Consider the following 84693-nt stretch of genomic DNA (forward strand, 5'->3'; position numbering starts at 1 on the left):
CGACATAACCGGGAGGCGCACCGATCAGGCGCGAAACGGTATGCCGCTCCATGTACTCGGACATGTCGAAGCGCACCAGCTCGATCCCCATGGCCTTGGCCAGTTGCCGCGCCGCTTCGGTCTTGCCGACACCGGTAGGGCCGGCGAACAGAAAGGAACCGACCGGCTTGTCCGGCGACTTCAGGCCCGCACGGGACAGCTTGATGGCGGTAGCCAACGAGTCGATCGCCGCATCCTGGCCGAACACCGTCAGCTTGAGGTCACGCTCGAGGTTGCGCAGCAGTTCCTTGTCGGAACTGGTGACATGCTTCGGCGGAATACGGGCAATCTTCGCCACGATATCTTCGACCTGCGCCACTTCGATGCGCTTGACGCGTTTCTCGGCCGGCTGCAGGCGCTGGAAGGCGCCCGCTTCGTCGATGACGTCGATGGCCTTGTCAGGCATATGCCGGTCATTGATATAGCGCGAGGCCAATTCCGCCGCGGCACGCAAGGCTTCGTCGCTGTATTCGATGCCGTGGTGCTGCTCGAAGCGCGCCTTGAGCCCGCGCAGGATACCGATGGTGTCCTCGACCGAAGGCTCGGTGACGTCGACCTTCTGGAAGCGCCGGGCCAGGGCCCGATCTTTCTCGAAAATCCCACGGAATTCCTGGAAAGTGGTCGAGCCGATGCAACGGATGTCACCGGAAGAAAGCAGCGGCTTGAGCAGGTTGGAGGCGTCCATCACCCCACCGGACGCCGCACCGGCACCGATGATGGTATGGATCTCGTCGATGAACAGGATCGCCTGCGGACGCTTCTTCAGCTCGCCCAGAAGCGCCTTGAAGCGCTTCTCGAAGTCGCCACGGTACTTGGTACCCGCTAGCAGGGCGCCCAGATCCAGGGAATACACCACGCTGTTGATCAGCAGGTCTGGCACCTGATTGTCGACGATACGCTTGGCCAGGCCTTCGGCAATCGCGGTCTTGCCCACCCCTGCCTCGCCCACCAGCAGCGGGTTGTTCTTGCGCCGGCGAGCCAGGATCTGCGCCACGCGCTCGACCTCATGCTCACGCCCAACCAACGGGTCGATGCGCCCCTGACGGGCCAGTTCATTGAGATTGCTGGCATAGGCATCCAGAGGATTGCCCGAAGAAGACGGCTCCCCACCCTCCTCGTCCTGCATTTCCTGCTCACCCTCGGAATGGTCGCCATGCCCGGGCACCTTGGAGATGCCATGGGCGATATAGTTGACCACGTCGATGCGGGCAACGCTCTGCTGCTTGAGCAGGAACACTGCCTGGCTCTCCTGCTCGCTGAAGATCGCTACCAGTACGTTGGCACCGGTAACTTCACGCTTGCCCGAACTCTGCACATGAAATACCGCGCGCTGCAGCACCCGCTGGAAACCCAGGGTTGGCTGAGTCTCGCGATCTTCATCGTGTACAGGAATCAATGGCGTAGTGGAGTCGATGAACTCCTGCAGGTCATGCTTGAGCTTGTCGAGGTTCGCTCCGCAGGCACGGAGAACAGTGGCAGCGGCCTCATTATCCAATAGAGCCAACAGGAGGTGCTCGACGGTCATGAACTCATGACGCTTCGAACGGGCCTCCTTGAAGGCGAGATTGAGGGTGACTTCGAGCTCGCGGTTTAACATAGCTTCACCTCATACCCAAGTGGTCGGCGTTAACCGTCCTTCTCGATTTCACAGAGTAGCGGATGCTGGCTTTCCCTGGCGTACTGGTTGACCTGCATGGCCTTGGTCTCGGCGATGTCGCGGGTAAACAATCCACACACTGCCCGTCCTTCGGTATGGACGGCCAGCATGACCTTGGTCGCCAGCTCGCGATTCAGGTTAAAAAACATCTCGAGCACTTCGACGACGAAATCCATCGGGGTGTAGTCATCGTTGAACAAAACCACCTTGTACATCGGCGGCGCCTGAAGCGCAGGCTTGGCCTCCTGTACCGCCAAGCCAGCGGAATCGTCGTCGTGCAAGTCCGGGCGATCCTGATTGAATGTTAGTCGAATCTGGCTGATTGCATGCATGGAAAGAAGGTTCGTCAGTTGTGCAAATACAGTGGTGGGGGCGCCCTGGGGGGAATTCAACTCCGACCGCCGGGTCACCTTGACTATCGGCAAAACGGTGTTACAACCAATAGGGCCCACATTGGGTAATAAACGTCCACGGCGTCAACCTTTTTACCAAGTTTGACGGTGGATGAACTGGATGATACTCCAGTGATGGAGTCTGTTGCAGAGGGATATGAGTATGGCTAGCGGTAAGGTCAAGTGGTTCAACAATGCCAAGGGTTACGGCTTTATTAATGAGGAGGGCAAGAGCGACGATCTCTTCGCCCACTACTCGGCCATCGAAATGGATGGCTACAAGACCTTGAAAGCCGGGCAGGCCGTGAGCTTCGAGATCATCCAAGGACCCAAGGGGCTGCATGCGGTCAAGATAAGCTCCTTGAAGGCGCCCGGAGAAATCCTTGCCGCCGAGGCCCAGCACGAAAGCGCCTTGAGCTGATTTACCCAACATCCAGTCATAAAAAAACCGGCCGATTCAAGGGATTGAATCGGCCGGTTCGTTTTGCTCGCAGCGTGGCTTACATGTGCGAGATCAGCGCATCACCGAAGGCCGAGGAAGACAGCAGGGTCGCACCGTCCATCAGGCGCTCGAAGTCATAGGTCACGGTCTTGGCCGAGATCGCGCCGTTGGTGCCCTTGATGATCAGGTCCGCCGCTTCGGTCCAGCCCATGTGGCGCAGCATCATCTCGGCCGAGAGGATCAGCGAGCCCGGGTTGACCTGGTCCTTGCCGGCATATTTGGGCGCAGTACCGTGGGTGGCTTCGAACATGGCCACGGTGTCCGACAGGTTGGCGCCTGGAGCGATACCGATGCCACCGACTTCCGCCGCCAGGGCGTCGGACAGGTAGTCACCGTTGAGGTTGAGGGTGGCGATCACATCGTATTCGGCCGGGCGCAGCAGGATCTGCTGGAGCATGGCGTCGGCGATGGCATCCTTGACGATGACGTTCTTGCCGGTTTTCGGGTTCTTGAACTGCATCCACGGGCCACCGTCCAGCAGGGTCGCGCCGAACTCCTCGGCCGCCACTTCATAGGCCCACTCCTTGAAGGCACCTTCGGTGAACTTCATGATGTTGCCCTTGTGCACGATGGTCAGCGAGTCACGATCGTTATCCACCACGTATTGCAGCGCCTTGCGCGCCAGTCGCTTGGTGCCCTGCAGGGAGACCGGCTTGACGCCGATGCCGCAGTTTTCATCGAAACGGATCTTGGTGACGCCCATTTCCTCTTTGAGGAACTTGATCACCTTGGTGGCTTCTGCCGAACCGGCTTTCCACTCGATACCGGCGTAGATGTCCTCGGAGTTCTCGCGGAAGATGGTCATGTCCACATCGCCAGGCTTCTTCACCGGGCTGGGCACGCCTTCGAACCAGCGCACCGGACGCAGGCACACATACAGGTCCAGTTGCTGGCGCAGCGCCACGTTCAGGGAGCGGATGCCGCCACCGACCGGAGTGGTCAGCGGACCCTTGATGGAAACCACGTAATCCTTCACCGCGTCCAGGGTTTCCTGGGGAAGCCAGGTGTCCTGGTCGTACACTTGAGTCGCTTTTTCCCCGGCATACACTTCCATCCAGGAAATCTTGCGTTCGCCGCCGTAGGCTTTTTTCACTGCAGCATCGACAACCTTGATCATGACCGGGCTGATATCAACACCAATACCGTCGCCTTCGATGAAAGGGATAATCGGGTTGTTAGGAACATTGAGAGAATGGTCTGCATTGACGGTGATTTTGTCGCCGACTGCTGGAACCTGAATCTTCTTGTATCCCATGCTGAACTCCGTTGTGTGGATTGAACATCTGGCTGCATTCGAGCGTAACCCAGTTGTATCTGGACGGGAACCTCATGTTCCACCCGGATGCCGTGAAAGCGTTGCAATTCGCGGCCTACAAGCCTGAAAGCAAAGGGAAAAGTGCCAAATTCGAGCACTGGCGACGACTCTACGCCGCCACCTTGCCTGCGACCTTTAGACCAATGGACGAGCGCCCATGCATATGAAGCACCGGCGTTTTGCTAGCCACCTATGTATAATGCCGCCGCTGACCACAGAGTCACGACGGCCGAACGCTCTGCAACCGGAAAAAGACTAGCCGAGACTGGCCGCACGAAGCCGGGTTGTTACCGCAACCCACCCGCTTGACGCTCGACTGATGCACCCAACATCACCGCGAAGAAACCTCGACATTCGGCTCATGGATGACCTTTGAACGAAAGCGCTTTACCCGGCGCACCTCGAGTTTCTGCGCACGCTTTAGCAAAGAAGAGAGTTAATCCGAATATGCCCACCCGCTCGAAGATCATCTACACCTTCACCGACGAAGCACCCGCCCTCGCCACCTATTCCCTGCTGCCTATCGTAGAAGCCTTCACCGCTTCGGCTGATATCGCCGTGGAAACCCGCGACATCTCCCTGGCCGGGCGCATCCTCGCCAGCTTCCCCGAGCAGTTGGGCAGCAAAGCCGTGCCGGACCACCTCGCCGAACTGGGCGAGCTGGCGGTCACCCCGCAAGCCAACATCATCAAGCTGCCGAACATCAGCGCCTCGGTACCGCAGCTGCAGGCCGCGATCAAGGAGCTGCAAGCCCAGGGCTACGCCCTGCCGGACTACCCGGAAAACGCCACCACCGACGCCGAGAAAGACGCCAAGGCCCGTTACGACAAGGTCAAGGGCAGCGCCGTGAACCCGGTCCTGCGTGAAGGCAACTCCGACCGCCGCGCTCCGCTGTCGGTCAAGAACTACGCACGCAAGCACCCGCACAAGATGGGCAGCTGGGCCCAGGACTCCAAGTCCCACGTGGCCCACATGAGCAGCGGCGACTTCTACGGCAGCGAGAAGGCCGCACTGATCGAAGCCGCAGATAGCGTCAAGATCGAGTTGATCACCCAGGACGGCACCGCCACCGTCCTGAAGGAAAAGACCAGCGTACAAGCCGGTGAGATCCTCGACTGCGCCGTAATGAGCAAGAAGGCCCTGCGCGCCTTCATCGCCGCCGAAATCGAAGACGCCAAGGCACAGGGCGTACTGCTGTCGGTCCACCTGAAAGCCACCATGATGAAGGTCTCCGACCCGATCATGTTCGGCCAGATCGTTGCCGAGTTCTACCAGGACGCCCTGGCCAAGCATGCCCAGGTGCTGCAGGAAATCGGCTTCAACCTGAACAACGGCATCGGCGACCTGTACGCCCGCATCAAGGCCCTGCCAGCCGAGCAGCAAGCTGCGATCGAGGCTGACATCCAGGCCGTCTACGCCGCTCGCCCTGCCCTGGCCATGGTCAACTCCGACAAGGGCATCACCAACCTGCACGTGCCGAGCGACGTGATCGTCGACGCCTCGATGCCGGCCATGATCCGTGACTCCGGCAAGATGTGGGGCACCGACGGCCAGCTGCACGACACCAAGGCGGTGATTCCGGATCGTTGCTACGCCACCATCTACCAGGCCGTGATTGAAGACTGCAAGGCCAATGGCGCCTTCGATCCGACCACCATGGGCAGCGTGCCGAACGTTGGCCTGATGGCGAAAAAAGCCGAAGAGTACGGCTCCCACGACAAGACCTTCCAGATCAAGGCCGACGGCGTGGTACGCGTTACCGACAGCAAGGGCAACCTGCTGCTGGAACAGAAAGTCGAGGCCGGCGATATCTTCCGCATGTGCCAGACCAAGGACGCGCCGATCCAGGACTGGGTCAAGCTGGCCGTCAACCGCGCCCGTGCCAGCAGCACCCCGGCGATCTTCTGGCTCGACCCGATGCGCGCCCACGACGGCGTGATGATCGAGAAGGTCCAGACCTACCTGAAGGACCACGACACTAGCGACCTGGACATCCGCATCATGTCGCCGGTCGAAGCCATGAAATTCACCCTGGCCCGCACCCGCGACGGCAAGGACACCATCTCGGTGACCGGTAACGTACTGCGTGACTACCTGACCGACCTGTTCCCGATCATGGAACTGGGCACCAGCGCCAAGATGCTGTCGATCGTGCCGCTGATGAACGGTGGCGGCCTGTTCGAGACCGGTGCCGGCGGTTCCGCTCCGAAGCACGTGCAACAGCTGCTGGAAGAGAACTTCCTGCGCTGGGACTCCCTGGGTGAGTTCCTGGCCCTGGCCGCCTCCCTGGAACACCTGGGCAACACCTACGACAACGCCAAGGCCCTGGTCCTGGCCAAGACCCTGGACCAGGCCACCGGCCAGTTCCTGGACAACAACAAGTCGCCATCGCGCAAAGTCGGCAACATCGACAACCGCGGCAGCCACTTCTACCTGGCGCTGTACTGGGCCCAGGCCCTGGCAGCCCAGACCGAGGACGCAGCACTGCAAGCGCAGTTCGCTCCCCTGGCCAAGGCCCTGACCGAGAACGAAGCGACCATCGTCGCCGAGCTCAACGGCGTACAAGGCAAGCCAGTGGACATCGGCGGCTACTACGCAGCCAACCCTGAGCTGGTGAGCAAGGCCATGCGCCCGAGCGCTACCCTCAACGCGGCTATCGCTGCGCTGGCTTAAGCCATACCGCTGTAACGCAAACCCCGGCCCCGTGCCGGGGTTTGTGCTTTCTGTACAACACCATTCTTCCAGGAGCGAAACTTGCTCGCGACAAGGGGCCGCGATGGGCCAGGCGCAACGCGCGACCTTCATCGCGAGCAAGCTTCGCTCCTACAGGCACGGGTGTTCGTTTTATGATGATCACCCCACTCAAGACAGAGCCCTACCCATGGAATGGCAACCCCATATCACCGTCGCCACTATCGTCGAGGACCAGGGACGCTTCCTGTTCGTCGAGGAGTTCCAGGGCGAACAGGCGGTCCTCAACCAGCCCGCCGGGCACCTGGACGCGAATGAAAGCCTGCTGCAGGCAGCCGTGCGCGAAACCCTTGAAGAAACCGGCTGGGACGTGGAATTGACCGGCGTAGTGGGCATCTACCTCTACACCGCCCCCAGCAACGGCGTGACCTACCAGCGCGTGTGCTTCGCCGCCAGGCCGCTGCGCCACCATCCCGACTACCCACTGGACCACGGCATCATCGGCCCACGCTGGCTGACCCGCGAGCAATTGCTGGAGCAGCGCCCTCAGTGGCGCAGCGAGCTGGTCCTGCAGTGCCTGGACGATTACCTGGCTGGCCAACCCCACAGCCTGGCACTGATCCGTCCGTCGCTTTGATCGCAGTTTCCCCCTTGCAGGCGTCAGCCTGTTAGAATCCCGTCCTTTTTCCAGACACCCGTTGAATTCCTATGCGTGATCCAGCCCCTTCTGACACCCAAAAGAAGCGCGTCATTGTCGGCATGTCCGGCGGCGTGGATTCTTCCGTTTCCGCCCTCCTGCTGATGGAGCAGGGTTACCAGGTGGAAGGCCTGTTCATGAAGAACTGGGAGGAAGACGACGGAACCGAATACTGCACCGCCATGGACGACCTGGCCGACGCCCAGGCCGTCTGCGACAAGCTGGGCATCAAGCTGCACACCGCCAACTTCGCCGCCGAGTACTGGGACAACGTGTTCGAGCACTTCCTGGAGGAGTACAAGGCTGGCCGCACGCCGAACCCGGACATCCTGTGCAACCGGGAAATCAAGTTCAAGGCGTTCCTGGACTACGCCATGATGCTCGGCGCCGACCTGATCGCCACCGGCCACTATGTGCGTCGCCGTGATATCGACGGCCGCACCGAATTGCTCAAGGGCCTGGACCCGAACAAGGACCAGAGCTACTTCCTGCATGCAGTGGGCGGCGAGCAGATCGCCAAGACCCTGTTCCCGGTGGGCGAACTGGAAAAACCCGAAGTACGCGCCATTGCCGAGAAACATGACCTGGCCACCGCCAAGAAAAAGGACTCCACCGGCATCTGCTTCATCGGTGAACGACGCTTCAGCGACTTCCTCAAGCAGTACCTGCCGGCCCAGCCCGGCGAGATCAGGACCACCGAGGGCGAAGTCATCGGCCGCCATCACGGCCTGATGTACCACACCATCGGCCAGCGCCAGGGCCTGGGCATCGGCGGCCTGAAGGATGCTGGCGACGAGCCGTGGTACGTGCTGGCCAAGGACCTGAAGCACAACGAGCTGATCGTCGGCCAGGGCAATGACCACCCCTGGCTGTTCTCTCGTGCCCTGCTGGCCTCGGAGATCTATTGGGTCAACCCCGTCGATCTCAGCCAGCCTCGGCGCCTGACCGCCAAGGTACGCTACCGCCAGGGCGACCAGCCCTGCACCCTGGAAAAGACCGCCAACGGCTACCGCGCGACCTTCGACGACCCGCAACGCGCCGTGACCCCCGGCCAGTCCGTGGTGTTCTATGACGGTGAAATCTGCCTCGGCGGCGGCGTCATCGAAGTCGCCGAGCCCTGGACCAGCAAGGACCAGCGCCCATGAGCCCGATCCAGGAGCAATTGACGGCACTGGGCGGGGTGTTCCTGGCCGCGGTACTGGTGGACCGGATCGCCAAGACCGGCCAAGTCAGCGAAGCCCCCCTGAGCTGCATGCTCGGCAGCCTGCTGATCCGCGACCCCAAGGACACCCTGGAAGTCTATGGCGGCGACGATCTGAACCTGCGTGAAGGCTACCGAGCCCTGATCGGTGCCCTGGAGCGCGACCCCAGCTCGCTGCAACGCGAGCCGTTGCGCTACGCCCTGTCGATGCTCGGCCTGGAACGCCAGTTGGCCAAGCGTGGCGACATGCTCGATACCATCGGCAAGCGCCTGCCGCAGATCCAGTCCCAGGTGGAGCACTTCGGCCCAGCCCATGAAAACGTGATCGCCGCTTGCGGCGGGCTGTACCAGGACACCCTGAGCACCCTGCGCCAGCGCATCCAGGTCCATGGCGACATGCGCAACCTGCAGCAGCCGAGCAACGCCTCGAAGATCCGCGCCCTGCTCCTGGCCGGTATCCGCTCGGCACGCCTGTGGCGGCAGTTGGGCGGCCATCGCTGGCAGCTGGTACTGAGCCGGCGCAAACTGCTCAAAGAACTCTACCCCCTGATGCGCAGCCACTGAGCTGCGCTCGCCCAAGCGTTTTTTTCAAGAGCTGCGCGTAAGACGCTGGTCAGTTGGCAACGGACCGGCGGATATTTTCATGTATGATACGCGCCCCATTTCGTTGCCCGACTGTCCGAGAACACCCCATGCAGCTCTCTTCGCTCACTGCGGTTTCCCCTGTTGACGGCCGCTACGCCGGCAAAACCCAGGCCCTGCGGCCCATTTTCAGCGAATACGGCCTGATCCGTTTCCGCGCCCTGGTCGAGGTGCGCTGGCTCCAGCGCCTGGCCGCCCACCCGCAAATCGCTGAAGTGCCGGCCTTCTCCGCCGACGCCAACGCCCTGCTCAACAGCCTGGCCGACGACTTCGCCCTCGAGCACGCCGAGCGAGTCAAGGAAATCGAGCGCACCACCAACCACGACGTCAAGGCCATCGAATACCTGCTCAAGGAGCAAGCCGCCAAGCTCCCTGAGCTGGCCAAGGTCAGCGAATTCATCCACTTCGCCTGCACCAGCGAGGACATCAACAACCTGTCCCACGCCCTGATGCTGCGCGAAGGCCGCGACAGCGTGCTGCTGCCACTGATGCGCCAGATCGCCGAGTCGATCCGCGAACTGGCCCACCGCTTCGCCGACGTGCCGATGCTCTCGCGCACCCACGGCCAGCCAGCCTCCCCGACCACCCTGGGCAAGGAGCTGGCCAACGTGGTGTACCGCCTGGAGCGCCAGGTCGTCCAGGTTGCCGCCGTACCGCTGCTGGGCAAGATCAACGGCGCCGTGGGCAACTACAACGCCCACCTGTCGGCCTACTCGGACATCGACTGGGAAGCCAACGCCCGCGCCTTCATCGAAGATGAGCTGGGCCTGGCCTTCAACCCCTACACCACGCAGATCGAGCCGCATGACTACATCGCCGAGCTGTTCGACGCCATCGCCCGCTTCAACACCATCCTGATCGACTTCGACCGGGATATCTGGGGCTACATTTCCCTGGGCTACTTCAAGCAGAAGACCATTGCCGGCGAAATCGGCTCCTCGACCATGCCGCACAAGGTCAACCCGATCGACTTCGAGAACTCCGAAGGCAATCTGGGCATCGCCAACGCACTGTTCCAGCACCTGGCCAGCAAACTGCCGATTTCCCGCTGGCAGCGCGACCTGACCGACTCCACCGTGCTGCGCAATCTGGGCGTCGGCTTCGCCCACAGCGTGATCGCCTACGAAGCCAGCCTCAAGGGCATCGGCAAGCTGGAGCTCAACGCCCAGAAGATCGCCGACGACCTGGACGCCTGCTGGGAAGTACTGGCCGAGCCGATCCAGACCGTGATGCGTCGCTACAACATCGAAAACCCGTACGAAAAACTCAAGGAACTGACACGCGGCAAGGGCATCAGCCCAGAAGCGCTGCAGACTTTCATCGACGGGCTGGACATGCCAGCGGCCGCCAAGGCCGAGCTGAAGCAGCTCACCCCGGCCGGCTACATCGGCAACGCCGCGGCCCAGGCAAAACGCATCTGACGCCCGGCCTGACCTTCTGACGCCCGGCCGCGCCGGGCGTTTTTATTCCTGCTAGAAAAATACATTTTTTCAATAGGTTACACATGAATCCTGATACTCCTCTGCAACTTCTGGGCGGCCTCACCGCGCGGGAATTCCTGCGTGACTACTGGCAGAAGAAACCGCTGCTGGTGCGCCAGGCCATGCCTGACTTCCAAAGCCCGATCGATGCCGACGAACTGGCCGGCCTGGCCCTGGAAGAAGAAGTCGAGTCGCGCCTGGTAATCGAAAACGGCGAGCGCCCCTGGGAGCTGCGTCGCGGCCCCTTCGCCGAGGACGAGTTCAGCAAGCTGCCCGAGCGCGACTGGACCCTGCTGGTGCAGGCGGTGGATCAGTTCGTGCCGGAAGTCGCCGAGCTGCTGGAACATTTCCGCTTCCTGCCCAGCTGGCGTATCGACGACGTGATGATCAGCTTCGCCGCCCCTGGCGGTAACGTCGGCCCGCACTTCGACAACTACGACGTGTTCCTGCTGCAGGGCCACGGCAAGCGCAACTGGAAGATCGGCCAGATGTGCGACGCCCAAAGCCCGCTGCTGCAGCACGCGGACCTGCGCATCCTCGCCGAATTCGAAGAAACCGAAAGCTGGGTCCTGGAACCCGGAGACATGCTGTACCTGCCGCCACGCCTGGCCCACTACGGCATCGCGGTCAACGACTGCATGACCTACTCGGTAGGCTTCCGCGCACCGAGCGCCGCCGAAGTGCTGACCCACTTCACCGACTTCCTCAGCCAGTTCCTGCCAGACGAAGAGCGCTATACCGACGCTGACGCACAACCGGTCGCCGATCCGCACCAGATCCAGCACGATGCCCTCGACCGCCTCAAGGGCCTGCTGGCCGAACACATGGGCGATGAGCGCCTGCTGCTGACCTGGTTCGGCCAATTCATGACCGAGCCGCGCTATCCGGAGCTGGTGACAGGCCCGGAAGCGATGGAAGAAGACGAACTGCTGGACAGCCTGGAACAGGGCGCGGTGTTGATTCGCAACCCGAGCGCACGCCTGGCCTGGTCCGAGGTGGATGAAGACTTGTTACTGTTTGCCAGCGGCCAAAGCCGGCTGCTTCCCGGTAAACTGCGCGAACTGTTGAAAATGATTTGCGCCGCCGATGCGCTGCACATCGACAACCTCGGCCCCTGGCTGGCGGATGACGACGGGTGCGGCCTGCTGTGCGAACTGGTCAAGCAAGGGAGCCTGGGATTTGCCGATGAATAAGATTCACGTACGTGTCGCAGACTGGCAAAAGGATAACGCCGAGATCCGGCGCATTCGTGAAGCGGTATTCATTGCCGAACAATCGGTCCCACCCGAGCTGGAGTGGGATTCCGACGATAACGGCGCCGTGCACTTCCTGGCTTTCGAGGGCGACTTCGCCATCGGCACCGCGCGCCTGCTGCCCGACGGCCACGTCGGCCGGGTCTCGGTACTCAAGGACTGGCGCGGCCTGAAAGTCGGCGACGCGCTGATGCGCGCCGTCATCGATGAAGCCGAGAAACGCGGCCTCAAGCAGCAGATGCTCAGCGCCCAGGTCCAGGCCACGCCATTCTACGAGCGCCTGGGCTTCTCCATCGTCAGCGAGGAATTCCTCGAAGCGGGCATCCCCCACGTCGACATGGTGCGTGGCGCCTGACAGCCCACTCACCCCAGCGTGCAACAGACGCCCCGCCACCCCCTGCGCCTCGAGGCCAGGACCAGGATGGCGGGGCGTTTTGCCGTCCAGGATTCAACTTGCCCCACCCCGGGCCGACAAAGTGTCAAACTCAAGGCCTTACGCCAGCTATTCGCGGAGATAACGGATATGTCCCTACGCACCCTGCTCACGACACTGCTGCTGACCTTCAGCTGTTCGGTCTTCGCCGCCAGCGAAATCGTGCCCCTGAACAACCGCACCAGCGCCGACCTGCTGCCGGTGGCACAGAACTTCCTCGGCAAGGACGGCAAGGTCAGCGCCTACGGCAACCAGTTGATCGTCAACGCCGAGCCGGGCCGCATCGCCGAGCTGCGCGCCTTCATCGCCCAGCTCGACACCCCGGCCAGGCGCCTGCTGATCACCGTCGACACCAACGAGAACAACTTCCAGGGCAACCAGGGCTACGCGGTCAACGGTGCGCCGCAGGCTCGCATCATCAACCGCAGTACCGAAAGCCGTGACGGCGGCATCCAGCAGGTCCAGGCCAGCGAAGGCGTGCCGGCACTGATCCAGGTCGGCCAGAGCATACCCCTGACCACCACCCAGACGGACTCCTACGGCCGCCTGCAGAACCAGACCCAGTATCGCAACGTCACCCAAGGCTTCTACGTGACAGCAAGCGTCACCGGCGAGACCGTGCACCTGAGCATCAGCACCAACCGTGACCGCATGAGCCAGGAACGTCCCGATGTAGTGAACGTGCAAAGTACCGACACAACGGTCAGCGGACGGCTGGGCGAGTGGATCACCCTGGCTGGCGTCAATCGCCAGACCCAGGCCGACAAACAGGGCCTGGGCCGCAGCTACTCGACCCAGGACCGGGATGACATGACCTTGCGGGTCAAGGTCGACACCCTGGACCAAGGCACCGAAAACTGACTGATTAGTCGTATTAGACCAAAGATGTAGTGCCTCAAAAAAAGCACTACAAAACATTTGACGAGCCAAAAAACCGCGGGCATGATGGCCTCGCTCCCGCTAATCAGGGGCCCTGGCAAGGGCCTTCGGATCGTTGCTCTAACCCACCCACCTGAGCCGATTCGTGTCTGTACCGCCCACAAGGCGCGTTTGACGAGGTTGCGACTGGAACGAAGTTGTCCCGAGGGACGGAAGCGTAATTAGGTAGATCGGCAACACACTGAAGGATCGCATAAAGGCCCACGACGCCCGGACGCACCCTGCAGCTGGCCTCCACCTGCTCACTTCCCCTCGAGCCCATCGTTCACCCGTCGCCATCGCGCCAGACCGACTTGAGCATCCAGCTCCTGGTCAGCGAACAGCCTTCTACGCACTTTTTCAGGACCTGCGTAATCGGCGGAGCAGGAATTTTCCACCAAGACCTATGCGACGAGGTTTATCTCCATGGCACTGACACGCGAACAGCAAATTGCAGCCCTCGAAAAAGACTGGGCCGAAAACCCGCGCTGGAAAGGCGTGACCCGTACCTACACCGCCGCCGATGTCGTTCGCCTGCGTGGTTCCGTCCAGCCAGAGCACACCCTGGCCCGCATGGGCGCGGAAAAACTGTGGAACCTGGTGACCAAGGGCGCCCACCCATCCTTCCGCCCTGAAAAAGATTTCGTCAACTGCATGGGCGCCCTGACCGGCGGCCAGGCCGTGCAACAGGTCAAGGCTGGCATCCAGGCCATCTACCTGTCCGGCTGGCAAGTGGCTGCCGACAACAACTCGGCCGAGTCCATGTACCCAGACCAGTCGCTGTACCCGGTGGATTCGGTTCCAACCGTGGTCAAGCGCATCAACAACTCGTTCCGTCGTGCCGACCAGATCCAGTGGAAAGCCGGCAAGAACCCAGGCGACGAAGGCTACGTCGACTACTTCGCACCGATCGTGGCTGACGCCGAAGCCGGTTTCGGCGGCGTACTGAACGCCTACGAGCTGATGAAGAACATGATCGAGGCAGGCGCTGCCGGCGTTCACTTCGAAGACCAGCTCGCTTCCGTGAAGAAGTGCGGCCACATGGGCGGCAAGGTACTGGTTCCAACCCAGGAAGCCGTGCAGAAGCTGACCGCTGCCCGCCTGGCAGCCGACGTTGCCGGCGTACCGACCATCATCCTGGCCCGTACCGACGCCAACGCCGCTGACCTGCTGACCAGCGACTGCGACCCATACGACCAGCCATTCGTGGTCGGCGAGCGCACCCAGGAAGGTTTCTACAAAGTACGCGCCGGCCTCGACCAGGCGATCGCCCGCGGCCTGGCCTACGCGCCATACGCCGACCTGATCTGGTGCGAAACCGCCAAGCCGGACCTGGACGAAGCCCGTCGTTTCGCTGAAGCGATCAAGAAGGAATACCCGGACCAGATCCTGTCGTACAACTGCTCGCCTTCCTTCAACTGGAAGAAGAACCTGGACGACGCCACCATCGCCAAGTTCCAGCGCGAGCTGTCGGCAATGGGCTACAAGCACCAGTTCATCACCCTGGCCGGCATCCACAACATGTGGCACGGCATGTTCAACCTGGCGCATGACTACGCCCGCAACGACATGACCGCCTACGTGAAGCTGCAGGAGCAGGAATTCGCCGACGCCTCCAAAGGCTACACCTTCGTGGCGCACCAGCAGGAAGTGGGCACTGGCTACTTCGACGACATGACCACCGTGATCCAGGGCGGCAAGTCCTCGGTAACCGCCCTGACCGGCTCCACCGAAGAAGAGCAGTTCCACTGATCCGGCATCACGCCCCGATCGAGCGGCCAATGCAGACCCGGTAAGAACAACTGCATTGCTGTAAATCTGACGCCCCGACTGGTTCGGGGCGTTTTTTTTACCATCCTGAAGCGGCCGGGGCGATACGGCCGGTATCACCCCCCCTGCCTCACCTCCCGAATCACAACGCAGCCAACGTACAAAAACTGGCAAAACATTGACCCAGGACGGTATCCACTGCAGCGAAACAGGCTAAAAGGTGCGGCCCTGCTACTTGCAGTAACAGGGATATAACAAACAACTTTCCTACCCCCTCGAGGAAAGCAGTTTAAATCAGCACCCAAACAATATTGATTATCATTTAGATATTGCGACTTTCGTTACAGCCACAACAAAAGATAATTAACGAAACTCCCGCTAATGCCCGCAGGCCGCGGCTTGCGGGGCTACGAAGGCGAGCTATGTCCTTATTACGATAAACAATTTCGCTTCAGAAATTTTACTTGCCCGGTGTTTAGCCATAAAATCAGCGCGATTGATTGCACTGCGACATATCGTCACTGCTTTGTTTCTTTATCAAGCTCAGAGACTCTTGCTCTCTGTTAAGGATTACCAGCATGCCCGAAGCGACAGGACTCATGGCCCACAACTGGGGCTTTGCCATTTTCCTTCTGGGTGTTGTCGGCCTATGCGCCTTCATGCTCGGCCTCTCCAGCCTCCTCGGGTCAAAAGCCTGGGGCCGCAGTAAAAACGAACCGTTCGAGTCCGGCATGCTACCTACAGGTGGCGCCCGCTTGCGGCTCTCAGCCAAATTCTATCTGGTCGCGATGCTCTTCGTGATCTTCGATATCGAAGCCCTATTTCTCTTTGCCTGGTCTGTGTCCGTCCGCGAAAGCGGCTGGACCGGATTCGTCGAAGCTCTCGTTTTCATAGCAATTCTGTTGGCAGGTCTTGTCTACCTTTGGCGGGTGGGGGCTCTTGATTGGGCTCCGGAAGGTCGTCGTAAGCGGCAGGCGAAGCTAAAACAATGAGGCTTTGGCAATGCAGTACAATCTCACCAGGATCGACCCCGATGCTCCTAACGACCAGTATCCAATCGGCCAGCGGGAAACCGTCGCCGATCCGTTAGAGGATCAGGTCCACAAAAACATCTTCATGGGCAAGCTGGAAGACGTGCTGAGTGGCGCGGTCAACTGGGGTCGCAAGAACTCCCTGTGGCCGTACAACTTCGGTCTCTCCTGCTGCTACGTGGAAATGACCACCGCCTTCACGGCGCCCCATGACATCGCGCGCTTCGGCGCCGAGGTTATCCGGGCATCGCCACGCCAGGCGGACTTCATGGTCATTGCCGGTACCTGCTTCATCAAGATGGCACCGATCATCCAGCGTCTCTACGAGCAAATGCTCGAGCCCAAGTGGGTCATCTCCATGGGTTCGTGCGCCAACTCCGGTGGCATGTACGACATCTACTCTGTAGTTCAGGGGGTGGACAAGTTCCTGCCCGTGGACGTCTACGTACCTGGCTGCCCGCCCCGTCCCGAGGCATTCCTGCAGGGCTTGATGCTCTTGCAAGAATCCATTGGCCAGGAGCGTCGCCCACTTTCCTGGGTCGTCGGCGACCAAGGCGTGTATCGCGCTGAAATGCCGTCGCAGAAGGAACAGCGCCGCGAACAGCGTATTCAGGTCACCAACCTGCGCAGCCCTGACGAAGTCTGATCCAGATCTGTTCTTAACCAAGAAACGAAACTGGCTTCACTCTTTACGTTGACCGAAAGCGATAAAAAACCATGACTACAGGCAGTGCTCTGTACATCCCGCCTTATAAGGCTGACGACCAGGATGTGGTCGTCGAACTCAATAACCGTTTTGGCCCCGAGGCGTTCACCGCCCAGGCCACCCGCACCGGCATGCCGGTGCTGTGGGTCGAGCGCTCCAAGCTCGTCGAAGTCCTGACCTTCCTGCGCAACCTGCCCAAGCCGTACGTCATGCTCTATGACCTGCACGGTGTGGACGAGCGCCTGCGCACCAAGCGCCAGGGCCTGCCAAGTGCCGACTTCAGCGTGTTCTACCACCTGCTGTCGATCGAGCGAAACAGCGACGTGATGATCAAGGTAGCCCTGTCCGAGGGCGACCTGAACCTGCCATCCGTGACCAGTATCTGGCCCAACGCCAACTGGTACGAGCGCGAAGTCTGGGACATGTTCGGCATCGATTTCGCCGGCCACCCTCACCTCTCGCGGATCATGATGCCGCCGACCTGGGAAGGTCACCCGCTGCGCAAGGACTTCCCGGCCCGTGCCACCGAATTCGATCCGTTCAGCCTGAACCTGGCCAAACAGCAGCTGGAAGAAGAAGCAGCCCGCTTCCGCCCTGAAGACTGGGGCATGAAGCGCTCCGGGGCCAACGAGGACTACATGTTCCTCAACCTGGGCCCGAACCACCCTTCGGCCCACGGTGCCTTCCGCATCATCCTGCAGCTGGACGGCGAAGAGATCGTCGACTGCGTACCGGACATCGGCTACCACCACCGTGGCGCCGAGAAAATGGCCGAGCGCCAGTCCTGGCACAGCTTCATCCCCTACACCGACCGCATCGACTACCTCGGCGGGGTGATGAACAACCTGCCGTACGTGCTCTCGGTCGAGAAGCTGGCTGGCATCAAGGTGCCGGAGAAGGTCGACACCATCCGCATCATGCTGGCCGAGTTCTTCCGGATCACCAGCCACCTGCTGTTCCTGGGTACCTACATCCAGGACGTGGGCGCCATGACCCCGGTGTTCTTCACCTTCACCGACCGCCAGCGCGCCTACAAGGTCATCGAGGCCATCACCGGCTTCCGCCTGCACCCGGCCTGGTATCGCATCGGCGGCGTGGCCCACGACCTGCCGCGCGGCTGGGACAAGCTGGTCAAGGAGTTCGTCGACTGGTTGCCCAAGCGCCTCGACGAATACACCAAGGCCGCCCTGCAGAACAGCATCCTCAAGGGTCGGACCATCGGTGTCGCCGCCTATAACACCAAGGAAGCCCTGGAGTGGGGTACCACCGGTGCCGGCCTGCGTTCCACCGGTTGCGACTTCGACCTGCGCAAGGCCCGTCCGTACTCGGGTTACGAGAACTTCGAGTTCGAAGTCCCGCTGGCCCACAACGGCGATGCCTACGATCGCTGCATGGTCCGTGTCGAAGAGATGCGCCAGAGTATCCGCATCATCGACCAGTGCATGCGCAACATGCCGGAAGGCCCGTACAAGGCGGACCACCCGCTGACTACGCCGCCACCCAAAGAGCGCACCCTGCAGCACATCGAGACCTTGATCACGCACTTCCTGCAAGTTTCGTGGGGCCCGGTGATGCCGGCCAACGAATCCTTCCAGATGATCGAAGCGACCAAGGGCATCAACAGTTATTACCTGACGAGCGATGGCGGCACCATGAGCTACCGCACCCGGATCCGTACTCCGAGCTACGCGCACCTGCAGCAGATCCCTTCGGTGATCCGCGGCAGCATGGTCGCGGACTTGATCGCGTACCTGGGTAGTATCGACTTCGTTATGGCCGACGTGGACCGCTAAGCATGAACAGCACGCTTATCCAGACAGACCGTTTCGCCCTGAGCGAAACCGAGCGCTCGGCCATCGAGCACGAGATGCATCACTACGAGGACCCGCGCGCGGCGTCCATCGAAGCCCTGAAGATCGTCCAGAAGGAACGTGGCTGGGTGCCGGACGGCGCCATCTACGCCATCGGCGAAGTGCTGGGCATCCCCGCCAGCGACGTCGAGGGTGTGGCCACCTTCTACAGCCAGATCTTCCGCCAGCCAGTGGGCCGCCACATCATTCGCGTGTGCGACAGCATGGTCTGCTACATCGGCGGCCATGAGTCGGTGGTCAGCCAGATCCAGAGCGAGCTGGGCATCGGCCTTGGCCAGACCACCGCCGACGGTCGCTTCACCCTGCTGCCAGTGTGCTGCCTGGGCAACTGCGACAAGGCCCCGGCACTGATGATCGACGACGATACCTTTGGCGACGTGCAACCTGCCGGCGTCTCCAAGCTGCTGGAGGGTTACGTATGACCATTACTTCCTTCGGCCCGGCCAACCGCATCGCGCGCACGGCCGAAACCCACCCGCTGACCTGGCGCCTGCGTGACGATGGCGAGCCGGTCTGGCTGGCCGAGTACGAGTCCAAGAACGGCTATGCCGCAGCCCGCAAGGCGCTGGCGCAGATGTCCCAGGACGATATCGTCCAGGCCGTCAAGGACTCCGGCCTCAAGGGCCGTGGTGGCGCGGGCTTCCCCACCGGCGTGAAGTGGGGCCTGATGCCCAAAGACGAATCCATGAACATCCGCTACCTGCTGTGCAACGCGGACGAAATGGAACCCAACACCTGGAAGGACCGCATGCTGATGGAGCAACAGCCCCATCTGCTGGTCGAAGGCATGCTGATCAGCGCCCGTGCGCTGAAGGCCTACCGCGGCTACATCTTCCTGCGTGGCGAGTACACCACCGCGGCCAAGCACCTGAACCGTGCCATCGAGGAAGCCAAGGCCGCAGGCCTTCTGGGCAAGAACATCCTCGGCTCGGGTTTTGACTTCGAGCTGTTCGTGCACACCGGTGCCGGTCGCTACATCTGCGGTGAAGAAACCGCACTGATCAACTCCCTGGAAGGCCGTCGCGCCAACCCACGCTCCAAGCCGCCCTTCCCTGCCGCCGTCGGCGTGTGGGGCAAGCCGACGTGCGTGAACAACGTCGAGACCCTGTGCAACGTGCCGGCCATCGTCGCCAACGGCAACGACTGGTACAAGTCGCTGGCACGCGAAGGCAGCGAAGACCACGGCACCAAGCTGATGGGCTTCTCCGGCAAGGTGAAGAACCCGGGCCTGTGGGAACTGCCGTTCGGCGTCACCGCCCGCGAGCTGTTCGAAGACTACGCCGGCGGCATGCGCGATGGCTTCAAGCTCAAGTGCTGGCAGCCAGGCGGCGCCGGTACCGGCTTCCTGCTGCCCGAGCACCTCGACGCGCAGATGTACGCCGGCGGCATTGCCAAGGTCGGCACCCGTATGGGTACCGGCCTGGCCATGGCGGTGGACGACAGCGTCAACATGGTGTCCCTGCTGCGCAACATGGAAGAGTTCTTCGCCCGTGAGTCGTGCGGCTGGTGCACCCCATGCCGCGACGGCCTGCCATGGAGCGTGAAGATGCTGCGCGCCCTGGAAAAAGGCCAGGGCCGCGCCGAAGACATCGAGACCCTGCTGGGTCTGGTCAACTTCCTCGGCCCAGGCCGTACCTTCTGTGCTCACGCACCGGGTGCCGTCGAGCCATTGGGCAGTGCCATCAAGTATTTCCGGTCCGAGTTCGAGGCCGGTGTCGCTCCAGCAAGTGCTGGCGACGCCCTGCGCCCGAACCTGGCCAAGCCAATCCAGGCCGGGCCGATCGTGGTCGGCGCATAACAAGATGAATCGCGGATGGTCCGTGCCATCCGCCGGCCTCGCGGCCCGCCCGACTCGTTCGGTGCGGGCCGCAGGCCCACCGATTTCCATTAGCCACGCCCGCTCACGCGGGCCAACGAAGAACTTTGAACCATGGCCACTATCCACGTAGACGGCAAAGCGCTCGAAGTCAACGGTGCGGACAACCTGCTACAGGCTTGTCTGTCACTCGGCCTCGACATCCCCTATTTCTGCTGGCACCCGGCGCTCGGTAGCGTCGGCGCCTGCCGGCAGTGTGCGGTCAAGCAGTACACCGACGAGAACGACACCCGCGGTCGTATCGTCATGTCCTGCATGACCCCTGCCTCCGACGGCACCTGGATCTCCATCGAAGACGAGGAATCCAAGGCGTTTCGCGCCAGCGTCGTCGAATGGCTGATGACCAACCACCCGCACGACTGCCCGGTGTGCGAGGAAGGCGGTCACTGCCACCTGCAGGACATGACGGTAATGACCGGCCACAACGAGCGCCGCTACCGTTTCACCAAGCGTACCCACCAGAACCAGGAGCTCGGCCCGTTCATCGCCCACGAGATGAACCGCTGCATCGCCTGCTATCGCTGCGTGCGCTACTACAAGGACTACGCTGGCGGCACCGACCTGGGTGTCTACGGCGCCCACGACAACGTGTACTTCGGTCGCGTCGAAGATGGCGTGCTGGAAAGCGAATTCTCCGGCAACCTCACCGAGGTCTGCCCGACCGGTGTGTTCACCGACAAGACCCACTCCGAGCGCTACAACCGCAAGTGGGACATGCAGTTCTCGCCGAGCATCTGCCATGGCTGCTCCAGCGGCTGCAACATCAGCCCCGGCGAGCGCTACGGTGAACTGCGACGCATCGAGAACCGCTTCAACGGTTCGGTCAACCAGTACTTCCTCTGCGACCGTGGCCGCTTCGGTTATGGCTATGTCAATCGCAAGGACCGTCCTCGCCAGCCACGCCTGGCCGACGGCACCCAGCTGAACCTGGACCAGGCCCTGGACCAGGCTGCCGACCTGCTGCGCGGACGCAACATCGTTGGCATCGGCTCGCCACGCGCCAGCCTGGAAAGCAACTATGCGTTGCTGGAACTGGTCGGCGCCGAGCACTTCTATTCCGGTATCGAAGCCAGCGAACTGGAGCGCATCCGCCTGGCGATGCAAGTGCTCAAGGACAGCCCGCTGCCAATTCCCAACCTGCGTGAAGTGGAAGACCACGACGCGGTGTTCGTCCTCGGCGAGGACCTGACCCAGACCGCCGCCCGCATGGCCCTGGCCCTGCGCCAGTCGGTCAAGGGCAAGGCCGAGGAAATGGCCGACGCCATGCGCGTCCAGCCATGGCTCGACGCTGCGGTGAAGAACATCGGCCAGCACGCGCTGAACCCGCTGTTCATCGCCAGCCTGGCTGCAACCCGCCTCGACGACGTCGCCGAAGAGTGTGTACACGCCGCTCCCGACGACCTGGCCCGCATCGGTTTCGCCGTGGCCCACGCCATCGACGCCAGCGCGCCGGCGGTGGAAGGCCTGGACCGCGAAGCCCAGGAACTGGCCCAGCGCATCGCCGATGCCCTGTTGGCAGCCAAGCGCCCGCTGATCGTGTCCGGCACTTCCCTGGGTTCCAAGGCACTGATCGAGGCCGCGGCCAACATCGCCAAGGCCCTGAAGCTGCGCGACAAGGCCGGCTCCATCAGCCTGGTGGTGCCAGAGGCCAACAGCCTCGGCCTGGCCATGCTCGGTGGCGAATCGGTGGACGCGGCCCTGCAAGCGGTGATCGACGGCCGTGCCGACGCCATCGTGGTCCTGGAAAACGACCTGTACACCCGCACCGACGCAGCCAAGGTGGATGCCGCGCTGAGCGCCGCCAAGGTGGTGATCGTGGCCGACCACCAGCAGACCGCTACCGTGGAGCGCGCGCACCTGGTGCTGTCCGCGGCGAGCTTCGCCGAAGGCGATGGCACCCTGGTCAGCCAGGAAGGTCGCGCCCAGCGCTTCTTCCAGGTCTTCGACCCGACCTACCTGGACGCCAGCATCATGGTCCACGAAGGCTGGCGCTGGCTGCACGCCCTGCGCAGCACCCTGCTGAACAAGCCGGTGGACTGGACCCAGCTGGACCAGGTGACCGCTGCCTGCGCCGCGAGCAACACGCAACTGGCCAGCATCGTCGATGCCGCGCCGTCCGCTGCGTTCCGCATCAAGGGCCTGAAGCTGGCGCGCGAACCCCTGCGCTACAGCGGCCGGACCGCCATGCGCGCCAACCAGAGCGTGCACGAACCGCGTACTCCGCAAGACCCGGATACCGCCTTCGCCTACTCCATGGAAGGTTACTCGGGCTCCGCCGAGCCTCGCTCGCAAGTGCCATTCGCCTGGTCGCCGGGCTGGAACTCGCCGCAAGCCTGGAACAAGTTCCAGGACGAAGTCGGCGGCCACCTGCGCGCCGGTGACCCGGGTACCCGCCTGATCGAAAGCCAGGGCGATCGCCTGAGCTGGTTCGCCAGCGCACCGAAGGCCTTCTCCCCGGCCCAGGGCACCTGGCAGGCCGTGCCGTTCTACCACCTGTTCGGCAGCGAGGAGAACTCCTCGAAGGCCGCTCCGGTGCAAGAGCGCATTCCAGCCGCCTACGTGGCCCTGGCCAAGTCCGAGGCCGACCGCCTGGGCGTCAACGATGGCGCCATGCTCGCGGTGAGCCTGGCCGGCCAGACCCTGCGCCTGCCGCTGCGGATCAACGAAGAGCTGGGTGCCGGCCTGGTAGCCCTGCCAGTCGGCCTGGCCGGGATTCCTCCGGCGTTCGCTGGCTTTTCCGTTGACGGTCTGCAGGAGGCGGCGCAATGAGTTGGTTTACCCCTGAAGTGATCGACGTGATCCTCACGGTCGTCAAGGCGATCGTCATCCTGCTGGCGGTGGTGATCGCCGGTGCGCTGCTGAGCTTCATCGAACGTCGCCTGCTGGGCTGGTGGCAGGACCGCTACGGTCCGAACCGCGTTGGCCCGTTCGGCATGTTCCAGATCGCCGCCGACATGCTGAAGATGTTCTTCAAGGAAGACTGGACCCCGCCGTTCGCCGACAAGGTGATCTTCACCCTGGCACCGGTGGTGGCCATGAGCGCCCTGTTGATCGCCTTCGCGATCATCCCGATCACCCCGACCTGGGGTGTCGCGGACCTGAACATCGGCCTGCTGTTCTTCTTCGCCATGGCCGGCCTTTCGGTCTACGCGGTGCTGTTCGCCGGCTGGTCGAGCAACAACAAGTTCGCCCTGCTGGGCAGCTTGCGTGCCTCGGCCCAGACCGTGTCCTACGAAGTGTTCATGGGCCTGGCGCTGATGGGCATCGTGGCCCAGGTCGGTTCGTTCAACATGCGCGACATCGTCGAGTACCAGGCGCAGAACCTGTGGTTCATCATTCCGCAGTTCTTCGGCTTCTGTACCTTCTTCATCGCAGGCGTGGCCGTGACTCACCGTCACCCCTTCGACCAGCCCGAAGCGGAACAGGAACTGGCCGACGGTTACCACATTGAATATGCCGGCATGAAGTGGGGCATGTTCTTCGTTGGCGAATACATCGGCATCATCTTGATCTCGGCACTGCTGGTCACCCTGTTCTTCGGTGGCTGGCACGGTCCGTTCGGCATCCTGCCGCAACTGTCCTTCGTCTGGTTCGCTTTGAAAACCGCGTTCTTCATCATGCTGTTCATCCTGCTGCGCGCCTCGATCCCGCGCCCACGCTATGACCAGGTGATGGACTTCAGCTGGAAGTTCTGCCTGCCGCTGACCCTGATCAATTTGCTGGTGACCGCTGCGCTCGTGCTCTACAACGCGCCAGCCGTTGCGGCCCAGTGAGGATTTGACCCATGTTCAAATATATTGGCGACATCGTGAAGGGTACTGGTACCCAGTTGCGCAGCCTGGTCATGGTCTTCGGCCATGGCTTTCGCAAGCGCGACACCCTGCAATACCCGGAAGAGCCGGTGTACCTGCCACCCCGCTACCGTGGTCGCATCGTACTGACCCGCGATCCCGACGGCGAAGAGCGCTGCGTAGCCTGCAACTTGTGCGCGGTGGCCTGCCCGGTGGGCTGCATCTCGCTGCAAAAAGCTGAAACCGAAGACGGTCGCTGGTACCCGGACTTCTTCCGCATCAACTTCTCGCGCTGCATTTTCTGTGGTCTCTGCGAGGAAGCCTGTCCGACCACCGCGATCCAGCTGACACCGGATTTCGAGATGGCCGAGTTCAAACGTCAGGACCTGGTTTACGAGAAGGAAGATCTGCTGATCTCCGGTCCCGGAAAGAACCCTGATTACAACTTCTATCGTGTTGCAGGTATGGCCATTGCCGGTAAGCCCAAAGGCACCGCGCAGAACGAAGCCGAGCCGATCAACGTGAAGAGCTTGCTGCCTTAAGGAAGAACGATGGAATTCGCTTTCTATTTCGCGTCAGGTGTTGCGGTGGTCTCCACGCTTCGTGTGGTGACCAATACCAACCCTGTGCACGCCCTGCTCTACCTGATCATTTCGCTGATCGCCGTGGCGATGACCTTCTTCAGCCTCGGCGCGCCGTTCGCCGGAGCCCTGGAAGTGATCGCCTACGCCGGCGCCATCATGGTGCTGTTCGTATTCGTGGTGATGATGCTCAACCTCGGCCCGGCTGCCGTCCAGCAAGAGCGTATCTGGCTCAAGCCGGGCATCTGGATCGGGCCGGTGATCCTCGCTGCCCTGCTGCTGGTCGAACTGCTGTACGTACTATTCAGCCACCAGAGCGGTGCCGGCATCGGTCAAACCACCGTAGACGCCAAGGCCGTGGGCATCAGCCTGTTCGGTCCTTACCTGCTGGTGGTCGAACTCGCCTCGATGCTGCTGCTCGCCGCAGCCGTCACGGCGTTCCACTTGGGCCGCAACGAGGCGAAGGAGTAATACAATGCCTACTATCCCTCTCGAGCATGGGCTGGCGGTTGCCGGCATCCTGTTCTGCCTCGGTCTGGTCGGCCTGATGGTCCGCCGTAACATCCTCTTCGTGTTGATGAGCCTGGAAGTGATGATGAACGCCTCGGCACTGGCCTTCATCGTCGCTGGCGCCCGCTGGGCGCAGCCGGATGGACAAGTGATGTTCATCCTGGTGATCAGCCTGGCAGCCGCCGAGGCCAGTATTGGCCTGGCGATCCTGCTGCAGCTGTATCGCCGCTTCCACACTCTCGACATCGATGCTGCCAGTGAGATGCGCGGATGAACCTTCTCTTCCTGACTTTCGTCTTCCCCCTGATCGGCTTCCTGCTGCTGTCGTTCTCCCGCGGGCGGTTCTCGGAGAACCTGTCCGCGCTGATCGGCGTAGGCTCGGTAGGCCTCTCGGCCGCCACCGCCGCCTACGTGATCTGGCAGTTCAATGTCGCCCCGCCAGCAGGCGGCGCGTACAGCCAGCTGCTGTGGCAGTGGATGTCGGTGGACGGCTTCGCGCCGAACTTCACCCTGTACCTGGACGGCCTGTCGGTGACCATGCTCGGCGTGGTCACCGGCGTCGGCTTCCTGATCCACCTGTTCGCGTCCTGGTATATGCGTGGCGAAGCCGGCTACTCGCGGTTCTTCTCCTACACCAACCTGTTCATCGCCAGCATGCTGTTCCTGATCCTCGGCGATAACCTGCTGTTCATCTACTTCGGTTGGGAAGGCGTGGGCCTGTGCTCGTACCTGTTGATCGGTTTCTACTACAGCAACCGCAACAACGGTAACGCCGCACTCAAGGCCTTCATCGTTACCCGTATCGGCGACGTGTTCATGGCCATCGGCCTGTTCATCCTGTTCCAGCAACTGGGCACCCTGAACGTCCAGGAGCTGCTGGTAGCCGCGCCGCAAAAGTTCCAGGCCGGTGACTTCTGGATCACCCTGGCCACCCTGATGCTGCTCGGCGGCGCCGTCGGTAAATCGGCCCAGCTGCCGCTGCAGACCTGGTTGGCGGACGCGATGGCGGGTCCGACCCCGGTTTCGGCACTGATCCACGCCGCGACCATGGTGACCGCGGGTGTCTACCTGATCGCCCGTACCCACGGCCTGTTCACCCTGGCGCCGGAAATCCTGCACCTGGTGGGCCTGGTCGGCGGCGTGACCCTGGTACTGGCCGGCTTCGCCGCGCTGGTGCAGACCGACATCAAGCGCATCCTCGCCTACTCGACCATGAGCCAGATCGGCTACATGTTCCTGGCCCTGGGCGTGGGTGCCTGGGATGGCGCGATCTTCCACCTGATGACCCACGCCTTCTTCAAGGCCCTGCTGTTCCTGGCCTCCGGTGCGGTGATCGTGGCCTGCCACCACGAGCAGAACATCTTCAAGATGGGCGGCCTGTGGAAGAAACTGCCCCTGGCCTACGCCAGCTTCATCGTCGGTGGCGCGGCCCTGGCGGCCCTGCCCCTGGTTACCGCCGGTTTCTACTCCAAGGACGAGATCCTCTGGGAAGCCTTCGCCAGCGGCAACCAGGGCCTGCTGTATGCCGGCCTGGTGGGTGCGTTCATGACCTCGCTGTACACCTTCCGCCTGATCTTCATCGCCTTCCACGGTGAAGCCAAGACCGAAGCCCACGCCGGCCACGGCATTTCCCACTGGCTGCCGCTGGTGGTGCTGATCGTGCTGTCCACCGGTATCGGCGCGATGATCACTCCGCCCCTGCACGGCGTGCTGCCCCTGAGCGCCGGCCATGCTGGCGGCGAAGCCAAGCACAGCCTGGAAATCGCCTCGGGCGCCATCGCCCTGGCCGGTATCCTGCTGGCTGCCCTGTTGTTCCTTGGCAAGCGTCGCGTGGTAACTGCCATCGCCAACAGCGGCATCGGGCGTCTGCTCTCGGCCTGGTGGTTCGCCGCCTGGGGCTTCGACTGGATCTACGACAAACTGTTCGTCAAGCCATACCTGGCGATCAGCCATGTACTGCGCAAGGACCCGCTCGATCAGACCATCGGTTTGATCCCGCGTATGGCCAAGGGGGGCCACAACTCCCTGAGCCGTACCGAAACCGGTCAACTGCGTTGGTACGCCGCCTCGATGGCTGCCGGTGCCGTGCTGGTCATCGGCGCCGTCGTGCTGGTAGCGGTCTGATATGAACCTTGCGAACTTGCGAAAGGAATTGAGCCCGTCATGATTCTGCCTTGGCTAATCCTGATCCCCTTCATCGGCGGCCTGCTGTGCTGGCTGGGTGAGCGCTTCGGCGCCACCCTCCCCCGCTGGATTGCGCTGTTGACCATGACCCTGGAACTCGCCCTCGGCCTCTGGCTGTGGGCCCACGGTAACTATTCATTTGCTCCGGCGCCTGGCGTCGATCCGACTTGGGCCATCGAGTTCAAGCACCAGTGGATCCAGCGCTTCGGCATCAACGTGCACCTGGCCCTGGACGGCCTGTCGCTGTTGATGATCCTGCTGACCGGCCTGCTGGGTATCCTCTCGGTACTCTGCTCCTGGAAAGAGATCGAGCGCCACGTGGGCTTCTTCCACCTGAACCTGATGTGGATCCTGGGCGGCGTTGTCGGCGTGTTCCTGGCGCTGGACCTGTTCATGTTCTTCTTCTTCTGGGAAATGATGCTGGTGCCGATGTACTTCCTCATCGCGCTCTGGGGTCATAGCTCGGCCGATGGCAAGAAGACCCGGATCTACGCGGCGACCAAGTTCTTCATCTTCACCCAGGCTTCCGGCCTGATCATGTTGGTGGCGATCCTGGGCCTGGTGCTGGTCAACTTCAACAACACCGGGGTGATCACCTTCGATTACGCCCAGTTGCTGAAGACCAAGATGTCCACCGCCACCGAGTACATCCTGATGCTCGGCTTCTTCATCGCCTTCGCGGTGAAGCTGCCGGTGGTGCCGTTCCACTCCTGGCTGCCTGACGCTCACGCCCAGGCACCGACCGCCGGTTCCGTGGACCTGGCCGGTATCCTGCTGAAGACCGCGGCCTATGGCCTGCTGCGCTTCGCCCTGCCGTTGTTCCCCAACGCTTCGGCGGAGTTCGCACCGATCGCCATGACCCTGGGCCTGATCGGGATCTTCTACGGTGCCTTCCTGGCCTTCGCCCAGACCGACATCAAGCGCCTGATCGCCTTCTCCAGCGTGTCCCACATGGGCTTCGTGCTGATCGGCATCTATTCCGGCAGCCAACAAGCCCTGCAGGGCGCGGTGATCCAGATGCTGGCCCACGGTGTTTCGGCAGCCGCGCTGTTCATCCTCAGCGGCCAGCTGTACGAGCGCACCCATACTCGCGACATGCGTGAAATGGGCGGCCTGTGGTCGCGTATCGCCTACCTGCCGGCCATCAGCCTGTTCTTCGCAGCCGCCTCCCTGGGCTTGCCGGGCACCGGCAACTTCGTCGGCGAGTTCCTGATCCTGATCGGTACCTTCGTCAGCGCTCCATGGATCACCGCGATCGCCACTTCCGGCCTGGTGTTCGGCTCGGTCTACTCGCTGATCATGATCCACCGTGCCTACTTCGGCCCGTCCAAGTCGGATGCGGTGCTGCACGGCATGGATGCTCGCGAACTGATCATGGTGCTGGGACTGGCGGTACTGCTGATCTACATCGGCGTGTACCCGCAACCGTTCCTCGATACCTCTGCCGCCACCATGCATGGCGTGCAGCAATGGCTCAGCACCGCCTTCACTCAACTCGCTTCGGCCCGGTAAGAGCGCTATGGACTTTACGATTCAACACTTTATCGCCCTGGCGCCGCTGTTGATCACCAGCGCCACCCTTGTGGTGGTGATGTTGGCGATCGCCTGGCGTCGCAATCACGCCCAGACCTTCCTCCTCTCGGTGGCGGGCCTGAACCTGGCATTGCTGTCGATCTTCCCGGTGCTGAAAGTGGCACCCATCGCGGTCACGCCGCTGTTGCAGATCGACCAGTTCGCCTGCCTCTACATGGCCCTGATCCTGGTGGCCACCCTGGCCTGCGTGACCTTGGCCCACGCCTACCTGGGCGACGGCAGCAGCGGTTACCCGGGCAACCGTGAAGAGCTGTACCTGCTGATCCTCCTGGCCGCCGCAGGTGGCCTGGTGCTGGTCAGCGCGCAGAACCTGGCCGGCCTGTTCATCGGCCTGGAACTGCTGTCGGTACCGGTCTACGGCCTGGTGGCCTATGCCTTCTTCAACAAGCGCTCCCTGGAAGCCGGCATCAAGTACATGGTGCTGTCGGCCGCCGGTTCGGGCTTCCTGTTGTTCGGCATGGCCCTGCTCTACGCCGAAGCCGGCAGCCTGAGCTTCAGCGGCATCGGCCAGGCCCTGGCGGCCACCGGCCTGCCAAGCCCGCTGGCACAGCTGGGCCTGGGCATGATGCTGGTCGGCCTGGCGTTCAAGCTGTCGCTGGTGCCTTTCCACCTGTGGACCCCGGACGTCTACGAAGGGGCTCCTGCCCCGGTAGCCGCCTTCCTGGCCACCGCCAGCAAGGTCGCGGTGTTCGCGGTGCTGGTGCGCCTGTTCCAGCTGTCGCCAGTGGCCAGCATCGGCGTCCTGAGCAACGTCCTGACCGTGATCGCCATTGCCTCGATCCTGGTGGGTAACCTGCTGGCGCTGACCCAGAGCAACCTCAAGCGCCTGCTGGGTTACTCGTCCATCGCCCACTTCGGTTACCTGCTGATCGCCCTGGTGGCGAGCAAGGGCCTGGCGATGGAAGCCATCGGCGTGTACCTGGTCACCTACGTGATCACCAGCCTCGGCGCCTTCGGCGTGATCACCCTGATGTCCTCGCCCTACAAAGGCCGCGACGCCGACGCCCTGTACGAGTACCGCGGCCTGTTCTGGCGCCGTCCGTACCTGACCGCCGTGCTGACCGTGATGATGCTGTCCCTGGCCGGTATCCCGCTGACCGCGGGCTTCATCGGCAAGTTCTACATCATCGCCACCGGTGTCGAAGCGCACCAATGGTGGCTGGTAGGATCGCTGATCCTGGGTAGCGCCATCGGCGTGTTCTACTACCTGCGCGTGATGGTCACCCTGTACCTGATCGAGCCGAACCTGCGTCGCGTCGATGCCCAGCTGCACTGGGAACAGAAAGCCGGTGGCGTCATGCTGCTGGCCATCGCGCTGCTGGCGTTCTTCCTCGGCGTGTACCCGCAGCCACTGCTGACCCTGGTCCAGCATTCCGGCCTGGCGGGCTGATCGCCCAAGCAACGACGCTCCACACAAAACGGCACCTTCGGGTGCCGTTTTGCATTTCAGGCGCCCTGCCCTCCCCTCTTCCCATCAATACTCGGAATCCTCCCTGGCGCTCCGGCGATTGATTCCGAAAGCCGCTTACGGATCCCCGTCCTAGGCTATCCCCTCGGTCTGGCAACGAGCCGGAGCATCTCTGGAAAATGAGGTCGAGGACAGAAGCAATGAGCAGACACGAGATCTTTCCCGAGCCACTGGAGGGCGTCCAGGCCCTCACCCTGGAGCGCCAGGGCAAGATCACCCTGCGCAGCCAGCAGGTGACACTCGCCAAGCTGCCGCCCATCAGCGCTGCCGAGGTCCTGAAGGTCCGCCAGCGACTGAACCTGTCGCGCTCGGTATTCGCCATGTACCTGCGCACCAACACCCGTACCCTGGAGAACTGGGAACAAGGCCGCGCCACTCCCAGTGCCCAGGCCACCACCTTGATCCGCCTGGTCGAACGCTTCCCGGATACCATGCAGCGCCTGGCTGCGCTGACCTGAAGGAGCTTTTTCCCGCAGCCAATAAAAAACCCGCACGAGGCGGGTTTTTTATTGACTGCGAACCAGGGCTCAGTCAGCCAGGCGCCAGGTGGTGCCGCCCTTGCCGTCTTCCAGGATCACGCCCATGGCGGTGATCTGGTCACGGATCCGGTCGGACTCGGCCCAGTCCTTGTTGGCCCGGGCCGCCAGGCGGGCCTGGATCAGCGCCTCGACCTGCGCCGCGTCGACCCGACCACCGGCACCGGCCTGCAGGAAGTCCTCGGCCTCCAGCTGCAATACGCCCAGCACATCGGCCAGTTGCCGCAAGCGGGCCGCCAGGCCAGCCGCCGCATCGAGGTCGCTCTCACGCAGGCGGTTGATCTCGCGCACCATCTCGAACAGCACGGCACAAGCTTCCGGGGTACCGAAGTCGTCGTTCATCACCTGGGTGAAACGCTCGACGAAGGCCTCGCCGCCGGCAGGGGTCACTTTAGGCAAGCCCTTGAGCGCGTGGTAGAACCGCTCCAGGGCGCCCTTGGCGTCCTTGAGGTTGTCTTCCGAGTAGTTGATCGCGCTGCGGTAGTGGCTGGACACCAGCAGGTAGCGCACCACCTCCGGATGGTACTTGTCGAGCACGTCGCGGATGGTGAAGAAGTTGTTCAAGGACTTGGACATCTTCTCGCCATTGATGCGGATCATGCCGCAGTGCATCCAGGCATTGGCGTAAGTCTTGCCGGTGGCCGCCTCGCTCTGGGCGATCTCGTTCTCATGGTGCGGGAACTCCAGGTCGCTGCCGCCGCCATGGATGTCGAAGGTCTCGCCCAGGCAGCAGGTGGACATCACCGAGCACTCGATGTGCCAGCCCGGACGCCCGGCGCCCCATGGCGACTCCCAGCTCGGCTCGCCCGGCTTGGTGGCCTTCCACAGGACGAAGTCCAGCGGGTCCTGCTTGGCTTCGTCGACCTCGATCCGCGCACCGATGCGCAGGTCCTCGATCTTCTTGCGCGACAGCTTGCCGTAGCCCATGAACTTGGCGACGCGGTAGTACACGTCGCCATTGCCAGGTGCGTAGGCATAACCCTTGTCGATCAGGGTCTGGATCATGCTCAGCATGCCCGGGATATGATCCGTGGCCCGTGGTTCCAGGTCCGGCTTCTTGATGTTCAGCCGGGCCTCGTCCTCGTGCATGGCCGTGATCATGCGCTCGGTCAAGGCGTTGTACGGCTCGCCGTTCTCCCGCGCCCGATTGATGATCTTGTCTTCGATATCGGTGATGTTGCGCACGTAGGTCAGGTTGTAGCCGCTGAAACGCAACCAGCGGGTCACCAGGTCGAAGGCGACCATGCTGCGGCCATGGCCGATGTGGCAGTAGTCGTATACGGTCATGCCGCACACGTACATGCGCACATTGTTGCCATCCAGGGGCTTGAAGACTTCTTTGCTCTTGGTGAGCGTGTTGTAGATCGTTAGCACGTTAGTTCCTTGACTGAATCACTGACCCCAGGAGTCGCGCAGGGTCACGGTACGGTTGAATACCGGGGCGCCTGGTTTCGAGTCCTTGATATCCGCGCAGAAGTAGCCTTCGCGCTCGAACTGGAAACGGTCCTCCGGCTGTGCGTTGCCCAACGAGGGTTCGGCACGACAACCAGTGAGCACTTGCAGGGAGTCAGGGTTGATGTTGTCCAGGAAACTGGCGCCGTCCTCGGCCTTCTCCGGGTTCGACGAACGGAACAGGCGATCGTACAGGCGCACTTCGCACTCGACGCTGGCGGCCGCCGGCACCCAGTGGATCACGCCCTTGACCTTGCGGCCCTCCGGGTTCTTGCCCAGGGTGTCCGGATCGTAGGAGCAGCGCAGTTCGACGATGTTGCCATCGGCATCCTTGATCGCCTCGTCGGCGCGGATCACGTAGCTGCCGCGCAGGCGCACTTCACCGGCCGGCTCCAGGCGCTTGTAGCCTTTTGGTGGCTCTTCCATGAAGTCGTCACGATCGATGTAGATTTCACGGGCGAATGGCAGCACGCGCACGCCCATGTCTTCTTTCGGATGACGCGGCAGCTCGAGGTTCTCGACCTGGCCTTCCGGGTAGTTGGTGATCACCACCTTCAATGGGCGCAGCACGCACATGGCACGCGGGGCGCTCTGGTCGAGGTCGTCACGGATGCTGAATTCGAGCATGCCGAAATCCACCACGCCGTCGGAACGGTTGGTGCCGATCATCTCGCAGAAGTTGCGGATCGACTTGGGGGTGTAGCCGCGACGGCGGAAGCCCGACAGGGTCGACATGCGCGGATCGTCCCAGCCGTTGACGTGGCCTTCGTCCACAAGCTGCTTGAGCTTGCGCTTGCTGGTGATGGTGTAGTTCAGGTTCAGGCGGCTGAACTCGTACTGGCGTGGCTTGCACGGCACCGACAGGTTGTCCAGGAACCACTCGTACAGCGGACGATGGCTCTCGAACTCCAGGGTGCAGATCGAATGGGTGATGCCTTCGATGGCGTCCGACTGGCCGTGGGTGAAGTCGTAGATCGGGTAGATGCACCACTTGTCGCCGGTCTGGTGGTGATGGGCGTGGCGGATGCGGTAGAGGATCGGGTCGCGCAGGTTCATGTTCGGCGAGGCCATGTCGATCTTGGCCCGCAGGACGCGCTCGCCGTCCTTGAACTCACCGGCCTTCATGCGGGCGAACCAGTCCAGGTTCTCTTCCACCGAGCGCTCGCGGAACGGGCTGTTCTTGCCCGGCTCGGTGAGGGTGCCACGGTATTCCTTGGCCTGCTCGGGAGTCAGGTCGTCGACATAGGCCTTGCCCGCCTTGATCAGCTCCACTGCCCAATCGTGCAACTGATCGAAATATTGCGAGGCATAGCGCACTTCACCGGCCCATTCGAAGCCCAGCCACTTGACGTCGCGCTCGATGGCGTCGATGTACTCCTGGTCTTCCTTGGCCGGGTTGGTGTCGTCGAAACGCAGGTGGGTGACGCCACCGAATTCCTGGGCCAGGCCGAAGTTCACGCAGATCGACTTGGCGTGACCGATGTGCAGGTAGCCGTTGGGCTCCGGCGGGAAGCGGGTCACGATCTGCGTGTGTTTACCCGAGTCCAGGTCCGCCTGGATGATCGGGCGCAGGAAGTTGACCGGTACGGCCGGTCCAGTCTTGGAATTGGAGGTAGGGTCGACAGTGGGCTTGCTCATAGGATCCTTGAACGTACAAGTGCGCGGCCGGATGCGGCCTGATAAATCAAAACGGATATCATAGCCGATGCTGTCAAGTGCCTGACAGAGCGCAGCTTTAAAACTGCGGCTATTAATAGCAGGCAAGTTAAAAAACCACCTCGAAATTCATGGCTCTCAGGCTAAACTGCGCTCCTTGGCCGCAGGATGCGCCAGATCGGTCCGGACCGCTTGCCTGTCCCGGCCGCGAAGATTTTCTTGAAAACGCTTTCCTTATAAAGAGTACCGACCATGACCCAAGTCAAACTGACCACCAACCACGGCGAGATCGTGCTGGAACTGAACGCCGAGAAAGCCCCGTTGACCGTGGCCAACTTCGTCGAATACGTGAAAGCCGGTCATTACGAAAACACCATTTTCCACCGCGTCATCGGTAACTTCATGATCCAGGGCGGCGGCTTCGAACCTGGCATGAAAGAGAAGAAAGACAAGCGCCCAAGCATCCAGAACGAAGCGGACAACGGCCTCCCCAACGACAAGTACACCATCGCCATGGCCCGTACCATGGAGCCGCACTCGGCCTCCGCGCAGTTCTTCATCAACGTCACCGACAACAGCTTCCTCAACCACAGCGGCAAGACCGTGCAGGGCTGGGGCTACGCAGTATTCGGCAAGGTGATCGCCGGTAGCGAAGTGGTCGACAAGATCAAGGGCGTGGCCACCACCATGAAGGCCGGCCACCAGGACGTACCGGCAGAAGACGTGATCATCGAGAAAGCCGAGATCATTGAGTGATACTGCTGATTTCAGACCTGCATCTGGAAGAGCAACGCCCGGACATCACCCGGGCGTTTCTGGATTTACTCGGTGGCCGCGCCCGCGACGCCGAGGCGCTGTACATCCTCGGCGATTTCTTCGAGGTATGGATCGGCGACGATGCCATGACCTCCTACCAGCTTTCCATCTGCCAGGCGCTGCGGGAGCTGAGCGATAGCGGTACCCAGGTATTCCTGATGCACGGCAATCGCGACTTCCTGCTCGGCCAGGCCTTCTGCAAGGCCGCCGGCGCCACCCTGCTCAAGGACCCCAGCGTCGTCGACTTCTACGGCGAGCCGGTGCTGCTGATGCATGGCGACAGCCTGTGCACCCGCGACGAAGCCTACCAGCGCATGCGCCGTTACCTGCGCAACCCGCTGAGCCTGTGGATCCTGCGCCACCTGCCATTGCGTACCCGCCACAAGCTGGCACGCAAGCTGCGCAGCGAAAGCCGGGCGCAGACCCGCATGAAGGCCAACGACATCGTCGACGTCACCCCGGAGCAGGTGCCGCTGGTGATGCAGCGACAGGGGGTCCGCACCTTGGTGCATGGCCACACCCATCGTCCGGCGATCCACAAGTTGCAGATCGGCGACCAGGCGGCCCGGCGCATCGTGCTGGGCGACTGGGACCGCCAGGGCTGGGCGCTGCAGGTGGACGAACAAGGCATGCAACTGGCGGCCTTCGACTTCGTGCCCACCCAACTGGCGCTACCGGACTCTCCCTGAAGCAACGCTTGCCTGAAACGAAAACCGGCGTGCCGACGAAGAGGTTCTCGAACTTGCCATAGGTTCGAGGAGCCCTCCGCCGGCACGCCGGTGTTCTTTATCGCTGCTATGCCGTCAGTGTCCGCCCGAGGCCGGGCCGGCCTTGGCGGCGAACGGCGGCTTGGCCATCCAGACCAGCAGGATCAGGCCCATGAAACTCCATCCCAGCAAGGTGAAGTAGTCCACGGTGGAGAGCATGTACGCCTGGCTGGTGAGGATCTGGTCCATCTGCGCGTAGGCCTTGGTGCTCGCGCCGCCCAGGCTGTTCAGGGTTTCCCGGGTGGCCGGGTCGAAGACACTCATGTGCTCGCTCATGTAGGCGTGGTGCTGGTCCGCCCGGCGAATCCAGATCCAGGTGGTCAGCGAAGCCGCGAAGCTGCCGCCCAGGGTCCGCAGGAAGGTCGCCAGGCCGGCGCCATCGGCGATCTCGTGGGGTGGCAGGTCCGACATCAGGATGCTCAGGGTCGGCATGAAGAACAGCGCCACGCCGATGCCCATGAACAACTGCACCAGGGCCACATGCTGGAAGTCCACTTCGTTGGTGAAGCCGGCACGCATGAAGCAGCTCAGGCCCATGGCCAGGAACGCCAGGCCCGCCAGCAGGCGCAGGTCGATCTTGTGCGCATACTTGCCGACAAAGGGCGACATCAGCACCGGCAGGATGCCGATCGGCGCCACGGCCAGGCCGGCCCAGGTGGCGGTGTAGCCCATCTGCGTCTGCAACCATTGCGGCAGGATCAGGTTGATCCCGAAGAACCCCGCGTAACCGGCCACCAGCACGATGGTGCCGATGCGGAAGTTGCGATGGGCGAACAGACGCAGGTTGACCACCGGATGGCGGTCGGTCATTTCCCAGATCACGAACGCTGTCAGGGCGATCACCGAGATCACGCTGCCGATGATGATGAAGTTGGATTCGAACCAGTCCAGGTCGTTGCCCTTGTCGAGGACGATCTGCAAGGCGCCGACACCGATGATCAGCGCCAGCAGGCCGATGTAGTCCATCGGTTGGCGGCTGGTGACCACCGGCCGCGCCTTGAGCTGCTGCATCACCACCCAGGCGGCGAACAGTCCGATGGGGATATTGATGAAGAAAATCCAGGGCCAGCTGTAGCTGTCGGTGATCCAGCCACCGAGGATCGGCCCGGCGATGGGCGCCACCACCGTGACCATCGCCAGCAACGCCAGGGCCATGCCTCGCTTCGCCGGCGGATAGACGGCGATCAGCAGGGTCTGGGTCATCGGGTACAGCGGCCCGGCCACCACCCCTTGCAGCACCCGGAAGCCCACCAGCTCGGGCATCGAGGTGGAAATACCGCACAAGAACGAGGCCAGCACGAACAGCAGCGTGGCCCAGATGAACAGCTTCACTTCGCCGAAGCGCCGGCTCAGCCAGCCGGTCAGCGGCAAGGCGATGGCGTTGCTCACGGCAAACGAGGTGATGACCCAGGTGCCCTGCTCCGAACTCACCCCCAGGTTGCCGGAGATGGTCGGCAGCGCCACGTTGGCGATGGTGGTGTCGAGCACCTGCATGAAGGTCGCCAGCGACAGGCCGATGGTGCTCAGCAGCAAGCTGGGCGGGGTGAAAGAGGCGTTATTGCTCATCGCGAATCCTTTGGAACGGGACAGGCCTCCCGGCTCCTAGGCGGAGCCGGGACGGACGGATTGGCGAATCAGCGCTTGGCCGTCTTGCCGATGGCCGCGCTGTTGTCGTGGATCAGCCGGGTGATCAGGGCATCGGCTTCCACCAGCTGGCGGTCGTAGACAGCGGTGCTGAACGAGGCCTTTTGCGGTGGCTGCTGGGCCAGCACCGGGCCGCTCTGGTCCCGCAGGTTGACGTTGACCACCGTCGACAGGCCGACCCGCAGCGGATGCTTGGCCAGTTCCTCGGCATTGATGTGGATCCGCACCGGCACCCGCTGGACGATCTTGATCCAGTTACCGGTGGCGTTCTGCGCCGGCAGCAGAGCGAAGGCGCTGCCGGTACCGGCGCCGAGGCTGTCCACTGTGCCGCTGTACTTCACATCGCTGCCATAGATGTCGGCCTCGATGTCCACCGGCTGGCCGATGCGCATGTCGCGCAGCTGGGTTTCCTTGAAGTTGGCATCGATCCACAGCTGGTCCAGGGGAATCACAGCCATCAGCGCAGTACCCGGCTGCACACGCTGGCCCAGTTGCACGGTGCGCTTGGCCACATAGCCGGTGACCGGGGCGATCAAGGTGCTGCGTGCGTTGTTCAGGTAGGCCTGGCGCAGTTGCGCGGCCGCCGACTGCACGTCCGGATGGTTGGAAACCACGGTGTCGTCCACCAGGGCGTTGGTGGTGTTGAGCTGCTGCTGGGCGTTGGCCAGGGCATTCTGCGCGCTGGTCAGGTCATCCCGGGCGTGGGACAGCTCTTCCTGGGAAATCGCCCCGCTGGCCGCGAGGTTCTTGCGGCGGTTGTAGTTGTCCTGGGCTTTCTGCACCTCGGCCTTCTGCGCGGCCACCTGGGCCCGCATGCCGTCCACATTGCTGTACAGGCCGCGCACCTGGCGCACGGTCCGCGCCAGGTTGGCCTCGGCGCTCTGCAGGCCGACCTGGGCATCGTTGGGGTCGAAGTTGATCAGCACCTGGCCTTCATGCACCAGGTCGCCATCGTCGGCGCCGATACTGACCACCGTGCCGGTGACCAGCGGGGTGATCTCCACCACGTTGCCGTTGACGTAGGCGTCGTCGGTATTTTCATTCCAGCGGCCATAGAGCTCATGCCAGGCGTAGACGCCCAGGCCGCCCAGTACGACGATGGCCGCCAGCCCCAGCAGCATGATCTTGCGCTTGCGTGGGTTGGCGTTGTCCGGAGTGCTTGGAGTGCTTGGAGTGCTTGGAGTGCTTGGAGTGTCGGCGGTAGCCATGACAAATACCTCGAATTATTTGGTCTGCGGGGCGGGGCTGGGATTGGCCGAAGCCAGGTTCTGGGTGTCGAAACCGCCCCCCAGGGCCTGCATCAGTTGGATCGACAGGTCGATCTGTTGCGCATTGAGCGTGGCCAGTTGGCGCTGGGTCTGCAGCAATTGCTGCTCGATGCTCAGCACGTCCAGGTAGTTGCCGATACCCGAGCCATAGCGCTGGACCACTGTGTCATAGGACTCCTGGGCGATGTCGGTGGCATGTTGCTGGGCAGCGATCTGCCGGCCGATATCGCGCAACTGGGTGACGCTGTCGCTGACGTCACCGAGGGCCGTCACCAGGGTCTTGTTGTACTGGGCCACCGCCAGGTCGTAGTCGGCGTCCCGGGCGTCGAGGCTGGCCCGCAGCCGCCCACCGTCGAAGATCGGCAGCGAGACGGTCGGGGCTATGTTGAAGAAACGGCTGGCGGAGCCGAACATCGCGTCCCCCAGCACCGACTCGGCACCGGCGCTGGCGCTCAGGTTGAGGTTGGGATAGAAGCGGGTCTTGCTGGCGTCGATGTTCTTGCTCGCCGCCTCCACCCGCCAGCGGGCCGCCACCAGGTCGGGGCGACGCCCCAGCAGTTCCGCTGGCAACACCGACGGCAGCGCCACGGCACTGGCCTGCAGGACCTTGGGCCGGCGGATTTCGTCGGAGCGCTCCGGTCCCTTGCCCAGCAACACCGCAAGGGCGATCTTGGCGCTCTGCAATTGCTTCTCGGCATCGATCTGGCTGGCCTGGGAGCTGGCCTCCAGGCTCTCGGTCTGCTGGTACTGGTACTGGCTGTCGATCCCGGCGCTCAAGCGCCGCTGGCTCAGGTCGAGCATCTGCCGGGTCCGCTTGAGGTCCTCGGTGGCCAGGTCATGGACGATATAGGCACGCCCCAGGTCGCTGTAGGCCCGGGCGACGTCGGCGGCCAGGCTCAAGCTGGCGGCCTGGCGATCGACCTCGGCGGCCCGGGCCTGGCCCAGGGCCGCTTCCCAGGCCGCGCGCTGACCGCCCCAGAGATCGAAGTTGTAGTTGAAGCTGGCGCCCAGGTTGCGCACCGTGGAATAGGCTCCGCCCTGCCCTCGGGGATCCTGGTCGCGGGCCAGGCGCGAACGGCTGACACCGGCGCTGGCGTCCAGGGTCGGCATCCGCTCGGCATCGGCGGCATAGGCCGCGGCACTGGCCTGATGCGCGCGAGCGCTGGCGATCTGCATGTCCGGGCTGTCGCGCAGGGCCTCCTGGATCAGGCCGTCGAGCTGGCTGTCGCCCAGGCTCTTCCACCAGTCGGCACGGGGCCAGGCTGCCGGCGACAGGCTGACGCCATTGAGCGCCTGGCCGGTGGCCAGGCTCTGGGCCGAGAGGCTCACGCCCTCGGTGTCCAGGCCACTGTAATTGGCGCAACCGGCCAGGCTCATGGCCATCAGCACCAGGCTGGCGCGAGTACGCAAGGTTCTACTGCTCATTTGGCACCTACTCGCTGGATGGTGATCGGGTCACCGGCTGCCAGCAGCATTTTCTTGAGGATCTGTTCCAGGGTGGCCAACTCCTCGGGAGTGATGGCGCCGGTCAATTCGTTCATCGCCTCGGCACCGATGAAGGGCAAGCGGTCGGTGAGCTTGCGGCCTTCCTCGGTGAGCACCAGCTGCACCTGGCGACGATCGCCTTCGGAACGCCTGCGCACCAGGAAATCCTTCTGTTCCAGACGATCGAGCATGCGGGTCATGGAACCGCTATCCAGGGACAAGTGGCGGCACAGTTCGGCCGGGGTATCGACACCGAACTGGGCCATGATGATCAGCACCTTGAACTGCGCGGCGGTGATGCCGTGGGGCTCCATGTGGGTGTCGATGATCCGGTCCTTGAGCAAGGCGGCGCGCCCCAGCAGCAGGCCAAGATGGCAATTGTGAAAATCGTCCGGTTGGAAATGCTTCATCTGCTCACCAATTAGCTGCCTAGGCAGGGAGTGTGTGACGAGATGTTACTGCCTAGGCAGCGAATGTCAATGTAATAATTAGCATGCTCTGTACCTGGCTTATAAGCAGGACAGGTGATGGCGCGCGAAGGCCGCGGGAGGCAATGAACGAAGGAAAGACCTGCCCCGGCCACCGACGCTCCAAGCGCCAGTGGCCGAGGCCGGCAAGCGCTAGAAGTCGCGCTTGTAGAAGATGTCCAGGGAGCTGGCGAAGCCGCTGGCGGCCTCCAGGTAGACCTTCTTGCTCAGCTTGTAGCGCAAGGCGATGGTGCTGGCCGGCTCGAAGACCCCTACCCCGTAGCGCAGGCTGAGTCGTTCGGAAATGTTGCCGCTGGCCACTACGCTGGTGGCATTGCCGCTGCCCTGGGTATCGAGCTGGAAATCCTGGATCCCCAGGTTCTTGGCGATACCTCCGGTGAGCTCCGAACTGCCCATCAAGCCCAGGCCGAGGGCGGCCTGGGCAAGCATGTTGTTGTCTTCGCCGCCGGAGCTCAGCGGCCGTCCCAGCACCAGGTAGGACAGGGCCTGCTCCTGGCTCATGGCCGGCTCGGAGAAGATCTTGGTCGTCGGCTGCTCGGCGCTGCCGCTCAAACGGATGCCGGCGATCACGTTGTCGGTCTGGCGCACCGCCTCGATATCCAGGTAGGGCTGGTCGATGGGGCCGGCGAACAGCAACCGCGCCCGGCGTACCGTCAGGCGCTGGCCATAGGCACGGTAGCGGCCATCGTTGAGCCACAGCTCGCCACGGGTGTCCATGTTGTCGCCGATGTGCACATGGCCCTGCAGGTTGGCCGTCAGCCCGAAGCCGCTGAAGGCCAGCTTGTCCTGGCCCACTTCCACGTCGATGTTCATCGCCATGGCCATGGGCGCCTTGCCCTCGACGGTCTGCTGGCCAACGATCACCGTGTCGTCGGAAACCTTGACCGTCGATGGCGGCAGCTCGCGCACGGTGATCTGGCCCTTGGGAATCGCCACCTTGCCGCTGATCGCCAGCCGGTTGTCCTGCAGGGCGATCTTCAGGTCAGGCGCCACCTCAAGCGCCGCATAGGGCTCGACCGTCACCGGCAGTTGCGAACCCTTGAGGTTGAGGTCCACCAGCAGTTCCCGGCCCCAGGCGAGGTTGCCGTCGAGGCTGCCCTGGCCGCTCTTGCCGCCCTTCCAGGTGCCGTCGAGGCGCACGTTCTCACCCATGATCTGCGCGCTCAGCTGCAGGTCCTCGATGCTGGTGGGCAGTTCGGAACCGGATACCTGGCCACCGCTGAGTTGCAAGCTGCCGTTGACCTGGGGCGCCAGCAGGCCGCCGGACAGCCGGCCGCTGCCGTTCAAGTTGCCATTGAGCTTTTCCACCATGGGCACGAACGGCCGCGCCACGGAGAGGTCCAGGCCACTGAGGCGGAACTCCCCGGACAGCGGCTTGTTCTTGGGCAGCGGGTTGATCTGCGCCTGGACCATCAACTGCCCGAGCTTGCCGCCATCGAACTGCAATTGGCTGTCGATGCGCCGTGGTCCCAGGCGCGAGTCGAGCTTCAGGGCCTGGTAGGGAAAGTCCAGCCACTGCTCCTTGTCCTTGACCCGCAGGGTGCCGCCACTGGCATCCACGACGATCTGGCCCTTGGGGCCGCTGGCCGGCAGGTCCAGTTGGACATCGGCATTGAGCATGCCCTTCCAGGCGAAATCCTTGGGCAACCACTGGGCCAGGCTGTCGATGGGGAAGCGCTTGAGGTGGTAGCGCAGCTTCGGTTCGGGCATCAGCCGCTGGTCTTCGCCACACAGGCTGGCGTCGCCGCTGACCCAGCAATGGGCGGCGAAGTTGACCGTGCCATTGGCCAGGCGCTCGAGCCGCGCCGGGGTCTGCAGCTTCCAGTCCTGGCCACCGCTCTGGAGCTCACCGCTGGCCAGCCGTCCGCGCCAGGCGCCCTGGTCCAGGGTGCCATCCAGGCCCAGGGCCAGCTTCAACAGCGGGCCTTGCAGGTCCAGTTGCAGCTGCTGCTTGCGGATGTCGCCCTGGCCAGCCAGGGTCAGGCTACCGAGCTGGGTATCGCCGGCCTGGATGCCGCTGCCCTTGAGTTCGATGCGAGCCTTCTGCGCCCCATCGAGGCTGGCATCGAGCTTGAGGCTTTGCAGGCGGTTGTCGGCAAAGGCCAACTGCTGCCCGTTCAGCTCCGCCTTGCCCTGGGGCGCCGCGAGCGTCCCGGCCAGGTCCAACCGGCCACTGAGCTGGCCGCGCAACTGCGGCCAGAGCTGGCCCAGGCGCGGCAGGCGGATGTCCAACTGACCGCTGACCTTCTGCTGCAGGCTGCCTGCACCATTGATCCGGTTATCCCCCAGGCGAATGTCCAGGGTATTGAGGCGCCACTGCTCGCCGGCGCCGTCGGCCTTGGCCTGCAGCAGCGCGGGCTGGCCGCGCAGGCGGCCCTTGAGATCCAGGTCGGCGGCGAGCTTGAGCTGCTGGTTCTTCAGCTCCCCCTGGCTACGCAAGGGGCCGGCCAGGGTTCCGGGCAATTCGGCCAGCCAGTAGGCCGGGTTGATGGCCGACAGGTCCAGGGCGGTATCCCAGGCCAGGCCATCGGCGAACTGCAGGTTCAAGTGCCCCTGGGCCTTGCCCTGGCCGGCGGTCAGTTGCAATTGCGGCAGGTGCACCTGGCCCAGGTCGCCACTGAACGGACTGCCGAGGCTGAAGGCCCCTGCCGGACCATCCAGGTCCCCCTGGAAGTTGCCCAGGTAGTTGCCATCGCGGTACGCCACTTCGGCGTTGAACTTGCGCAGGGCCACGGCCGGCTCGTCGATTTGTGGGTAGAGGCGATGCCAGGGAAAGTCCAGCCAGGCGAGCCGGGCCTCGGCGACAAAGCCCTGGCTCCAGTCCAGCTGGCCCTCGAGCTTGAGGCTCTGGTGGTCGCTGGCCTGCAGTTCCAGGGTGGTGATCTGGGCGCCCTTGGCATCGACCTTACCCTGCAACGACAAGGCAACCGGCCCTTGCTCGGCCGGCAGGCTGGCCTGGCCGACGAGCTGGTAGCCGCGTTTCAGGTCGCCCTTGCCGGTGAGCTGCAGCTGGTCCAATTGCAGGGTATCCGGCAGGTCGGCACTGGCCTTGAAGCCATCCGCGGTGATCCGTACCTGGGCCGGCAGGTCCTGGGCCAGCGGTTGCAGTTCACCGCTCAGGCGCCCTTGCAGGTAACCACTGCTGTCGGCCTGCAACTTGAGGGTCTTGAGCAGGTCGCCCTCGACCTGCAGCGCCAGTTTCCAGGGGCCGTCGCCGGGAGCCGGCAGGCCAAGGCTGCCCTGGGCAGTCAGGGGCCAGTCGCCCGTGGGTTGCAGCAGGCCGGTCAACTCCAGGGCCAGGTCGTCGCGTTGCAGTTGCAACGCATCGATGCGTAGCCCCTGGGTAGTCCAGTGGGCCGCCAGTTGCAGGCTCTTGAGTTGCTCGCTGCCGTCGAGCAGCAGGCTGCCGAGCCGTACCCGCCCCAGCTCGATGGCCAGCGGCAGGTGCAACTCCGGCAAGCTGATGGGCCCCGGGCTCTCCTGGCCACCGGCCGGAAACTGCAGGCTGACCTGATCGGCCTCCAGTTGCTCGATGCACAGCGTCATGCGCAGCAGGCAAGCAGGCGACCAGGAAAACTGCACGCCGCGCAGTTCGATCCGCGTGCCGTCCTGCTGCCAAAGCAGCTGCCCGGCGCTCCACTGCCCCCCGAGGCGACCGTCGAATTGCTCCAGGCTCAAGCCCGGCACCTGGCGCAAGGCCCAGCGGCTGCCGGCCTGGGTCCCGAGGACCGCGGCCAGCGCAAGGATGACCAGGACCACCAGCGCCAGGATCGCCAGCAGCGTTATCTTCAAACCACGCTTCACAGCTCTGGCCCCATGGAAAAGTGCAAACGTATACCGCCGTCATCATTCATGGCGTGGGCCAGGTCGACCCGGATCGGGCCCACCGGCGAGACCCAGCGCACCCCGAGCCCGACCCCGGTCTTGAGGTTCGGCAGTTCCAGCTTATTGAAGGAGTTGCCCTGGTCGATAAAAGTCGCGATCCGCCATTTTTCGGCGATCGAGTATTGATATTCGACGCTGCCGGCGACCATGTAGCGCCCACCGATGCGATCGCCCTTGGAGTTCTTCGGCGACAGGCTCTGGTAGTCGTAGCCACGCACGCTCTGGTCGCCACCGGCGAAGAAACGCAGGGACGGCGGCACCGATTTGTAGCCGTTGGTGGCGCTCCCGCCGAACTGCACCCGGCCCAGCAGGCGATGGTTGTCCCAGACCGTGGTCAGGCCCTTGAGCAACACCGTGCCGTACAACAGGTTGTTGTCCGAGCCCAGGCCTTCCTTGGCCACCTTGGTATCGAACTGGATGCGATAACCGTTGTGCGGATCGATACGGTTGTCACTGCGCAGATAGGAATACGTCAGGCCAGGCATCAGCAGGTTGCTCAGGCCCGAATCATCGCCGAGCCGATACTCTTCGCGCTGGTACTTGAGCGAGACCACCCGCTGCCAGCCACTGGGCAGCTTGCTGTGCCACTCGGGCCCCAGGGTCAACAGCTTGCTCAGGGTATCGGTGCCGGAGATTTCTTCGTTCTGGTAGCCGCCGGCGAACCGCAGCTTGTCGGTCAGGGGCGGGTCCAGGGGAATGTCGTACCACAGCCCGACGTTCTGCCGTGGCGCCGAGACTTCAGCCTCCCAGCCATAGCTGTGGCCCTGGGGGTTGACCCAATGTCGGGTCCAGTTGGCCTTGACCCGTGGGCCGACGTCGGTGGAGTAGCCCAGGCCCAGGCCCATGGTGCGGGGCTTGCGGGTGTCGAGCTGGACCGCCACCGGAATCACTTTATGCTCGGCAGCGGTAGGCGTGGCATCCACCCGCACGGATTCGAAATAGCCACTGGACTGCAGGGCCTGGTTGAGTTCGGCGATCAATTCGGAGTCGTAGGCGGTACCGGCCTTGAACGGCACCATGCGCCGCAGCAGGTCTTCATCGAACAGCGAGTCCCCGCTGAAGCTGACCTTGCCCAGGGCATAGCGCGGGCCGCTGTCGTAGACCAGCTCGATGTCCGCCACGCCGGCCAGCGGGTCCACCCGCAGTTGCTGCCGGGTAAAGCGCCCGCTGAAGAAGCCATAGCGCGAGGCCTGGTTCTGGATCAGGCGCTTGGCGTCTTCGTAACGCCCATGGTTGAGCACCGCGCCAGGCTTGAGCTGGTCGCTGTCAGGGGTACGAAAGGACTTGAGGGAGGCGGCCGGGCCTTCGACCCGGATGGTCACTTCGCGCAGGTGCACCGGCTCGCCGGGATCGATGCGCAACAGCAGGCGCGGCTTGTCGCCGCCCCGTACTTCGCTGGAGATCAATGGCTGGTAGTAGCCCAGGGCCTGGGCAGCTTTCTTGGCCTGCTCCTCGGCGCCCCTGCTGAACCTCAGCAGGGCTTCTTCATCTCGATCGCCAAGATCGCCGATATAACCTTCGATGTTGGCCTTCAACTCGTCGTTGGCAGGTTTGATCCTGACAGCCAATTCGCTTTGCGCCAGCGCCGCACAGCTGGTGAACAGCAGCAAGAAACCGCTGGTGAATCTTCCGGAAAACTTCATAGGCGCGGATGCTATCACGAGCTTGGGAGGGCGATAGAGCGCTCGAGGGCGGGGAAAGTTCGATTCAGCCTGTTGCGCTTTGTAAGCGCTGCGGATTGGGATGGAAGAACACATGCTCGCGGACCGGCCCTACCGCCACCTCGCCGATCTCTGCATAACCCTGGCGCTGGTAGAACGCGAGATAACGCGGGTTGCCGGTATCGAGCACCACGCCCTGGGAGTTGGCGTCCACCGCGCACCAGTTGTGCACCGCCTCCAGCAACTGTTCGCCAAAATGCTGCCCCTGGAACTGCGGATGCACGCCCAGCAGTGGTAATACATGCAGCGCATCGTTGGGCAGGCAGGCTTGCACCGCGTCATGGTATTCCAGGTAGCGCCGGGTACAGCGAAAGCCCGTGCTCAACACCATGCGCAGTCGCCAGGCCCAACTCTCGGTGATGCCCAGCCGGCGCCGGGGCGGCGCGATCAGGGCGATACCGATCAGCCGGTCATTGACCAGCAAGCCGATGGCTGGCAGTTCCTGCAAGAAGTGTTGCCTGACCAGCTCGCGCACCGTGGCCCGCACCCGTTGCTCGTAGCCGGGGCGCTCGGACTCGAAGATGAAACCGAAGGTCGGTTCGTGACGATAGGCCTGGTACAACAGCGACCGCGCTTCGCGGGAATACCCGCTGTCGAGCATGTGGATATCGGCGATGGCATTGCTGGCCTCGGGCATGACGGTCACTCCTCCCTGGCGCGGCTCGAAAGGTCGCGCTCTTGTATTACGAGCCTTGCGCGCCGCTGAACGTTCCCGCGCCCAAGGACATTAGCAGCGCATCGGCGGCGCTGCCACGCTGGTCGACCCGGGCGTTGTCAGCTAGCATCGCTGTTTTGCCAGGACCGCCGACCATGAAGATCGTCTCGTTCAACATCAACGGGCTGCGCGCCCGCCCCCATCAGCTGGCGGCGCTGATCGACAAGCACCAGCCGGACGTGATCGGCCTGCAGGAAACCAAGGTCGCCGACGAGCAGTTCCCCCTCGCCGAGGTCCAGGCCCTGGGGTATCACGTGCATTACCACGGCCAGAAGGGCCACTACGGCGTCGCCCTGCTCTCACGCCAGGCGCCACTGGCCCTGCACAAGGGCTTCGACAACGATGACGAAGACGCCCAGCGCCGCTTCATCTGGGGCACTTTCGCCGACGCCGCTGGCACGCCGGTGACCATCATGAACGGCTATTTCCCCCAGGGCGAAAGCCGCGACCACCCCACCAAGTTCCCGGCCAAGGAGCGCTTCTACAGCGACCTGCAACAGTTGCTGGAAAGCCGCTTCAGCAACGACCAGCCCCTGGTGGTCATGGGTGATGTGAACATTTCCCCGGAAGACTGCGACATCGGCATCGGCGCCGACAACGCCAAGCGCTGGCTCAAGACCGGCAAGTGCAGCTTCCTCCCGGAAGAGCGCGAGTGGATGGCACGCCTGAAGAACTGGGGCCTGGTGGACAGCTTCCGCCACCTCAACCCCGAGGTGAACGACCGCTTCAGCTGGTTCGACTATCGCAGCCGTGGCTTCGAAGACGAACCCAAGCGTGGCCTGCGCATCGATCTTATCCTGGCGTCCCGTGGCCTGCTGCCGCGGGTCAAGGCTGCCGGGGTCGACTATGAACTGAGGGGCATGGAGAAACCTTCGGACCACGCGCCGATCTGGCTCGAATTGAGCTGATCGCCAGGCACAAAAAAGCCCATCTGTTGATGGGCTTTTTTCTGCCGGTTAGAGCTGGACCCGCTGGACGCGGTCCGTGGTGCCGGCGCTGGCAATCTCGCCGATGGCTCTCTCCAGGGCCTCTTGCGAATCGTACAAGTGGCTGACGAGGATCACCTCATTGCCAGACTTGAGCTTGAAATAGGGCTTGCCACCCGACGAAATTTTCTTGACGTAGCGCTCGGGAGAGGCGCAGTGTGCGCGGAACAGGCCGAGGGCTGCCTCGGCACTGTCCCGGCAAGGGTAGCGGTCGCTTTGAAGCATGGTCTGCGCCTCCTCTGTCTTGAGCAAGAATCTGCACGCACCACTGCCATACTGCTTCAGTTCAAACCAGGCACTCATTTGCAACTCCTTTGAAAGTCACGAGAACTGGCAGCTCCACGCTGCCGGGGCATCTGCGGGGATGACGCGTTGGCAGTCGCCCCAATCCCCTACAGACAAAGTTGTCCACTCTACGTAGGCCCCAAAGGCTGGTCTTTAGGAAAAATCTCAAAAAATCTAGAGAAAACAGCTATTTATGGCGTAGGACTTTCGCCATTTATCGATGACACCCGTCCTTCGTCACATGCCTGTCACCTCCCTGACTTAATCTCGCCGGCACTTACCTCTTCCTCTATATAGAAGGCCAGTGCCCCATGCCCCGCGTTTTCTCCGCCAGTGAACGAGACATCTGGTGCCGGACCATCAGCCTGTTCCTGATCGGTTTCATTTGTTATTCCCTGCCCTGGTCGGCATTCGCCGCCCTGCCCCTGGCGGCGGACGACACGGCGGTGCTGCGTATCCAGGGTTCCAACACCATCGGCGCCCGGTTGGGCCCGGCGCTGGTCAAGGGGCTCATGGAACAACAGGGCCTGCATGGCATCAGGATCGAGGCTAGCGGCAAGGACAACGAGCAACGGGTCATCGGCCAGACCGCCCAGGGCGGCCAGGTCCGGGCGGAGGTGGCGGCCCATGGCTCGAGCACCGGCTTTGCCGCGCTGAACAGTGCCCGAGCCGACCTGGCCGCCGCCTCACGGCCGATCAAGGACGGTGAACTGGTGGAGCTGGAGAACCTCGGTGACCTGAAAAGCCCCGACGCCGAGCAAGTCATCGCCATCGACGGCCTGGCGATCATCCTCCACCCTCGCAACCCGCTGACCCGCTTGAGCACCGAGCAACTGGCGCGACTGTTCAGCGGCGAGACCAAGACCTGGGAAGACCTGGGCGGGATCGGCGGCCCGGTGCACCTGTATGCCCGGGATGACCAGTCGGGTACCTACGACACCTTCAGGGAGTTGGTCCTTGGCCGGCGCGGCAAGGCCCTGAGTCCCGGCGCCAAGCGTTTCGAATCCAGCGAGCAGCTGTCCGACGCGGTCAGCCAGGATCCCCAGGGCATAGGCTTCATCGGCCTGCCCTATGTGCGCCAGGCCAAGGCGGTGGCCATCGTCGACGGCGATTCGCAACCGATGCTGCCACTCAACAGCCTGATCGCCACCGAGGACTATCCGCTGTCGCGCCGCTTGTACCTGTACCTGCCGCCCGACAGCCAGAACCCCTGGGCCAAGGCCTTGGTGAGCTTCGCCCAGAGCGCCAAAGGCCAGGCCATCGTCGCCGCCAACGGCTTCGTCGCCCAGACCGTGCAAGCCATGAGCGTGACGCCCAACCCGCAGATGCCCGAGGCCTACCAGGCCCTGGCCCGGGAAGCCCAGCGCCTGAGCGTGAACTTTCGCTTCGAGGAAGGCAGCGCCAACCTGGACAACAAGGCCCGCCAGGACCTGAGCCGGGTCCTGGACTATCTGCGCCAGCACGGCAAGATGACTCGCCAGGTAACCCTGGCCGGCTTCGGCGATGCCAAGAACGACCCCGGCCGCGCCGCCCTGCTGTCCAAACTGCGGGCCATGGCGGTACGTAGGGAACTGGTGAAGAGTGGCGTGGTGTTGCGCGAGATCCGCGGTTTCGGCGCACAGTTGCCGGTGGCCGCCAACGATCTCGACGAGGGCCGGATCAAGAACCGGCGCGTGGAGGTCTGGGTCTACTGAACCCATGCGCAGCCTGCCGATGCCGCCACCGGCAGGCTCTGGGAGCAGCTATCAGTGCCCGCCGCTGCGCATCAGTTCCCGGGGCACGTATTTGCCGATCTCGTACTTGCCGATTGCCGCCCGGTGCACTTCATCCGGGCCGTCGGCCAGGCGCAGGGTACGCTGCATCGCATACATGTAGGCCAGCGGGAAGTCATTGGAAACACCGGCCCCGCCATGGATCTGGATCGCCCGGTCGATCACCCGCAGGGCCACGTTCGGCGCCACCACCTTGATCTGGGCGATCTCGCTCTTGGCCACCTTGTTACCGACGGTATCCATCATGTAGGCGGCCTTGAGGGTCAGCAGGCGCGCCATGTCGATCTCCATCCGCGAGTCGGCGATCTTGTCAATGTTGCCCCCCAGCCGCGCCAGTGGCTTGCCGAACGCGGTACGGTTCACCGAACGCTTGCACATCAATTCCAGGGCGCGCTCGGCCATGCCGATCGAGCGCATGCAGTGGTGGATGCGGCCCGGGCCCAGGCGCCCCTGGGCGATCTCGAAGCCCCGGCCCTCGCCCAGCAGCACGTTTTCATAGGGCACGCGGACGTTGTCGAACACCACCTCGGCGTGACCGTGGGGAGCGTCGTCGTAACCGAACACCGGCAGCGGGCGGATGATCTTCACCCCGGGGGTGTCCACCGGCACCAGGATCATCGAGTGCTGCTGGTGGCGCGGCGCATCCGGGTTGCTCAGGCCCATGAAGATCAGGATCTTGCAGCGCGGATCGCATGCGCCCGAGGTCCACCATTTCTTGCCGTTGATCACCCACTCGTCGCCATCGCGCACCGCCCGGGCCGCCATGTTGGTGGCGTCGGACGAGGCCACGTCCGGCTCGGTCATGGCGAAGGCCGAACGGATCTCGCCACGCAACAACGGCTGCAACCAGCGCTGCTTCTGTTCCTGGTTGGCATAACGCACCAGTACTTCCATGTTGCCGGTGTCGGGGGCCGAGCAGTTGAACGGTTCCGGACCGAGCATCGAGCGCCCCATGATTTCCGCCAGCGGCGCGTATTCCAGGTTGGTCAGCCCGGCCCCCAGCTCGGACTCGGGCAGGAACAGGTTCCACAACCCTTCGGCCTGGGCCTTGAGCTTGAGCTCTTCCATGATGGCGGTCGGCTGCCAGCGGTCGCCTTCGGCAACCTGGCGCTCGAAGACCGCTTCAGCCGGATAAACATAGGCATCCATGAACGCGGTGACGCGCTCACGCAGTTCCTGGACCTTGGGGGAATAGGCGAATTCCATGGGCAGCTCTACCTCTGTGAAAACGGGTGTGGAGGGACTGAAATCGATGCTAGTTCAGCTACGAAAATTTACCTAGCCTATTCTCAGCATGTATTAACATTCATCACCGATATATGATCGGCTGATTCTGCAGGCTTCCAAGCCGCCCCCTCACGTGCCCCAATGGCCCCTCTGCGAGGCCAACAATAAGAGTGCAGCGCCATGAATCTGAGCAAGGTCGACCTCAACCTCTTCATCGTTTTCGACGCGATCTACACCGAAGCCAATCTGACCCGCGCCGGCCAGATCGTCGGCATCACCCAGCCGGCGGTGTCCAACGCCCTGGCCCGCCTGCGCGAAACCTTCAATGACCCGCTGTTCGTCCGGACCGCCCAGGGCATGGTGCCGACTCCCATGGCGCAGAACATCATCGGGCCGGTGCGCAACGCCCTGTCGCTGCTGCGGGTCTCGGTCCAGGAGAGCCGGATCTTCAACCCCCTGCAGGCGGTGAAGACCTACCGCATCAGCATGACCGACCTGACCGAGGCGGTGATCCTGCCGCCGCTGTTCCAGCGCTTGCGGCGCCTGGCACCAACGGTGGCGATCGAGAGCTTCCTCTCCAAGCGCCGGGAAACCACCAAGGAACTGGCGGCCGGACGCCTGGATTTCGCCGTGGATGCGCCGCTCAACACCGACCCCCAGGTGCGTCACGTCAAGCTCATGGAAGACCGTTATGTCTGCGCCATGCGCAAGGGCCATCCGCTGGCGGGCAAGGAAAAGTTCACCCTGGACGACTACCTGTCCCTGACCCATATCCATATTTCCAGCCGTCGCAGCGGCCTCGGCCATGTGGACCTGGCCCTGGGCAAGATGGGCATCCAGCGCAAGATCGCCCTGCGCTCCCAGCATTACTTGATGGCCTCCCTGGTCTTGCAGCAGACCGACATGGTCATGACCGTGCCGGCGCGTTTTGCAAGACGCCACGACTTGCAGGCCTTCAACCTGCCGGTCAACGACGTGCCGCCAGTGGAAACCCATCTCTATTGGCACGAAAGCACCGACCAGGACCCGGCCAACCGCTGGATGCGCGAGCAGATGATCGAGCTGTGCCAGCAGGTCGCCGCTCACGAGAAAAAACTCGACCAGCAAGCAGTCTGAACGCGAACCGCCGGCGGATCCGCTTCCGGGCCGGGCCGCCAGGAGCGTACCTTCGATGCAAGGGCATTGCTTGACGTATACGTCAACCTGCCTTTAGCTTAGCGCCAAGTCCTACCTTGAGCGCCTCCATGAGCAGCCAGACCTACAGCATTTCCGACCTCGCCCGCGAGCTCGACATCACCACCCGGGCCATTCGCTTCTATGAGGAGCAAGGCCTGCTGGCCCCCGAGCGCCGGGGCCAGGAGCGCATCTATTCGCCACGGGACAAGGTCAGTCTGAAACTGATCCTGCGGGGCAAGCGCATCGGCTTCTCCCTGGCCGAATGCCGCGAACTGATCGAGCTCTACGACCCTTCCAGCGGCAATCTCAAGCAACTGCACAGCATGCTGGCCAAGATCGCCGAGCGCCGCGAACAGCTCGAACAGCAACTACTGGACATCGAACAGATGAAACTGGAACTGGATACCGCCGAGGAGCGCTGCACCCAGGCGCTGCAACAGACCCTCCAGAGTCAGAACAACACCGCCCAATGACGCCCGCGACCACCCGGTGCGCAGCGCTCCCAGTCATCACTTGAGAGAAGGTGAACCCCATGTCCCTCCCCAGCCATGTACGCCTGGTCGAAGTCGGCCCCCGCGACGGCCTGCAGAACGAAGCCCAGCCCATCAGCGTCGACGACAAGGTGCGCCTGGTGGACGCCCTGACCGAGGCCGGCCTGGGCTATATAGAAGTCGGCAGTTTCGTCTCGCCCAAGTGGGTGCCGCAGATGGCCGGCTCGGCCGAAGTGTTCGCCCGCATCCAGCGCAAGCCGGGGGTGGTCTACGGCGCCCTGGCACCGAACCTGCGCGGTTTCGAGGATGCCCTGGCGGCCGGGGTCAAGGAAGTCGCGGTATTCGCCGCCGCCTCGGAAGCCTTCTCCCAGCGCAACATCAATTGCTCCATCAGCGAGAGCCTGGAACGCTTCGCGCCGATCATGGAGGCCGCCCGGCAGCACGGCATCAGCGTGCGCGGCTATGTGTCCTGCGTGCTGGGCTGTCCGTATGAAGGATCGATCGCCCCCGAACAAGTGGCCCTGGTGGCCCGCGAGCTGTACACCATGGGCTGCTACGAAGTGTCCCTGGGCGACACCATAGGTACCGGCACCGCCGGCGCTACCCGGCGGATGTTCGAAGCAGTGTCCGCGAATGTCCCACGGGACAAGCTGGCCGGGCACTTCCACGACACCTATGGCCAGGCCCTGGCCAATATCTACGCCAGCCTGCAAGAAGGCATCGCGGTGTTCGACAGCTCCGTGGCCGGGCTGGGCGGCTGTCCCTATGCCAAGGGCGCCAGCGGTAACGTCGCCACCGAGGACGTGCTTTACCTGCTCGACGGCCTGGGGATCCACACCGGTATCGACATGGACCGCCTGATCGCAGCCGGTAACCGCATCAGCGAAGTGCTCGGCCGGGCCACCGGCTCGCGGGTGGCCAAGGCGCGCAGTGCCAGCTGAGCAGAGTGTGCGGCCGGTGTGTTACCGGCCGCTCTGGAATGGGGCGGGAACGAGTAACACGGAAACAGTTTGTTGATTTTTTTGCGGAACAGATTGTCCTACAAAATCATTAAACCATTGATTTTAAAGAAATTTAAAAAGTTGGCACGGCTTCTGCTATCTCTATGGCATAACAAGAATAAAAAGCTGCAAACCTAATAAAAATAAGACGAAACGACTCTGACATAACAAAAACAACACGGCAGAGACGCAGCTAACAGATTTTTTTGGAGAAGGTGCACTGTGCGGGACGGCTTGCAAGAGCCATCCGCAATCGGTCAGAGAACAATAAAACTACCCTCGAGGTAGCTCCCGAACCGGTTGGATCGCCTTGGCGACACATTGGATCAGCGCTCAAAAAAATACGTTTGCTCTTGATCCCGGATGGGGATCGCCCAAAACAGCGGTAAAGGGCCACGGTCGACAAAAACAACAACAGGCCGACCCTCAATAATAAAAAAAGAGCACGCAACGACAAATTAAAGGGGAGCCTCGGCTCCCCTTTGTGCTTCCTGCCTTTCGTGTTTTGCACCCTGCCCGCCCCAGCTGCGTGCACCGGGACCGATGCACGCACCCAAGACGATCAGCCCCTGCCCAGGTGCTCGCGCAGTTCCTCGGCGCTGATTTCCCGCATGCGGAATTTCTGGATCTTGCCGGTGACGGTCATCGGGAACTCCTCGACGAACTTGAAGTAACGCGGCGTCTTGAAGTGCGCGATGCGCTCCTTGCACCAGGCCTGCAACTCCAGTTCGTTGGCCGCGTGTCCGGGATGGAACTTGATCCAGGCCACGATCTCCTCGCCGTAACGGGCGCATGGCACCCCCACCACCTGTACATCGGCCACCGCCGGATGGGTGAAGAAGAACTCCTCCAGCTCCCGCGGATAGATGTTCTCGCCACCGCGGATGATCATGTCCTTGTTACGCCCGGCAATGCACACGTAGCCCTGCGGGTTCATGGTGGCCAGGTCGCCGGTGTGCATCCAGCCGGCCGGGTCGATGGACTCCCGGGTGCCTTCGGGATTGTTCCAGTAGCCGAGCATCACGCTGTAGCCCCGGGTACAGAGCTCGCCGATGGTGCCTCGCGGCACCACGTTGCCGGCCTCGTCGATGATCTTGCTTTCCAGGTGCGGCTGGGTCCGGCCCACGGTGGTCACCCGCAGTTCCAGCTCGTCGGCAGGTCCGGTCTGCAGCGACACCGGGCTGGTCTCGGTCATGCCGTAGGCGATCTGCACCTGGCTCATGTGCATCTCGCTGATCACCCGGCGCATCACTTCGATCGGACAGGTGGCGCCAGCCATGATCCCGGTGCGCAGGCTCGCCAGATCGAACTCGTGGCGCCGGGGCTGGTCGAGCATGGCGATGAACATGGTAGGCACGCCATACAGCGCGGTGGCCCGCTCCTCGGCCACGGCCCCCAGGGTCAGCAGCGGGTCGAAGGCATCGTTGGGATAGATCATGGTGCTGCCATGGGTGATGCAACCCAGGTTGCCCATGACCATGCCGAAGCAGTGATACAACGGCACCGGGATCACCAGCCGATCGGCGGCGGTGAGGCCCAGGCTCTCACCGACCATGTAGCCGTTGTTGAGGATGTTGTAGTGGCTCAGGGTCGCGCCCTTGGGGAAGCCGGTGGTGCCGGAGGTGTACTGGATATTCACTGGCTGGTCGAAATCCAGGCTGTCCTGGCGGGCCTGCAACTGCTCGGCGCTGGCGCCGGCGGCCAGGTCGCTGAGCTGCGACCACGGCAGGAAGCCCGACGGTGGCCGGGCGTCCAGGCTGATCACCCCGCGCAACTCTGGCAGCAGCTGACTGTGCAACTGGCCAATGGACTGTTCGGCCAGTTCCGGCAGCAACCCCTGGAGCATGCCGTGGTAATCGGAAGTCTTGAAGGCCCCGGCGCAGATCAGCCATTGGCAGCCGGACTGCTTGAGCACGTACTCCAGTTCGGCGGCGCGATAGGCCGGGTTGATGTTCACCAGGATGACACCGATCTTGGCGCTGGCGAACTGGGCAATGCACCACTGGGCACAATTGGGGGCCCAGATCCCCAGGCGGTCGCCAGTATTGAGCCCCAGGGCCAGCATGGCCCGGGCATGCAGGTCGACCGTCTCGCGCAGTTGCTGCCAGGTGTAGCGCAACTGCTGGTGGCGGACCACCAGCGCCTCGCCCTGGGGATGGGCGGCAACGGTGTTGTCGAAGGCCTGGCCAATGGTCTGCGCCAGCAAGGCGCGGTCTTGCGTACCACGGGTATAGCTGCGATCCGGCTGGGAACCCGAGTGTTCCATGACGCCCCCTATTGTCTTTATTAGTGGGTGTTCAGGAGCCAGGCCGATGGCGCGAACAAGCCGGGCTCCAAGCGAAAGCCCGGTTACTCTGGCGCAAGTTGACGTTTACGTAAAGGGTGATTGACAGCCATCCGAGGCAGGTTTACGTTAACGTAAAGGTGAGAGCCTGGCAGCGCTGCTCTCCGCGTCTCGTTCCCTCGACAAAAACAAATTTTGAAGGTGCCCCGCCATGAGTTACCCGACCCTGAACTTCGCCCTCGGTGAAACCATCGACATGCTGCGTCAACAAGTCCAGGCCTTCGTCAAGGCGGAACTGGCGCCCCGGGCGGCACAGATCGACGCCGACAACCTGTTCCCCGCCGACATGTGGCGCAAGTTCGGCGACATGGGCCTGCTGGGCATCACCGTGCCGGAAGAATACGGCGGTGCCGGCCTGGGTTACCTGGCCCATGTGGTGGCCATGGAGGAAATCAGCCGCGGCTCGGCCTCGGTGGCCCTGTCCTACGGCGCCCACTCCAACCTGTGCGTCAACCAGATCAACCGCAACGGCAACCACGAGCAAAAGAGCAAGTACCTGCCCAAGCTGATCAGCGGCGAGCACATCGGCGCCCTGGCCATGAGCGAACCCAACGCCGGCTCCGACGTGGTGTCGATGAAGCTGCGCGCCGACAAGCGCGGCGACCGCTTCGTACTCAACGGCAGCAAGACCTGGATCACCAACGGCCCCGACGCCAACACCTATGTGATCTACGCCAAGACCGACCTGGAAAAGGGTCCCCACGGCATCACCGCGTTCATCGTCGAGCGTGACTGGAAAGGCTTCAGCCGCAGCAACAAGTTCGACAAGCTGGGCATGCGCGGTTCCAACACCTGCGAGCTGTTCTTCGATGACGTCGAAGTGCCGGAAGAGAACGTGCTGGGCGCAGTCAACGGCGGCGTGCGGGTCCTGATGAGCGGCCTGGACTACGAGCGCGTGGTGCTCTCCGGCGGCCCGACCGGGATCATGCAGGCCTGCATGGACCTGGTGGTGCCCTACATCCACGACCGCAAGCAATTCGGCCAGAGCATCGGCGAGTTCCAGCTGATCCAGGGCAAGATCGCCGACATGTACACCCAGCTCAACGCCAGCCGCGCCTACCTGTACGCCGTGGCCCAGGCTTGCGAGCGTGGCGAGACCACCCGCAAGGATGCCGCCGGGGTGATCCTCTACTCCGCAGAACGTGCGACCCAGATGGCCCTGGATGCGATCCAGATCCTGGGTGGCAACGGCTACATCAACGAATTCCCGGCCGGCCGCCTGCTACGCGACGCCAAGCTCTACGAGATCGGTGCCGGCACCAGCGAAATCCGCCGCATGTTGATCGGCCGCGAACTGTTCAACGAAACCCGCTGAAGCAGCTTCAAGCAGAAAGCTACAAGCAGCAAGACAAACAGCGATGCGCGCTTGCAGCCACAACACTGAACATTCTTGCAGCTTGAAGCTTGAGGCTTGATTCTGCGCGAGGAGTCATGATGATCCTGAAGTCACAGTTGAACACTAAATCACCAGAGTTCGCGCAAAACTGGAGCGCCATGGCGGCCCAGGTCGACGCCCTCCATACCCTGCTGGCCCAGGTCCAGCAAGGCGGCGGCGCCAAGGCCCAGGAACGCCATACCTCACGCGGCAAGCTGCTGCCCCGCGAGCGGATCAACCGCCTGCTCGACCCCGGTTCGCCGTTCCTGGAGGTCAGCCCGCTGGCGGCCTACGAGGTCTACGGCGAGGACGTGCCCGCTGCCGGGGTGATCGCCGGTATCGGCCGGGTAGAAGGCGTGGAGTGCATGATCGTGGCCAACGACGCCACGGTCAAAGGCGGCTCCTACTACCCGCTGACCGTGAAAAAACACCTGCGCGCGCAGACCATCGCCCTGCAGAACCGCCTGCCATGCATCTATCTGGTGGACTCCGGCGGCGCCAACCTGCCCCGCCAGGACGAAGTGTTCCCGGATCGCGAGCACTTCGGGCGGATCTTCTTCAACCAGGCCAACATGAGCGCCCAGGGCATCCCGCAGATCGCCGTGGTCATGGGCTCCTGCACCGCCGGCGGCGCCTACGTACCGGCCATGGCCGACGAAGCGATCATGGTCCGCGAGCAAGCCACTATCTTCCTCGCCGGCCCGCCGCTGGTGAAGGCCGCCACCGGCGAGGTGGTGAGCGCCGAGGACCTGGGCGGTGCCGACGTGCACTGCAAGGTTTCCGGCGTGGCCGACCACTATGCCGAGAGCGATGAGCACGCCCTGGCCCTGGCGCGCCGTAGCGTGGCCAACCTCAACTGGCACAAGCAGGGCCAGTTGCAGCAACGCACGCCGATCGCCCCGCTGTATGCCCGGGATGAGCTGTATGGCGTGGTGCCGGCCGATCCCAAGCAGCCGTTCGACGTGCGCGAAGTCATCGCGCGCCTGGTGGACGGTTCGTTGTTCGATGAATTCAAGGCGCTGTTCGGCACCACCCTGGTGTGCGGCTTCGCCCACCTGCACGGCTACCCGGTGGCGATCCTGGCCAACAATGGCATCCTGTTCGCCGAGGCCGCGCAAAAAGGCGCGCACTTCATCGAACTGGCGTGCCAGCGCGGCATCCCGCTGTTGTTCCTGCAGAACATCACCGGCTTCATGGTGGGGCAGAAATACGAGGCCGGCGGCATCGCCAAGCATGGCGCCAAGCTGGTGACGGCGGTGGCCTGCGCCCAGGTGCCGAAATTCACCGTGATCATCGGTGGCAGCTTCGGTGCCGGTAACTACGGCATGTGCGGCCGCGCCTACGATCCACGCTTCTTGTGGATGTGGCCCAACGCGCGGATCGGCGTGATGGGTGCCGAGCAGGCCGCCGGCGTGCTGGTACAGGTCAAGCGCGAGCAGGCGGAACGTAGCGGACAGGGGTTCGACGCGACCCAGGAAGCCCAGATCAAGCAACCGATCCTCGACCAGTACGAGCACCAGGGGCACCCCTACTACTCCAGCGCCCGGCTGTGGGACGACGGCGTCATCGACCCGGCGCAGACCCGCGAGGTGCTGGCCCTGGCGTTGTCCGCGTCCCTCAACGCCCCTATCGAACAGAGCCGTTTCGGCGTGTTCCGCATGTAATCCTGCGCGAGAAGATCATGAGCGATTTCAATACCCTGGAACTGCTGCGCGACCCTCGTGGCTTCGCCACCTTGTGGCTCAGCCGTGAAGAAAAGAACAACGCCTTCAACGCCGAGATGATCCGCGAGCTGATCCTGGCCCTGGACCAGGTGCAAGGCGATCCCAGCCTGCGCTTCCTGCTGCTGCGCGGCCGTGGCCGGCATTTCAGCGCCGGCGCCGACCTGGCCTGGATGCAGCAGTCGGCCGAGCTGGACTACAACACCAACCTCGACGACGCCCGGGAACTGGCGGAGTTGATGTACAACCTGGCCAAGCTGAAGATCCCGACCCTGGCCGTGGTGCAAGGTGCGGCCTTCGGCGGCGCCCTGGGCCTGATCAGCTGCTGCGACATGGCCATCGCCAGCGACGACGCACAATTCTGTTTGTCGGAAGTGCGCATCGGCCTGGCCCCGGCGGTGATCAGCCCGTTCGTGGTCCAGGCCATCGGCGAACGCGCTGCCCGGCGCTATGCCTTGACCGCCGAGCGCTTCGACGGCCCGCGTGCGCGGGACATCGGCCTGCTGGCCGAGAGCTACCCGGCGGCAGATCTGGAACAGCACGTCACCCGCTGGATCGACAACCTGCTGCTCAACAGCCCCCAGGCCATGCGTGCCAGCAAGGACCTGTTGCGCGAAGTGGGCAACGGCGCCCTGACCACCGCCCTGCGACGCTATTGCGAGAACGCCATCGCGCGGATCCGCGTCAGCCCCGAAGGACAGGAAGGCCTGCGGGCGTTCCTGGAGAAACGCCCGCCCAGCTGGCAGACCGAGACCACGACCAAGGAGTCCCGCTGATGAGCGCGCCGATCCTAGATACCCTGCTGGTGGCCAACCGTGGCGAGATCGCCTGCCGCGTGATGCGCACCGCCAAGGCCCTGGGCCTGACCACCGTGGCCGTGCACAGCGCCACCGACCGCGATGCCCGCCACAGCCGTGAAGCGGATATCCGCGTGGACCTGGGCGGCAGCAAGGCCAGCGAAAGCTACCTGCAGATCGACAAGCTGATCGCCGCCGCCAAGGCCAGCGGCGCCCAGGCCATCCACCCCGGTTATGGCTTTCTTTCCGAGAACGCCGGTTTCGCCCGGGCCATCGAGGCTGCCGGGCTGATCTTCCTCGGCCCACCGGCATCGGCCATCGACGCCATGGGCAGCAAGTCGGCGGCCAAGGCCCTGATGGAAACCGCCGGTGTGCCGCTGGTGCCGGGCTACCACGGCGAGGCCCAGGACCTGGAAACCTTCCGCAGCGCCGCCGAGCGCATCGGCTATCCGGTGCTGCTCAAGGCCACCGCCGGTGGCGGCGGCAAGGGCATGAAGGTGGTGGAAGACGTCAGCCAGCTGGCCGAAGCCCTGGCCTCGGCCCAGCGTGAAGCACAGTCGTCGTTCGGCGATTCGCGGATGCTGGTGGAAAAATACCTGCTAAAGCCCCGGCACGTGGAGATCCAGGTCTTTGCCGACCAGCACGGCAACTGCCTGTACCTCAACGAGCGCGACTGCTCGATCCAGCGTCGCCACCAGAAAGTGGTGGAAGAAGCCCCGGCCCCCGGCTTGAGCGCCGAGCTGCGCAAGGCCATGGGCGAGGCTGCGGTACGGGCGGCCCAGGCTATCGGCTACGTCGGCGCCGGCACCGTGGAATTCCTGCTCGACGCCCGCGGCGAATTCTTCTTCATGGAGATGAACACCCGCCTGCAGGTGGAACACCCGGTCACCGAGGCCATCACCGGCCTGGACCTGGTGGCCTGGCAGATCCGCGTGGCCCGTGGCGAAACCCTGCCCATGACCCAGGGCCAGGTACCACTGCTGGGCCATGCCATCGAAGTGCGCCTGTACGCCGAGGACCCGGGCAACGACTTCCTGCCGGCCACCGGCCGCCTGGAGCTGTATCGTGAATCCGCCAATGGCCCTGGCCGGCGCGTGGACAGCGGCGTCGAGGAAGGCGACAGCGTATCGCCGTTCTACGACCCGATGCTGGGCAAGCTGATCGCCTGGGGCGAGGACCGCGAACAGGCTCGCCTGCGCCTGCTGAGCATGCTCGACGAGTTCGCCATCGGCGGCCTGAAGACCAACCTGGCGTTCCTGCGCCGAATCATCGCCCACCCGGCCTTCGCCGAGGCCCAACTGGATACCGGCTTCATTCCGCGTTACCAGGAGCAACTGCTGCCGGCGGCCCGCGAGCTGGACGAGGACTTCTGGCAGGCTGCGGCCCAGGCCTACAGCCAGAGCCTGGTGCGGCGCGAGCGCCAGGACGATCCGCATTCGCCCTGGGCGGCGGTCGATGGCTGGCGCAGCGGCTTGCCGGCGCAGGTCGCCCTGCACCTGAGCGCCGACGGCCAGGACCGGGCCATCAACCTGCAGACCCTTGGCGCCGACCACCGCCTGCAGGGTGAACGCCTGCTGGTGGAGCATCAGGGCGTGCGCCGCGAGCACCGGGCCATCCGTCGCGGCGACACCCTCTACCTGCACTGGCAGGGCGAGATGCACAGCATCACGACCTACGACCCGATCGTCGCGGCCGACGCCAGCCACAGCCAGCACGGCGGCCTCACCGCCCCCATGAACGGCAGTATTGTCCGGGTCCTGGTGGAAGCCGGGCAAAGCGTCGAAGCCGGCGCGCAACTGGTGGTGCTCGAGGCCATGAAGATGGAACACAGCATCCGCGCGCCCCACGCCGGTATCGTCAAGGCGCTGTATTGCCAGGAAGGCGAGATGGTCAGCGAAGGCAGTGCACTGGTGGAACTGGAACAGCCAGCCTGATGGGCAAGGCCCGCCGCCAGGCGGGCTGCGCGAACGCTGCGACCACCACCGCAGCCATGGGCTAGCCCCGGATGCAAAAAGCCCCTTCCTGAAACCAGGAAGGGGCTTTGTCGACTGAGGGCGCCTGCGTCTTCAGAACTTCGCGGTCGCTTGCACCACCACGCCGATGATCCGGCACTCATCGCTGTAGAGCATCTTCGGGTACGTCGGGTTGAGCGGCGCCAGGTACCGCTGGCCGCCCTCCTGCACCAACTTGCGAAAGAGCGCCTCGGCGCTGCCGGGACACTGCACGACCACCAGCTTGCCAGGCTCGGCCGCGATGGCCGGGTCCACCAGGATCAGCATGCCCTGGCTGATGCTCATGCCGCTGGGCGCGATCATCGCGTCCCCCACCACCATCAGCCAGAACGCCGCGCCCTGGGCCTGGTAGTCGGACAATTCGTAGCGCTCCGGCACATAGCTCGGCTGGCCATCCTCACGGACTTCGCCGGCGGTGCGCCAATCACTGACCGGATAACGGAAGTACGGGTTGTACCTATCCACCAGCGAAGGTTCCTGCTCCAGGGGCTCGCCATCGTCATTGACCAAGGGTTTTTCGCGGACCACCAGCACCACTTCGAGAAAGCCCATGCCGATCTCTTCCAGCACCCGGTTCATGTCTTCGATCTTGGGCTGGCGCCGCTTGCTCAACCAATGGCCAATGCCGCCCTGGGACATGCCCAGGCGCTCGGCAAGCTTCTCCTGCGTGACCTTGCGGCCTTTCATGTTGGCCTTGACCAACTCGATCCATTTATCCATGGGCGGAACAATACGTTGTGTATTTTCCGCCTCAACACACAAGTTGTAGTATTTGAAATGGCGTCACAATTACAATAAGTATTAATCTGTGCCTGCCCCCTCTTTTCATTTTCTCAAGACAAGGCAGAACCCATGAACACAAGCAGCAAGGACGTGCCGGAACTCGATACAGAGGCCACATTCAGCTCACTTGCGGGCAAGCATGCAATGCGACGAGCAATGGACCACCCTATGGAGCCGCCCCACGGCAGCATCAACAAGGAGGAGAAATTCTTCGAGATAAGAAGCAGCCTCAGCAGCGAGGAAGCCATGATCCATGCCTCCGACCTGCTGCGCTGCGCGGCCGCCACCGCCTACGACGCGGCCGACAACCTGCATGGGCCCAATCGGGACCTGGCGTTCTCGGTGGTGCATATGATCGATCTGGCCAAGGCCCTGGTGGACAAGTCCCTGGAAGGCCAGCGGCATGAAATCGCTTGAAATGCAGACACCCCGCCAGCCCGAAACGGGTGCAGGGCAATCCAGGATGAAAAAAAATTCGAGCAGGCAGGGAAAAACGTTTGACTTGCAAATGATAATGATTATTATTGCAAGCAACTGATCGCGAGATCGGTCGATGATCCAAAGGACCTTAGGTCGGACCTCTGGATTATCTCCTCATCAGGCTAATCACGGTTTTTGACCCGGCTTTTTCGCCGGGTCTTTTTTTGCCAGTCATGCTGGCTTGGCTTCAGGCTAATGAAGACGTGGTGACGCAAAAATAATGGCGGCGATGATAGCAAAAGAATGCCCTTTTGCAAGCAAAGGGCCGTGCTGGAAGCCGCACAATTCCTAAAGTAGCGCTTGAGAATCAATCGCATACACACTAAGCTTCATCGGCGTCAAGGACGACGCCCCCCTTCTTTTACCCCCTTCGATGTGTAGAGTAGCGGTCACAACAATCCTGTTCAGGAACCGACCATGACCGTGGGCAATCACTCTTCTTTTCACATCAGCGCCGACTTCGACAGCGGCAACATCAACGTGCTGGACACCAGCAACCCGCTCCAGGTAGAGCTGGCCATTCGCCCTGATACCCAGAGCCCGCACTTCCAGTGGTTTCACTTCAAGGTCAGCGGCCTGCATGTCGGCCAGGAACACTGGTTCCGTCTGACCAATGCCAGCCAGTCTTCCTACAACAAGGCCTGGACCGGCTACCACGCCGTGGCCTCCTACGACCACGTGAACTGGTTTCGCGTCCCGACGATCTTCGAAGGCGACGCCCTGCGCTTCAATCTCGAAGCCACCCAGACCCACGCCTGGTTCGCCTACTTCGAACCCTACAGCCGTGGCCGTCACGACTGGCTGATCGACCAGGCCCTGACCAAGGCCGGCACCGAGTTGCTGGCCGTGGGCAAGAGCGTCGAAGGCCGTGACATCCAGTTGCTGCGCAAGGGCAGCGGCGCCCCCGGCCAGCGCAAGCTGTGGATCATCGCCCAGCAGCACCCCGGCGAGCACATGGCCGAGTGGTTCATGGAGGGCGTGATCGAACGCTTGCAACGCCACGACGATGCCGAGCTCAACGCCCTGCTGGCCAAGGCCGACCTGTACCTGGTACCGAACATGAACCCGGACGGCGCCTTCCACGGCCACTTGCGCACCAACGCCAAGGGCCAGGACCTGAACCGCGCCTGGCAGAACGCCAGCCAGGAGCTCAGCCCGGAAGTGCTGTTCGTCCAGCAGCAGATGGAACAGTACGGGGTCGACCTGTTCCTCGACGTCCATGGCGACGAGGAGATTCCCCATGTATTCACCGCCGGCTGTGAAGGCAACCCGGGCTACACCCCGCGCCTGGCCAAGCTCGAAGAACATTTTCGCAGCCACCTGAAGCACAAGACCCGGGACTTCCAGACCACCCACGGCTATACCCGCGACAATCCCGGCCAGGCCAACATGACCCTGGCCTGCAATGCCGTCGGGGAAAAATACGATTGCCTGGCGCTGACCCTGGAAATGCCGTTCAAGGACCACGACGACGCGCCCAACCCGCTCACCGGCTGGTCCGGCAAGCGCTCCATGCAGCTGGGCAAGGATGTGCTGAGCACCCTGGCCGACCTGGTGGACAGCCTGCGCTGAGCGCAACCCACGACTGCGCGAGCCACTCGCGCAGTCGTCGCGGTCTCAAGCCACCGGTATCCGCAGGCAGTCCTCCGGCCCCAGCAGCCGACCGTCGGCAGAACGCAGTTCCAGCGCCCGCAGCGGTTGCCGGGTCTGGCGATCCACCAGTTGCGAATGCGCCTCCCCTTCCTCGTAGAAAAACGCCTCGCCCCATTGGCGCAAGCCGATGATCAGCGGAAACAGGCCCTTGCCCTTATCCGTCAGCACGTACTCCTGGTAGGCGCTGCCGTCGGAAGCCGGCACCACATCCAACACCCCGTGCTCCACCAAGGTTCGCAGGCGCGCGGCGAGGATGTTCTTGGCCATGCCGAGGTTGCGCTGGAACTCGCCGAAACGGCGGATACCGTCGAAGGCATCGCGCACGATCAGCAACGACCACCAATCGCCGATGGCGTCGAGTGAGCGCGCCACCGGGCATTCAGCGTCTTGCAGGCGGGTGCGTTTGACCATGGTTGGGAAACTCCGATAAGCCCGGGAAACTGGTTGCAATATAAAACCAAAATTATTACCGTACAACTGGTTTCATAAAGCAACCAAAACGGAGCCTGCCATGCCTGCCGATTCGCCCACCATCGCCGCCTCGACGCTCTCATCCAAAGTGGTGCTGCTATTCGCCACCGCCTGCGGCCTGGCGGTCGGCAACGTCTACTACGCCCAGCCGCTACTGGACGCCATGGCCCAAAGCTTCGGCCTGGCCCCGGCCACCGTGGGCATCGTCATCACGCTGACCCAGGTGGGCTACGGCCTGGGCCTGCTGTTGCTGGTCCCCCTGGGCGACCTGCTCGACCGCCGCCGGCTCATCGTCACCCAGACCCTGCTCTCGGTGCTGGCGCTGCTGGTCGTGGCCCTGGCGCCGAACGGTACCTGGCTGCTGCTGGGCATGGCGGGCGTCGGCTTGCTGGCGGTGGTGACCCAGGTCCTGGTGGCCTACGCCGCCAACCTGGCGCAACCGGAACAACGCGGGCGGGTAGTCGGCGTGGTCACCAGTGGCGTGGTACTGGGTATCCTGCTGGCGCGTACCGTGGCCGGGGGCATGGCCGACCTGGCGGGCTGGCGTTCGGTGTACCTGCTGTCCGCCGGACTGACCCTGATGGTGGCCCTGGCCCTGTGGCGGGTCTTGCCGGCCGTGCAGCGACCAGCGGCAGCCCAGGGCTACCTGCAACTGCTGGGTTCGCTGCTGTGCTTGTTCAAGGAGGAGAAGATCCTGCGTGACCGGGCCGTGCTGGCCATGCTGATCTTCGCCGCGGCCACCACCCTATGGACGCCGCTGGTGCTGCCCCTGAGCGCCCCGCCGCTGTCGCTCAGTCACACCCAGATCGGCCTGTTCGGCCTGGCCGGGGCCGCCGGCGCCCTGGGTGCGGCACGGGCCGGACAGCTGGCCGACCGGGGCCTGGCGCAATGGACCAGCGGCCTGGCCCTGGGCCTGATGCTGCTCTGCTGGATCCCCATCGGCCTGACCCAATGGTCGCTGTGGGCCCTGCTGGCTGGGGTAATCGGCCTCGACCTGGGCCTGCAGGCCGTGCATGTCACCAGCCAGAGCCTGATCTACAGTGTGCGACCCGAGGCCCAGAGTCGCCTGGCGGCCGGCTACATGCTGTTCTACTCCATCGGCAGCGCCGCGGGCTCCATCGCCGCCACCAGTACCTACGCCTGGGCCGGCTGGACCGGCGTCTGCCTGCTGGGCGCGGGCATCAACGCGATAGCGCTGGGCTACTGGCTGTGGAGCCTGGCCCCGCAGCGCCCGCGCGCCAGCCAGCCCTGCCCGCTGGAAAGCGCCTGACGCTCAGAAACCCACGTCCAGCACCACGTTATCCAGGTAGGTACCGGCCGGCGGCGTGCTCTGGTCGGTATAGATCCTGGCGTTGTAGTTGAACACCTGGCTGCCGGTGCCCAGGCCGTTGCCGGGGTTGACCTCGGCATCGGTACTGGAACGCCGGGCGCTGCCGACGCTGCCCCAGCGGGTGGTTCCGGCGCTCTTGAAGATGTCGTAGGCCAGGAAGTTGCCGCCGGAGACCATGCGCCGCCGACCGCCAACGCTGATCGGGTTCTGGCCGTCGCTCAAGCCCACGGTGTAGGCGCTGCCCTTGGTACAGGCCAGGTTGATGGTCTGCCCGCTGACCGTGGCAAAGGCGCTGATCACCGGTGCGCTGCCGAAGCTGATGTTGGGTGCGGTGATCACGCAGTCGTTGGACACCGTCATGTTCACCGTGAGGCTCTGGGTGCCGCTGCCCACATCCCGCCCCAGGCAGATACCCAGGGCACCGATCCCCGAGCAATAGTTCCAGCTCCAGAAGATGCTCAGGTTCTCGGTATAGACCCCCGCCGCGACATTGCCGCCGGTGACGGTGCCCAGGTAGATCGGTACCGTCTTGGCCACCGTGGGGCTGCCCAGCAGGCCCAGCAGGTCGATGATCGAATTGCGCGCGAAGTCGAAGGCCACGCCCCGGGTGATGGGATAGCTGGTGCTGTTGTTGGCATACAGGGTGTAGTTGATGACATCGCCGGTGGGCCCGACCATGCCACTGGTACTGGAGGTGATGGTGGCGTAGAAGTGGTCGGTGGTGACCAGCAGCGACAACAGCGAGCCGGTGCACCGCAGCCCGGCATTGGTGGTGGAGGCCGGTTGCGAGGTGGTGCGCACCAGGATCGAGCTGACGGTGCCGAACGCCGCAGGGGTGGTGCTGACCGTGGAACAGAGCGCCAGGGCCGGCAGGGCCAGCAGCCAGGCCAGCAAGCCCAGGCCCCATCGTCCCCATGCCCGGCCCCGGCCGGCCTTGAATCCATTCATCTGTCGTCCTCCTGTGGTGGCTACGCGGCTACTGGCAAGCCAGTGGGCCGATCAGCGGGATCTGCTGTTGCTCCAGGTCGATGTCGAACTGCGCCTGGCAATGGCTGCCATCGGCCAGGCCGACCTCCAGGGTGTTATGCGCCGAGAGGTTCTCCAGGTACACCAGGCCATCCCAGCCGACCACCGCCCGCGCCCCGCTCTGCTGGTGGATGACGCTACTGCCCAGGGGCAGTTCCTGCTGGCGAGCGTCCACCAGGACGATGCTCGCGGCGATCACCCGGGTCAGCGGGAACTCCAGCAGGTAGCCGCTGCCACGGCGCACCGCGACCCTTTGCTCGACGTTCGGGCTCTGCACATTGGCCGGCAGGTTCAATGGATCGATCTCATACTTGCCCCGGTAGTAGGCGCTGCTCCAGGGCACCAGCAGGTGGCCATTCTGGTCGGTCTGGCCCACCAGCTGGTTCTCGTAGCGCACCGGGATGTCCTTGTAGCCACCGGTGCTGACCACCACGAAGGCATCGTCGATACGGTTGGCGGCGAACACCTCGCGGTCCATCCAGACCAGCGAACCGCTGGCATCGGCCCAGCGCGTCTCGGCCTCGCGAGTGCCGTAGACCCCGGCTTGCAGGCGCACCGACTGCAAGCGCCAGGTCAGGTCGGCCTGGCGGTAGTCCGGGCCATCGCCGGTGGCGTAGCCGAGGTTGTAGCCCAGCCCGCCCTCCAGCGGCACCGAGCGGCTGAAGTTGACCCGCTGGCGGTTTTCCCCGGCCTTGCTGCGCTCGTTGCTCAAGCTCAGGCTGCCATACATGTCGAAGGGCACCACCAACTGGGCCTGCATCGCCCACTGGCGTTCGCCGATCTCGCGGTTGGCCGACAGGTAGAAACTGCTGTTGCGCCACAGCGGTTTGCTCCAGGTCAGGTTCAGCAGCCGGGTGCGGGTCGAATCGGCGGCGCGCACGTCGAAGTAACCGGCGCCGAGGCTGCCGAAACGCTCCAGGTTCAGGCTCAGGGTCAATTGCTCGCTGCGCTGGCTGAGGCTGGTGTAGGGGCTATCCACCACCGTCAGGTCGGCGTACCGGTCGCGGCGCTGCACGCGCTGGTAGGACAGGCTGTAGCGCTGGCTACTGTACTGGTAGCCGAAGCTCAGTTGCTGGCCGCCATTGCCGTCGAAGCGGCTCTGGCTGAAGGCGGTGTTGAGGATCCCGAACTGGCCCAGCCGCAGGTTGCCGCCGAGCCCGCCCAGGGCCAGGGACTGCGAGGCCTCGGCATGGCTTTCCAGGGTCAGGCTGTCGCTCAGGCCGTGGCGCAGGCTGGCGGAGGTCACGCCGGGGCCGTAGCCGAAGTCCCGCAGGGTGTAGTCGCGACGCAAGGTACCGGCGGCCACCGAGAAGTCCGTCAGGCCCTTCTGCAACAGGTTGCTGGTGACATAGAACGGCACGGTGGTGGACACCTGGCGTCCCAGGGCATCGGTGGTGACCACCACCGCCTCCCCCGCACCGTTGATGAAGGGAATGTTGGTCAGGGTGTAGGGCCCAGGTTGCAGTTCGGCGCTGCTGGCCTTGTAGCCATTGATGAACAGGTCCACCGAGCTGGGCACTGCCGCTTCCCCGGCGAACTGCGGCAAGGGATAGGTCACCAGGTCCGGGCGCACGGCGAAGTCCCTGGACAACTGGACCCCGCCCAGGCGCACCGAGCTGCTCCAGGGCAAGGCGCCGCTGACCAGGTCGCCAGCCTCGTAGGTCAGCATGCGTTCGTCATCGGAGAAGCGCCAAGTGGTGTCGTAGCGCCGATAGCCGTTGTTCAGCGAAGCGCTGCGGGCCCCGGACAGGGTCCGCCGGTATTGCCCACTGTTGGAGAGCGTGCCCCAGCTATCGAACAGCCGCAGCTCGTTCCCCGCGGCCAGGTAGCTGCCGCCGTCGTCGGTGTCGTTGAAATAAAGGTCATAGTTGAGCAACGCGCCGAAGCTGCTCAGGGCCGGGGTCCGCGGATAGGCCTGGCGGCTGCCGATCAACTGCTCCGGCAACCAGTCCGGCGGTACGTTCAGCAACAGGCGCTGGCCCTGGCTGTCGTAATCGCTATGCAGCCCCGGCAAGGCTTCGAGATCGACTTCGCTCTCCAGTTGCTGCGCCAGCTTGATGCCCGTCTCGCGCAAGGCGCTGGCCGATATGAACAACCGCCCTGCACGTTGCTCCACCGCCACCACCTTGCCCGTATCCATCTGGTTGATCACCAACTCCAGGAACAGTTGCGCATCGGCCATCGACTCCAGGCTGCTGGGCGGTGGAGGCAGCTCGCCAGCCTGGATCGGGGCCGCCAGCAGCAAGCCCCACAAGCCAGCCAGCAGCCTTTTCCAGTACCAAGAGCGACGAGCCGGATCCTGGCTCATGAGCGGTTCAAGTCCATCCATGGACCTCTCCATCCCTGGGCGCATGGGCTAACGCCCGCGCCTCCGTCCTTGCCTCCTCCTTGCCGCCGACATCCGGGCGGCGATCTTCGCGCCGTTCAGCGTGAAGGTGGCAGGTCCTGGAACTGCGGCGCGCCATTGACCCGCAGTTGCAGGTTCGAATCGCCGGCCAGGGTTTCCGAGAGCGGCCAGCGCATCACCGCTCCAGGCAACACATAGCCCAACAGGCCCGGCGCCAGGGGGCGGTTCTGCCCGCCCTGCTTGAAGGCGACATCCGTCAGGCGGGCATGCACCGCGCCCTGGTTGCGCATTTCGAGGAAGGTCTTGCCATCGGCGTTCACCTTGCGCCAGCTGAGGTTGGGCACGCCGATGCTCTTGGGGTCCCTGGCCCGGGTGGTGTCTTCCTTGCTCCACAAGCCCGCACCATAGGCGAACAGCGGCACGGAATAACGCATCTGGAAACGAATCGCGGCCACACTCTTGGCATCGCTCTGGGGGCCTGGAGGGGTAGCGGAAGGGATTTCATCGATGATGATCCGATAGGCCAGCTCCTGGCCCGGCGGGATGTCCCGGGTACGGGTCAGGCGCACCAGCTGCTTTTGCCCGGGCTCGATCTTCGCCACCGGTGGGCTGCCGATCACATCCCGCTGGTTCTGGTACTGGTCGGCAAAATCGCTCTGGCTCCAGGCGAAGACCCGGATCTGCAGGTTGGCGGTCTCGCTGCCACGGTTCTCCAGCCACAACGCGCTGGCCTGCTGGTCGGCCTCCAGCACCGGGTCGATGGGCCAGATCAACACCGAACTGGCAGCCCAGGCTCCCGGGGCGCTGGACAACAGCCCGGCCAGTACCAGGTAACCGCAGGCCCGCAGGCCCCGTACAGATAAACGCATACTGCTACTCCTTGTCCGCCTGCCGGCTGGTCCTTGAATCGCCCCATCACCACGACAGCTGCACCTGCAGCACATCGCTGTATGTCCCCCCAGGCTGATTGCCCGGCAATTGCACCTGTCCATAGATCGGCAGGCTGATGTTATTGGCATCGCTGTAGGCCACCGCCACGCTCTGGCCGATCCCCAGGCTCTGGCTGTAGGCCGCATCCCGGAACAACTTGTAGGCAACCCGGGCGGTACCACTGGCAATCTGCATGTTCCGCCCGCCGTTGTTGTATTGGCCGCCGTCCACCGTCATGTTCAAGGTCACCCCCGGGGTGCACTGCAACTGCACGCCACCGGTCAGGGCCACGTTCACCGTGGCGGTGGACAACGCCGACTGCGTACCGAACGCCAGGCTGCCGTAGTTGCTCGCGCCCCCCACCACCAGGCATCCGGCAACGACGGTAGCACTGACCTGGAAACTCTGGCTGGTGGCCGCGGCGATCCAGCCGGGCCAGACAGCGGCACAGATCAGCGCCAGCAGCGCATGACCATGGCGAGCCATGGCATCAGAAGGTCAATTGCACGGACACCGTGTCGGTATAGGTGCCCGCTGGGAGCCCGGCCTTGCCCACTGCCTGGCCATAGATGTTGACCGTCTGGGCCACGCCGGTGCTCGGCGCCAGGGCGATCACCCCATTGATCGCCAGGATCTGCGAATGCCCGGCATCGGTATACAGGTCATAGGGCACGTAGTTGCCCACCCCGTCGTACAAGGCCCGGGTGCCGCCGGTGGACTTGCCGTCGTTGCTGCCGCCCTGCACGGTGATGCTCGGTGTGGTGCCGGCCGAACAGAGGATCGACAAGGCACCGCCACCGCCACCCAGCACCTGGCCGCTGGCGGTGGTGAACAGGCTGTTGGTGGTGCCGAAGTTCAGGGCCCCGAAGTTCAAGCCGGTGGTGCCGCCCACCCCGTTGACCTGGCAACTGCTGGTGAGGATCAGGGTCGAGGTGATCTGGCCGGTGACCGTGGTCGCCCCATGGGCCGTGGAGGCCATGAGCAGGCCCAGCAATGGCCAGCCGATTCGGGATACAAGCGCGTGCATGATGTACGTCCTCTCGTGGTTTACCAATCCAGCGTGATGGTCAGGGTGTCGGTGTAGACCCCTGCCGGAACCGCGCGGGTATTCGCGACCACCGAGCCGAACACCGGAATGGGGATCCGGCTGCCGCTGCTCACTGCGAAATTGCGCTGCTGGCCGATGCTGTAGCTATCGCTACCCGAGGCATCGACGAACAATCGATAAGGGATGGTCTGGCGGCCGTTGCTCAGGCGCCGGGTCGTGCCGTCGCCGTTGAGGCCGCCGTTGATGCTCACCGTGAAACCGGTGACCGAGGGATTGCAGGCCACCTGCAACTGGCCGTCGGCATCGTTGGTGAGGCTGGCCTTGATGGGGTTGACCCAGGTCGGCCCTTGCTGGCCGAAGTCGAGCATGCCCGGATCCGTGACGGGGTGGGTGGCGGAACCACCGCTGCTGACCTGGCAACTGGCGGTGATCACCAGGCGCGCCTGGATCTGCCCGCTGATGGCCGCTTGCGCATCCTCGACCACCAGGCACAGCGAACCCAGGGCGATGATCGTCCAGGCCTTGCCTTTCATTGCACCCATCCCGGTTCCATCAGGACTCCCACTTGAGCCGTGCACTTGCAGCGGCTGTTCCTGTTCTGCGCGAGATCCCCCGCGACAGCGTCGATGCCCCTGGCTACCAGGTCAGGGTCACCTTCAACACATCGGAATAACCCCCGGCCCGCGGAATCTCGGCCAAGGGCTCGATACGCCCGTACAAGGGCAGGTCCACCGTGCCGGAATCCGGCACCCGGCCACTGACCGGGACATTGACCGGCAACGGGATACGCCGCGCCGGGTCCTGGTAGAGGCGGTAAGGGATCGGCTTGCCGGCAGAATCAGCACCAGCCAGGTAGCGCACTTCGCCGACGCCGCCGTGCAGGCCGCCATCGATGCGCAACTGGTAGGGGGTATCGGGATTGCACTCCAGGCGTGGCTGGCGGCTGCCACCCAGCGCCGCACCCAATGGGCCGCGGGCGTCATCCAGGCGCGCGGTGGTGCCGAAGTCCAGGGTGCCGAGCTGGGCCGCCCCCGCCTCGCGCTGCTGCCCTACCAACTGGCAACCACGCGCCACATCGACCCGGACCTGCACCTGCAAGTCAGCGGCTCCTGCCGTTACGCCGAGCAATGCGCTCATGACTGCCAAACCCTTACATCCATTCAAGGCCTCGATTCCCTGATGAGAAGCATTAGCTGCCATGAGGTTAGCAACCCGGGCCAAAACCGCCAGTTTGCGTATTAATTTGCCCCAGGGCCCGCCCCAGGCACTTGCGCAACCACAGCCATGCCTTTTCGAGATCGCCGGACGACTGGATTTCCATTGATCAATTGGCTGCGGTGCTTTTAAGGTGGGCGCCCCGGAACCACCAGAGTCATCACCGTTGGCCGCTTTACCGCCAACACCTGCATCGATCCCATGGCGCTGGCGTTCTGCCAGGCCCGATCGGCAAACGGCAGCGCGCGCCGGGTCGACCCGGGATCACTTTCATCACAAGGCCCGGAACCTGGACTACACCCTGGGCCCTGGCCAGTTGCAGGAAGTCGGCCCCAAACATCCACTCGACCGAGTAGCCCCATGAGATCCATCACCGTTACCGAACTGGTCTGCCTGCACCTGCAGGATGCAACGCTCAAGCATTCATCGCTGTTTGGCCTGGAGCGTTTCTCTGCCGCTGAACTTGCGGCAAAAGGCTATGAACGAGTGGGCGATCCCCGGGACTTCCACCTGTATGAAAAAAACTGCGCGACACGCCATCACCAGCGAACACTGGAGGTGGGGTTCAAGTGCTACTTCCGTGATCGTCAGCTGGTCGGCAGTGGCTTCAGCCTGTCTCCCGGGGCCCGCCTGACGTCCATGCTCAAGTACAGGAAACGCCTCGCGGCACGGGACAACATTCCCCCTTCGCAACTGGCGTTTTATTTCTCGGGCGACAAGAAAGAAGGCGCCGTGATTCTCGATGACCGGCACGTAATGCGTTTCAACCAGTGGAGCCACCAGGGCGCCTACCTGATAGCGACACTGGAGAGCGACCTCGACCTGAGCAACCCGCTGGGCAGGACCTCCACCAAGGCGGTGAAAATGACCCTTGAACATCACAGCCTGGAATCGATGCGGGATGGCGCCAGGAATCCCAGGCATCCCGCGGCATTTCGCCAACTGGCTAAAGCACTGCACGATGCAAGCATTTGACGGGGAACAGATCGTCCCTCTGGCAGAAGCGCGTTAGTGCGCCATTCAAGATGGCCAGCCGCAGGTGCTATCGGCGTTTGACGTGAGCCTGGCCATTCATGCGCACAGTCTCGCAGAGCTGGACAGCGCTGGAGCAAAGGCCGGGGACCCGCCCCTTGCGCCCGATGACAGGGCCTTCCAGGCGGACCGCAGCGGCCGCAGGATCGACCTCACCCTGACTGCCGATTGCGCCAGCCAACAGGGAGTGAGCCGCTCTGAACTTAAGGCTCCTGAAAACCCAGTGCCCCCTGGCCCGTCGGCGCAAAACCGCCCAGGCAGCAAAAACCGCCGATCTCCTTTATCCTGCCCGCCCTTCTGCTGCTTTCGAGTGTTGACGCTGTTCATGGATACCCTTGCCCAACTGCGGGCCGGCCAGCTGGCCGGCATCAAGCGCCTGGACCTGTCCTGTGGCCTGACTGAGTTCCCCCGGGAGATCTTCGATCTCGCCGACTCCCTGGAGATCCTCAATCTCAGCGGCAACGCCCTGCGCAGCCTGCCCGACGACCTGCACCGCCTCAGCCACCTGCGCATCCTGTTCTGCTCGGACAACCTGTTCAGCGAACTGCCGGAGTGCCTGGGCCGTTGTGCACACCTGAGCATGATCGGCTTCAAGGCCAACCGCATCGAACGGGTTCCGGCCGCCGCCCTGCCGCCCCAGCTGCGCTGGCTGATCCTCACCGACAACCGCATCACTGAACTGCCGGACGAACTGGGTCGGCGCCCGCTGCTGCAAAAACTCATGCTGTCCGGCAACCGCCTGAGCGCGCTGCCGCAAAGCCTGGAGCAGTGCCAGCGCCTGGAACTGCTGCGGATCGCTGCCAACCGCCTGACCGAACTGCCGCCGTTCCTGCTGGCCTTGCCGAGCCTGACCTGGCTGGCCTATGCCGGCAACCCACTGGAATCCCAGGTCGATGCCGCAGCCCTGGCATCCACACCCAGTATTCCCTGGGAGCAACTGGTGCTGGCACAGCGCCTGGGCGAAGGCGCCTCCGGGGTGATCCACCAAGCGCAGTGGCAGGCTCCCGGGCAGCCAGCGCGGGCTGTGGCGGTCAAGCTGTACAAGGGCCAGATGACCAGCGACGGCTCACCGCTACATGAAATGCACGCCTGCATCAGCGCCGGCCTGCACCCGAACCTGATCCGGGTCGAGGGCCGCATCGTCGACCATCCCCAGGGCCAGGACGGCCTGGTGATGCAGTTGATCGACCCCAGCTATGCCAACCTCGCCGCGCTGCCGAGCCTGGACTCCTGCTCCCGGGACGTCTATGCGGAGGACGCGAGATTCAGCGCCGCGGTCATCCTGCGCATGGCCCGGGGCATCGCCTCGGTGGCCGGCCACCTGCATGCCCAGGGCATTACCCACGGTGACCTGTATGGCCACAACACCTTGTTCGATGCCCAGGGCGATTGCCTGTTGGGGGACTTCGGCGCAGCATCGTTCCACGCCCAGGACGACACACCTCAGAGCCAGGCCCTGCAACGCCTGGAAGTACGGGCCTTCGGCATCTTGCTGGAGGAATTGCTCGATCGCCAGGATGGCTCGCTGGCCCCGGCGCAGCACCAGGGCCTGCGGGAACTGGTGCAACGTTGCCAGCAACCGCACGTCCTGGCGCGCCCGGCTTTCGAGCAGGTGATCCGCGAGTTGGACAACCTCTAGAAACGACTTCGCCGGCCAGCAGGCCCCCTTGCGGGAGCCCACTGGCCGGCGAACGAACCGTGCGGCGCGGCTTAGCCGGCCAGGCCGACGAACATGTCCTGGACGTCGTCGTGGTTATCCAGGCCTTCGAGGAACGCCTCGACTTCGGCCATCTGCTCATCGCTCAGGCCACTGACCGGGTTCTTCGGCTGGTAGCCCAGCTTGGCCGAGAGCACGGTGAAGCCTTGCTCCGGCAGGGCCTTCTGTACGGCGTCCAGGTCCGCAGGCTCGGTCAGGAACAGGGTCGCGCCCTCTTCGCCCGGCTCGAAATCCTGGGCCCCGGCCTCGATGGCCGCCAGTTCCGGATCGGCGTCCGGAGTGTCCGGCGAGGCCTCGATCATGCCCACGTGGTTGAAGTCCCAGGACACCGAACCCGAGGCGCCCAGCTGGCCCTTGCGGAAGGCCACGCGGATTTCCGCCACGGTGCGGTTGACGTTATCGGTCACGCACTCGACGATCAGCGGCACCTGGTGCGGGGCGAAACCTTCGTAGGTCACGCGGTGGTACTGCACGGTCTCGCCCAGCTGGCCCGAGCCCTTCTTGATCGCGCGCTCCAGGGTTTCGCGAGGCATCGAGGCCTTTTTCGCTTGCTCGACCACCAGCCGCAGGTGGGCGTTGGTGGCTACATCAGCGCCGTTGCGTGCAGCGATGGTGATCTCCTTCACCAGCTTGCCGAAGATCTTGCCCTTGGCATTGGCTGCTGCTTCTTTGTGTTTAACCTTCCACTGTGCGCCCATTACTCACTCTCTTTGATCTATGGCGTCGAGTTGGATTTGGCCGACGCGAGGCGCAAGTTTATACGTCCTCCGGGCCCTGATCGACCAAAAAGTCAGTGGCCGGCCGAGCTCCGGCCCTTGTCGGACTTGCCGGGAGCGCAGCAGCGGCTCCCGGCGCGAGGACCTCAGGAGCGCACCGGCCTGGCCAGCAGGGGTTCGTTGGAGGCCTGCGCAGGCACCGGCTCGCCCCCCCTGGGCCGGCTGTTCCAGAACGGCACCAGCAACAATGCCGCCACCAGGGCGCAGCCGGCGAACAGCAGGAACACCGTCACCGTATCGAAGTAACCCGGCAACAGGCCGCCGAGGATCGCCCCCACCGAACCGCAACCGTTGACGAACCCGGCCGCCGTGGCCCCGGCCCCGGCCGCGCCGAAATCGATGGCCGCCGCGCCGCTGATCATCGAATCCGGTCCGTACAGGGTCAGGCCCATGACGAACAGCAGCGCCACCACCAGCGCCACACTGCCGCTATGTAGCGCACCCATGAACAATCCCAGGCTCAGGGTCAGGGCCAGCAAACTGAGGACGCAGGCCGGCATGCGCCGGGCGCCGAACAGCTTGTCCGAGGCCAGCCCGATCATGATCGGCCCCAGCAACCCGGCCAGCTCGAAGGCCGTGGGCACGATCGCCGCGCCGACCTTGCCCACCGAGGGCATCTGCTCGTAGACGATCACCGGCCCCCACAACAGGATCGCGTAGCGCGCCGGCTTGAGCAGGAAGTACGCCAGCCCCAGCACCAGCACCGTGCGATTACGCAGGATCGCCCGCAGCGGCGCCCAGACCCCAAGGCGACAACCCTGGGCAGGCTCCTGGGCCGTCGTCACCTCCTCCACCGCCGGCAGGCCCACGTCCTGCGGGGTATTGCGCTGGAAGATGAAGAACAACAACGCGGTCAGGCCCACCACCACCGCGCTGGAGATGAACGCTGCATGCCAGGTTCCCACCAGGGTGTAGGCCCACCAGCCGGCGAAGGGCGAGGCCACCAGGCCGCCAAAGGCGTAGCACGAACTCCACAGGCCCAGGACCCGCCCCCGTTGCTCGGCGGGAAAGAAGCTGCCGATGTTCTTGCACAGCCCCGACCAGCCAGTGGATTGCGCCAGCCCCTGGACCAGCATGCAGGTGGCGAATATCGGCAAGGTGGCGAAGCTGCCCATCACCAGCGCCGCGGCAGCGGAAATCAACAGGCCGCCCAGCACCACCACCCGCGGGCCGAAGCGGTCGGCGAACATGCCCCAGGTGAACTGCCCCACGGCGTAGGCCGCCAGGTAGATGGCATCGAGGTTGGCCATGGCCATCTTGTCGAGGGTGAAGTCGGGATCGTCGGCGATCCCCAGCTTGGCGACGGAAAAGGCCTTGCGAGTGAAATAGAACGCCGCGTAGGCGATCCAGGTGATGGCGAAAATCTGCACGCGCCAACGTTTGATGGTGCCGATCTGCTTGTTCATCGTGATTCTGACCTCAGGGTGAGTGTGCCGGCTGGATGCGAAGCAAACGCCTGTGTTTTTTGTTGTTGAGCACGGCGGCAGGGCCCTTGTGGCGGGCGCTGCCGGTCAGACGGGGCCTGTTGCGCTCCCGGGCGGGAGGCTGCGATCGCACGCACAGGCCCCAGGATCCGATGGCGGTCGACCGACCGGTCACCGGGCCTTGAAAGATGGAAGCAATTAGCAATTAATAAATGAAATCGATTTATCGTATTTCAAATATAAGCCCAGCTTGTAAGAGGCCCTCGCCATGTCGGTTTCCCATGCGCAGTTGAAAGCCTTCCATGCCGTGGCCGTGCACGGCAGCTTCACCCGGGCCGCCGAGCGCCTGTACCTGACCCAACCGGCCGTCTCGGACCAGGTGCGCAAGCTGGAGGAGCGTTTTGGCGTCCTGCTGTTCCATCGCAACAAGCGCTCGGTGCAGCTCACCGACCTGGGGCAGCGGTTACTGGCCATCACCCAGCGCCTGTTCGTCGCGGAAGCGGAAGCCAAGGAACTGTTGCAGGACTCCCAGGCCCTGCAGACCGGCAGCCTGGTGCTGGCGGTGGATGCGCCAGTGCACGTGCTGGCGCAGGTCGCCCGCTTCTGCCAGTTGTACCCGGGGATCAACGTGCGCATCGAGACCGGCAACACCGACGAATCCCTGCTGCGCCTGTTCAGCTACCAGGCCGACCTGGCCCTGCTGGGACGCGAGGTGGACGACGAGCGCCTGTGGTCGCTGACCCTGTGCAATGACCCGATGGTGGCGTTCGTCTCGCGCAATCATCCCTGGGCCGAGCGCCAGTCCATCTGCCTGGCCGATCTCGACGATACGCCCATGGTGCTGCGGGAAACCGGCTCGGTGACACGCCAGATCGTGGAGGCGGAAATGCACCGTGCCGGGTTGCGGATCCGCCCGGCGATCCAGGTCGAAGGCCGGGAAGCGGCGCGCGAGGCGGTGGTGGCGGGTATCGGCGTGGGTGTGGTGTCGGCGGCGGAGTTCGGTGCCGACTCGCGGATCTGTGCCCTGCCTATCGTCGACTGCCAGCAGCGCATGACCGAGACCCTGGTGTGCCTGCGCGAACAGCGTTCGCGGCGGATCGTCGCCACCTTCCTCGACCTGGTGCTCGACAACCAACAGTCCCACCCGTAGCCGCTGCCGAGCCACGGCGAGGCTGCGCGAAGGTCCGCAAGGCCTTGCCCTGGAACCCTCCAGCGCCGCGTCTGCTACACAGCCTGCGCCAGCGGCTACACCTTGACGTGGAAACTGCGCGAGAGCCTGCAGGGCCTTGCGTACGCTCACCTGGAACCTCCACCTGCGCCAGCGGCTACCGGGCTTGCGGGGCCAGACCGATGAAGGCCTGGATCAGCCGCAGCTCCCGGCGCCGCTCCAGGCAGCCGATCATGTGCTGGTTGACCAGGCCCGCGCCACGAAGCGGTACCACCCGCACCCGTGGGTCGTGGCCCACTTCCAGCGAACTGACGATCCCAACCCCCAGGTGCGCGGCCACCGCCTCGGTCACCGCCTCACGACTGTCCAGCTCCAGCAGCACCCGGGGCTGCACCTTGGCCAGGGTGCACGCCTCGTCGAAGGTGCGGCGGGTGATGGAGCTGGGCTCGCGCAGCACCATGATCACCTGGTCCAGTTGCTCGATGGCGATGCCTTCGGCCAGCTCCAGCCATTCATGGCCCTGGGGCACCAGGGCGCACATCCGCGACTGCCCGAGGCTCTGCAGGTGCAGGCCCTTGCGCTCCTCGACCTCGGTCAGCACCGCCACGTCGGCATGCTCCGAGAGCAGCGCTGCCAGGGTCTCCTGGGCGTTGCCCAGGCGCAGGTTGACGGTCACCCCCGGATAACGCTCGCGCAGGCTGGCCAGCATCGGCATGACCAGGTGCGGACCGTCCGCCGCTACTTCCAGGCGCCCGGTCAAGAGCTGGCGGTTGGCCTCGAGCATGGCCTGGGCTTCTTCGGCGAGGCCGAACATGGCGCGGGTGATGGCCGCCAGCTTGGTGCCCTCCTCGGTCAGCTCCACCCGCCGGGCGGTACGCCGCAGCAGGGTGATCTGGTAGTGCTCCTCCAGGGCCTTGATGTGCCCGGTGACCGCCGGTTGGCTGATGAACAGGCGTCCGGCAGCCCGAGTGAAGCTGCCTTCACGGGCCACGGCATCGAACGCACGCAGTTGGAACAAATTCATATCTATCGGCCTCGCTTATGACAGGCATAACAACAAACAATTTGATTGATGATAAGGCAAATTGCAATTTAGTTGCCGTAGCTTGCTCCCATCATTTTCGAGGACACAGCATGAGCATCGCCGAGCCAATCCTGCTTACCCCTGGCCCACTGACCACTTCCGCCCGTACTCGTCGGGCGATGCTGGTGGACTGGGGCTCCTGGGATGAACGGTTCAACCAGCTGACCGCCAGCCTGTGCACGCAATTGCTGGCCATCGTCAACGGCGCCGACAGCCATCATTGCGTACCCCTGCAGGGCAGCGGCACCTTCGCCGTGGAGGCCGCCATCGGCACCCTGGTGCCGCGGGACGGCAAGGTCCTGGTGCTGATCAATGGCGCCTACGGCAAGCGCCTGGCGAAGATCTGCGAAGTGCTCGGCCGTGACTTCAGTACCTTCGAAACTGCCGAGGACGAGCCCACTACCGCCGCCGATGTCGAGCGCCTGCTGCTGGCCGACCCGTCCATCAGCCACGTGGCGCTGATCCACTGCGAGACCAGCACCGGCATCCTCAATCCGCTGCCGGAGATCGCCCAGGTGGTCGCCCGCCACGGCAAGCGCCTGATCATCGACGCCATGAGTTCCTTCGGCGCCTTGCCCATCGATGCCCGCGAGATCGCCTTCGATGCGCTGATCGCCGCGTCCGGCAAGTGCCTGGAAGGCGTGCCTGGCATGGGCTTCGTCTTCGCTCGCAAGGAGTCCCTGGCCCAGGCGGCGGGCAACGCCCATTCCCTGGCCATGGACCTGCACGACCAGCACGCCTACATGGCCAAGACCGGCCAGTGGCGTTTCACCCCGCCGACCCATGTGGTGGCTGCGCTACACGAAGCCTTGCTGCAATACAACGAGGAAGGCGGCCTGCCGGCACGCCTGGCACGCTACAGCGACAACTGCCAGGCCCTGTTGCAAGGCATGGGCGAGTTGGGCCTGCGCAGCTTCCTGCCAGCGGCGATCCAGGCGCCGATCATCGTTACCTTCCACGCCCCACAAGACCCGCGCTACCAGTTCAAGGACTTCTACGAACGGGTCAAGGCCAAGGGTTTCATCCTCTACCCGGGCAAGCTGACCCAGGTCGAGACCTTCCGCGTCGGCTGCATCGGCCACGTCGACCGAGCCGGCATGCAGGCCGCGGTCGCTGCCGTGGCCCAGGTGCTGCGGGAAATGGAAGTACTGGATATCTGATCGCCCCATCACCGTGCCCGCCGGGCACGACCGTCCTCGCCTCTTGTACAGGTCCTTGAACGATGAACTACACCAACCCCAACCAGCTGCAAGCCGCGATCCTCGACTGGGCCGGCACCGTGGTCGATTTCGGCTCCTTCGCCCCGACCCAGATCTTCGTCGAGGCCTTCGCCGAGTTCGATGTAGAGGTCTCCATCGAAGAAGCCCGCGGCCCGATGGGCATGGGCAAGTGGGACCATATCCGCACCCTGTGCGACCTGCCGCAAGTGGCCGAGCGCTACCGCAAGGCTTTCGGCCGCACCCCGACCGACGCCGACGTCACCGCCATCTACGAGCGCTTCATGCCGTTGCAGATCGAGAAGATCGCCGAGCATTCGGCCCTGATCCCCGGGGCTTTGGAGGTCATTGTCAAGCTGCGTGAGCAAGGCATCAAGATCGGCTCCTGCTCCGGTTATCCGAAGCTGGTGATGGACCGGGTGGTGGCCCTGGCCGCGACCAACGGCTATGTCGCCGACCACGTGGTGGCCACCGACGAAGTGCCCAACGGCCGCCCCTGGCCGGCCCAGGCCCTGGCCAACGTGATCGCCCTGGGCATCGACGATGTCGCCGCCTGCGTGAAGATCGACGACACCGTGCCGGGGATTCTCGAAGGCCGCCGCGCCGGGATGTGGACCGTGGCCCTGACCTGCTCGGGCAACGCCCTGGGCCTGAGCTACGAGGGCTACCGCGCCTTGGCCAGCGATACCCTGGCCAGCGAGCGCCAGCGTATCCACAAGCTGTTCGAGCCATCGCGCCCGCACTACATGATCGACACTATCGCCGATCTGCCCCAGGTGATCGCCGATATCAACCAGCGCCTGGCCCGGGGAGAAATGCCCCAGGGACAATAAGCCCTTCGATCAAGAACGACAGGACGGCGACTTTCACCAGTCGCCGTTTTTTTTCATCGACGTGAGACCAGAACCACCCCCAAGCGACGAAAGCCCCCGGTGCGCCAGGCAAACCTAAAAAAAGCGGCTTACAGTTAAAGCACTCCGTCGCTCAAGAACGGAGGCTTCAGACCTGATGACCGAGGAAGCCCCCATGCCGTGGAAAAACACCGAGGCGCGCTATAGCACCATGACGATCGCCCTGCACTGGCTGATGCTGGTGCTGCTGGCCGTGGTCTACGCCTGTATCGAATTTCGCGGCATCTTCCCCAAGGGCAGCGGTGGCCGCACCCTGATCACCGAAGCCCACTTCATGCTCGGCCTGACGGTGTTCGTACTGGTCTGGCTGCGGTTGTTCGCCCGGGCCCAGGGCGTGGCGCCAAGGATCCAGCCCACGCCACCACAATGGCAGAGGCTGCTGGCAACGCTGATGCACTGGGCGCTGTACCTGTTCATGATTGCCATGCCGCTGCTGGGCTGGCTGACCACCAGTGCCAAGGGGCACCAGGTGATGTTCTACGGCCTGGACCTGCCGTTGCTGCTGCACGAGGACAAGGCCCTGGCCAAACAGCTCCAGGGCTGGCACGAGTTGCTGGGCACCCTGGGCTACTGGCTGATCGGCCTGCATGCCCTGGCCGGGCTCTATCACCACTATGTGATGCGCGACAACACCCTGCAGCGGATGTGGCGCCAGCGCGGTCAGGCCTGACCGGCGAAGCCGCGGCGCCCTTGCAGGCCGCCGCTGTGGACGAAGATCAACCGACAACCCGGGGCGAAGCGCCCGGCCCGGATCTGCTCGTGCAGGGCCAGCAGGGCCTTGCCGGTGTACAGCGGCTCCAGCGGCAGGCCGCTGGCCTTTTCGGTCTGCTCGATGAACGCCTCCAGCACCCGCTCCACCTTGGCGAAGCCGCCACGGCTGGCGTCCAGCAAGGCATAACCTTCGAGCGCCCTGCCGGCTTCCCCCAGGATACCGGCGACTTGCTGCGGCACTCCGTGGTCCATCGGCACCGCCAGGGCACCATGCACCGGGTGCGTCCCGGCCTCGGCCAGCACCAGTCCGGCCAGCGTGGTACCCGTACCGGCGGCCAGCCACCAACCGTGGTAATCGCTCCAGCCCAGGGCCGGCAGTTGCGAGCGCACCTGCTCCAGCAGCGGCACGCAGCCCAATGCACCGGCCAGGCCGCCACCGCCCTCTGATACCGGGTACAGATCGGGGTACTGAGCCTGCCAGGGTGTCCAGAAGCCCGGTTGGTGGCGCGCCCGGTACCCGCCGTAGCCAAGCCAGTGCAGTTGCATGCCGAAGCGCTCCAGGTCGAGCACGGTCGGGGTGTCCTGGCGCTGCCCGCGCAGCAGCCCGACCGTGGCGAAGGCGAAACGCTGGCCAGCGGCGGCCAGGGCATGCAGGTGATTGGAATGGGCGCCGCCGAGGCTGATGATGCCCTGCGCGCCCTGGCGGCTCGCTGCCTGCAGGTGGTGGTTGAGCTTGAACCACTTGTTACCGCTGATCAGCGGGTCGATCAGGTCCAGGCGCAGTACCGCCACCTCGACCCCGGCCTGGTGCAGCCAATCCAGCTCCAGCCGCTGTAGCGGCGCCTGGGGCAAATGAGCGAAGGACTCGGCAAGGGACATCGCTGGCAACTCGGCAGACAGGGGGGCGCGCATTCTAGCAACCCTGGACAAGATCGCCGCGCCCCTGCGACACAAGCTTCGTGTAGCCGCTGCCGAAGGCTGCGCAAAGGACTGCAGGGCCTTCAGGGGCGAGGGGCAGATGTAAGGACCGAGGATCGCCGAGCCCCTACGGGGCGGGTTAGGAATCGCAGTACCTTCAGAGGCCAACGGGAAGGTGCTGGGATGGAAGATTACCGTGCCCCTGCGGGGCAGGCGCAGCCTTCGGCCGC

Annotated in this window: 72 protein-coding genes (1 of these 72 running past the window's edge); 44 read left to right on the top strand and 28 right to left on the bottom strand. The window is 63.8% G+C overall.

The annotated features are described in order from the left end of the window. Both clpA and clpS read right to left on the bottom strand, forming a co-directional pair. Positions 1-1636, bottom strand: partial view of an ATP-dependent Clp protease ATP-binding subunit ClpA gene (gene clpA / locus AC3WK8_RS13480; RefSeq protein ID WP_053136619.1) — the 5' portion only. Its footprint begins 635 nt before the window's first position; only the first 1636 of its 2271 coding nucleotides appear in the window; the start codon lies at positions 1634-1636; its stop codon lies off the left edge, out of view. A gap of 29 nt (positions 1637-1665) precedes the next feature. Beyond that, positions 1666-2028, bottom strand: a complete 363-nt coding sequence (gene clpS / locus AC3WK8_RS13485; RefSeq protein ID WP_011062173.1) for an ATP-dependent Clp protease adapter ClpS — start codon at positions 2026-2028, stop codon at positions 1666-1668. 223 nt (positions 2029-2251) lie between these two features. On the opposite strand from clpS, the gene cspD reads away from it, so the two are divergent. Continuing rightward, on the top strand, positions 2252-2509 hold the full coding sequence (cspD, locus tag AC3WK8_RS13490) for a cold shock domain-containing protein CspD (RefSeq protein ID WP_031320140.1): 258 nt from the start codon (positions 2252-2254) through the stop codon (positions 2507-2509). A gap of 79 nt (positions 2510-2588) precedes the next feature. On the opposite strand, the gene icd is transcribed toward cspD, so the two are convergent. Next, positions 2589-3845, bottom strand: coding sequence for an NADP-dependent isocitrate dehydrogenase (gene icd, locus AC3WK8_RS13495; RefSeq protein WP_011062175.1), 1257 nt, complete (start codon positions 3843-3845; stop codon positions 2589-2591). A 507-nt stretch (positions 3846-4352) separates the two neighbouring features. Between icd and AC3WK8_RS13500 the strand changes: the two genes are divergently transcribed. From AC3WK8_RS13500 to AC3WK8_RS13610, 23 genes are all read left to right on the top strand, one after another. Further along, complete coding sequence (locus AC3WK8_RS13500; RefSeq protein WP_085598543.1) at positions 4353-6578, top strand: NADP-dependent isocitrate dehydrogenase; 2226 nt, start codon at positions 4353-4355, stop codon at positions 6576-6578. Positions 6579-6786: 208 nt separating this feature from the next. Next, positions 6787-7233, top strand: coding sequence for an NUDIX hydrolase (locus AC3WK8_RS13505; protein ID WP_022639637.1), 447 nt, complete (start codon positions 6787-6789; stop codon positions 7231-7233). A 71-nt stretch (positions 7234-7304) separates the two neighbouring features. Then, on the top strand, positions 7305-8438 hold the full coding sequence (gene mnmA / locus AC3WK8_RS13510; protein ID WP_103325607.1) for a tRNA 2-thiouridine(34) synthase MnmA: 1134 nt from the start codon (positions 7305-7307) through the stop codon (positions 8436-8438). Further along, a complete protein-coding gene (hflD, locus tag AC3WK8_RS13515; protein WP_103325608.1) occupies positions 8435-9058 on the top strand; it encodes a high frequency lysogenization protein HflD in 624 nt (207 codons plus the stop codon). The genes mnmA and hflD overlap by 4 nt, the downstream gene beginning before the upstream one ends. 128 nt (positions 9059-9186) lie before the next feature. Then, a complete protein-coding gene (gene purB / locus AC3WK8_RS13520) occupies positions 9187-10557 on the top strand; it encodes an adenylosuccinate lyase (RefSeq protein WP_103325609.1) in 1371 nt (456 codons plus the stop codon). Positions 10558-10640: 83 nt separating this feature from the next. After that, the gene (locus tag AC3WK8_RS13525; protein ID WP_103325610.1) at positions 10641-11810 is read left to right on the top strand and encodes a ribosomal protein uL16 3-hydroxylase; all 1170 of its coding nucleotides are present in this window, start codon (positions 10641-10643) and stop codon (positions 11808-11810) included. After that, on the top strand, positions 11803-12225 hold the full coding sequence (locus AC3WK8_RS13530; RefSeq protein WP_022639642.1) for a GNAT family N-acetyltransferase: 423 nt from the start codon (positions 11803-11805) through the stop codon (positions 12223-12225). The genes AC3WK8_RS13525 and AC3WK8_RS13530 overlap by 8 nt, the downstream gene beginning before the upstream one ends. Positions 12226-12393: 168 nt before the next feature. Continuing rightward, complete coding sequence (locus AC3WK8_RS13535) at positions 12394-13164, top strand: secretin N-terminal domain-containing protein (RefSeq protein WP_103325611.1); 771 nt, start codon at positions 12394-12396, stop codon at positions 13162-13164. Positions 13165-13647: 483 nt separating this feature from the next. Further along, a complete protein-coding gene (aceA, locus tag AC3WK8_RS13540; RefSeq protein WP_022639644.1) occupies positions 13648-14973 on the top strand; it encodes an isocitrate lyase in 1326 nt (441 codons plus the stop codon). A gap of 596 nt (positions 14974-15569) precedes the next feature. Further along, the gene (locus AC3WK8_RS13545) at positions 15570-15983 is read left to right on the top strand and encodes an NADH-quinone oxidoreductase subunit A (protein ID WP_022639645.1); all 414 of its coding nucleotides are present in this window, start codon (positions 15570-15572) and stop codon (positions 15981-15983) included. Between the two features lie 10 nt (positions 15984-15993). After that, entirely contained in the window at positions 15994-16668 is a 675-nt protein-coding gene (locus AC3WK8_RS13550; protein WP_022639646.1) for a NuoB/complex I 20 kDa subunit family protein, read from the top strand. Positions 16669-16739: 71 nt separating this feature from the next. After that, positions 16740-18521: an NADH-quinone oxidoreductase subunit C/D gene (gene nuoC, locus AC3WK8_RS13555; RefSeq protein ID WP_031320145.1), complete on the top strand. Its 1782-nt coding sequence runs from the start codon at positions 16740-16742 to the stop codon at positions 18519-18521. 2 nt (positions 18522-18523) lie between these two features. Further along, positions 18524-19021, top strand: a complete 498-nt coding sequence (gene nuoE / locus AC3WK8_RS13560; protein ID WP_012313767.1) for an NADH-quinone oxidoreductase subunit NuoE — start codon at positions 18524-18526, stop codon at positions 19019-19021. Continuing rightward, the gene (nuoF, locus tag AC3WK8_RS13565) at positions 19018-20397 is read left to right on the top strand and encodes an NADH-quinone oxidoreductase subunit NuoF (protein ID WP_022639648.1); all 1380 of its coding nucleotides are present in this window, start codon (positions 19018-19020) and stop codon (positions 20395-20397) included. The genes nuoE and nuoF overlap by 4 nt, the downstream gene beginning before the upstream one ends. Positions 20398-20529: 132 nt before the next feature. After that, complete coding sequence (gene nuoG / locus AC3WK8_RS13570) at positions 20530-23244, top strand: NADH-quinone oxidoreductase subunit NuoG (protein ID WP_085598530.1); 2715 nt, start codon at positions 20530-20532, stop codon at positions 23242-23244. Further along, positions 23241-24248, top strand: coding sequence for an NADH-quinone oxidoreductase subunit NuoH (gene nuoH / locus AC3WK8_RS13575; protein WP_085598527.1), 1008 nt, complete (start codon positions 23241-23243; stop codon positions 24246-24248). The genes nuoG and nuoH overlap by 4 nt, the downstream gene beginning before the upstream one ends. 11 nt (positions 24249-24259) lie before the next feature. Next, the gene (gene nuoI / locus AC3WK8_RS13580) at positions 24260-24808 is read left to right on the top strand and encodes an NADH-quinone oxidoreductase subunit NuoI (RefSeq protein ID WP_022639651.1); all 549 of its coding nucleotides are present in this window, start codon (positions 24260-24262) and stop codon (positions 24806-24808) included. Positions 24809-24817: 9 nt separating this feature from the next. Further along, the gene (gene nuoJ / locus AC3WK8_RS13585; protein ID WP_022639652.1) at positions 24818-25318 is read left to right on the top strand and encodes an NADH-quinone oxidoreductase subunit J; all 501 of its coding nucleotides are present in this window, start codon (positions 24818-24820) and stop codon (positions 25316-25318) included. A gap of 4 nt (positions 25319-25322) precedes the next feature. Continuing rightward, complete coding sequence (gene nuoK, locus AC3WK8_RS13590; RefSeq protein WP_022639653.1) at positions 25323-25631, top strand: NADH-quinone oxidoreductase subunit NuoK; 309 nt, start codon at positions 25323-25325, stop codon at positions 25629-25631. Next, positions 25628-27481 (top strand): NADH-quinone oxidoreductase subunit L, encoded by a 1854-nt coding sequence (gene nuoL / locus AC3WK8_RS13595; protein ID WP_022639654.1) that lies wholly within the window; start codon positions 25628-25630, stop codon positions 27479-27481. Before nuoK ends, nuoL begins: the two co-directional genes overlap by 4 nt. Before the next feature lie 39 nt (positions 27482-27520). Continuing rightward, positions 27521-29053: an NADH-quinone oxidoreductase subunit M gene (nuoM, locus tag AC3WK8_RS13600; protein WP_022639655.1), complete on the top strand. Its 1533-nt coding sequence runs from the start codon at positions 27521-27523 to the stop codon at positions 29051-29053. Positions 29054-29060: 7 nt separating this feature from the next. Further along, a complete protein-coding gene (gene nuoN, locus AC3WK8_RS13605) occupies positions 29061-30524 on the top strand; it encodes an NADH-quinone oxidoreductase subunit NuoN (protein WP_103325613.1) in 1464 nt (487 codons plus the stop codon). Positions 30525-30742: 218 nt separating this feature from the next. Next, positions 30743-31060: a helix-turn-helix domain-containing protein gene (locus AC3WK8_RS13610; RefSeq protein WP_103325614.1), complete on the top strand. Its 318-nt coding sequence runs from the start codon at positions 30743-30745 to the stop codon at positions 31058-31060. 69 nt (positions 31061-31129) lie between these two features. Here the strand turns inward: AC3WK8_RS13610 and cysS are convergent, their stop codons facing one another. Then, positions 31130-32512, bottom strand: a complete 1383-nt coding sequence (gene cysS / locus AC3WK8_RS13615; protein WP_085598523.1) for a cysteine--tRNA ligase — start codon at positions 32510-32512, stop codon at positions 31130-31132. Between the two features lie 18 nt (positions 32513-32530). Continuing rightward, a complete protein-coding gene (locus AC3WK8_RS13620; RefSeq protein ID WP_085598521.1) occupies positions 32531-34228 on the bottom strand; it encodes a glutamine--tRNA ligase/YqeY domain fusion protein in 1698 nt (565 codons plus the stop codon). 270 nt (positions 34229-34498) lie between these two features. Between AC3WK8_RS13620 and AC3WK8_RS13625 the strand changes: the two genes are divergently transcribed. Continuing rightward, positions 34499-35002, top strand: a complete 504-nt coding sequence (locus tag AC3WK8_RS13625) for a peptidylprolyl isomerase (protein WP_103325615.1) — start codon at positions 34499-34501, stop codon at positions 35000-35002. Next, positions 34999-35751, top strand: a complete 753-nt coding sequence (gene lpxH, locus AC3WK8_RS13630) for a UDP-2,3-diacylglucosamine diphosphatase (protein ID WP_103325616.1) — start codon at positions 34999-35001, stop codon at positions 35749-35751. Before AC3WK8_RS13625 ends, lpxH begins: the two co-directional genes overlap by 4 nt. 114 nt (positions 35752-35865) lie before the next feature. Here the strand turns inward: lpxH and AC3WK8_RS13635 are convergent, their stop codons facing one another. The 7 genes from AC3WK8_RS13635 to AC3WK8_RS13665 all read right to left on the bottom strand — a co-directional run bounded on the left by AC3WK8_RS13635 (position 35866) and on the right by AC3WK8_RS13665 (position 46957). Continuing rightward, positions 35866-37395: a DHA2 family efflux MFS transporter permease subunit gene (locus AC3WK8_RS13635; protein WP_053136644.1), complete on the bottom strand. Its 1530-nt coding sequence runs from the start codon at positions 37393-37395 to the stop codon at positions 35866-35868. A gap of 68 nt (positions 37396-37463) precedes the next feature. After that, the gene (locus AC3WK8_RS13640) at positions 37464-38681 is read right to left on the bottom strand and encodes an HlyD family secretion protein (RefSeq protein WP_103325617.1); all 1218 of its coding nucleotides are present in this window, start codon (positions 38679-38681) and stop codon (positions 37464-37466) included. Between the two features lie 15 nt (positions 38682-38696). Then, positions 38697-40166, bottom strand: coding sequence for an efflux transporter outer membrane subunit (locus AC3WK8_RS13645; RefSeq protein WP_053136651.1), 1470 nt, complete (start codon positions 40164-40166; stop codon positions 38697-38699). After that, entirely contained in the window at positions 40163-40636 is a 474-nt protein-coding gene (locus AC3WK8_RS13650; RefSeq protein WP_022639666.1) for a MarR family winged helix-turn-helix transcriptional regulator, read from the bottom strand. The genes AC3WK8_RS13645 and AC3WK8_RS13650 overlap by 4 nt, the downstream gene beginning before the upstream one ends. 210 nt (positions 40637-40846) lie before the next feature. After that, entirely contained in the window at positions 40847-44518 is a 3672-nt protein-coding gene (locus AC3WK8_RS13655) for a translocation/assembly module TamB domain-containing protein (RefSeq protein ID WP_103325618.1), read from the bottom strand. Next, the gene (locus AC3WK8_RS13660) at positions 44515-46242 is read right to left on the bottom strand and encodes an autotransporter assembly complex protein TamA (protein ID WP_207245104.1); all 1728 of its coding nucleotides are present in this window, start codon (positions 46240-46242) and stop codon (positions 44515-44517) included. Before AC3WK8_RS13660 ends, AC3WK8_RS13655 begins: the two co-directional genes overlap by 4 nt. A 64-nt stretch (positions 46243-46306) precedes the next feature. Further along, positions 46307-46957, bottom strand: coding sequence for a GNAT family N-acetyltransferase (locus AC3WK8_RS13665; protein WP_085598509.1), 651 nt, complete (start codon positions 46955-46957; stop codon positions 46307-46309). Positions 46958-47130: 173 nt separating this feature from the next. On the opposite strand from AC3WK8_RS13665, the gene xthA reads away from it, so the two are divergent. Further along, positions 47131-47943, top strand: coding sequence for an exodeoxyribonuclease III (gene xthA, locus AC3WK8_RS13670; RefSeq protein ID WP_103325620.1), 813 nt, complete (start codon positions 47131-47133; stop codon positions 47941-47943). A 48-nt stretch (positions 47944-47991) separates the two neighbouring features. Here the strand turns inward: xthA and AC3WK8_RS13675 are convergent, their stop codons facing one another. Further along, positions 47992-48324 carry a DUF1508 domain-containing protein gene (locus AC3WK8_RS13675; RefSeq protein ID WP_022639673.1) on the bottom strand — a complete coding sequence of 111 codons (333 nt, stop codon included), beginning with the start codon at positions 48322-48324 and terminating at the stop codon, positions 47992-47994. 293 nt (positions 48325-48617) lie between these two features. On the opposite strand from AC3WK8_RS13675, the gene AC3WK8_RS13680 reads away from it, so the two are divergent. Beyond that, the gene (locus AC3WK8_RS13680; protein WP_103325621.1) at positions 48618-50000 is read left to right on the top strand and encodes a substrate-binding domain-containing protein; all 1383 of its coding nucleotides are present in this window, start codon (positions 48618-48620) and stop codon (positions 49998-50000) included. 51 nt (positions 50001-50051) lie between these two features. On the opposite strand, the gene AC3WK8_RS13685 is transcribed toward AC3WK8_RS13680, so the two are convergent. Continuing rightward, positions 50052-51284 carry an acyl-CoA dehydrogenase gene (locus AC3WK8_RS13685; RefSeq protein WP_103325622.1) on the bottom strand — a complete coding sequence of 411 codons (1233 nt, stop codon included), beginning with the start codon at positions 51282-51284 and terminating at the stop codon, positions 50052-50054. A 201-nt stretch (positions 51285-51485) separates the two neighbouring features. Here AC3WK8_RS13685 and AC3WK8_RS13690 point away from each other — a divergent pair, with 201 nt between their 5' ends. The 3 genes from AC3WK8_RS13690 to AC3WK8_RS13700 all read left to right on the top strand — a co-directional run bounded on the left by AC3WK8_RS13690 (position 51486) and on the right by AC3WK8_RS13700 (position 53913). Further along, on the top strand, positions 51486-52421 hold the full coding sequence (locus tag AC3WK8_RS13690; RefSeq protein ID WP_085598502.1) for a LysR family transcriptional regulator: 936 nt from the start codon (positions 51486-51488) through the stop codon (positions 52419-52421). Between the two features lie 128 nt (positions 52422-52549). After that, positions 52550-52954, top strand: a complete 405-nt coding sequence (locus tag AC3WK8_RS13695; RefSeq protein ID WP_022639677.1) for a MerR family transcriptional regulator — start codon at positions 52550-52552, stop codon at positions 52952-52954. Between the two features lie 59 nt (positions 52955-53013). Further along, positions 53014-53913: a hydroxymethylglutaryl-CoA lyase gene (locus AC3WK8_RS13700; RefSeq protein WP_085598500.1), complete on the top strand. Its 900-nt coding sequence runs from the start codon at positions 53014-53016 to the stop codon at positions 53911-53913. A gap of 622 nt (positions 53914-54535) precedes the next feature. Here the strand turns inward: AC3WK8_RS13700 and AC3WK8_RS13705 are convergent. Further along, positions 54536-56239, bottom strand: a complete 1704-nt coding sequence (locus AC3WK8_RS13705; RefSeq protein WP_103325623.1) for an AMP-binding protein — start codon at positions 56237-56239, stop codon at positions 54536-54538. A gap of 229 nt (positions 56240-56468) precedes the next feature. On the opposite strand from AC3WK8_RS13705, the gene AC3WK8_RS13710 reads away from it, so the two are divergent. From AC3WK8_RS13710 to AC3WK8_RS13725, 4 genes are all read left to right on the top strand, one after another. Further along, positions 56469-57632: an isovaleryl-CoA dehydrogenase gene (locus AC3WK8_RS13710; protein ID WP_022639680.1), complete on the top strand. Its 1164-nt coding sequence runs from the start codon at positions 56469-56471 to the stop codon at positions 57630-57632. Positions 57633-57748: 116 nt separating this feature from the next. After that, positions 57749-59356, top strand: a complete 1608-nt coding sequence (locus AC3WK8_RS13715; protein WP_053136674.1) for a carboxyl transferase domain-containing protein — start codon at positions 57749-57751, stop codon at positions 59354-59356. A gap of 17 nt (positions 59357-59373) precedes the next feature. After that, on the top strand, positions 59374-60189 hold the full coding sequence (locus AC3WK8_RS13720; protein ID WP_085598495.1) for a gamma-carboxygeranoyl-CoA hydratase: 816 nt from the start codon (positions 59374-59376) through the stop codon (positions 60187-60189). Next, the gene (locus AC3WK8_RS13725; protein ID WP_103325624.1) at positions 60189-62144 is read left to right on the top strand and encodes an acetyl/propionyl/methylcrotonyl-CoA carboxylase subunit alpha; all 1956 of its coding nucleotides are present in this window, start codon (positions 60189-60191) and stop codon (positions 62142-62144) included. Before AC3WK8_RS13720 ends, AC3WK8_RS13725 begins: the two co-directional genes overlap by 1 nt. A gap of 132 nt (positions 62145-62276) precedes the next feature. Here the strand turns inward: AC3WK8_RS13725 and AC3WK8_RS13730 are convergent, their stop codons facing one another. Then, entirely contained in the window at positions 62277-62942 is a 666-nt protein-coding gene (locus AC3WK8_RS13730; protein WP_103325625.1) for a LexA family protein, read from the bottom strand. Between the two features lie 132 nt (positions 62943-63074). Here AC3WK8_RS13730 and AC3WK8_RS13735 point away from each other — a divergent pair, with 132 nt between their 5' ends. Beyond that, positions 63075-63422 (top strand): DUF6124 family protein, encoded by a 348-nt coding sequence (locus AC3WK8_RS13735; protein ID WP_031320150.1) that lies wholly within the window; start codon positions 63075-63077, stop codon positions 63420-63422. Positions 63423-63902: 480 nt separating this feature from the next. Then, positions 63903-65057, top strand: coding sequence for a M14 family metallopeptidase (locus AC3WK8_RS13740; RefSeq protein WP_085598491.1), 1155 nt, complete (start codon positions 63903-63905; stop codon positions 65055-65057). A gap of 45 nt (positions 65058-65102) precedes the next feature. On the opposite strand, the gene AC3WK8_RS13745 is transcribed toward AC3WK8_RS13740, so the two are convergent. After that, complete coding sequence (locus tag AC3WK8_RS13745; RefSeq protein ID WP_053136683.1) at positions 65103-65549, bottom strand: winged helix-turn-helix transcriptional regulator; 447 nt, start codon at positions 65547-65549, stop codon at positions 65103-65105. A gap of 100 nt (positions 65550-65649) precedes the next feature. On the opposite strand from AC3WK8_RS13745, the gene AC3WK8_RS13750 reads away from it, so the two are divergent. Next, positions 65650-66879, top strand: a complete 1230-nt coding sequence (locus tag AC3WK8_RS13750; protein WP_103325627.1) for an MFS transporter — start codon at positions 65650-65652, stop codon at positions 66877-66879. 3 nt (positions 66880-66882) lie between these two features. On the opposite strand, the gene AC3WK8_RS13755 is transcribed toward AC3WK8_RS13750, so the two are convergent. The 7 genes from AC3WK8_RS13755 to AC3WK8_RS13785 all read right to left on the bottom strand — a co-directional run bounded on the left by AC3WK8_RS13755 (position 66883) and on the right by AC3WK8_RS13785 (position 73427). Continuing rightward, positions 66883-67887, bottom strand: a complete 1005-nt coding sequence (locus AC3WK8_RS13755; protein WP_085598489.1) for a Csu type fimbrial protein — start codon at positions 67885-67887, stop codon at positions 66883-66885. Positions 67888-67915: 28 nt separating this feature from the next. After that, complete coding sequence (locus tag AC3WK8_RS13760; protein WP_085598487.1) at positions 67916-70273, bottom strand: fimbria/pilus outer membrane usher protein; 2358 nt, start codon at positions 70271-70273, stop codon at positions 67916-67918. Between the two features lie 116 nt (positions 70274-70389). Then, a complete protein-coding gene (locus AC3WK8_RS13765; protein WP_085598485.1) occupies positions 70390-71181 on the bottom strand; it encodes a fimbrial biogenesis chaperone in 792 nt (263 codons plus the stop codon). Between the two features lie 46 nt (positions 71182-71227). Further along, on the bottom strand, positions 71228-71728 hold the full coding sequence (locus AC3WK8_RS13770) for a Csu type fimbrial protein (protein WP_085598483.1): 501 nt from the start codon (positions 71726-71728) through the stop codon (positions 71228-71230). A 4-nt stretch (positions 71729-71732) separates the two neighbouring features. Further along, complete coding sequence (locus AC3WK8_RS13775; RefSeq protein ID WP_085598481.1) at positions 71733-72269, bottom strand: Csu type fimbrial protein; 537 nt, start codon at positions 72267-72269, stop codon at positions 71733-71735. A 20-nt stretch (positions 72270-72289) separates the two neighbouring features. Next, positions 72290-72823 carry a Csu type fimbrial protein gene (locus AC3WK8_RS13780; protein ID WP_085598479.1) on the bottom strand — a complete coding sequence of 178 codons (534 nt, stop codon included), beginning with the start codon at positions 72821-72823 and terminating at the stop codon, positions 72290-72292. A gap of 103 nt (positions 72824-72926) precedes the next feature. Continuing rightward, entirely contained in the window at positions 72927-73427 is a 501-nt protein-coding gene (locus AC3WK8_RS13785) for a Csu type fimbrial protein (RefSeq protein WP_178088036.1), read from the bottom strand. 438 nt (positions 73428-73865) lie between these two features. Between AC3WK8_RS13785 and AC3WK8_RS13790 the strand changes: the two genes are divergently transcribed. Both AC3WK8_RS13790 and AC3WK8_RS13795 read left to right on the top strand, forming a co-directional pair. Next, positions 73866-74480 (top strand): hypothetical protein, encoded by a 615-nt coding sequence (locus AC3WK8_RS13790; RefSeq protein ID WP_103325629.1) that lies wholly within the window; start codon positions 73866-73868, stop codon positions 74478-74480. Between the two features lie 382 nt (positions 74481-74862). Beyond that, complete coding sequence (locus AC3WK8_RS13795) at positions 74863-76176, top strand: leucine-rich repeat-containing protein kinase family protein (protein WP_207245105.1); 1314 nt, start codon at positions 74863-74865, stop codon at positions 76174-76176. A 71-nt stretch (positions 76177-76247) separates the two neighbouring features. Here the strand turns inward: AC3WK8_RS13795 and AC3WK8_RS13800 are convergent, their stop codons facing one another. Together AC3WK8_RS13800 and AC3WK8_RS13805 are read right to left on the bottom strand one after the other, a co-directional pair. Further along, a complete protein-coding gene (locus AC3WK8_RS13800; protein WP_068583007.1) occupies positions 76248-76952 on the bottom strand; it encodes a YebC/PmpR family DNA-binding transcriptional regulator in 705 nt (234 codons plus the stop codon). Between the two features lie 164 nt (positions 76953-77116). Then, positions 77117-78436: an MFS transporter gene (locus AC3WK8_RS13805; protein WP_103325631.1), complete on the bottom strand. Its 1320-nt coding sequence runs from the start codon at positions 78434-78436 to the stop codon at positions 77117-77119. A 286-nt stretch (positions 78437-78722) separates the two neighbouring features. Between AC3WK8_RS13805 and AC3WK8_RS13810 the strand changes: the two genes are divergently transcribed. Next, positions 78723-79604, top strand: coding sequence for a LysR substrate-binding domain-containing protein (locus tag AC3WK8_RS13810; protein WP_085598467.1), 882 nt, complete (start codon positions 78723-78725; stop codon positions 79602-79604). A 175-nt stretch (positions 79605-79779) separates the two neighbouring features. On the opposite strand, the gene AC3WK8_RS13815 is transcribed toward AC3WK8_RS13810, so the two are convergent. Beyond that, positions 79780-80646: a LysR substrate-binding domain-containing protein gene (locus AC3WK8_RS13815; RefSeq protein WP_103325632.1), complete on the bottom strand. Its 867-nt coding sequence runs from the start codon at positions 80644-80646 to the stop codon at positions 79780-79782. Between the two features lie 110 nt (positions 80647-80756). Here AC3WK8_RS13815 and AC3WK8_RS13820 point away from each other — a divergent pair, with 110 nt between their 5' ends. From AC3WK8_RS13820 to AC3WK8_RS13830, 3 genes are all read left to right on the top strand, one after another. Further along, positions 80757-81866, top strand: coding sequence for a 2-aminoethylphosphonate--pyruvate transaminase (locus AC3WK8_RS13820; RefSeq protein ID WP_085598463.1), 1110 nt, complete (start codon positions 80757-80759; stop codon positions 81864-81866). 62 nt (positions 81867-81928) lie between these two features. Then, entirely contained in the window at positions 81929-82756 is an 828-nt protein-coding gene (gene phnX, locus AC3WK8_RS13825; RefSeq protein WP_103325633.1) for a phosphonoacetaldehyde hydrolase, read from the top strand. A gap of 193 nt (positions 82757-82949) precedes the next feature. Beyond that, on the top strand, positions 82950-83504 hold the full coding sequence (locus AC3WK8_RS13830) for a cytochrome b (protein WP_085598635.1): 555 nt from the start codon (positions 82950-82952) through the stop codon (positions 83502-83504). On the opposite strand, the gene AC3WK8_RS13835 is transcribed toward AC3WK8_RS13830, so the two are convergent. After that, entirely contained in the window at positions 83495-84424 is a 930-nt protein-coding gene (locus tag AC3WK8_RS13835; RefSeq protein WP_103325634.1) for a 1-aminocyclopropane-1-carboxylate deaminase/D-cysteine desulfhydrase, read from the bottom strand. The genes AC3WK8_RS13830 and AC3WK8_RS13835 overlap by 10 nt on opposite strands. Positions 84425-84693 lie beyond the last annotated feature (269 nt).

The sequence above is a fragment of the Pseudomonas sp. FW507-12TSA genome (assembly GCF_058781435.1).

What these genes read in the sequence shown, in the direction of transcription:
- AC3WK8_RS13500 (WP_085598543.1), top strand. Translation starts at nt 4,353, where the DNA reads ATGCCCACCCGCTCGAAGATCATCTACACCTTCACCGACGAAGCACCC.
- AC3WK8_RS13730 (WP_103325625.1), bottom strand. Translation starts at nt 62,942, where the DNA reads ATGGATAAATGGATCGAGTTGGTCAAGGCCAACATGAAAGGCCGCAAG.
- nuoI (WP_022639651.1), top strand. Translation starts at nt 24,260, where the DNA reads ATGTTCAAATATATTGGCGACATCGTGAAGGGTACTGGTACCCAGTTG.
- AC3WK8_RS13780 (WP_085598479.1), bottom strand. Translation starts at nt 72,823, where the DNA reads ATGAAAGGCAAGGCCTGGACGATCATCGCCCTGGGTTCGCTGTGCCTG.
- hflD (WP_103325608.1), top strand. Translation starts at nt 8,435, where the DNA reads ATGAGCCCGATCCAGGAGCAATTGACGGCACTGGGCGGGGTGTTCCTG.
- cspD (WP_031320140.1), top strand. Translation starts at nt 2,252, where the DNA reads ATGGCTAGCGGTAAGGTCAAGTGGTTCAACAATGCCAAGGGTTACGGC.
- AC3WK8_RS13755 (WP_085598489.1), bottom strand. Translation starts at nt 67,887, where the DNA reads ATGAATGGATTCAAGGCCGGCCGGGGCCGGGCATGGGGACGATGGGGC.
- AC3WK8_RS13690 (WP_085598502.1), top strand. Translation starts at nt 51,486, where the DNA reads ATGAATCTGAGCAAGGTCGACCTCAACCTCTTCATCGTTTTCGACGCG.
- AC3WK8_RS13815 (WP_103325632.1), bottom strand. Translation starts at nt 80,646, where the DNA reads ATGAATTTGTTCCAACTGCGTGCGTTCGATGCCGTGGCCCGTGAAGGC.
- mnmA (WP_103325607.1), top strand. Translation starts at nt 7,305, where the DNA reads ATGCGTGATCCAGCCCCTTCTGACACCCAAAAGAAGCGCGTCATTGTC.
- AC3WK8_RS13625 (WP_103325615.1), top strand. Translation starts at nt 34,499, where the DNA reads ATGACCCAAGTCAAACTGACCACCAACCACGGCGAGATCGTGCTGGAA.
- AC3WK8_RS13675 (WP_022639673.1), bottom strand. Translation starts at nt 48,324, where the DNA reads ATGAGTGCCTGGTTTGAACTGAAGCAGTATGGCAGTGGTGCGTGCAGA.
- nuoE (WP_012313767.1), top strand. Translation starts at nt 18,524, where the DNA reads ATGAACAGCACGCTTATCCAGACAGACCGTTTCGCCCTGAGCGAAACC.
- AC3WK8_RS13720 (WP_085598495.1), top strand. Translation starts at nt 59,374, where the DNA reads ATGAGCGATTTCAATACCCTGGAACTGCTGCGCGACCCTCGTGGCTTC.
- AC3WK8_RS13635 (WP_053136644.1), bottom strand. Translation starts at nt 37,395, where the DNA reads ATGAGCAATAACGCCTCTTTCACCCCGCCCAGCTTGCTGCTGAGCACC.
- xthA (WP_103325620.1), top strand. Translation starts at nt 47,131, where the DNA reads ATGAAGATCGTCTCGTTCAACATCAACGGGCTGCGCGCCCGCCCCCAT.
- AC3WK8_RS13535 (WP_103325611.1), top strand. Translation starts at nt 12,394, where the DNA reads ATGTCCCTACGCACCCTGCTCACGACACTGCTGCTGACCTTCAGCTGT.
- clpS (WP_011062173.1), bottom strand. Translation starts at nt 2,028, where the DNA reads ATGCATGCAATCAGCCAGATTCGACTAACATTCAATCAGGATCGCCCG.
- AC3WK8_RS13710 (WP_022639680.1), top strand. Translation starts at nt 56,469, where the DNA reads ATGAGTTACCCGACCCTGAACTTCGCCCTCGGTGAAACCATCGACATG.
- nuoC (WP_031320145.1), top strand. Translation starts at nt 16,740, where the DNA reads ATGACTACAGGCAGTGCTCTGTACATCCCGCCTTATAAGGCTGACGAC.
- nuoF (WP_022639648.1), top strand. Translation starts at nt 19,018, where the DNA reads ATGACCATTACTTCCTTCGGCCCGGCCAACCGCATCGCGCGCACGGCC.
- AC3WK8_RS13765 (WP_085598485.1), bottom strand. Translation starts at nt 71,181, where the DNA reads ATGCGTTTATCTGTACGGGGCCTGCGGGCCTGCGGTTACCTGGTACTG.
- nuoL (WP_022639654.1), top strand. Translation starts at nt 25,628, where the DNA reads ATGAACCTTCTCTTCCTGACTTTCGTCTTCCCCCTGATCGGCTTCCTG.
- AC3WK8_RS13800 (WP_068583007.1), bottom strand. Translation starts at nt 76,952, where the DNA reads ATGGGCGCACAGTGGAAGGTTAAACACAAAGAAGCAGCAGCCAATGCC.
- purB (WP_103325609.1), top strand. Translation starts at nt 9,187, where the DNA reads ATGCAGCTCTCTTCGCTCACTGCGGTTTCCCCTGTTGACGGCCGCTAC.
- AC3WK8_RS13820 (WP_085598463.1), top strand. Translation starts at nt 80,757, where the DNA reads ATGAGCATCGCCGAGCCAATCCTGCTTACCCCTGGCCCACTGACCACT.
- AC3WK8_RS13805 (WP_103325631.1), bottom strand. Translation starts at nt 78,436, where the DNA reads ATGAACAAGCAGATCGGCACCATCAAACGTTGGCGCGTGCAGATTTTC.
- nuoG (WP_085598530.1), top strand. Translation starts at nt 20,530, where the DNA reads ATGGCCACTATCCACGTAGACGGCAAAGCGCTCGAAGTCAACGGTGCG.
- AC3WK8_RS13610 (WP_103325614.1), top strand. Translation starts at nt 30,743, where the DNA reads ATGAGCAGACACGAGATCTTTCCCGAGCCACTGGAGGGCGTCCAGGCC.
- nuoK (WP_022639653.1), top strand. Translation starts at nt 25,323, where the DNA reads ATGCCTACTATCCCTCTCGAGCATGGGCTGGCGGTTGCCGGCATCCTG.
- AC3WK8_RS13775 (WP_085598481.1), bottom strand. Translation starts at nt 72,269, where the DNA reads ATGCACGCGCTTGTATCCCGAATCGGCTGGCCATTGCTGGGCCTGCTC.
- AC3WK8_RS13660 (WP_207245104.1), bottom strand. Translation starts at nt 46,242, where the DNA reads ATGAAGTTTTCCGGAAGATTCACCAGCGGTTTCTTGCTGCTGTTCACC.
- AC3WK8_RS13785 (WP_178088036.1), bottom strand. Translation starts at nt 73,427, where the DNA reads ATGAGCGCATTGCTCGGCGTAACGGCAGGAGCCGCTGACTTGCAGGTG.
- icd (WP_011062175.1), bottom strand. Translation starts at nt 3,845, where the DNA reads ATGGGATACAAGAAGATTCAGGTTCCAGCAGTCGGCGACAAAATCACC.
- AC3WK8_RS13835 (WP_103325634.1), bottom strand. Translation starts at nt 84,424, where the DNA reads ATGTCCCTTGCCGAGTCCTTCGCTCATTTGCCCCAGGCGCCGCTACAG.
- AC3WK8_RS13505 (WP_022639637.1), top strand. Translation starts at nt 6,787, where the DNA reads ATGGAATGGCAACCCCATATCACCGTCGCCACTATCGTCGAGGACCAG.
- AC3WK8_RS13830 (WP_085598635.1), top strand. Translation starts at nt 82,950, where the DNA reads ATGCCGTGGAAAAACACCGAGGCGCGCTATAGCACCATGACGATCGCC.
- AC3WK8_RS13725 (WP_103325624.1), top strand. Translation starts at nt 60,189, where the DNA reads ATGAGCGCGCCGATCCTAGATACCCTGCTGGTGGCCAACCGTGGCGAG.
- AC3WK8_RS13525 (WP_103325610.1), top strand. Translation starts at nt 10,641, where the DNA reads ATGAATCCTGATACTCCTCTGCAACTTCTGGGCGGCCTCACCGCGCGG.
- AC3WK8_RS13640 (WP_103325617.1), bottom strand. Translation starts at nt 38,681, where the DNA reads ATGGCTACCGCCGACACTCCAAGCACTCCAAGCACTCCAAGCACTCCA.
- AC3WK8_RS13715 (WP_053136674.1), top strand. Translation starts at nt 57,749, where the DNA reads ATGATGATCCTGAAGTCACAGTTGAACACTAAATCACCAGAGTTCGCG.
- AC3WK8_RS13790 (WP_103325629.1), top strand. Translation starts at nt 73,866, where the DNA reads ATGAGATCCATCACCGTTACCGAACTGGTCTGCCTGCACCTGCAGGAT.
- AC3WK8_RS13695 (WP_022639677.1), top strand. Translation starts at nt 52,550, where the DNA reads ATGAGCAGCCAGACCTACAGCATTTCCGACCTCGCCCGCGAGCTCGAC.
- AC3WK8_RS13740 (WP_085598491.1), top strand. Translation starts at nt 63,903, where the DNA reads ATGACCGTGGGCAATCACTCTTCTTTTCACATCAGCGCCGACTTCGAC.
- AC3WK8_RS13665 (WP_085598509.1), bottom strand. Translation starts at nt 46,957, where the DNA reads ATGCCCGAGGCCAGCAATGCCATCGCCGATATCCACATGCTCGACAGC.
- AC3WK8_RS13770 (WP_085598483.1), bottom strand. Translation starts at nt 71,728, where the DNA reads ATGGCTCGCCATGGTCATGCGCTGCTGGCGCTGATCTGTGCCGCTGTC.
- nuoM (WP_022639655.1), top strand. Translation starts at nt 27,521, where the DNA reads ATGATTCTGCCTTGGCTAATCCTGATCCCCTTCATCGGCGGCCTGCTG.
- nuoJ (WP_022639652.1), top strand. Translation starts at nt 24,818, where the DNA reads ATGGAATTCGCTTTCTATTTCGCGTCAGGTGTTGCGGTGGTCTCCACG.
- AC3WK8_RS13810 (WP_085598467.1), top strand. Translation starts at nt 78,723, where the DNA reads ATGTCGGTTTCCCATGCGCAGTTGAAAGCCTTCCATGCCGTGGCCGTG.
- AC3WK8_RS13760 (WP_085598487.1), bottom strand. Translation starts at nt 70,273, where the DNA reads ATGAGCCAGGATCCGGCTCGTCGCTCTTGGTACTGGAAAAGGCTGCTG.
- AC3WK8_RS13645 (WP_053136651.1), bottom strand. Translation starts at nt 40,166, where the DNA reads ATGAGCAGTAGAACCTTGCGTACTCGCGCCAGCCTGGTGCTGATGGCC.
- phnX (WP_103325633.1), top strand. Translation starts at nt 81,929, where the DNA reads ATGAACTACACCAACCCCAACCAGCTGCAAGCCGCGATCCTCGACTGG.
- AC3WK8_RS13620 (WP_085598521.1), bottom strand. Translation starts at nt 34,228, where the DNA reads ATGAGCAAGCCCACTGTCGACCCTACCTCCAATTCCAAGACTGGACCG.
- AC3WK8_RS13705 (WP_103325623.1), bottom strand. Translation starts at nt 56,239, where the DNA reads ATGGAACACTCGGGTTCCCAGCCGGATCGCAGCTATACCCGTGGTACG.
- AC3WK8_RS13680 (WP_103325621.1), top strand. Translation starts at nt 48,618, where the DNA reads ATGCCCCGCGTTTTCTCCGCCAGTGAACGAGACATCTGGTGCCGGACC.
- AC3WK8_RS13735 (WP_031320150.1), top strand. Translation starts at nt 63,075, where the DNA reads ATGAACACAAGCAGCAAGGACGTGCCGGAACTCGATACAGAGGCCACA.
- AC3WK8_RS13550 (WP_022639646.1), top strand. Translation starts at nt 15,994, where the DNA reads ATGCAGTACAATCTCACCAGGATCGACCCCGATGCTCCTAACGACCAG.
- aceA (WP_022639644.1), top strand. Translation starts at nt 13,648, where the DNA reads ATGGCACTGACACGCGAACAGCAAATTGCAGCCCTCGAAAAAGACTGG.
- AC3WK8_RS13685 (WP_103325622.1), bottom strand. Translation starts at nt 51,284, where the DNA reads ATGGAATTCGCCTATTCCCCCAAGGTCCAGGAACTGCGTGAGCGCGTC.
- nuoN (WP_103325613.1), top strand. Translation starts at nt 29,061, where the DNA reads ATGGACTTTACGATTCAACACTTTATCGCCCTGGCGCCGCTGTTGATC.
- AC3WK8_RS13530 (WP_022639642.1), top strand. Translation starts at nt 11,803, where the DNA reads ATGAATAAGATTCACGTACGTGTCGCAGACTGGCAAAAGGATAACGCC.
- AC3WK8_RS13795 (WP_207245105.1), top strand. Translation starts at nt 74,863, where the DNA reads ATGGATACCCTTGCCCAACTGCGGGCCGGCCAGCTGGCCGGCATCAAG.
- AC3WK8_RS13650 (WP_022639666.1), bottom strand. Translation starts at nt 40,636, where the DNA reads ATGAAGCATTTCCAACCGGACGATTTTCACAATTGCCATCTTGGCCTG.
- AC3WK8_RS13745 (WP_053136683.1), bottom strand. Translation starts at nt 65,549, where the DNA reads ATGGTCAAACGCACCCGCCTGCAAGACGCTGAATGCCCGGTGGCGCGC.
- AC3WK8_RS13700 (WP_085598500.1), top strand. Translation starts at nt 53,014, where the DNA reads ATGTCCCTCCCCAGCCATGTACGCCTGGTCGAAGTCGGCCCCCGCGAC.
- AC3WK8_RS13750 (WP_103325627.1), top strand. Translation starts at nt 65,650, where the DNA reads ATGCCTGCCGATTCGCCCACCATCGCCGCCTCGACGCTCTCATCCAAA.
- AC3WK8_RS13545 (WP_022639645.1), top strand. Translation starts at nt 15,570, where the DNA reads ATGCCCGAAGCGACAGGACTCATGGCCCACAACTGGGGCTTTGCCATT.
- nuoH (WP_085598527.1), top strand. Translation starts at nt 23,241, where the DNA reads ATGAGTTGGTTTACCCCTGAAGTGATCGACGTGATCCTCACGGTCGTC.